The 110540-nt window shown below is 66.6% G+C and carries 107 protein-coding genes, 1 tRNA gene and 1 pseudogene (2 of these 109 cut by a window edge); 55 read left to right on the plus strand and 54 right to left on the minus strand.

Translation table 11 applies throughout. The features are described 5' to 3' along the window. The 5 genes from C7T96_RS13040 to C7T96_RS13060 all read right to left on the minus strand — a co-directional run. On the minus strand, window positions 1-232 hold the beginning of the coding sequence (locus C7T96_RS13040; RefSeq protein WP_106571663.1) for a methylenetetrahydrofolate reductase C-terminal domain-containing protein. It extends 356 nt beyond the left edge of the window; only the first 232 of its 588 coding nucleotides appear in the window; it begins with the start codon at window positions 230-232; its stop codon lies beyond the left edge, outside the window. After that, window positions 225-527, minus strand: coding sequence for a virulence factor (locus C7T96_RS13045; RefSeq protein WP_106571664.1), 303 nt, complete (start codon window positions 525-527; stop codon window positions 225-227). The genes C7T96_RS13040 and C7T96_RS13045 overlap by 8 nt, the downstream gene beginning before the upstream one ends. A 165-nt stretch (window positions 528-692) precedes the next feature. After that, window positions 693-1358, minus strand: coding sequence for an exopolysaccharide biosynthesis protein (locus tag C7T96_RS13050; protein WP_106571665.1), 666 nt, complete (start codon window positions 1356-1358; stop codon window positions 693-695). A 454-nt stretch (window positions 1359-1812) separates the two neighbouring features. Beyond that, a complete protein-coding gene (locus tag C7T96_RS13055; RefSeq protein ID WP_106571666.1) occupies window positions 1813-2442 on the minus strand; it encodes a DUF1638 domain-containing protein in 630 nt (209 codons plus the stop codon). Between the two features lie 191 nt (window positions 2443-2633). Beyond that, entirely contained in the window at window positions 2634-3332 is a 699-nt protein-coding gene (locus C7T96_RS13060; protein WP_106571839.1) for a B12-binding domain-containing protein, read from the minus strand. 272 nt (window positions 3333-3604) lie between these two features. On the opposite strand from C7T96_RS13060, the gene C7T96_RS13065 reads away from it, so the two are divergent. The 3 genes from C7T96_RS13065 (at window position 3605) to C7T96_RS13075 (ending at window position 7465) form a co-directional block, all read left to right on the plus strand. Beyond that, complete coding sequence (locus C7T96_RS13065; protein WP_106571667.1) at window positions 3605-5179, plus strand: trimethylamine methyltransferase family protein; 1575 nt, start codon at window positions 3605-3607, stop codon at window positions 5177-5179. 151 nt (window positions 5180-5330) lie between these two features. Continuing rightward, entirely contained in the window at window positions 5331-6029 is a 699-nt protein-coding gene (locus C7T96_RS13070) for a hypothetical protein (protein WP_106571668.1), read from the plus strand. 53 nt (window positions 6030-6082) lie between these two features. Further along, a complete protein-coding gene (locus C7T96_RS13075; RefSeq protein WP_238719854.1) occupies window positions 6083-7465 on the plus strand; it encodes an APC family permease in 1383 nt (460 codons plus the stop codon). A 46-nt stretch (window positions 7466-7511) separates the two neighbouring features. On the opposite strand, the gene C7T96_RS13080 is transcribed toward C7T96_RS13075, so the two are convergent. After that, window positions 7512-9278, minus strand: coding sequence for an adenylate/guanylate cyclase domain-containing protein (locus C7T96_RS13080; protein WP_275069003.1), 1767 nt, complete (start codon window positions 9276-9278; stop codon window positions 7512-7514). Between the two features lie 196 nt (window positions 9279-9474). On the opposite strand from C7T96_RS13080, the gene C7T96_RS13085 reads away from it, so the two are divergent. Continuing rightward, complete coding sequence (locus C7T96_RS13085) at window positions 9475-10023, plus strand: sugar O-acetyltransferase (RefSeq protein ID WP_106571841.1); 549 nt, start codon at window positions 9475-9477, stop codon at window positions 10021-10023. 19 nt (window positions 10024-10042) lie between these two features. Here the strand turns inward: C7T96_RS13085 and C7T96_RS13090 are convergent, their stop codons facing one another. Together C7T96_RS13090 and C7T96_RS13095 are read right to left on the minus strand one after the other, a co-directional pair. Beyond that, window positions 10043-10576: an anthrone oxygenase family protein gene (locus C7T96_RS13090; protein ID WP_158264362.1), complete on the minus strand. Its 534-nt coding sequence runs from the start codon at window positions 10574-10576 to the stop codon at window positions 10043-10045. Then, a complete protein-coding gene (locus tag C7T96_RS13095) occupies window positions 10573-10959 on the minus strand; it encodes a hypothetical protein (protein ID WP_106571671.1) in 387 nt (128 codons plus the stop codon). The genes C7T96_RS13090 and C7T96_RS13095 overlap by 4 nt, the downstream gene beginning before the upstream one ends. 99 nt (window positions 10960-11058) lie before the next feature. Between C7T96_RS13095 and C7T96_RS13100 the strand changes: the two genes are divergently transcribed. From C7T96_RS13100 to C7T96_RS13115, 5 genes and pseudogenes are all read left to right on the plus strand, one after another. Further along, window positions 11059-11676, plus strand: a complete 618-nt coding sequence (locus C7T96_RS13100; protein WP_158264363.1) for a TetR/AcrR family transcriptional regulator — start codon at window positions 11059-11061, stop codon at window positions 11674-11676. 241 nt (window positions 11677-11917) lie between these two features. Further along, window positions 11918-12346, plus strand: a complete 429-nt coding sequence (locus tag C7T96_RS23895; protein WP_146149185.1) for a hypothetical protein — start codon at window positions 11918-11920, stop codon at window positions 12344-12346. Between the two features lie 160 nt (window positions 12347-12506). Then, window positions 12507-12706: pseudogene (locus C7T96_RS24370) on the plus strand (transposase); the annotation flags it as partial. A 312-nt stretch (window positions 12707-13018) separates the two neighbouring features. Then, complete coding sequence (locus C7T96_RS13110; protein ID WP_199190479.1) at window positions 13019-13582, plus strand: RNA polymerase sigma factor; 564 nt, start codon at window positions 13019-13021, stop codon at window positions 13580-13582. Between the two features lie 2 nt (window positions 13583-13584). Continuing rightward, a complete protein-coding gene (locus C7T96_RS13115) occupies window positions 13585-15600 on the plus strand; it encodes a VWA domain-containing protein (protein ID WP_106571674.1) in 2016 nt (671 codons plus the stop codon). A gap of 146 nt (window positions 15601-15746) precedes the next feature. Here C7T96_RS13115 and bmt read toward each other — a convergent pair whose 3' ends face one another. Together bmt and C7T96_RS13125 are read right to left on the minus strand one after the other, a co-directional pair. After that, entirely contained in the window at window positions 15747-16766 is a 1020-nt protein-coding gene (gene bmt, locus C7T96_RS13120) for a betaine--homocysteine S-methyltransferase (RefSeq protein ID WP_106571675.1), read from the minus strand. 60 nt (window positions 16767-16826) lie between these two features. Beyond that, a complete protein-coding gene (locus tag C7T96_RS13125; RefSeq protein WP_106571676.1) occupies window positions 16827-17678 on the minus strand; it encodes a helix-turn-helix transcriptional regulator in 852 nt (283 codons plus the stop codon). A gap of 185 nt (window positions 17679-17863) precedes the next feature. On the opposite strand from C7T96_RS13125, the gene C7T96_RS13130 reads away from it, so the two are divergent. Both C7T96_RS13130 and C7T96_RS13135 read left to right on the plus strand, forming a co-directional pair. After that, complete coding sequence (locus C7T96_RS13130; RefSeq protein ID WP_106571677.1) at window positions 17864-18874, plus strand: fatty acid desaturase; 1011 nt, start codon at window positions 17864-17866, stop codon at window positions 18872-18874. Between the two features lie 49 nt (window positions 18875-18923). Beyond that, entirely contained in the window at window positions 18924-19757 is an 834-nt protein-coding gene (locus C7T96_RS13135; protein WP_106571678.1) for a PhnD/SsuA/transferrin family substrate-binding protein, read from the plus strand. Here C7T96_RS13135 and C7T96_RS13140 read toward each other — a convergent pair. The 5 genes from C7T96_RS13140 to C7T96_RS13160 all read right to left on the minus strand — a co-directional run bounded on the left by C7T96_RS13140 (window position 19727) and on the right by C7T96_RS13160 (window position 27555). After that, entirely contained in the window at window positions 19727-21106 is a 1380-nt protein-coding gene (locus tag C7T96_RS13140; protein WP_106571679.1) for a Xaa-Pro peptidase family protein, read from the minus strand. The genes C7T96_RS13135 and C7T96_RS13140 overlap by 31 nt on opposite strands. Window positions 21107-21238: 132 nt before the next feature. Then, window positions 21239-21997 (minus strand): NYN domain-containing protein, encoded by a 759-nt coding sequence (locus tag C7T96_RS13145; RefSeq protein ID WP_106571680.1) that lies wholly within the window; start codon window positions 21995-21997, stop codon window positions 21239-21241. Window positions 21998-22060: 63 nt separating this feature from the next. After that, window positions 22061-24637, minus strand: coding sequence for an FAD-dependent oxidoreductase (locus tag C7T96_RS13150; RefSeq protein WP_106571681.1), 2577 nt, complete (start codon window positions 24635-24637; stop codon window positions 22061-22063). 63 nt (window positions 24638-24700) lie between these two features. Beyond that, window positions 24701-25957 carry a Xaa-Pro peptidase family protein gene (locus tag C7T96_RS13155; RefSeq protein WP_106571682.1) on the minus strand — a complete coding sequence of 419 codons (1257 nt, stop codon included), beginning with the start codon at window positions 25955-25957 and terminating at the stop codon, window positions 24701-24703. 17 nt (window positions 25958-25974) lie between these two features. Next, entirely contained in the window at window positions 25975-27555 is a 1581-nt protein-coding gene (locus C7T96_RS13160) for a trimethylamine methyltransferase family protein (protein WP_106571842.1), read from the minus strand. A gap of 385 nt (window positions 27556-27940) precedes the next feature. Here C7T96_RS13160 and C7T96_RS13170 point away from each other — a divergent pair, with 385 nt between their 5' ends. Together C7T96_RS13170 and C7T96_RS13175 are read left to right on the plus strand one after the other, a co-directional pair. Next, a complete protein-coding gene (locus C7T96_RS13170; RefSeq protein ID WP_106571683.1) occupies window positions 27941-29320 on the plus strand; it encodes an aspartate aminotransferase family protein in 1380 nt (459 codons plus the stop codon). 80 nt (window positions 29321-29400) lie between these two features. Continuing rightward, window positions 29401-29829, plus strand: a complete 429-nt coding sequence (locus tag C7T96_RS13175) for a carboxymuconolactone decarboxylase family protein (protein ID WP_238719853.1) — start codon at window positions 29401-29403, stop codon at window positions 29827-29829. A gap of 374 nt (window positions 29830-30203) precedes the next feature. Here C7T96_RS13175 and mmsB read toward each other — a convergent pair whose 3' ends face one another. The 5 genes from mmsB to C7T96_RS13200 form a co-directional block, all read right to left on the minus strand. Continuing rightward, window positions 30204-31088, minus strand: coding sequence for a 3-hydroxyisobutyrate dehydrogenase (mmsB, locus tag C7T96_RS13180; protein ID WP_106571684.1), 885 nt, complete (start codon window positions 31086-31088; stop codon window positions 30204-30206). 113 nt (window positions 31089-31201) lie between these two features. Beyond that, complete coding sequence (locus C7T96_RS13185; protein WP_106571685.1) at window positions 31202-32377, minus strand: isobutyryl-CoA dehydrogenase; 1176 nt, start codon at window positions 32375-32377, stop codon at window positions 31202-31204. 188 nt (window positions 32378-32565) lie between these two features. After that, window positions 32566-32973 carry a cupin domain-containing protein gene (locus tag C7T96_RS13190; protein ID WP_106571686.1) on the minus strand — a complete coding sequence of 136 codons (408 nt, stop codon included), beginning with the start codon at window positions 32971-32973 and terminating at the stop codon, window positions 32566-32568. A 4-nt stretch (window positions 32974-32977) separates the two neighbouring features. Beyond that, a complete protein-coding gene (locus C7T96_RS13195) occupies window positions 32978-33406 on the minus strand; it encodes a VOC family protein (protein WP_106571687.1) in 429 nt (142 codons plus the stop codon). Between the two features lie 121 nt (window positions 33407-33527). After that, window positions 33528-33959, minus strand: a complete 432-nt coding sequence (locus C7T96_RS13200; protein WP_106571845.1) for a L,D-transpeptidase — start codon at window positions 33957-33959, stop codon at window positions 33528-33530. Window positions 33960-34218: 259 nt separating this feature from the next. Between C7T96_RS13200 and C7T96_RS13205 the strand changes: the two genes are divergently transcribed. Beyond that, window positions 34219-34650, plus strand: coding sequence for a L,D-transpeptidase (locus tag C7T96_RS13205; protein WP_106571688.1), 432 nt, complete (start codon window positions 34219-34221; stop codon window positions 34648-34650). Here C7T96_RS13205 and C7T96_RS24490 read toward each other — a convergent pair. Further along, window positions 34643-34771, minus strand: coding sequence for a hypothetical protein (locus C7T96_RS24490; protein WP_275069002.1), 129 nt, complete (start codon window positions 34769-34771; stop codon window positions 34643-34645). The genes C7T96_RS13205 and C7T96_RS24490 overlap by 8 nt on opposite strands. Before the next feature lie 48 nt (window positions 34772-34819). Between C7T96_RS24490 and C7T96_RS13210 the strand changes: the two genes are divergently transcribed. The 3 genes from C7T96_RS13210 to C7T96_RS13220 are packed head-to-tail and all read left to right on the plus strand — an operon-like array spanning window position 34820 to window position 39354. Further along, complete coding sequence (locus tag C7T96_RS13210; protein ID WP_106571689.1) at window positions 34820-37660, plus strand: molybdopterin oxidoreductase family protein; 2841 nt, start codon at window positions 34820-34822, stop codon at window positions 37658-37660. Next, window positions 37657-38427, plus strand: a complete 771-nt coding sequence (locus C7T96_RS13215) for a 4Fe-4S dicluster domain-containing protein (protein WP_106571690.1) — start codon at window positions 37657-37659, stop codon at window positions 38425-38427. The genes C7T96_RS13210 and C7T96_RS13215 overlap by 4 nt, the downstream gene beginning before the upstream one ends. Then, window positions 38428-39354 carry a DmsC/YnfH family molybdoenzyme membrane anchor subunit gene (locus tag C7T96_RS13220; protein ID WP_106571691.1) on the plus strand — a complete coding sequence of 309 codons (927 nt, stop codon included), beginning with the start codon at window positions 38428-38430 and terminating at the stop codon, window positions 39352-39354. A gap of 20 nt (window positions 39355-39374) precedes the next feature. On the opposite strand, the gene C7T96_RS13225 is transcribed toward C7T96_RS13220, so the two are convergent. From C7T96_RS13225 to C7T96_RS13235, 3 genes are all read right to left on the minus strand, one after another. Then, a complete protein-coding gene (locus C7T96_RS13225; RefSeq protein WP_106571846.1) occupies window positions 39375-40643 on the minus strand; it encodes a M23 family metallopeptidase in 1269 nt (422 codons plus the stop codon). Between the two features lie 131 nt (window positions 40644-40774). Further along, window positions 40775-41611 carry a ferritin-like domain-containing protein gene (locus tag C7T96_RS13230; protein WP_106571847.1) on the minus strand — a complete coding sequence of 279 codons (837 nt, stop codon included), beginning with the start codon at window positions 41609-41611 and terminating at the stop codon, window positions 40775-40777. 14 nt (window positions 41612-41625) lie between these two features. Further along, window positions 41626-42093, minus strand: a complete 468-nt coding sequence (locus C7T96_RS13235; protein WP_106571692.1) for a peroxiredoxin — start codon at window positions 42091-42093, stop codon at window positions 41626-41628. A 97-nt stretch (window positions 42094-42190) separates the two neighbouring features. Between C7T96_RS13235 and C7T96_RS13240 the strand changes: the two genes are divergently transcribed. Next, window positions 42191-45580, plus strand: a complete 3390-nt coding sequence (locus C7T96_RS13240; RefSeq protein ID WP_106571693.1) for a DUF3971 domain-containing protein — start codon at window positions 42191-42193, stop codon at window positions 45578-45580. 27 nt (window positions 45581-45607) lie between these two features. Here the strand turns inward: C7T96_RS13240 and tyrS are convergent, their stop codons facing one another. Beyond that, complete coding sequence (gene tyrS / locus C7T96_RS13245; protein WP_106571694.1) at window positions 45608-46858, minus strand: tyrosine--tRNA ligase; 1251 nt, start codon at window positions 46856-46858, stop codon at window positions 45608-45610. A 127-nt stretch (window positions 46859-46985) separates the two neighbouring features. Between tyrS and C7T96_RS13250 the strand changes: the two genes are divergently transcribed. Next, window positions 46986-48113 carry an anhydro-N-acetylmuramic acid kinase gene (locus C7T96_RS13250; protein ID WP_106571695.1) on the plus strand — a complete coding sequence of 376 codons (1128 nt, stop codon included), beginning with the start codon at window positions 46986-46988 and terminating at the stop codon, window positions 48111-48113. 212 nt (window positions 48114-48325) lie between these two features. Here C7T96_RS13250 and C7T96_RS13255 read toward each other — a convergent pair whose 3' ends face one another. Beyond that, entirely contained in the window at window positions 48326-49000 is a 675-nt protein-coding gene (locus C7T96_RS13255; protein WP_106571696.1) for an alpha/beta hydrolase, read from the minus strand. A gap of 216 nt (window positions 49001-49216) precedes the next feature. On the opposite strand from C7T96_RS13255, the gene C7T96_RS13260 reads away from it, so the two are divergent. The 7 genes from C7T96_RS13260 (at window position 49217) to sufA (ending at window position 56369) form a co-directional block, all read left to right on the plus strand. Continuing rightward, the gene (locus C7T96_RS13260; protein ID WP_106571697.1) at window positions 49217-50380 is read left to right on the plus strand and encodes a cysteine desulfurase family protein; all 1164 of its coding nucleotides are present in this window, start codon (window positions 49217-49219) and stop codon (window positions 50378-50380) included. A 171-nt stretch (window positions 50381-50551) separates the two neighbouring features. After that, window positions 50552-52066 carry a Fe-S cluster assembly protein SufB gene (gene sufB / locus C7T96_RS13265; protein ID WP_106571698.1) on the plus strand — a complete coding sequence of 505 codons (1515 nt, stop codon included), beginning with the start codon at window positions 50552-50554 and terminating at the stop codon, window positions 52064-52066. 72 nt (window positions 52067-52138) lie between these two features. After that, window positions 52139-52894 carry a Fe-S cluster assembly ATPase SufC gene (gene sufC, locus C7T96_RS13270; protein WP_106571699.1) on the plus strand — a complete coding sequence of 252 codons (756 nt, stop codon included), beginning with the start codon at window positions 52139-52141 and terminating at the stop codon, window positions 52892-52894. A gap of 9 nt (window positions 52895-52903) precedes the next feature. Further along, window positions 52904-54169 carry a Fe-S cluster assembly protein SufD gene (gene sufD, locus C7T96_RS13275; protein ID WP_106571700.1) on the plus strand — a complete coding sequence of 422 codons (1266 nt, stop codon included), beginning with the start codon at window positions 52904-52906 and terminating at the stop codon, window positions 54167-54169. 101 nt (window positions 54170-54270) lie between these two features. Next, a complete protein-coding gene (locus tag C7T96_RS13280) occupies window positions 54271-55512 on the plus strand; it encodes a cysteine desulfurase (protein ID WP_106571701.1) in 1242 nt (413 codons plus the stop codon). Then, the gene (locus C7T96_RS13285; RefSeq protein WP_106571702.1) at window positions 55509-55895 is read left to right on the plus strand and encodes an SUF system Fe-S cluster assembly protein; all 387 of its coding nucleotides are present in this window, start codon (window positions 55509-55511) and stop codon (window positions 55893-55895) included. Before C7T96_RS13280 ends, C7T96_RS13285 begins: the two co-directional genes overlap by 4 nt. Before the next feature lie 93 nt (window positions 55896-55988). Next, window positions 55989-56369 carry a Fe-S cluster assembly scaffold SufA gene (sufA, locus tag C7T96_RS13290; RefSeq protein ID WP_106571703.1) on the plus strand — a complete coding sequence of 127 codons (381 nt, stop codon included), beginning with the start codon at window positions 55989-55991 and terminating at the stop codon, window positions 56367-56369. Between the two features lie 198 nt (window positions 56370-56567). Here sufA and C7T96_RS13295 read toward each other — a convergent pair whose 3' ends face one another. Together C7T96_RS13295 and C7T96_RS13300 are read right to left on the minus strand one after the other, a co-directional pair. Beyond that, on the minus strand, window positions 56568-58088 hold the full coding sequence (locus C7T96_RS13295) for a DEAD/DEAH box helicase (RefSeq protein WP_106571704.1): 1521 nt from the start codon (window positions 58086-58088) through the stop codon (window positions 56568-56570). A 224-nt stretch (window positions 58089-58312) separates the two neighbouring features. Continuing rightward, entirely contained in the window at window positions 58313-59086 is a 774-nt protein-coding gene (locus C7T96_RS13300; RefSeq protein ID WP_158264364.1) for an NAD kinase, read from the minus strand. Between the two features lie 147 nt (window positions 59087-59233). On the opposite strand from C7T96_RS13300, the gene C7T96_RS13305 reads away from it, so the two are divergent. After that, window positions 59234-59309 (plus strand) — tRNA-Thr (locus C7T96_RS13305). Window positions 59310-59371: 62 nt separating this feature from the next. Here C7T96_RS13305 and C7T96_RS13310 read toward each other — a convergent pair. The 3 genes from C7T96_RS13310 to wrbA all read right to left on the minus strand — a co-directional run bounded on the left by C7T96_RS13310 (window position 59372) and on the right by wrbA (window position 61536). Next, window positions 59372-60334, minus strand: a complete 963-nt coding sequence (locus C7T96_RS13310) for an alpha/beta fold hydrolase (protein ID WP_245414140.1) — start codon at window positions 60332-60334, stop codon at window positions 59372-59374. Between the two features lie 121 nt (window positions 60335-60455). After that, window positions 60456-60821 carry a TraR/DksA C4-type zinc finger protein gene (locus C7T96_RS13315; protein ID WP_106571848.1) on the minus strand — a complete coding sequence of 122 codons (366 nt, stop codon included), beginning with the start codon at window positions 60819-60821 and terminating at the stop codon, window positions 60456-60458. A gap of 115 nt (window positions 60822-60936) precedes the next feature. After that, the gene (gene wrbA, locus C7T96_RS13320; RefSeq protein WP_106571707.1) at window positions 60937-61536 is read right to left on the minus strand and encodes an NAD(P)H:quinone oxidoreductase; all 600 of its coding nucleotides are present in this window, start codon (window positions 61534-61536) and stop codon (window positions 60937-60939) included. Window positions 61537-61724: 188 nt separating this feature from the next. Here wrbA and C7T96_RS13325 point away from each other — a divergent pair, with 188 nt between their 5' ends. After that, a complete protein-coding gene (locus C7T96_RS13325; protein ID WP_106571708.1) occupies window positions 61725-62474 on the plus strand; it encodes a competence/damage-inducible protein A in 750 nt (249 codons plus the stop codon). 101 nt (window positions 62475-62575) lie between these two features. Beyond that, on the plus strand, window positions 62576-63415 hold the full coding sequence (locus C7T96_RS13330; protein WP_106571709.1) for a universal stress protein: 840 nt from the start codon (window positions 62576-62578) through the stop codon (window positions 63413-63415). Window positions 63416-63488: 73 nt separating this feature from the next. Here the strand turns inward: C7T96_RS13330 and C7T96_RS13335 are convergent, their stop codons facing one another. Genes C7T96_RS13335 through C7T96_RS13355 form a run of 5 tightly spaced genes read right to left on the minus strand, consistent with a single transcriptional unit; the run spans window position 63489 to window position 68361 of the window. Further along, window positions 63489-64457, minus strand: coding sequence for a lipid A biosynthesis lauroyl acyltransferase (locus C7T96_RS13335; protein WP_106571710.1), 969 nt, complete (start codon window positions 64455-64457; stop codon window positions 63489-63491). Between the two features lie 38 nt (window positions 64458-64495). Further along, the gene (locus tag C7T96_RS13340; protein ID WP_106571711.1) at window positions 64496-65524 is read right to left on the minus strand and encodes a zinc-binding dehydrogenase; all 1029 of its coding nucleotides are present in this window, start codon (window positions 65522-65524) and stop codon (window positions 64496-64498) included. Between the two features lie 31 nt (window positions 65525-65555). Then, complete coding sequence (locus C7T96_RS13345) at window positions 65556-66824, minus strand: beta-ketoacyl-ACP synthase (protein WP_106571712.1); 1269 nt, start codon at window positions 66822-66824, stop codon at window positions 65556-65558. A gap of 34 nt (window positions 66825-66858) precedes the next feature. Continuing rightward, window positions 66859-68034 (minus strand): beta-ketoacyl-ACP synthase, encoded by a 1176-nt coding sequence (locus C7T96_RS13350; protein ID WP_106571713.1) that lies wholly within the window; start codon window positions 68032-68034, stop codon window positions 66859-66861. Window positions 68035-68082: 48 nt separating this feature from the next. Then, complete coding sequence (locus C7T96_RS13355; protein ID WP_106571714.1) at window positions 68083-68361, minus strand: acyl carrier protein; 279 nt, start codon at window positions 68359-68361, stop codon at window positions 68083-68085. A gap of 265 nt (window positions 68362-68626) precedes the next feature. On the opposite strand from C7T96_RS13355, the gene C7T96_RS13360 reads away from it, so the two are divergent. Then, window positions 68627-69523 (plus strand): PfkB family carbohydrate kinase, encoded by an 897-nt coding sequence (locus C7T96_RS13360; protein WP_106571715.1) that lies wholly within the window; start codon window positions 68627-68629, stop codon window positions 69521-69523. Beyond that, window positions 69520-70566, plus strand: coding sequence for a tagatose 1,6-diphosphate aldolase (locus tag C7T96_RS13365; RefSeq protein ID WP_106571716.1), 1047 nt, complete (start codon window positions 69520-69522; stop codon window positions 70564-70566). The genes C7T96_RS13360 and C7T96_RS13365 overlap by 4 nt, the downstream gene beginning before the upstream one ends. Window positions 70567-70580: 14 nt before the next feature. On the opposite strand, the gene C7T96_RS13370 is transcribed toward C7T96_RS13365, so the two are convergent. Next, complete coding sequence (locus C7T96_RS13370) at window positions 70581-71135, minus strand: histidine phosphatase family protein (protein ID WP_106571717.1); 555 nt, start codon at window positions 71133-71135, stop codon at window positions 70581-70583. A gap of 45 nt (window positions 71136-71180) precedes the next feature. On the opposite strand from C7T96_RS13370, the gene C7T96_RS13375 reads away from it, so the two are divergent. Genes C7T96_RS13375 through C7T96_RS13385 form a run of 3 tightly spaced genes read left to right on the plus strand, consistent with a single transcriptional unit; the run spans window position 71181 to window position 74700 of the window. Continuing rightward, a complete protein-coding gene (locus tag C7T96_RS13375) occupies window positions 71181-72596 on the plus strand; it encodes a hypothetical protein (protein ID WP_106571718.1) in 1416 nt (471 codons plus the stop codon). 1 nt (window position 72597) lies between these two features. Further along, window positions 72598-73689: a Gfo/Idh/MocA family oxidoreductase gene (locus tag C7T96_RS13380; protein ID WP_199190476.1), complete on the plus strand. Its 1092-nt coding sequence runs from the start codon at window positions 72598-72600 to the stop codon at window positions 73687-73689. Window positions 73690-73749: 60 nt separating this feature from the next. Continuing rightward, the gene (locus C7T96_RS13385; protein ID WP_106571719.1) at window positions 73750-74700 is read left to right on the plus strand and encodes an AEC family transporter; all 951 of its coding nucleotides are present in this window, start codon (window positions 73750-73752) and stop codon (window positions 74698-74700) included. A 13-nt stretch (window positions 74701-74713) separates the two neighbouring features. On the opposite strand, the gene C7T96_RS13390 is transcribed toward C7T96_RS13385, so the two are convergent. Continuing rightward, window positions 74714-75448, minus strand: coding sequence for a GntR family transcriptional regulator (locus tag C7T96_RS13390; protein WP_106571720.1), 735 nt, complete (start codon window positions 75446-75448; stop codon window positions 74714-74716). Between the two features lie 119 nt (window positions 75449-75567). Here C7T96_RS13390 and C7T96_RS13395 point away from each other — a divergent pair, with 119 nt between their 5' ends. The 6 genes from C7T96_RS13395 to C7T96_RS13420 all read left to right on the plus strand — a co-directional run bounded on the left by C7T96_RS13395 (window position 75568) and on the right by C7T96_RS13420 (window position 81848). Beyond that, window positions 75568-75855, plus strand: a complete 288-nt coding sequence (locus C7T96_RS13395; protein ID WP_106571721.1) for a UxaA family hydrolase — start codon at window positions 75568-75570, stop codon at window positions 75853-75855. 57 nt (window positions 75856-75912) lie between these two features. Then, window positions 75913-77094 (plus strand): UxaA family hydrolase, encoded by a 1182-nt coding sequence (locus C7T96_RS13400; RefSeq protein WP_106571722.1) that lies wholly within the window; start codon window positions 75913-75915, stop codon window positions 77092-77094. A gap of 257 nt (window positions 77095-77351) precedes the next feature. Next, window positions 77352-78281, plus strand: coding sequence for an NAD(P)-dependent oxidoreductase (locus tag C7T96_RS13405; RefSeq protein WP_106571723.1), 930 nt, complete (start codon window positions 77352-77354; stop codon window positions 78279-78281). Further along, window positions 78281-79288 carry an Ldh family oxidoreductase gene (locus C7T96_RS13410; protein WP_106571724.1) on the plus strand — a complete coding sequence of 336 codons (1008 nt, stop codon included), beginning with the start codon at window positions 78281-78283 and terminating at the stop codon, window positions 79286-79288. The genes C7T96_RS13405 and C7T96_RS13410 overlap by 1 nt, the downstream gene beginning before the upstream one ends. Window positions 79289-79307: 19 nt before the next feature. After that, window positions 79308-80765 carry an NAD-dependent succinate-semialdehyde dehydrogenase gene (locus C7T96_RS13415; protein ID WP_106571725.1) on the plus strand — a complete coding sequence of 486 codons (1458 nt, stop codon included), beginning with the start codon at window positions 79308-79310 and terminating at the stop codon, window positions 80763-80765. Window positions 80766-80831: 66 nt separating this feature from the next. Next, window positions 80832-81848, plus strand: a complete 1017-nt coding sequence (locus C7T96_RS13420; RefSeq protein WP_106571726.1) for an aldose epimerase family protein — start codon at window positions 80832-80834, stop codon at window positions 81846-81848. Here C7T96_RS13420 and C7T96_RS13425 read toward each other — a convergent pair. Then, window positions 81841-82770, minus strand: coding sequence for a sugar kinase (locus tag C7T96_RS13425; protein ID WP_106571727.1), 930 nt, complete (start codon window positions 82768-82770; stop codon window positions 81841-81843). The two genes, C7T96_RS13420 and C7T96_RS13425, sit on opposite strands and share 8 nt — an antisense overlap. 155 nt (window positions 82771-82925) lie before the next feature. Between C7T96_RS13425 and C7T96_RS13430 the strand changes: the two genes are divergently transcribed. Together C7T96_RS13430 and C7T96_RS13435 are read left to right on the plus strand one after the other, a co-directional pair. After that, window positions 82926-83357: a FixH family protein gene (locus tag C7T96_RS13430; RefSeq protein WP_106571728.1), complete on the plus strand. Its 432-nt coding sequence runs from the start codon at window positions 82926-82928 to the stop codon at window positions 83355-83357. A 10-nt stretch (window positions 83358-83367) separates the two neighbouring features. Further along, a complete protein-coding gene (locus tag C7T96_RS13435) occupies window positions 83368-84573 on the plus strand; it encodes a cytochrome c peroxidase (protein WP_106571729.1) in 1206 nt (401 codons plus the stop codon). 23 nt (window positions 84574-84596) lie between these two features. On the opposite strand, the gene C7T96_RS13440 is transcribed toward C7T96_RS13435, so the two are convergent. Then, window positions 84597-85046 (minus strand): Lrp/AsnC ligand binding domain-containing protein, encoded by a 450-nt coding sequence (locus C7T96_RS13440; RefSeq protein WP_106571730.1) that lies wholly within the window; start codon window positions 85044-85046, stop codon window positions 84597-84599. A gap of 178 nt (window positions 85047-85224) precedes the next feature. Between C7T96_RS13440 and putA the strand changes: the two genes are divergently transcribed. Continuing rightward, the gene (putA, locus tag C7T96_RS13445; RefSeq protein ID WP_106571850.1) at window positions 85225-88836 is read left to right on the plus strand and encodes a bifunctional proline dehydrogenase/L-glutamate gamma-semialdehyde dehydrogenase PutA; all 3612 of its coding nucleotides are present in this window, start codon (window positions 85225-85227) and stop codon (window positions 88834-88836) included. 126 nt (window positions 88837-88962) lie between these two features. Here the strand turns inward: putA and C7T96_RS13450 are convergent, their stop codons facing one another. From C7T96_RS13450 to C7T96_RS13490, 9 genes are read right to left on the minus strand one after another with little or no spacing between them, the layout of a single operon-like run. Next, window positions 88963-89337 (minus strand): glyoxalase, encoded by a 375-nt coding sequence (locus tag C7T96_RS13450; RefSeq protein ID WP_106571731.1) that lies wholly within the window; start codon window positions 89335-89337, stop codon window positions 88963-88965. Between the two features lie 3 nt (window positions 89338-89340). Beyond that, entirely contained in the window at window positions 89341-89655 is a 315-nt protein-coding gene (locus C7T96_RS13455) for an antibiotic biosynthesis monooxygenase (RefSeq protein WP_106571732.1), read from the minus strand. 12 nt (window positions 89656-89667) lie between these two features. Further along, the gene (locus C7T96_RS13460; RefSeq protein WP_106571733.1) at window positions 89668-89937 is read right to left on the minus strand and encodes a hypothetical protein; all 270 of its coding nucleotides are present in this window, start codon (window positions 89935-89937) and stop codon (window positions 89668-89670) included. Between the two features lie 23 nt (window positions 89938-89960). After that, on the minus strand, window positions 89961-91043 hold the full coding sequence (locus C7T96_RS13465; protein WP_106571734.1) for a TonB family protein: 1083 nt from the start codon (window positions 91041-91043) through the stop codon (window positions 89961-89963). Next, on the minus strand, window positions 91040-91444 hold the full coding sequence (locus C7T96_RS13470) for a biopolymer transporter ExbD (protein ID WP_106571735.1): 405 nt from the start codon (window positions 91442-91444) through the stop codon (window positions 91040-91042). The genes C7T96_RS13465 and C7T96_RS13470 overlap by 4 nt, the downstream gene beginning before the upstream one ends. Before the next feature lie 5 nt (window positions 91445-91449). Beyond that, complete coding sequence (locus C7T96_RS13475) at window positions 91450-91833, minus strand: biopolymer transporter ExbD (protein WP_106571736.1); 384 nt, start codon at window positions 91831-91833, stop codon at window positions 91450-91452. Further along, window positions 91823-92536 carry a MotA/TolQ/ExbB proton channel family protein gene (locus tag C7T96_RS13480; protein ID WP_106571737.1) on the minus strand — a complete coding sequence of 238 codons (714 nt, stop codon included), beginning with the start codon at window positions 92534-92536 and terminating at the stop codon, window positions 91823-91825. Before C7T96_RS13480 ends, C7T96_RS13475 begins: the two co-directional genes overlap by 11 nt. A gap of 4 nt (window positions 92537-92540) precedes the next feature. Beyond that, window positions 92541-92990, minus strand: coding sequence for a hypothetical protein (locus C7T96_RS13485; RefSeq protein ID WP_106571851.1), 450 nt, complete (start codon window positions 92988-92990; stop codon window positions 92541-92543). 2 nt (window positions 92991-92992) lie between these two features. Then, window positions 92993-95149 carry a TonB-dependent receptor gene (locus tag C7T96_RS13490; RefSeq protein ID WP_106571738.1) on the minus strand — a complete coding sequence of 719 codons (2157 nt, stop codon included), beginning with the start codon at window positions 95147-95149 and terminating at the stop codon, window positions 92993-92995. 209 nt (window positions 95150-95358) lie between these two features. Here C7T96_RS13490 and C7T96_RS13495 point away from each other — a divergent pair, with 209 nt between their 5' ends. Genes C7T96_RS13495 through C7T96_RS13515 form a run of 5 tightly spaced genes read left to right on the plus strand, consistent with a single transcriptional unit; the run spans window position 95359 to window position 99525 of the window. Continuing rightward, entirely contained in the window at window positions 95359-95571 is a 213-nt protein-coding gene (locus C7T96_RS13495) for a hemin uptake protein HemP (RefSeq protein ID WP_238719850.1), read from the plus strand. A gap of 27 nt (window positions 95572-95598) precedes the next feature. Beyond that, complete coding sequence (locus tag C7T96_RS13500) at window positions 95599-96660, plus strand: ChuX/HutX family heme-like substrate-binding protein (protein WP_106571852.1); 1062 nt, start codon at window positions 95599-95601, stop codon at window positions 96658-96660. A gap of 10 nt (window positions 96661-96670) precedes the next feature. Beyond that, window positions 96671-97594: an ABC transporter substrate-binding protein gene (locus tag C7T96_RS13505; protein ID WP_106571740.1), complete on the plus strand. Its 924-nt coding sequence runs from the start codon at window positions 96671-96673 to the stop codon at window positions 97592-97594. 10 nt (window positions 97595-97604) lie between these two features. Continuing rightward, entirely contained in the window at window positions 97605-98708 is a 1104-nt protein-coding gene (locus C7T96_RS13510; RefSeq protein ID WP_106571853.1) for an iron ABC transporter permease, read from the plus strand. A gap of 25 nt (window positions 98709-98733) precedes the next feature. Continuing rightward, window positions 98734-99525 carry a heme ABC transporter ATP-binding protein gene (locus tag C7T96_RS13515; protein ID WP_106571741.1) on the plus strand — a complete coding sequence of 264 codons (792 nt, stop codon included), beginning with the start codon at window positions 98734-98736 and terminating at the stop codon, window positions 99523-99525. Window positions 99526-99618: 93 nt separating this feature from the next. Here C7T96_RS13515 and rirA read toward each other — a convergent pair whose 3' ends face one another. From rirA to C7T96_RS13535, 4 genes are all read right to left on the minus strand, one after another. Further along, on the minus strand, window positions 99619-100080 hold the full coding sequence (rirA, locus tag C7T96_RS13520; protein WP_106571742.1) for an iron-responsive transcriptional regulator RirA: 462 nt from the start codon (window positions 100078-100080) through the stop codon (window positions 99619-99621). A 133-nt stretch (window positions 100081-100213) separates the two neighbouring features. Continuing rightward, entirely contained in the window at window positions 100214-100663 is a 450-nt protein-coding gene (locus C7T96_RS13525) for an SRPBCC family protein (protein WP_106571743.1), read from the minus strand. 23 nt (window positions 100664-100686) lie between these two features. Beyond that, window positions 100687-101523 carry a phosphoenolpyruvate hydrolase family protein gene (locus C7T96_RS13530; protein ID WP_106571744.1) on the minus strand — a complete coding sequence of 279 codons (837 nt, stop codon included), beginning with the start codon at window positions 101521-101523 and terminating at the stop codon, window positions 100687-100689. Then, the gene (locus C7T96_RS13535; protein ID WP_106571745.1) at window positions 101523-102746 is read right to left on the minus strand and encodes a Tm-1-like ATP-binding domain-containing protein; all 1224 of its coding nucleotides are present in this window, start codon (window positions 102744-102746) and stop codon (window positions 101523-101525) included. The genes C7T96_RS13530 and C7T96_RS13535 overlap by 1 nt, the downstream gene beginning before the upstream one ends. A gap of 76 nt (window positions 102747-102822) precedes the next feature. Here C7T96_RS13535 and C7T96_RS13540 point away from each other — a divergent pair, with 76 nt between their 5' ends. From C7T96_RS13540 to C7T96_RS13570, 7 genes are all read left to right on the plus strand, one after another. After that, window positions 102823-103482 carry a TetR family transcriptional regulator gene (locus tag C7T96_RS13540; protein ID WP_106571746.1) on the plus strand — a complete coding sequence of 220 codons (660 nt, stop codon included), beginning with the start codon at window positions 102823-102825 and terminating at the stop codon, window positions 103480-103482. A gap of 350 nt (window positions 103483-103832) precedes the next feature. Next, window positions 103833-105143: an extracellular solute-binding protein gene (locus C7T96_RS13545; protein ID WP_106571747.1), complete on the plus strand. Its 1311-nt coding sequence runs from the start codon at window positions 103833-103835 to the stop codon at window positions 105141-105143. Window positions 105144-105362: 219 nt separating this feature from the next. Beyond that, window positions 105363-106268 carry a sugar ABC transporter permease gene (locus C7T96_RS13550; protein WP_106571748.1) on the plus strand — a complete coding sequence of 302 codons (906 nt, stop codon included), beginning with the start codon at window positions 105363-105365 and terminating at the stop codon, window positions 106266-106268. 1 nt (window position 106269) lies between these two features. Further along, entirely contained in the window at window positions 106270-107229 is a 960-nt protein-coding gene (locus C7T96_RS13555; RefSeq protein ID WP_106571749.1) for a carbohydrate ABC transporter permease, read from the plus strand. Then, window positions 107226-107471, plus strand: coding sequence for a hypothetical protein (locus C7T96_RS13560; protein WP_106571750.1), 246 nt, complete (start codon window positions 107226-107228; stop codon window positions 107469-107471). Before C7T96_RS13555 ends, C7T96_RS13560 begins: the two co-directional genes overlap by 4 nt. Then, window positions 107468-108577 (plus strand): ABC transporter ATP-binding protein, encoded by a 1110-nt coding sequence (locus C7T96_RS13565; protein ID WP_106571751.1) that lies wholly within the window; start codon window positions 107468-107470, stop codon window positions 108575-108577. The genes C7T96_RS13560 and C7T96_RS13565 overlap by 4 nt, the downstream gene beginning before the upstream one ends. A gap of 64 nt (window positions 108578-108641) precedes the next feature. Then, window positions 108642-109721, plus strand: a complete 1080-nt coding sequence (locus C7T96_RS13570) for an ABC transporter ATP-binding protein (RefSeq protein WP_106571752.1) — start codon at window positions 108642-108644, stop codon at window positions 109719-109721. A 61-nt stretch (window positions 109722-109782) separates the two neighbouring features. Here C7T96_RS13570 and C7T96_RS13575 read toward each other — a convergent pair whose 3' ends face one another. After that, a protein-coding gene (locus tag C7T96_RS13575; RefSeq protein ID WP_106571753.1) for a hydroxyacid dehydrogenase crosses the window boundary here: on the minus strand, window positions 109783-110540 show its 3' portion. It continues 232 nt past the right edge of the window; only the last 758 of its 990 coding nucleotides appear in the window; its start codon lies off the right edge, out of view; it ends in the stop codon at window positions 109783-109785.

Below are 110540 nucleotides of genomic sequence, written 5' to 3' on the forward strand. Positions count from 1 at the left end.
CCGCGCGGGCGTAGCCGACCGCTTTCCAGAACGGGTGCAGCAGCAGGAAGGCGCCGGCGAAAACATCGTAGAGCCGCTCGAGAAAGCGGGCATGGCGCACCGACCACAGCCGCATGGAATAGCGCCGCTGCACCCGGCGCTGCGGCGACACATCGGCGGGACGATAGTCCTTGCGGGCGGCGGCCTTGCGGATGCGGGTGGCGAGCGTGACCTTTGCCGTGTGTTCAGCCATCGGCGCGCCCTCCCTGCTTGGCGAGCGCGACGAGGCGCGGCTTGTCGTAATCGGCCTCGAGGGCGGCGGCTGCCTTGTCGGCCTCGGCCTCCAGATCGTCGCCGACGCTGACGGGGTCGGCCTTGCGCCATTCGGCGAGATAGGCGTCGGTGTCGGCCGCGCCCGAGCGCATGGCGGCCATGTCGATGGCTTCGGTGAAGCGGGTCGGCAATTCTCGCTTGGCATTGGCCCGGCCCTTCCGGACAATCACCTGAGCCGGAATATCCCGCCAGTAAACGACGATCAGGTCAGCCATCGGCCCGACTCCGCAATGGTACTGGCGGAGCATTGCCGCAACGCTTCGGGCGCCGCTTGTTATGAGACGACGCCTGGCCATTCAAATGCGACGTCGCTGCCGGGCGGGGGCGTGGTCGGGGCGGTGCGGGCCCGGCGCTCCGTGCCAGGCGCCGGGGCGGCTAACTCACCACCAGCCCGCCGACCCGGCCTGGGCGAAGACCAGGTGCAGAACCGCGCCGGCCGAGGCGATGACCAGCGCGATCACGATCAAAGAGGCGATGCCGACAATGACGGCGATCGCGAACAGAATGCCGTCGCGCTCCGACATGGCCAGCCCGACGAGCGCGGTGGCGAAGGCGGGTAGCCAGTTGCCGAGCGGCACCGGCAACACGACGGCGATCGCCAGGATCAGCGCGATCACGCCGATCACGCGGTCGCCCCGACGGCGCCAGAACGGCCAGTAACGCGGCCGGATCAGGGTCTCGAGTCGCACCATGCGCGGTATCAGCCGCTCCGACAGGGCCCGAAACTGCGCCTGGCTCAGCGATTTGCGCATCAAAAAACGCGGCAGCCAGGCGGTGCTGCTGCCGGCCACCATCTGCGCCGACACGATGATCAGCGGCGCGCCCAGGATCACCGAGGCGCCGGGCGGCAGCGGCAGCAGGTTGAAGGCGGCGAAGAACACCAGCAGGGCGGCAAAGGAACGGTCGCCGAGCGCGTCGCGTATCTGGCCGATGGTGACGGGGCCGTCGGCTTCCGCCGCGAGCCGGGCAAAGACCTCCGACAGCCGGCGCGGGCGTCTGCGGCGCACGGGCCGCGGTTCCACCGCCATGTCGCTAAAGGTGTCCATGTTCCGTTTTTGTCCGTGTCGCCTTCACCGTCGTCCCAGTCCAGGCCTCGCCGGCCAGTATAGGCCGCGAGCGGTTAACCCATTGTGACGCTGCCGCAAATCGCGGCCGTGCAAACCAGTCAACAGCCTGTCCTTAACGGCTCGATCCGAAAAAGTCGCGTCGCGCGCCGTGGCGCGGGAAAATCCCCCGCAGCTCGCCGCCGTGCCGCAAACCGCGACCGACGCCGGCGCGCCTGCCCCAACACCCGTTGCGGGCGGGTGGACGGCCACCGACACAAACGCAAGACGCCGGCTGCGACCGATCGGATAGATGTGGAATCCGGCGCTTTCGAGACCAGCGCGATCGTGTCGCGCCGCTTGAGCGGGTGGTCCGTTGGTCGGGGGTAAGATCTCGCGCGCCAGGCCGGCGCGGTTTCGGCCGGGCGGTTTCGGTCGGGCGTTTTCCGGTCCGGCGCTAACCTGCCGGGCTGTAGGCGGTGGCGAGCGCCTGGGGCAGTTCGCCATAGCCGGTCGCGCGGCGTTCATAGGCCAGACCGAGCATCTGCGCGGCCCGTTCGGCGACCCGGTCGAGAGCGGGATCGTCGGTCTGGGCGAGATAGACCACCTTTTCGTAATTGCCGAAAAAGTCCTTGATCAGCTCGGGGTGACGGTCGAGGCCGAGCGGCTTGAGGAAGAAGGTCTCGAAATGGCGGCACAGAAAGTCCGTCATGTAAAAGGCCATCATGTCGTCTTCGGCAACCGTGTCGAACGCGGCGAGTCCCTGATAAAGGGCGAAGCAGTGCGGCCCGGCCAGCCGCTCGACGCCGTGCTTTGCGCAAATCTTGTCCAAAAGCCCGCCGGTGCCGCAATCGGCATACCCGACGAAAATGTCCTGATAGCCGTCGGCCCTGGCTTTTTCGATCGCCTTGTCCATCGCGGCGGGAATGCGGTCGGGATAATAATGGAGTTCGGCCGGCAGGCAGGTGAGGTCGAGATGGTCGAGGCCGAGCTGTTGTTTGACCGCGAGGATTTCGCGGGCGATCATGCCGCACCCGATCACCAGCATCCTGTGCGCGTGCGGGGAAGGGGGATGCGGGTATGTCATGTTACGATCCCGTTGCGGTTCGTTCCACCTTCTCGAAAGGCAGTGCCATGGCCAAATTGATCGCCTCGCTTACCGTTGTGCTGACGCTTGCCGGTGGCCTGACGGTTTCCGGCTGCGCTTCGCCCGACCAGTATGTCGACGGCGGCGGCGACTGAGCCCGGCAGGGCGCCAGGTGGGCGCAGGGCGGGCGATCAGGCCGACGCGCGGATATTGTGCTTGCGCTTGATCATGTCCTTGGCCGTTTCGACCGTCACCGCGGCGTCGCGGCAATAGGCGTCGGCGCCGACCGCCTTGCCGAAATCCTCGTTCAAAGGCGCGCCGCCCACCAACACGATGAAATCGTCGCGGATGCCCTTTTCCTTCATCGCGTCGATAACGACCTTCATATAGGGCATGGTCGTGGTCAAAAGCGCCGACATGCCGAGAATGTCGGGCTTTTCGGTTTCCAGCGCCTCGAGATATTTTTCCACCGGATTGTTGATGCCGAGATCGACCACGTCGAAGCCGGCGCCCTCCATCATCATGCCGACGAGGTTCTTGCCGATGTCGTGGATGTCGCCCTTGACGGTGCCGATCACCATCTTGCCCTGTTTGGGGGCGCCGGTGGCGGCCAGTAGCGGGCGCAGGATCGCCATGCCCGCCTTCATCGCGTTGGCCGAAAGCAGGACCTCCGGCACGAACAGGATCCCGTCGCGGAAATCCTCGCCGACGATGCGCATGCCCTCCACGAGCGCCTCGGTGAGCACCTTGTAGGGCAGCCAGCCGCGATCGAGGAGGATGCGGGTTCCTTCCTCGATTTCCTCCTTCAACCCGTCATAAAGATCGTCGTGCATCTGCTGCACGAGTTCTTCGTCGTCGAGTTCGGAGAGGATGATTTCATCATCGGACATCGGCGCCTCCCAAGCATGCGAACCGGTCATCACAGATACCGGCACGCTCACCATGTGTATTCGTCATGGCGGGTTGACGCATAGCCGAATTGCGACGTTCGCCAATACGAAAGCGACTGAATTTTTTCGCGCTTTTCTGTCGATTTTGCGACAGCACTTGGCGTTTGCGGGACGGTTTGGCCAAGGGCGATGAATACGATCCGCTCAAAGGGCCGGCGCGGTCGCGCAGAGCCGCGGCGACCGGCCCGCAACCACTTTCGGGAAGTCAGTCGATGGTCGAGAATCTGGCAGTCGAGCAGGAGGCCGGCGCATCACGGCGCGCGCGCGGCGATCGTGGCGGCGCGGCGGCGCGGCGGGCGGCGCGGACGGGAGGCGGGCCCGGTGCCCAACAGGCCTTCATCCACCGCAAGATCCGGCCCTATGAGGTGCTGGACGAGGAAGGCTTGGCGCTGATCGAGGCCAATGCCGACCGGGTGCTGGAGGAGATCGGCATCGAGTTCCGCGACGACGCCGAGGCCTTGCAGCTTTGGCGCGACGCTGGCGCCGAGGTGAAAGGCGAGCGGGTGCATTTCCCCAAGGGCCTGTGCCGGGCGCTGTTGAAGAGCGCGCCCTCCGTCTTCACCCAGCACGCCCGCAATCCGGCGCGTTCGGTCGAAATCGGCGGCGACGCGACGGTTTTCGCGCCGGTTTACGGGCCGCCCTTCGTGCGCGACCTCGACGGCAAGCGCCGTTACGCCACCATCGAGGATTTTCGCAATTTCGTGAAACTCGCCTATCTCGCGCCCTCGATCCACCATTCCGGCGGCACGGTGTGCGAGCCGGTCGACGTGCCGGTCAACAAGCGCCATCTCGACATGGTGCTGGCGCACATGACCTTGTCCGACAAGCCGTTCATGGGCTCGGTGACCGCGCCCGAGCGGGCGCAGGACACGGTCGAGATGTGCAAGATCCTGTTCGGGGCGGAATTCGTCGAGCACAACACGGTCGTCATCAACCTGATCAACGCCAATTCGCCGATGGTGTTCGACGAGACCATGCTGGGCGCGGCCAAGGTCTATGCCCGCAACAATCAGGCCACGATCGTCACGCCCTTTATCCTGGCTGGAGCGATGAGCCCGGTGACGGTCGCCGGAACCCTGACCCAGGTGCTGGCGGAAGTGATGGCGGGGGCGGCGTTTACCCAGCTCGTGCGGCCGGGCGCGCCAGTCCTGTTCGGCACCTTCGCCTCCTCGATTTCCATGCAGTCGGGCGCGCCGACCTTCGGCACGCCGGAGCCGGCGCTGGTCTCCTACGGCGCGGCGCAGCTTGCCCGGCGCCTCGGCCTGCCGTTCCGAACCGGCGGCTCGTTGTGCGCTTCCAAGGTGCCGGACGCGCAGGCGGCCTATGAAAGCGCCAACACGCTCAACGCGACCCTGCTTGCCGGCACCAATTTCGTGCTGCATTCGGCCGGTTGGCTGGAGGGGGGGCTGGCCTCCTGCTACGAAAAATTCGTCATGGACGTCGACCAGCTCGGCATGGCGCAAAAGCTCGCGGCCGGCGTCGACCTGTCGGAGAACGGTCAGGCCATGGACGCCATCCGCGAGGTCGGGCCGGGCAGCCACTATCTCGGCTGCGCGCACACCCAGGCCAATTTCCAGACCGCTTTCTATCGCTCCTCGATCGCCGACAACAATTCCTTCGAGCAATGGCAGGCCGAGGGCGAGAAGACCGCGCCGCAGCGTGCCAACGGGCTTGCACGGCGCTGGCTCGAAGGCTACGAGGCACCGGCTCTCGACCAGGGCGTTGCCGAGGCGCTGAACGCGTTCGTGGCCCAGAAGAAGGAGTCGATGCCCGACGCCTTCACGTGAAAGAAGCCCGAGGACGGCCGGGCTAAAGTGGCCGACATCATCCACAAGGAGGTCTGGCGCTCCGCCATCAAGGGGCCGGACGGAGGGTAGGCATGCGCGCGAGGCGGCCGGTGCGGAAGCTGTTGCCGGGCATTATTGAGCGTGTGCGGTGATGGCTGCCGGGTCGGCGGACGAAAGCCTGGCGGGGGCGCTCGCCGCGCATGGGCTGATGGCGCGCGGCGGCTTCGTGTTCGACGATGACGAGGCGGCGCCGGCCGGTCCTTCGGGGGCGGAGGCCACAGCGGTGGTGCTGGTCGGCCATGCCGGGTCGGCCATCTGGCCGCATTTTTCGCGCTGGCGCGTCGCACAGCCGGCGGCTCTGGCCGACCCGCTCGATTGCTGGTCGCGCGCAACGATCGGCACGATCGCCAAAAGATTTTCGGCACGGGCGGTGTTTCCGTTCGAAAAACCGTTTTTGCCGTTCCAGCGCTGGGCGATGCGCGCGGAGGGGCTGAAGCCGTCGCCGCTCGGCATCCTGATCCATCCCGAATACGGCCTGTGGCACGCCTATCGCGGGGCGCTGCTGTTCGAGACACGGGTGGTGGAGGCCCGTCCTCAGGCGATGATTCACGCCTGTGACGCATGTGTCGAAAAACCTTGTCTTTTTGCTTGCCCGGCCGATGCGGTCTCGGCGACCCGTCACGACCCCGACGCCTGTCTTGCCCATCTGCGCTCCGGCCGTGGCGGTGCCTGTCTCGGCCGTGGCTGCCTGGCGCGGCTTGCCTGCCCGGTCGGCGCCGGCTGGCGTTACGACGACGCCCAGCAGGCTTTCCACATGCGCGCATTTGCCGGCGCTCCAGTCGATCGATAAACCGGCCGGGCGCGCATCGAGCGCCCTGCGCGCCGGACATGGAGAGATCGAGCATGGAGACGCATTCGGCCCCCTTGACCGGTGACGGCGCCGAGGGACCGGGCCTTCGCCGCGTGATGGGGCCCTGGCTCTTGCTGCTGTTCATCGTCGGCGACATTCTCGGCACCGGCATTTACGCCTTGACCGGCAAGGTGGCGAACCAGGTCGGCGGCGCCGTGTGGCTGCCCTTTCTGGTGGCGTTCGCGGTCGCGCTGGTAACGGCGTTCTCCTATCTGGAACTGGTCACCAAATATCCGAGGGCCGCCGGGGCCGCGCTCTATACGCACAAGGCGTTCGGCATCCACTTCCTGACCTTCATCGTCGCTTTCGCGGTGATGAGTTCGGGCATCACGTCGGCGTCGACCGCCTCGCGCGCCTTCGCGGCCAATCTGTCGGAAGCGTTCGACCTCGGCCTGCGGGACGGTGCCGGCCTGACGCTGGCCGGGCTCGTCTTCATGGCGATTATCGCGCTGGTCAATTTTCGTGGGGTCAGCGAAAGCGTGAAACTGAACGTCGTGCTGACCATGGTCGAGCTCAGCGGCTTGCTGATCATCGTCGTGATCGGGTTCTGGGCGATCGGCGCCGGGCAAGGCGATCTCGGCCGGGTGCTGGAGTTCAAGACCGTGCCCGGACAGGGCGTCGTCTGGTCGGTGGTCGGGGCAACCACGCTCGCCTTCTTCGCCATGGTCGGCTTCGAGGACTCCGTCAACATGGCCGAGGAGTGCCGGGACCCGAGCCGTATTTTTCCCAAGGTGCTTTTGGCCGGCCTGCTGATCACCGGGCTGGTCTACATGCTGGTCTCGATCTCGGCTGTCGTGCTGGTGCCGCCGGACGAACTGGGCGAGGGCGAGGCGCCGTTGCTGAAGGTGGTGCAGGCGGGCGCGCCGTCCTTTCCAGTCGGCCTGTTCGGCTTCATCACCATGTTCGCCGTGGCCAATTCGGCGCTGATCAACATGCTGATGGCGAGCCGGCTGCTTTACGGCATGAGCCGCGAGCGGGTGCTGCCGGCGCTGCTCGGGCGGGTGCATGCCGGCCGGCGCACGCCGCATGTGGCAATCGGGTTCACCACGCTGTTGGCATTCGGTCTGCTCGGGTTCGGCGGCGGCGTGCCGGCGCTCGGGGGAACCACGGCGCTGCTGCTTCTGGGCGTGTTCACGGTGGTCAATGTCGCGGTGCTGGTGCTGCGGCGCGATCCCGTGGCGCACAGCCATTTCAAGGCGCCGACGGCGCTGCCGGTCCTTGGCGCGGCCTCGTGTGCCTTTCTCGCCGGGCCGTGGACGGGGCGCGACCCGGTCCAGTATAAAATCGCGGCGGTGCTGATCTCGATCGGGATCGGGCTGTGGCTGATGACGGTGCTTGTCGAGCGCGGAACGGGCCGGGCGCGGGAGCGCGGCTGAGGCGGGGCTGCCGCTGGGCGGTGGCGGCGCCTGAACGGCGCCGGCGTCAGCGCGGCAGCCCGGCTTTTTTTAAGCCGTCGACGAAGCGGTTCCAGTCCGACGGATCCTTGTAGGGCAGGACCCGCTCCTTCTGTTCCAGCGAATAGTGCGGATTGACCTCGAACACCTCGTTCCACAGTCGGCGCGCCTCGTCGACGCGGCCGAGATGGCCGTAGGCGGAGGCGAGCATGGTACGGGAGAGGTCGGTGTCGGGCTGCCTGAGAATGCGCTCGCGCAGATAGCGCGCCGCCGTTTCGTAATCGCCCTTCATGAAATAGGCGTGGCCCAGGAAATGCAGCCACATGTCGGGATAGAGCGGGTCGAGGCGGATCGCCTTTTCCAGGCTTTCCACCGCCGCGTCGGGCTCATGCATATAGACCAGCATGTTGCCGCGCGTGGCCAGGAGCTCGGAGTCGTTGGGCGCCAGCGCCGTTGCCCGGCCCAATTCCCCGCAGGCCTCGTCGAGACGGCGCTTCCACAACAGCGCGACCGCATAGGCGCGGCTGGCCAGGGGGTCGTTGGCGTCGAGGTCGATCGCCTTGTGCGCCAGGTCGAGGGCGTGGTCGAGCGAGGCGTCCGGGTCGGGCGGCCAGGCGTTGGTGTAGCTCATGAGGTGAGCGAAGGCGAGGCCGACATAGGGGGCGACGAAATCGGGATCGAGCGCGCGCGCCCGTTCGAACATGGCGATCGCCTCGTCCTTGCTGGCCGGGCTGACGCTGGCCATGAGCTTCTCGCGGCCGTGCAGGGCCATGTCGTAGGCCTCGACATTGGCCGAGGGCTTGGTGCCGAGCCGATCCTTCTCGCCGAGGTCGAGCCTGACCTTCAATTCGTCGACGATCGCCAGGGTGATCTCGTCCTGGATGGCGAAAATATCCTCCAGCACACGGTCGTAGCGCTCGGCCCAGACATGGCCGCCGGTCGCGCCGTCGATCAGCTGCGCCGTCACCCGGACGCGGTTGCCGGCCTTGCGCACCGAGCCTTCCAGGACGTGGCGCACGCCGAGTTCGCGCGCCACCTGCTTCACGTCGACGGCGCGGCCTTTGTAGGTGAAGGAAGAGTTGCGGGCGATCACCATCAGCCGCGAGACCTTCGACAGATCGGTGATGATGTCCTCGGTGATGCCGTCGGAGAAATAATCCTGTTCGGCATCGCCGCTCATATTGTCGAACGGCAGCACCGCGATCGACGGTGCGTCGGCGATCACCAGGCGCTCGTCGTCGGCGGCGGCGCCGGCGTTGCGGGCGAGGCTTTTCGGATTGACCGCGTAGGTGCGCACCGGTTCGGCGATGTTCTTGACCTCGCGCAGGCCGCGATCCTCGAAATCGAGATCGAGCTTGTGGCGGACCTGGTCGTAGACCGAGGCGGAGATGCAGATGCCGCCCGGCCGGGCGATGCTTTCGATCCTGGCCGCGACATTGACGCCGTCGCCCAGCAGGTCGTCGCCCTCGACCACCACGTCGCCGAGATTGATGCCGATGCGCAGGCGCATCGGGTCGCCGTCCGAACCCGGATCCGCCGCCGCGATCGCGTCCTGGACGTCGACGGCATACTGGACCGCGTCCACGGCGCTGGGGAACTCGGCGAGCAGTCCGTCTCCGGTCGACTTGACCAGCCGGCCGCCATATTCGGTGATCCTGGGGTCGAGCAAATCGCCGCGCAACCGCTTCAGCCGCGACAGCGTCGCCGCCTCGTCGGCGCGCATCATGCGGCTGTAGCCGACGATGTCGGCAACCAGAATGGCGGCTAGCCGACGCTGCACGCGGTGCTGGCTCACGGGGCGGGCCTTTCCATGGCTGTCGAGTCTGTCCAAAATTATCGGGCGCTCCGGGCAAAGTCCATTGGCCGAACGGGCGGGCGGGGCGATGATGCCAGTCCGGTCGCGGGGCCGCGCTGGCGCTGGGAATCGGCCGCGGCGATGTCGCCTATGTGGTCGCGGCGGAGGGATTTCACAAGGGCAGGGGAGCGAGCTGGTGACATCACGTGAACGCGAGCGCATGCAAGCCGGCGATTGGTATCGCTGCATCGATGACGAATTGGACGGACTGCGCGCGGCGGCCCGGGCGGCCGTGCATGCGCACAACAGCGCCCATCCCGCCGTGCGCGGGGCGCTGGCGCCGGCACTCGGCGCGCTTTTCGGGCGACTGGGCGACGATGTGTTCATCGAAGCGCCGTTTCACTGCGCCTACGGGTTCAATCTGTTCGTCGGCGACCGGGTCTATTTCAATACCGGCTGCGTTATCCTCGACACGGCGCCGGTTACGATCGGCGCCGGCACCATGTTCGGCCCATCGGTCCATATTTATTGCGCCGACCACCACCGCGACCCGGTTCTGCGCGGGCAGGGCCTTGAACGGGCGCTGCCGGTCGCGATCGGCAGCGACGTGTGGGTCGGCGGCGGGGCGATCATCCTGCCCGGCCTGACCATTGGCGACGGCGCGATCGTCGGCGCGGGCGCGGTGGTCACGCGCGACGTCGCGGCGGGGGCAACCGTCGCCGGCAATCCGGCGCGGCCGTGCTGAGCTCGGCCGACGCGCGCCGTCACGGACGGGTTTTATGCGCGCTCGTCTCGCGCGTGTGCGCGGCAGGGGTGGCAAGGGCGAGCAGTGCGAAGGCCATGGCGATGATAGAAAAGCCGCCGCGGGCCGTGTTCCAGCCGGTCCAGGCGGGGGAATAGGCGCGCCACATGTCGGCCGCCGGCAGGCCGTTGCCACCGTCGCCATAGGCGGCGAGCGCCTGGTTGAGCGGCACGTTGACGACAATGGTCGGCGCCATCGCGCCGGCCAGATAGGTTAGCGTCGCGAGGCCGGCGGCATAGGCTGCCCGCCTTCTGCCGGCCTGCCAGCACAGGAGGGCGGCGCCGGCGGCCACGGCGGGCGTTACAAAGAAGCTGGTAAAAAACACCGGATTGCGGACGGCGCGGTTGATCTCCTGCATCGCCTCGATCGCGGCGGCGGGACGCGCGGCGTCGAGCCCCGGCATCACGCAGACGGAAAAGGCATAGAAAAAACCGGCCATCGTGCCCAGCATCAAGGCGGCGAGGAGGAGGGCGATGCTTGCGCTTTTGTCGGTCATCGCCGTTCGCTCCGCGTGCCGCTGAGGGCCTTGCCCAGCCGGACAGCGATGACGGCGACGGCGATCTCGGCGGCGATGACGGCGGGCCAGATCTTGGCGATCGCCGGATCGAACCATTTTTGCGGGCCGAAGGAAACCAGCGCCAGCAGGGCCGCCAGGAGAGCGAAAGCCGAGCCGGGCCGGCTTTGTTCGTCGTCAAGCAGCAGCGCGGTCAGCGCCGCCGAAATCGCCACGGCGAGAAACGGCGCCATGCCGAACGGAACGATTTCGGCCGGTGGGTGCGGCGGCGTGCGGGTGAACAAGGCCCACAGCATCACCGCCTGCAGGACGATCAGTACCGCGAGCGCGGCGCGCGTCGGCGTGGCGGAGGCGGCAATCGGCATGGGAGGCTCCTTATATCCGTAAAGATGTGTACGATTTGACAAGTACGTATTCGCATGTACGGGTGTTGTCAAGCAGCGTATCGACATGGGGAGTGGCGCGTGCGGGCAGAACGACAGCGGGCGCGGCAGCGCGAGATCGAGGCGGCCGCCTACGCGGTGCTGGCCGAGAAGGGCTACAAGGCGACCTCGATGCTCGCGGTGGCCAAACGGGCGTCGGCCTCGAACGAGACTCTGTACCGCTGGTACGGCAGCAAGCAGGCGCTGTTTGCCGCTCTCGTGAAGGCGAATGCGCGCGCCGTGCGCGAGCAACTCGACCGCAGCCTCGAGCACGACGGCGACGCGCTTGGCGCGCTCGGGCAGATCGGGCCGCTGCTTGTCCAACTGGTCGCCGGCGACAGGGCGGTGGCGCTCAACCGCGCCGCTGTCGGCGATGTCGACGAGACCGCCACGCTCGGGGCCACGATTGCTGAAAGCGGCCGCGCGGCGGTGGTGCCGCTGCTCCAAAAACTGATGCAAAAGGCGATCGATGCGCGCCAACTTGTGGAGACGGACGCGGCCGAGGCGGCCGAGACCTATATCCGCCTGCTGATCGGCGACCTTCAGATCCGCCGCGCGATCGGCGTGCTGCCGGCGCCGTCGGCCAAGGAGGCGCAGGAGCGCGCCGAAGCTGCCCTGCGCTTGTTTGTGAGGCTTTTTGGCCGACCGCAATCGCCCTGAAGCAGGCTGGGGCGTTTACTTTTGAATGGGCGAAAGCCGTGTTTGGCTTCAGCAGACCCCTGACACCAATCAATCGACCGCGTGGGACAGCAATGCGGATAGTCCGGACAAAAGGTGTAGGCAGCAGGCTGCATTTCGTAATGGTATACCTGTGCTCCGGAGTGGCTATGACATGGTATTCTAGAAGCCAAATGACCGGTTTTGGTCGTGATGATGAAACGCCAGCCTTGGAGATATAGCCGTGTCTGCACTCGACCGCGTACTTCCCAAACTTCTTCTCGTACTCTCGGCGTTCCTTCTGCTTTGGGGCGTTCTGGGGCTATTGGAATATTTTCTCCCCGTCCTGAGCCTCGGTTTGCAAAATAGAAAATTTCCCGATGGTTTACAGTTCGCCCATTTCTTTACGATTATGCTCACAGGGATATTTTTTGTTTTTGGCTATCTTGGGAAATGGCCGAATACACCCTACGTGACGATCACCATGTATGCCGTATTGGCGACGCTCTGTTTTGTTGAAGTAATGGATTTTGGGGCATTTGGAGGTGGAACAACCGGTGTTCTGACAATGCTCTTGGAATATGCCACATATGTCGGACTTTCGATTTATTTGCTTCGGTCCACGGCGATACGCGATCATTTTGGGCATGCTATGCATACGAGCAAAAAATAGGCTGTTGTGGACGTCTTGGACGGGCTCTAAGCGGCCGGGCAACCCTGCGGGCCAGATCGCCAACTCGGGAGGCAAGGCAGACAGTGAAGTTTGACATGCCGGTGTGATTCAAGCTCCTAAAAGGAGTTGTGAACATGAGGCACGCGCGCTCCGCCGCCGAATGGCGGCCGATTTGCCCATCCGTCCTTGCAGGCCGCGAGCAGTTTCGTGTGGGGATGACGGGCGCGTCCTCAACGGTGTTTTCTGGGTCTTGCGGTCGGGAGCGCCACGGCGTGACCTGCCCGAGCGTTATGGTCCCTCAACCGGTTCGTTCGACGGCGTCATGCTGGGGGCTGGAATCAAAACCTTTCCGCAATCTCGCATCGGGACGAGGCTGCGCAAACACCCCGCCCGCCGGCAGTATCGTGATGCGGTCTGCTTTAGCCGGTACCTTTATGCCACCGAAACCACATCGAGCGGTTCTTTGACCGGATCAAGCACTGTCGTCGCATCGCGACGCGTTATGAGAAACACGCCGCCAGCGTCCCGGCCCTCGTCAAACGTGCGGCCATTCGGCTCTGACGGCGCGTTTATCAATCCACGACCTCGTTTCGCTTTTGTCGGGAAATTTGCCCGGATTTTTCGCAACACCACCCAAGGAATGGCTGGATTGCATCGTCTAACGGACAAATGATGGCACTGATGCTTGCCGGCAACGATAGTGAGGACGACACACTGGTCGCGCAGGCGCGCGCTGGCGACCGGGCGGCGTTCGCGCGGCTCGTCGAGCGCCACTACGACTTCATCTACCGGGTCGCCTACCGCCGCATCGGGCGGTCGGCCGATGCCGAGGACATCGCCCAGGACGTGTGCGTGCGGCTCGGCAAGGCGATTGCCGGCTTTCGCGGCGAGGGCCGGCTTACCACCTGGCTTTACACGCTTACCCTGAATGCAGCGCGCGACCATGCCCGCAAGGCCGCGCGCGAACAGGTCAAGGCGTCCGCCTATGCCGTTCACGCCCTGAGCGAGGCGGCTGCCGCCGAGAGCGCCGACGACGGGGCCGAAGCGTTGTGGGAGGCGGTGCGGCGCCTGCCGGCCAAGCAGTGCGAGGCGGTGCTTCTGGTCTACGGCGAGGGCCTGTCGCACGAGCGGGCCTCCGATGTGATGGGCTGTGCGGAGGCGACCGTCTCCTGGCACATCCACGAAGCGAAAAAGCGGCTCAAGGTCCTGATGGCGGACCGGGCCGGGGAAGGCTGATCATGGCCAAGGACGAACTGGACATCTTGCGCACGGCGCCCGTTCCCGAACCCGACGCGACGGCGCGCGACAGGGCGCTTTCGGCGGCGTTGACGTCGTTCGACGAAAATTTTGCCCCAACACCCCAAGGATCGGCCGATACGCGGCGTCAAAACTCCAGAACACAAAAAATCTGGAGCCGCCTCATGGACCGCAAATTCCTTTCCACGCCCGTCATCGCCAGCCTTTTGGCGGTGCCGGTCGCCGGCTACGCCACCTATTATCTGATGAATGACGGTCCATTCGCGTTGCGCCAGGACAGGGCGGTGCAGGAAACGGGTGGCGGCGTGCTCGATCTCAACGGCGGCAAGGCCGGCGAGGACGATCGTTCGCTCGCCTTCGAGCCGGCGCCGGCAAGCCCGCGCGAGGAGGCCGAAATCGCGCTCGATTCGACCATGTCCGCGCCGCCGGTCGGCACGTTGCAGACGCTCGGCGGCGGGACGCGCGACCTGCGCGGCGGCGCGAACGCGCTGGCCAAGAAGCGTTATGCCGCGCCGCCGTCGCCCTCGGTGGCGCCGCCCGACGCCATGCCGGTTCCCGTGGAAGACCGCGACCGGCTCGAAGCCTTCGACACCAACCCGGTCAGGTCGGCGTTGGAAGATCCGGTTTCGACGTTTTCGATCGACGTCGACACCGCGTCCTACGCCTTCACCCGCGCGACCTTGAAAAACGGCGCGCTGCCGCAGGCCGACACGGTGCGGGTCGAGGAGATGATCAACTATTTCAACTATGACTGGCCAGGGCCGCAGAATGCGGAAACGCCGTTCAATTCGACCGTCACGGTGATGCCGACACCCTGGAACGACCACACCAAGCTGATGCATGTGGCGATCAAGGGCTACGACGTGGCGCCGGCGGCGGAGCCGAAATCGAACCTGGTGTTTCTGATCGACACGTCGGGCTCGATGAACGCGCCCGACAAGCTGCCGCTTTTGAAATCGGCCTTCCGGCTTCTGGTCGAGCGCATGGATGGCGACGACACGATCTCGATCGTGACCTATGCCGGCAGTGCGGGAACCGTGCTCGAACCGACCAAGGGATCGGAGAAGGCCAAGATCCTGGGCGCGCTCGACCGGCTGGGCGCCGGCGGCTCGACCGCCGGGGAGGCGGGGCTGCGCGAGGCCTATCGCCTGGCCCAGGAGAGTTTCGTCGAGGGTGGCGTCAACCGGGTGATGCTGGCGACCGACGGCGATTTCAATGTCGGCCAGAGCTCGGACGAGGATCTCAAGCGGCTGATCGAAGACAAGCGCCGGTCGGGCGTGTTCCTGTCGGTGTTCGGCTTCGGCCGCGGCAATTACAACGACCAGATGATGCAGACCATCGCCCAGAACGGCAACGGCACCGCCGCCTATATCGATACGCTGGCCGAGGCGGAAAAGACGCTGGTTCAGGAGGCGACCTCGACGCTGTTTTCGATCGCCAAGGACGTCAAGATCCAGGTCGAGTTCAACCCCGAGGCGGTCGCCGAATACCGGCTGATCGGCTACGAGACCCGGGCGCTGAAGCGCGAGGATTTCAACAATGACCGGGTCGACGCCGGCGATATCGGCTCCGGCCATGCCGTGACCGCGATCTACGAGATCACCCCGAAGGGCAGCCCGGCGCAGATGATCGACGATCTGCGTTACGGCGAGGCCAAGGCCGACAACGATGCCGGCATCGCCCATGCGGACGAATATGCCTTCGTCAAGATCCGCTACAAGCTGCCGGACGAGGACGTCTCCAAATTGATCGAAACGCCGGTGACGGCTGCCAACGAGGTTGCCCGGTTCGGCGCGGCCAGCGACGACCAGCGGTTTTCGGTCGCCGTCGCCGCCTTCGGCCAGAAACTGCGCGATGCGGACCAGACCGCCGATTTCGGCTACGACCGCATTCTCGAAATCGCCACCGCCGCGCGCGGCGCCGACCCGTTCGGCTACCGCGCGGAGTTCCTCCAGCTCGTGCGCCTGGCCTCGGCGCTCGATGCCTCCAAGCGGTGAGGGCGATCGGGACGTCGCTTGCATGCTGCAATGGCTTGGGGCAGCAATCCGGCGTTCCTTTGGGCGGGTGAGGCAGGCCGGCGGGATTTTGGTCCCGCCGGCCTTTTTGCCAGCAAGAGGTCGTCTTTGGCCTGCAGACCGGTTTATCAGCCGCGCACGCGGCGGCGTTCCCGGCGGCTTTCGCCGCCTGCCGCCTGACCGCTCTGGTCGGCCGTCTTGTTGCGCAGCGGGCCGATGCGCGCCACCACCGCATCCACGCTCGGGCGCTCACCACGCTGATGCGCGTCGAGCGCGGTGCGCATGGCGGCCAGATGCTCGAACGAGGTGCCGCAGCAGCCGCCGATGATCTTCGCGCCGCCGTCGACGGCGAGCCGCACATAGTCGGCCATCAGCTCCGGCGTCCCGGAATAATGAATCTCGGAACCGCGGAATTCGGGGATGCCGCAATTGCCTTTGACGATTACGGTGGCGGCCGGATCGGCTTCGGTGATGTCGAACAGCGACGCCAGGATGTCGGAGGCGCCGACGCCGCAATTGGCGCCGACCCCGAGCGGGGCCTCCGCGAGATCCGCCACCACGCCGTGAATGTCGCAGGGCGCAAGCCCCATCATGGTGCGGCCGGCCGTGTCGAAGGAAGCGGTGAAGCTGTACGGCAGGCCGACGCGGATCGCGGCCTCGGCGGCGGCGCGGATTTCTTCGGGCGAGGACATGGTCTCGATCCAGGCGACCTCGGCGCCGCCCGCCTTCAGCCCCTCGATCTGCTCGGCGAAGGCCTCGACGGCTTCGGCATAGCTCATCGCGCCGAGCGGCTGCAATAGCTCGCCGGTCGGCCCGACCGAGCCGGCGACGATCACCCGCCGGCCGGCCGCGTCGGCGACGGCGCGGGCCAGTTCGGCCGCGCGCCGGTTCAGTTCGAAGACGCGGTCCTCGGCCTGGTGCAGTTTCAGCCGGTGGCGGGTGCCGCCGAAGGAATTGGTCAGGATGATGTCGGAACCGGCCTCGACGAAACCGCGATGCAGGGCGGCGATCTTGTCGGGCTCGGTTTCGTTCCAGAGCTCCGGCGCCTCGCCCGACAAAAGCCCCATCGCGAACAGGTTGGTGCCGGTGGCGCCGTCGGCGAGGAGCACGCCCTTTTCGGCCAGAAGGGCCTCGATCGGATTGGGCATCGGTCGTCTCTCAAAGGGATGGGAATTTACATAACGATATAAAGAAATCCTTATATCGCGTCAATCACGCCGTGGAGGCAGGCTGGCGAGCGAGGCGGCATAGGCGGCGGCCTCGTGCGGGTTGATAATGGCGGCGCGGATCAGATTGTCGAAATGGCGCGTCAGCGTCTGGATGGCCGATGTCGCGTTCAAGACCAGATACATGTCGCCGGCGAAGATCGCGGCGCGGTAGGGGCCGAAGATCGTGTAGGGGATCGAATAGCGCGCCAGCCCGTCATACAAAAACAGCCGGAAGGCGGGGTAGAGCTCGTCGAGCAGGCGCGCCATATGCTCGAGCTGGGCGCGGCGCAGGTGTTCGGGAAATTCGTTCCACACCCCCATGCCGGTGGCGAAGATGTCGAGCATGTGGCGCGGCATGCACACTTCCATGTCGGTCTCCGGGCGGCGCGTATAGTCGATCCGGTACTGGGTTTCGTCGTACTGGCTTTCGCGGCTGCGGCTGGTGATGTTGGCCTCGTACTCGATCAGCGCGTCGGTGCGCAGAAGGTCGGGCAGGCCGGCCGGCACGTAGCGGATCTTGGTGCCCGCCGCCTCGGCGTGCCATTTCGCCAAAAGCGTGCGGTCGAAGGCGCCGCCGCCCTCCTCGATCTCGAAGGTTTCGCGGATTTCGCCGGTCAAGCCCTCGTCTTGGCTCAGCCCCAAAAGCCAGTCGAGCGACACGCGGTGGCGCTCGGCGATGTTCATCAGGGTCTCGGCGCGCGGCAGCCGGGTCGTGGCGCCGGACAGGAGCTGCGACAAGGCCGAGCGGTCGATGCCGACACCGGCGGCGAAAGCGGACTGATTGGCGCCGGAGCGCTGAACCAGCGCCTTCAGCCGCTCGCGGAATTGTCCGGAAAGATCGCGCTTGTCCATGGTCGTTTGCCTCCCCCCGGCTGCCCCGCGTCTCGGGGTCGGTATTGTTTACAACAGTAAACATTAGATGGGCAATATGCGCAAAATAAACAATTCGTGCGCGTTCTCGCGTTGTCGGAAACAATATCTGCTGACATCTTCCTGTCAGGAATCGGTCGATTCCACAGCAAAGGCAATTGACAGGAATGAACCGGACATATTCTCGCGGCGGTCTTGGCGCCGTCGAATGGCCGACCGTGGCCTTGATCGTGGTCTGCTACGGCGCCTGGATCGGCATCGGCCTTTTCGTCTGGCCGCACTGGCCGTTGGCCGCGATCGTCTTGCTCGGCATCGTGCTGGCGCTGCAGGCGTCTTTGATGCACGAGGTCTGCCACGGCCACCCCACACGCAACGCGCGGATCAACGAGGCGCTGGTCTTTCTGCCGCTCGGGCTGGTGTGGCCCTATCGGCGCTTTCGCTCGATCCATCTGCGCCATCACGCCGACGAGCGGCTGACCGACCCATTCGACGATCCCGAAAGCTACTACCAGGCCCTGTGGCGCTACGAGGCGATGCCGGCGGCGATGAAGTTTTTGCTGCGCGTCAACAACACCATGATCGGGCGCATGCTGCTCAACCCCTGGCTCGGCAGTCTCGGTTTTTTTATCACCGATGCCGGGCTGATGCTGCGCGGGGCCGGCGCGGTGCGCCGGGCCTGGCTGTTGCACGCGGCGGGGCTGGTGATCGTGGCGCCGGTGATCGTGTTCGTCTTCCACATGCCGCTCTGGCTTTACATCGTCGGCCCGGTGTGGATCGGCCAGGCTTTGATCTCGGTTAGAACCTATGCCGAGCACCAATGGTCGGAACGGCCCGACGGGCGCACCATCATCGTCGAGCGCTCGCCGCTGGCGCTGCTTTTTCTCAACAACAATCTGCATCTCGTCCACCACACGCTGCCGCAGGCGCCGTGGTACCGGCTGCCGAAACTGTTTGCCGAACGGCGCCGGGAATGGATCGCCCGCAACGAGGGCTATGTGTTCGCCAATTATTTCGCACTCTTCCGCAGCTTCGCCTTTCGGGCGAAGGAACCGGTCGTCCACCCGGCGCTGCGTCGGGCGCCCGAGCCGGGCCGCGCCTTTCGCCCGCGTCAGCGCAGCCGCAGCGTCGACGGTGTCGCCGGAACGTCGCTGGTGCCCGCCAGGCCGCCAAAGGAGTGAGTCTTTTCCAACTCTTGCGCGCCGGCCTTCGCCTTGCGCATAAGGGACGATGAGCGCCTTTATCGCCGCCTTGCCGATGTATGACTGGCCCGAATGCCGGGCCGAGACAGACGCCCAGTGGGCGGCGATGGCCGGGCGGCTGCGCGCGGCCGGCGTGGATGCGCCGGCGCAACTCGTGCGGCGCAACGCCGACATGCCGGCCGTGCCGGGCGGCATCCGCGACGCGGCCGGGGCGCCGATCGCGCCCGATCCGGCCACCCTGCCGCCGGACGGGTTTGACGCCGCCACGCTGTGGCGCCATCCGCGCCTGCTTGTCGCCCAGACCTGCTGGGGCCCGATGGAGGCGACCGGGCTCGCCGCCCATGTCGGCGTCGTCGGCCAGCCGGACTATTCCGCCTTCGAGGGCGGGGCCGGGCCGTTTTATTCGAGTGCGATCCTGATGCGCCGGGGCGAGGCCGATCCCGTCCCCGCACCGGTCGACGGCGGTGCCGTGCTGCCGCTCGAGCGGCTGCGGGGCGGGCGGCTTGCCTTCAACGAAACCGCGTCGATGTCCGGCCTGATCGCGCTTTCCCGCGATCTTGTCGCCGCCGGCGAAAGCCTCGATATCTTTGGCGACCGCATCGAAACCGGCGGCCACCGCGCCTCGATCGAGGCCGTCGCGGCGGGCGGGGCGGATATTTGCGCCGTCGACTGCCGGAGCTGGCGTTTGGCGAAACGGTTCGAGCCGGCCGCCGCCGACCTCGTGCCGGTTGGCTGGACCGCCCGGCGTCCGGGCCTGCCCTATATTTCGGCCGCCGCGCTGGCGCCCCTGCACGCGCGCATAGCCGGCGCGCTCGCCGCCGGCGGGCCGGATCAGCCGCTCAGCCGCGCGTCGAGCGGGTAGGCGGAGAGTTTTTCGAACCCGGTCTCGGTGATCAGCACCTGCTCCTCCAGTTTCACGCCCTCATGGCCGCCGAGCCGGCCGGTATAGCTTTCAACGCACAACACCATGCCCGGCACCAATATCTCGTCGGCCGGAATGTCGGGCTCGACGTCGTCGCGATAGGGAATGGTCGGGTATTCGTCGCACAGTCCGACGCCGTGATAGAGGCAGCCATAGCGGTTGGGCAGGCAGTCGGCCGGCAGGGATTTCGCCGTCTCCCACAAGTCGCGAAACGACAGGCCGGGCCGCAACAAGTCCATATTGTGGGCGACCTGGTCGGCGGCGATGCGGTAGAGCGCGCGCTGCTCGTCGCTGGGGCTGCCGTCGCCAGCGAGCCAGGTGCGCGACAGGTCGGCGCAGAACCCGTAGGGACCGATCAGATCGGTGTCGAAGGCGACGAGATCGCCAGCTTCGATGATACGTGCGGAGGATTCTTGGAACCAGGGATTGGTGCGCGGGCCCGAGGCCAGCAGCCGGGTTTCGATCCATTCGCCGCCGCGCACGATATTGCCGTGGTGAAGCAGCGCCCATAGGTCGTTTTCGCTCATGCCCGGGCGCAGGCCGGCCTCCATCTCGGCCATGGCGCGCTCGCAGGCCACGACCGCGCGGCGCATGCACACGATCTCGTCGGCGGACTTGACCGCGCGGGCGCGCTCGATCACCTGCTGGCCGTCATGCACCTTGATGCCGCGCGCGATCAGCGCCGCATGGGCGCCGGGCTGCAGGCAGTCGACGGCGATGCGGCGATTGCCGCCGCAGGTCTCGGCGACGAGGGCGGCGACCTCGTCGGCCCAGCGGCCGATGCGCTCCTCGATCAGGTCGCCGCCATACATGAAGATCGTCGACAGGCAGGGCCGGACCTCGTCGACCACGCCGGCATGGTCCGACAAATGTTCGCTGTGGTGATAATCATAGAGGATCACCGGGCCGTCGGTCGCCACGAAGCAGAAGCGGGTGGCGTTGTGCGTCACCCAAAGCTGCATATTGGTGGAATCGGTGGCGTAGCGGATGTTGACGGGATCGTAGACGATCAGTCCGGCATAGTCGCGGCGCGCGAGTTCGGCACGCAGGCGCTCGAGCCGGTAGGTCCGCATGGCCGCCAGATCGGGTGCCGGAATGCCGGCGGCCGCCCATTCGGCCTCGGCGAGCGCGCCGTAGCCGAGCACATGTTGGTTAAGCGCGGCGGCCTTGTCGCGGGCGGCGCGCAACAATGCCGCATCGGGCTGGCCGGCGATCGCCGCATCGTCCGGCGAAAACGGCATAATCTTGCGATGCCGGCCGAAAAGGCCTTTGGGATCAGAAGTTTCCATGTCTCCTCCTCACAAGGAGACTGGCGCCGATCGTGGCCGTCGACAAGGCGCAAAGCCGACATGAACTGCCCGGATTCGGACCTTTGAGCGCGCCCGCGTGCGATCGCGCGGGCGCTGCCGGGTGCCGCCGCTTCAGGCCCTTTTTGCCCGCCCGCCGCCGGCCTTGCCTTCCGGCTTGAGGCGGATGCGCAGCGCGCCGCCCTCGGGATGGTCGATCTCGAAGGCGTTGGTCTTGCGCACCAGGTCGGACAGTTTGCGAAACCCGTAGGTGCGGGGATCGAAATCGGACGCCAGATTGGCCAGATGCGTGCCCACCGCCCCCAGCGGCACCCAGCCGTCGTCGCTGTCCATCTGCTCGATCACCTTGGTGATGATCGGGGTCGCGGCGCTCGGCGGCTGCAGCGGCTTGGCCTTTTCGGCGTCGGGCTCCTGATTGGCGGCCGCGCCCGGCAAGAGGTTTTCGGTGTAGATGAAGCGGCGGCAGGCCTGGCGGAAGCTTTCCGGCGTCTTGCGCTCGCCGAAGCCGTAGACGTCCACGCCCTGTTCGCGGATGCGGGCTGCGAGCCGGGTGAAGTCGCTGTCGGACGAGACCAGGCAGAACCCGTCGAACCGGCCGCTGTGCAACAAATCCATGGCGTCGATCACCAGCGTGATGTCGGAGGCGTTCTTGCCGGTCGTGTAGGCGAATTGCTGGTGCGGAATGATGGCGTGACGGGCCAGGATGTCGGCCCATCCCTTGGAGCGTGTGCCGGAAAAATCGCCATAGATGCGCCGCACGCTGGCCTCGCCGATCTTGGCGATTTCGTCGAAAAGGCCGTCGGCGATGCGCGCCGAGGCGTTGTCGGCGTCGATCAGTACGGCGAGGCGGGGCGAGCGGGTGTCGTTGGTCATGCTGGTATCCGTCGAGTCGGGGCCGGTTTGAAGGCGCAACAGACACCAGATGCGTCCGCCTCGCTACCCCCTCATCTTGTCGCCGCCGGGATCGAACGGCGCCTCGACCGTGATGCGCGCCGGCCGCCGCTCGCCCAAAATCTCGATCTCGAACAGGTTTTCGCTCTCCTGGTCGGCGAGTGCTGCCGGTACGTAGGCCTGCGCCATCGACAGCCCGACATGATGGGCGTAGCCGCCCGACGTCACCCAGCCGACCACGCTCCAGTCGCCGTCGTGGAGGCCACGCACCGACGAGGCGCCGTGATCGGCCTTGGAGAGCCGGGTCTCCGTCCCGCTGGCGTCGAAACGCGGCGCCCCATAGCCGTGCGGCGGCTCGACCGTGCCGAAATCCTTTCCTTGAACGCGCGCCCAGACCGGCTCGTCGCCCATCACGTCGGCGTCGAGCGCATCGATGATCATCGAGACCCGCCGCAGCCCGGGGCCGTCCTTCGCCTCCTTCGCGGCCGCGTCGCGGCCGATGAAGTCGTTCTTTTCCAGCTTGACGAAGCGCTCCATCGCGCCCTCGAACGGTCCGTAGATCGGCCGGAGCTCGCGGAACCAGGTCGGAAAGTTCTTTTCAAGCCGCATCGACAGCAGCGCGCGCATGCCGAAATCGGCGATGCCGTGCTGTGCGCCGGCGTCCTTGATCGCCTGATAGACCAGGCGCTCATAAGCCGGCGGCATCCAGATCTCGTAGCCGAGGTCGCCGGTATAGGTGACGCGGTTGACCATGCAGGGTGCGCCGGCGACCGCCATCTCGCGGAAATCCATGAAGCGGAAGGCGGCGTTGGAGACATCCTCGTCGACCAGTTCCTGCAGCACGTCGCGGGCACGCGGCCCGGCGATCGATAGGCCGACCAGGGTCTGGTCGAAGCGGTGGATGCGCACCGACCCGTCCTTGGGCAGATGCTTTTCGAACCAGCGCATGTGATAGATGGCGGCGGCCGATGAGCCCCAGATCATGAAACGCTCGTCGCCGGCCTTGGCGATGGTGAAATCGCCGATCAGCTTGCCGAATTCGTTGAGCATCGGGGTCAGCACCAGGCGTCCCGGCTTCGGCATGCGATTGGTCATCAGCCGGTTGAGAAAGTCTTCCGCGCCGGGACCGGTGACCTGGTATTTGGCGAAATTGGCGATCTCGGTCACGCCGACGCGCTCGCGCACGGCACGCACCTCGCGACCGACATGCTCGAAATCGTTGGAGCGGTGGAAGGAGACGATATCTTTCGCTTCCGTGCCCTTAGGCGCGAACCAGAGCGGCGTTTCCAGTCCCCAGGAATCGCCCATGACGGCGTTGTTGTCGCGCACCATCACGTCGTAGAGCGGCGTCGTCTGGGCGGGCCGGGCGGCCGGCAGTTCCTCGTTGGGAAAGCGGATCGAAAAGCGCCTGGAATAGTTTTCGCGCACCTTGGCGTTGGTGTAGCGCAGGCTCGCCCACTCGCCGAAGCGGGCGACGTCCATGCCCCACACGTCGAAGCCCGGATCGCCGTTTACCATCCAGTTCGACAGCGCCAGACCGACGCCGCCGCCCTGCGAAAACCCGGCCATGACCGCGCACGCCACCCAGAAATTGGTTAGCCCCTGAACCGGGCCGACCAGTGGGTTGCCGTCGGGGGCGAAGGTGAAGGGGCCGTTGATGACCTGCTTGATGCCGGCCTTTTCGATGCCGGGGAAATGCTTGAAGCCGATTTCCAGCGACGGTGCGATGCGGTCGAGGTCGGGCTGCAGGAGCTCGTGGCCGAACTCCCACGGCGTGGTTTGCGGCGACCAGGGCTTGCAGGCCTTTTCGTAGGTGCCGAGCAGGATGCCGTTGCGTTCCTGGCGGGTATAGATCTCGCCCTTGAAGTCGAGCACGCCGACCATTTCGCGCCCGGTGGCTCGGTTGAACGCCTCCACCTCCGGCATGGGCTCGGTCAGCAGATACATGTGTTCCATGGCCAGCAGCGGCAGTTCGAGCCCGACCATGCGGCCGACCTCGCGCGCCCACAGCCCGCCGCAATTGACCACGTGCTCGGCCTTCACCGTGCCCTGTTCGGTGACCACGTTCCAGGTGCCGTCCGCTTCCTGGGTCAGCTCGGTGACGCGGTTCCTGAGCACGATCTCGGCGCCGAGTTTTTTGGCCGCCTTGGCGTAGGCGTGGGTGGTGCCGGAAGGATCGAGATGGCCCTCGACCGGATCCCACATCGCGCCGACGAAATTCGTCTCGTCCATCAGCGGAAACATCGCCTTGGCTTCCGACGGCGTGATCAGCTCGGTGTCCATGCCGAGATAACGGCCCTTGGCGTGGGCGAGCCGCAGGAAATCCATCCGTTCGGGACTGTCGGCCATCATCACGCCGCCGGTCAGATGCAGCGAGCAGGACTGGCCGGATAACTCTTCAAGCTCCTTGTAGAGCTGGACCGTATAGGCCTGGAGACGGGCTACGTTGGGGTCGCCGTTGAGCGTGTGGAAGCCGCCTGCGGCATGCCAGGACGAGCCGGAAGTCAGTTCGGAACGCTCGATCAGCATCACGTCGGTCCAGCCGGCCCGTGCCAGATGGTAGAGCACCGAGCAGCCGACGACCCCGCCGCCGATCACAACCGCTTTGACGTGTGATTTCATGCCTTTGTGTCCGCTTTCTTCAAACAATGAATCATGGTCTTCACATCGCGATTCAGGTGCTGGTCACGCCATCAGCGCATCCTCGAAGGGAAATTCCGACAACAGCTCCGTGCCGGTTTCGGTCACCAGGATCTGCTGTTCGAGCTTGACGCCCTCGTGTCCGCCGTCCTCGCCGATATAGCTTTCCACGCACAGCGTCATGCCGGGTTCGATCACGCCGTCATAACCGGCGTCGGCGAAGTCGGCGCGGTGGTAGAGATAGGGGTATTCGCCGGTCATGCCGCAGCCATGCGCCGACAGGTAGTAGCGATTGGCGTGGTAGCGTTCGGGAATGTCCCAGGCGCGTTCGGCGTAGTCGCGGAAGCTGAGTCCGGGCCGGATGATCGCCATGTTGTGCTCGACCTGCTCGCGGGCGGTCTTGTAGAGCGTGCGCTGCGCCGGGCTCGGTTTTGCGGGGCCGGAATGAAAGCTGCGCGAGAAATCGGAATAATAGCCGTGGCAGCCGACGACGTCTGTGTCGAGCGCGATCAACTCGTTCGCGCCGATGATCCGCGGCCCGCTCTCCTGAAACCAGGGATTGGTGCGCGCGCCCGACGACAGCAGCCGGGTCTCGCAATAGTCGCCGTCCTGGGCGATCACGGCCTGGTGCAGCACCGACCAGAGCTGGTTTTCGGAGATGCCGGGGCGGAGCGCGGCGCGCATGAGCGCAACCGCGGTTTCGGTGGCGCGCAGCGAGGCGCGCACGCATTTCATCTCCTCCGCCGACTTGATCGCGCGCGCCATCTCCACCGGCGCCTGCGCATCGACCAGCCTGACCCCGTGCGCGCCGAGCGCCAGGGCCGCGCCGGCGTTCATGCGCTCCAATCCGACCGTGGCGCGCGCGCCCACCAGCTCTTTCAGTGTCAGCGCCATCTCCTTGGCCCAGGCGCGTTCGCGCGCGGCGATGCGCGGCCCAGCGGCGACGAAGCTGGCGGTGAGCGCCGGCCGCACCTCGTCGACCGTCTCGAAACCGGCCGCCAGATGCATGCAGCCGGTGAACTCGTAGAGGATGGTGCGATCGCCGGTAACGAGCAGGTAGCGCGAGGGCGCGTTGCGGGCCGAAAAGACCTGCATGTTGCGCGTGCCGGTCGCATAGCGGATGTTGACCGGGTCAGACAGGATCAGGGCGGCGATGTCGCGTCGCGCCATTTCAGCGCGCAGGCGCGCCAGCCGGTAGCCGCGTACCGCGACCAGGTCGATCTCTTCGGTCTCAGGCGCGCGGTCGAGCGTGGCGATCTCGGCAAGGTCGCTGCGGCCCGCATGCCAGTCGAGCATGGTCATGGCGTCGCGGTTCCGCTTCAAAAATCCGTCGGGGCGCCGCCCTCGGCGATGCGGCGGTCGACGAAATCGTTGAGTTCCTCCTCGATCGCCGGGTCTATCGGCGGTTTTTCGTAGGCCGCCAGCCGTTCCTTCCACAGCGTGTTGGCGCGTTCGATGGCGGTCGGGCTGCCGGCGAGCTGCCAGTTCTCGTAATTGCGCCAGTCGGAGATGATCGGCGCGTAGAAGGCGGTCTTGTAGCGCGACTGGGTGTGGGGGGTGCCGAAAAAATGCCCGCCGGGACCGACCTGGCGCATGGCCTCGATGCCGAGCGCGTCCTGCGACAGGTCGAGCGGGCTCATGAATTCGGCCACCATCTGCAGAAGCTCGATGTCGAGCATGAGCTTTTCGTAGGAACATTGCAGCCCGCCCTCGAGCCAGCCGGCGCCGTGCATGAGAAGATTGCCGCCGCCCTGGATCGCGCCCCATAGCGAAAACACGCTTTCATAGGCGGCCTGGGCGTCGACTGTGTTGGCCGCGCAGACATTGGAGGTGCGGTAGGGAACCTTGTAGCGGCGGGCGAGCTGGCCGCCGACGAGCTGGGCCTTCATATATTCGGGCGTGCCGAAGGCGGGCGCGCCCGACTTCATGTCGACATTGGAGGTGAAGCCGCCATACCCGACCGGCGTTCCCCTTCTGACCATCTGCGCGAAAGCGAGGCCGGCCAGCGCCTCGGCGTTCTGTTCCACCAGCGCGCCGGCGACCGTGACCGGCGCCATCGCGCCGGCCAGCGTGAACGGGGTGACGATGACGGCCTGTCCGGCGCCGGCCATCTGGATGATGCCTTCCATCATCGGGATGTCGAGCTTGAGCGGCGAGTTGGTGTTGATGATGGTGAAGGTCGAAGGCTCGTTTGCAAGCTGTTCGCGGGAGATGCCGCGCGCGATGCGGGCGATCTCGATGCCGTCGAGATTGCGCTCCTTGCCGAGCGAATAGATGTGGAAGGCCTTGTCGGTCAAAAGCGCCAGGTCGCGGATGCATTCCAGGTGCCGTATCGAGGGATGGACGTCGATCGGCTCGACCGGATAGCCGCCCGTGCACTGGATGATGTTGTGCTGCTGACCGAGCTTGAGCAGGTTGCGGTAGTCGAGCTGGTTGCCGGGCCGGCGGCCGGAATCGGTGTCGCAGCAATTGGGCGCCGAGGCCATCAGCGAAAAAATGACATTGTTGCCGCCGAAGCGGACATTGTGTGCGGGGTTGCGGGCGTGCAGCGTGAATTCAGGCGGACAATGCGCCATCTGCTCCATGATCATATCGGCATCGAAACGCACCCGCACCGACCCGGGGGCGACGTCGGCGCCGGCCTTTTTCATCAGCGCGCGCGCCTCGTCGTGCAGCACGTCGATGCCGATCTCCTTGAGCACGCGCAGCGAGGCGAGATGAATGGATTCCAGTTCGTCGTCCGACATTAGCGCCGTCGGCTGGAACGGCAGGGCGTGCTGGCGGAAGGGGGGCTGGTCTATGCCGGCCGCCGCATGTCCCGCGCGCTTGCCCGCGCGTCCGCCGCGCCGTCCGCGCTCGCCGGTCGCTGCGGGAGGGGGCGGCGGGGTTTCAAGGCTCATGCGAGGCTCCGGCGTTGTTTCGAGGCGGGGGGCATTGTCGCCGATCCCGGTCGTGCCGATAGGGGAGGCGGCGACCATAAGGGCAAGCAATGCGACATGGTGGCCGGTTGCCGCCAAGACAAATGCGACATCGCCGCTCCGGCCGGGCCAAGGGGCGCCGCGGCGCGTGCTTGAAGGCGCGCGCGATCTCGGGCATCCTGGCGCGATCATGCAGGCTTCGCCTTTCAAATCGCACACTGCGGGTGCGGCGATCACACCGTCTCCCAGAACGCGCCATGCCGAGCTTCTGCGGCTGTGCGCGCGTATCGGCTATTCTCCGCCCGGCCATGCCTGAATTCGCCACCGGCCTTGGCGCCGGATCGATTCACGCAAGGACGACACCATCATGACCTATCAGAACTATTCGCTTGCGCAGCTTCGCCAGGCCGACGCCGCGCATCATCTGCATCCGTTCACCGATCACAAGGACCTGCGCGCCGCCGGCAGCCGCATCATCGCTCGCGCCGACGGGCCGTTCGTCTATGACATGGACGGCAACGAGATCCTGGACGGCATGGCCGGGCTCTGGTGTGTGAATGTCGGTTACGGCCGGGACGAACTCGCCGAGGTGGCTTATGAGCAGATGAAGGAGCTGCCTTACTACAACGCCTTCTTCCGCTGTTCCACGCCGACGCCGGTTCTGCTGGCCAAGAAGCTGGCCGAACTCGCTCCCGACGGCATCAACCAGGTGTTTTACGGCTCGTCTGGCTCGGAAGCCAACGACACCGCGCTGCGGCTGGTGCGCCATTACTGGGCGCTGGAAGGCAAGCCGGAGAAGAACCGGGTGATCTCGCGCGACTGGGCCTATCACGGCTCGACGATCGCCGGCGCGTCGCTGGGCGGGATGGCGGCCATGCACGACCAGTTGCACGGCGGGGTGCCCAACATCGTCCATGTCATGCCGCCTTATGCCTACGAACTGGCCGAGGCGGGCGAAAGCGACGAAGACTTCGGCCTGCGCGCGGCGCGCGCGCTCGAAGACGCGATCCTGGAGGCTGGGCCGGACACAGTCGCCGCCTTCATCGGCGAGCCGGTGATGGGGGCGGGCGGGGTCAAGATCCCGCCGGCGAGCTACTGGCCCGAGATCCAGCGTATCTGCCGCAAATACGATGTCTTGCTGATGCTCGACGAGGTGATCACCGGTTACGGCCGCACCGGCGCCTGGTTCGCGGCCCAGTCGATGGGCATCGAGCCCGACACGATCACCACCGCCAAGGCGCTCACCTCGGGCTACCAGCCGCTGTCGGCGCTCCTGGTCGGCGACCGCATCGCCACCACCCTGGTCGAGAAGGGCGGCGAGTTCTTTCACGGCTACACCTATTCGGGCCATCCGGTCGCCTGCGCGGTGGCGCTGAAGAACCTCGAGATCATCGAACGCGAGGGGCTGGTCGCGCGGGTGGCCGAGGATACCGGACCGTATCTGGGCGAGGCCTTGAGGCAAAAGCTCGGCGATCACGCGCTCGTCGGCGAAATCCGCAGTTTCGGCCTGCTGGCGGCGATCGAGATCGTCAAGGACAAAGAGACCAAGACGCGGTTCGATCCGGTCGGGCGCGCCGCCTCCCTGGTGCGCGACCACGCGATCGCCAACGGGCTGATGATGCGGGCCGTCAACGACACCATGATCCTGTCGCCGCCGCTGATCTGGACCAGGGAGACGATCGACATGGCCTGCGAGCGGATCGCAAGGGCGCTCGACCTGGCCGCGCGCGACCTGCACGGCAGATAGGAAGAGGTCCCCGTGCGCCCCGCCTTTTTCTCCCGGCACCCAAGGGGCGGGCGCGGGGCGCACGGAAAAACGAGCCTTGCATGGAAGGGAGCGTGTTCATGGCCAACCCGCCGATCGTGAAACCCATCGACTACGCGGACGCCTCGCCCGAGGTCCGCGCCGTCTATGACGACATCATGGCGACCCGTAAAACCGACTGGATCAACAATTTCTGGAAGGTGCTGGCGCACGATCCGGCTCAGTTGAAGCGCGTGTGGGAAAGCCTGAAGGCTGTGATGGCGCCCGGCGCGCTCGACCCGCTGACCAAGGAACTGATCTATGTCGCGGTGTCGGCGACCAATGGCTGCGAATATTGCAGCTACTCGCACACGGCCGCCGCCCGCGCCAAGGGCATGAGCGAGGCGATGCTGATGGAACTGCTGGCGGTGGTCGGCATGGCCAACGAGACCAACCGGCTCGCCAACGGGCTGCGCCCGCAGGTCGACGCGGCCTTCTTGCCGAAGGGCTGACAAGGGCCGGCCGGCAAAGCGTGGAGCGCGCATGCGAAAACCGCGTTCTTCCGGGCGGGAGGAACGCGGTTTTGCAAGATACGCAGGCGTTTCGCGACAACTGATACGCTTGCGAAACGTACGACTCCGGTACGCGAGACCTGATCCGGAGCGGCGGGCGGCCTTGCGCAACCGCCTCGTGAACCGTTCTAGCCCGACATCGTTACCGCGCGGTTAGCAAGCGCTTAAGCAAGTCTAAATTCGGCGTTTTTTCCGGTTAAGGCGCCTGGAAAATTTCCGCCGCCGGGTCGCGGCGGCCAGCGCGCAGGCGTGGGCGGGCGATCGCGCCGGTCGGCGCGCGTCGCCTTTGCCCCGATCGTAGCCCTTGGCGCTTCTCAGTCGGTATCGCCGCGCAAGAAATTGATGATGCCGGAAAAATCGTCGCCGCCATGGCCCCGGGCATTGAACAGGGCGTAAAGCTGGGCGGCTTCCGCGCCCATCGGCGTGACGGCGCCGGCGGATGCGGCGGCCTCCTGGGCAAGGCGTAGATCCTTCAGCATCAGCGCCGCGGCGAAGCCGGGCTTGTAGTCCTTGTTGGCCGGCGAGGCCGGCACCGGGCCGGGCACGGGGCAATAGGAGGTGATCGACCAGCATTGTCCCGACGAGGTCGAGGCGACGTCGAACAGGGCCTGGTGCGACAGGCCGAGCTTTTCGGCGAGCACGAAGGCCTCCGACACGCCGATCATCGAAATGCCGAGGATCATGTTGTTGCAAATCTTGGCCGCCTGGCCGGCGCCCGGCCCGCCGCAATGCACGACGCGACCGGCCATCGGTTCCAGGATCGGCTCGGCGCCGGCGAAGGCGGCGTCGGCACCGCCGGCCATGAAGGTCAGGGAGCCGGCGGCCGCGCCCGCCGTGCCGCCCGACACCGGCGCGTCGACCGACAGCATGCCGTGTTCCTCGGCGATCGCGTGCGCCTTGCGGGCGGACTCCACGTCGATGGTGGAGGAATCGATGAACAGCGTGCCGGCGCGCGCGCCGGGCACCACGTCCTGGTAGACCGCGATCACATGTTTGCCGGCCGGCAGCATGGTGACGACCACGTCGGCGTCCTTCACCGCGGCCGCCGCGTTGGCCATGATCGTGACGCCGTTTTCCTTGGCCACCACCAGATTGTCGGTCACGAGGTCGTAGCCGCGGACCCGATGACCGGCCTTGACGAGGTTGGCGGCCATCGGGTTGCCCATATTGCCGAGGCCGATGAAGGCGATGGTGGTCATGTCGGGGTCTCCTCCGGAAATGCGACGTGCGGATAGTCGGTCGATGATGAAACGCGCGCAAGGGTGCGCCCGGCAAGCAGGCTATGGGCCTGCCCGATGCGGCTGCCCGGCGGCTATCGGCCGACCAGGTGCCGGGCGATGATGACGCGCATGATCTCGTTGGTGCCTTCGAGGATCTGGTGAACCCGCAGGTCGCGCACCAGCTTCTCGACGCCGTATTCGTGCAGATAGCCGTAGCCGCCGTGGATCTGCAGCGCGTCGTTGGCGATCTCGAAGCCGGCATCGGTGACGAAACGCTTGGCCATGGCCGACCATTTCGAGGCGTCGTGGGTCTTGCGGTCGAGCCGCGAGGCGGCGGCGTAAAGCATGAGCCGGGCCGCGCTCAGCTCGGTCTCCATGTCGGCGAGCTTGAACTGCAGCGCCTGGAACTGGTCGAGCGTCTTGCCGAACGCCTTGCGCTCGCCGGCATAGGCAAGCGCCTTATCGTGCGCGGCCTGCGCGCCGCCCAGCGAGCAGGCGGCGATGTTGAGGCGGCCGCCGTCGAGCCCGGCCATGGCGATCTTGAAGCCGGCGCCTTCGCCGGAGAGCAGGTTTTCGGCAGGCACCTTGCAGTCCTCGAACACGACCTGGCGCGTCTCCTGCATATGCCAGCCCATCTTGCGCTCGTCATTGCCGAAGGAAAGGCCCGGCGTGTCCTTTTCGACCACGAAGGTCGACACGCCTTTCGGCCCGTCCTCGCCGGTGCGTGCCATCACCACGTAAAGATCGTTGCCGCCGGCGCCGGAGATGAACTGCTTGGTGCCGTTGAGCACATAGTCGCTGCCATTGCCCCCGGCGCGCGCGGCCCGGGTCTTGAGCGCGGCCGCGTCGGAGCCCGAGCCCGGCTCGGTCAGGCAATAGCTCGCCAGCAATTCCATCGAGCACAGGCGCGGCAGGAATTTTTGCCGCTGCGCGTCGTTGCCGAACATGTCGATCATCCACGCGGCCATGTTGTGGATGGAGATGAAGGAAGAAAAGCCGGGACAGGCGTACGCCAGCGCCTCGAAAATCAGCACCGCGTCGAGGCGGCCGAGCGCGGAGCCGCCGACATCGTCGCTGACATAGATGCCGCCGAAGCCGAGCGGGCCGGTCTCGCGGATCACGTCGGCGGGAAAATGCGCGTCGCGGTCCCAGTCGAGCGCGTGCGGGGTGACCTTGTCGGCGGCGAAGCTCTGCGCCATCTCCTGGATCGCGCGCTGGTCCTCGTTGAGTTCGAACTGGCCTGCGGCGGCCTCCACGATGGCGTCCATCTTGTCCTCCCGGAAACGGTGTTCACCCGTCCTGAGAGGCCAATCTAGACCAATGAGGAGCCCGCGCAACTCGACGGTCGACAATCCGATGTGCGAATTCGCGCATCCGGGGTGCGGATTCTGGCCAAGCCGGCAACAGCGCGGTCAACGCAGCGACCGGCGGCCGGATGTCGACCGGGCTATGGGCTTTAGGCGCGGGCGTACCAGGCGAGAATGGCCGGCATGTTGTGCTCGAAACCGCCCGGCAGGAACAGGTTGAACAGCCCCGCGCGTCGATCGCCGCGGTTTTCGAAATCATGCGTGATGCCGGCCGGGACAAGGACGAAAGCGCCCTTGTCGGCCTCGATCCAGTTGTCGCCGACCCGGATCGAGGCGGTTCCTTCGACGACGTAGAAAATTTCGTCATTGTCGGCATGGCTGTGCGGGCCGGGTCCCGCGCTTCGCGGGGCGAGCCACCATTCCGAAGCGCAGAAGCGGCCGCCGCTCTCCACGCCGTCGGCCTTGAAAACGGCGTGCATTGTCGGCATGTCGTAGCTGCGGCCCTCGCCAGGGCCAAGTACGATCGCGCCGGCCGGCAGGGCAGTGGTGTCCTCCATCGCCTCACTCCGCCGGTTCGTGCGCTTTCGGCCAGTAGGTGCCGAAAGACCAGATATTGCCTTCCGGATCGCGGCAGATGACTTCACGGCTGCCATAATCGCGCTCGACCGGCCCCTCGACGATCTCGGCGCCGGCCTTGGCCGCACGCGCCGACAAGGCGTCGACGTCGTCGACGGCGATATAGAGCGATCTGCCGCCGGCGCCGTCCGGCGCGCCGACCAGATCGCCATAAGCATTGTCGCGCATGTCGCCGCACATGATCATCGCCGAGCCGAAGGAAAGCTGGGCGTGGGCGACCGTGTCGCCGTCCATATATTTGGCGTGTAGGGTGAAGCCGAACGCCTCGCACAGCCAATCGATCATTCTGGCGGCGTTGCGAAAGCGCATGGCGGGAAAGATGCGCGGGGCCTCGATGGCGGTAGGGGTTTGCATGGCCGTCTCCTGGCGTTGCGATGGACGCATTGATCGCAAATGCCGGCCGGCCGGTCTTGAACAAATGTTACCGCCGGCTCCTTATGGAACCGGCGGCGCACTCAAACGAGTGGGACCGCGATCAGCGGCGCACCACCACGCGCATGTTCTTCAACCCCTCGCGCTGGGTCAGCCGGAACAGGATCGCGGCGTTGGAGGGATGCAGCCGGATGCAGCCCGCCGAGGCCGGACGGCCAAGGCGTTTCACCGCATTGGTGCCGTGAATGGCGTAGTTGCCGTTGTAAAAGATCGAATAGGGCATCGGCGCATTGTTGTAACGGCTCGAACGATGGTGCCGCGACAGCCATTTTGCGCGCCACGTGCCGACCGGCGTCACCTTGCCGCGCCGCGCGGTCGAGACCTTCCAGCGATATTTCACCACGCCGCGATGCACGACCGTCATCGTCTGGGACGACAGGTCCACCCGCGCCTCCAGCCGAACCGCATGTGCGTCCGCCGGTGTGGCAAGCACGAGGAAACCGAGAAAACCCAAGGAAAGAAGATAGCGCAACATGAACTTCACCCCGCCCATACTGGAACAATTTCAACAGCCTATAACGAGCTGGCGTTTCCTTCCCGTTATCGGCGCTTCAATTTTTTGTTAGACCTCGCCGCCGGCCTGTCCACAGCTTGTCCACAGGGTTGCCGTAACGTCAAGGTGCCGAGCCTATCCTGGGGTCTCAGGCCGGCGGCCTCTGTAGAACTGTTCACTTACCGTTCACGAAGGTCGCCTTACGCTGGGTGATAGGGCAAAGTGGCTTGGGGTTGAGCGCATGAAGAAGCTGGTAGTCACTGTGTTTTCGGCCGTGGCGGTCGTGCTGGCGGCGAGCGGAAGCGGCTGGGCCGCCAGTCTGGTGGCGACGGTCGACGTCTCGGCGCAGACGATGACAATCAAGAAGCATGGCCGTGTGATCCATCGCTGGAAGGTGTCGACGGCGCGCAGGGGCTATATCACGCCGCGCGGTCAGTATCGGCCGATCCGCATGCACAGAATGTGGTATTCGCGCAAATACGACATGTCGCCGATGCCCTATTCGATCTTCTTTCACGGCGGGTATGCCATTCACGGCACCAACGCCGTGAAACGTCTCGGCCGTCCGGCCTCGCATGGCTGCGTGCGCCTGCGCACCGACAATGCGGCCGAGCTTTATGCGCTGGTCAAGCAGGTCGGGCCCGGCAATACGCGTATCCACGTGGTCAACTGACGATCCATCCTCCCGGATCGCGTGCCGCATCGCCTTCGGGCGATGCGGCGCTTTTGCCTGGAATTGCGCCGGCGCGCGGCGGATCGTCGGATTTGTCGTGAAAAGTGGCGGTGTCGTCCATTCCCTTGCGGTTGAGTCTTGTATAAGACTTTCGCGAAAGGGAGTGCTCATGAGTCCGCAACCACGCCTTGCGCTGTCCAATCCCGTCGGCGACGAAACGCGCAAGACCACTTGCTATATGTGCGCCTGCCGATGCGGCATTGACGTCCATCTCAAGGATGGCAGGATCCGCTATATCGAAGGCAATCGCGCCCATCCGGTCAATCGCGGCGTGCTGTGCGCCAAGGGATCGGCCGGCATCATGCAGCATTACGCGCCGGCGCGGCTGGAGGGGCCGCTCTTGAGGAGCGGGCCGCGCGGCTCGGGCCGGTTCCGGCGCATCTCCTGGGAGGAGGCGCTCGGGCTCGCCACCGAGTGGATGGGGTCGGTGCGCCGCACGGATCCGAAAAAACTCGCCTTCTTCACCGGCCGCGACCAGAGCCAGGCCCTGACCAGTTTCTGGGCGCAGCAGTTCGGCACGCCCAACTATGCCGCCCATGGCGGGTTCTGCTCGGTCAACATGGCCGCGGCAGGCATCATGACCATCGGCGGCGCGTTCTGGGAATTCGGTGCGCCCGACTGGGACCGTACCAAGCTTTTCGTGCTGTTCGGGGTGGCGGAGGACCACGATTCCAACCCGCTCAAGCTCGGCATTTCCAAGCTGAAGAGCCGCGGCGCGCGGTTCGTGTCGGTCAACCCGGTGCGCACCGGCTATTCGGCCGTCGCCGACAACTGGATCGGCATCCGCCCCGGCACGGACGGGCTTCTGATCCTGGCGCTGGTCCACGAATTGTTGCGCACGCGCCGGATCGATGTCGACTATCTGGTGCGCTACACCAATGCGCCCTGGCTGGTGATCGATGCGCCGGGCACCGCCGAGCACGGGCTTTTCGCGCGCGATCGCGAGGGCCGGGCGCTGATCTGGGAGACCGTCACCGAGCAGGCCGTCCATCACGATCTCAAGGGTGCGCGCCCGGCGCTTTCGGGGCGCTATCAGCTTGGCGACGGCCGGTTCGCGCGGCCGTCCTTCGAGCTTCTGGCCGAAAAATATCTCGACGCGCGTTATGCACCCGAGGCGGTGGCGGCCGAGACCGGGATTGCGGCCGAGACGATATGCGGGCTTGCCGCCGAGATCGCGCGGGTCGCCTTCGAGGAGGAGATTTTCGTCGACCAGCCGTGGACGGACATGCATGGCGCGCGCCATGACGGTTTCGTCGGCCGGCCGGTTTCCTTTCATGCCATGCGCGGCATTTCTGCCCATTCGAACGGGTTTCAGACCGCGCGCGCGCTGCATCTCTTGCAGGTGCTGATCGGGGCGATCGACTGTCCGGGCGGGTTCCGATACGAGCCGCCATATCCCAAGCCGGTCGAGGCGCATCCGCGCCCGCACGGGCGGGCCGAGCATTTCGGCTCGGAACAGCCCCTTGCCGGGCCGCATCTCGGCTTTCCGCGCGGGCCCGAGGACCTTCTGATCGACGAAGACGGGCGCCCGGCGCGCATCGACAAGGCATTTTCCTGGGATGCGCCGATCTCGGCGCACGGTCTGATGCATATGGTGATCGCCAATGCCCATGCCGGCGATCCCTATCCGATCGACACGCTGTTTCTCTACATGGCCAACATGGCTTGGAACTCGTCGATGAACACCGCCGGCGTGATAAAAATGCTGGAGGACAAGGACGGCGAGACGGGCGAATACCGCATTCCGCGCATCATCGTCGCCGATGCCTATGCCTCCGAGATGACGGCCTATGCCGATCTGGTCCTGCCCGACACGACCTATCTGGAGCGGCACGACTGCATTTCGATGCTCGACCGGCCGATCTCGGAACCGGACGCGGTTCAGGACGCCATCCGCTGGCCGGTGGTCGAACCCGACCGGGACGTGCGCGGCTTCCAGTCGGTGCTGCTCGATCTGGGCGCGCGGCTGAAACTGCCGGGTTTCGTCGACGCGCGCGGCACGCCGCTTTACCGCGACTATGCCGACTATATCGTGCGCCACGAGCGCCGGCCGGGCATCGGCCCGCTGGCCGGGTTTCGCGGCACGGCGGGCGACCGGGTGGGGCGCGGCGCGATCAACCCGGCGCAGCTCGAGCGCTATATCGAAAACGGCTCGTTCTTCACTCATCCGATCCCGGCCGAAGCGCTTTATTTCAAGCACGCCAACCGCGCCTATCAGGATTTTGCCGTCAAAATGGGGTTTTTCGACCAGCCGCAGCCGGTAATCTTTCAACTTTACCAGGAAAACCTGCAAAAATTCCGGCTTTCGGCGCAGGGCGTGCGCGAACCGGTCGCGCCTGAAAGCCACCGTGCCCGCATCCTGGACAGTTTCGACCCGCTGCCGGACTGGTACCGGCCGCTGGAGGAGGCGGCGATCGACCGCGAGCGCTATCCGCTGCACGCCATCACCCAGCGCCCGGCGGCGATGTATCATTCCTGGGGCTCGATGAATGCCTGGCTGCGGCAGATCCATACCGCGAACCCGCTCTACGTGCCGGGCTCCGTGTGCGACGCGGCCGGACTGGCCGATGGCGACTGGGCCTGGGTGATCTCGCCGCACGGGCGCATCAAGGTAGAGGTGGCGCGCATGGAGGCCGTCAACGGCGCGACGGTGTGGACCTGGAACGCGATCGGCAAACGCAAGGGCGCCTGGGGGCTGGACGAGAACGCGCCCGAAGCGACCAAGGGGTTCTTGCTCAACCATCTGATCCACGAATTGCTGCCGCCGAAAGGCGACGGGCTGCGATGGTCGAATTCCGATCCGGTCACCGGCCAGGCCGCCTGGTACGATTTGCGCGTCAGGATCGAGAAGGCGGAGCCGGGCGCGCATTCCGAGCCGCAGTTCCGTCCCGTCGAACGGCTGGGCGAGGCACCGGACGAATTGCGATACGGTCAGGAGTGGAGCTCATGACGGCGCTGCCTTCACAGCCTTCCGCCACCAAACTCGGTCTGGTGATCGACCTCGACATCTGCGTCGGCTGTCATGCCTGCGTGGTCAATTGCAAGGAGTGGAACACCGGCGGCCACGGCGCGGCTCTGTCTGACCAGGACCCTTACGGCGAACATGTCTCGGGCGCCTGGCTCAACCGCATCCACACCTTCGAGATCGTGCCGGACGGCGGCGAGCTGGTCGGCGAGGCGGGCGAGGCGCGCATCGTGCATTTCCCGAAATCCTGCCTGCATTGCGAGGAGGCGCCATGCGTGACGGTCTGTCCGACGGGCGCGTCCTACAAGCGGGGCGAGGACGGTATCGTGCTGGTCGAGGAGGACAAGTGCATCGGCTGCGGGCTGTGCGCCTGGGCCTGCCCCTATGGGGCGCGCGAAATGGACCTGGCCGCCGGGGTGATGAAGAAATGCACGCTGTGCATCGACCGCATCTACAATCAGAGCTTTGAGGAGGAGGACCGCGTGCCGGCCTGCGTGCGCACATGCCCGGCCAATGCGCGCCATTTCGGCGATCTCGGCGATCCCGGTTCGCAGGTCTCCAAAATGGTCGCCGCGCGCGGCGGCATCGATCTGATGCCGGAGCAGGGCACCGCGCCGGTCAACAAATATCTGCCGCCGCGACCGCGCACCACGCTCGCCGCCCATGCGCCGGCCGGACCGGCTGCCGGCGAGGACACCGGCGGGGCGACCGGCTTTCTTGCCTGGATCGACACCATGCTGGAGAAGATCTGAATGCATCCCGCCCTGTCGATCATCGTCTTCACCACCAGTTCGGGGCTGGGCTACGGGCTCGCCTTTTTTCTCGGCTTCGGCGTGCTCGATCCCGCCGCGCCGGCGACCAAGGCCGCCTATGTCGTGGCCCTCGGCCTGATCTCGGCGGGGCTATTGGCCTCGACGCTGCATCTGGGCAACCCGCAGCGGGCGTGGCGCGCCCTGTCGCAATGGCGCTCGAGCTGGCTTTCGCGCGAGGGCGTGCTGGCGATCGCGACCTTCGTGCCGTTATGCCTGTCGGCCTGGGCCACGCTCTTCGAGAGCCGCCATTCCTGGCCCGCCGGTCTGGCCGGTTCGCTCGGCTGCGCGGCGACGGTCTATTGCACGGCGATGATCTATGCCTCCTTGCGGACCGTCGAAGCCTGGCACTCGCCGCTCACGCCGGCCGCCTTCCTGGCCTTTGCCGCTGCCGGCGGCGCGGTGCTGGCGACGTTTTTCGCCGCGCTCGGCGCTGGCGATACCGGGCCGCTCGCCGCACTCGCGCTGGGTCTGCTCGTCGTCGCCTGGGCTACGAAACTCGTCTGGCGCCGGCGCCTGGGCGCGCTGACATCGGCCTCGACGCCGGAGACCGCGACCGGGCTCGGCGCGCTCGGTCGGGTGCGTCTGCTCGAGCGGCCGCACGGCACGGAAAACTATCTGACCCGCGAGATGGGGTTTCGCATCGCCCGCAAACATGCCCGCAAACTGGTCGCCATCGCCTTCGGTCTCGGCGGCGGGGTGCCGATCGTGCTGCTCGCGGCCTCGGCCCTTTTCGCGGCCGAGGGCGGCCTCGGCTGGCCGGTTTTCACCTTTTTGGCGCTTTTGGCCTATGCCGGCGGGCTGCTGGTGGAGCGCTGGCTGTTTTTCGCCGAGGCGCGGCACAGCGTGATGAACTATTACGGCGGCTGAGCGGGCCGGGGCGCGATCTTCTAAAAAAACTGGCGGATCTTCTTGCCGGCCTTGATCATGCGCAGCGGATTGATAGCGCTGCCCTTGCGCCTGACCTCGTAGTGCAGGTGGGGGCCGGTCGAGCGGCCGGAACTGCCGACCTTGCCGACGACGGCGCCGCTTTCGATCTTTTCGCCCTTGCGCACAAGCAGCTTGCTCATATGCGCGTAGCGTGTGGTCAGGCCGTCGCCGTGATCGATCTCCACCATGCGCCCATAGCCGCCGTTCCAGCCCGCCTTCACGACCACGCCGGCGCCGGCGGCGCGCACCGGATGGCCGGTGCGGGCGCGGAAATCCATGCCGCTGTGATGGGCCGGCCTGCCCAGGAGCGGATCCTTGCGCACGCCGAAGCCGCTGGTGACGGGCTGGCCCGGAACCGGGTTGGCGATCGGGAACCGCTTGGCCGCGGCCTTGATGGCGTCGAGCGTGTTGAGCGCCTCGTCGAGCTCGATCACTTCGGCCTCGAACGCGGCCGGGGCCTCGAGCGCGACCAACGGACCGCCGACATCCTTTTCGCCGTAGCTGGCGTCGAGCGAAAGCCCTGCGGATTTGAGCGCCGCGGAAATCGATTCGGCCGTCTGGTAGGCGTTTTCGGTCAGGTCGCGCAGGCGGGTGATCTGCTGGGTTTCGATCCGGCGCAGCGACTGGTTGATCTGAACGAAAATCCGGTCCGCTTCGTCGGCCACCGAGCCGGTCGTCACCGGATCGGGTGCGGCAGCGGCGAAGCCGTCGAGCACGGCGGCGGCCGCGGTTTTGGGAGGCGTTGCGGCATAGCCCGTCATCGTCGACAGATCGGCGCGCAGATCGGGTTTTTGCGACGGCAACGGCGCGTTCTTGGGAAGGCGCCCGCCGTTGGCCCGTTCGAGCAGGGGACGCAGCCTTCCGTCGCGGGCTGTAAGCTCGGCCTGGCGCCCGAGAAGCTCGGCAACCTTGTTTTCCATCAATTGCTGATCGAGCAATTGCCGGCTCGTGATCCGGTCGACCTGCGCGCGCAGGGCCGAAATCCGATCTTCATAAGCCTGTTGCAGGCGGGCCTGACGCGCGACCGTGGCGCCGATCAGGTCGTCGCGCAGGACCAGGTAAGAGGTGGCGAGCAGATAGCCGATGGCGAAGGCGGCGACGACCGAGCCGGCGAGCGCGGCCACCCACGGCCGGACGGTAAAATGGCGTATCTGGTCGCCACGGGCGATGATGACGGTATGCGGTTCGGTGCGTTTGCCGAAAACCGGGGGCGTGCGTGCTTCTGCCACTGATACAAAATCCAGACTGCGCTCAAACTCCGCGAACAAGTACACATTATTAGGGTTAACAAACGTTTGCCCGGCCGCCCGCAGGCGGTCGAAATCCGACGATCGGCCTCCGCGCCGCGCCCGAAGTCCGTTCAGGCGTTCGAGGTCGCCGTCAGCGAGCGGTAAAACAGCGGCGTGAGGCCGGCTTCGGCGCGGGCACGGTCGTTGAAGGGGGGCTTGAGGTCGCCGCGAAAATTGGCCCGCACGAGTTCGCGGAAACGCCGGGCGGGGTCGGTGCGCTCGCGCGCGCAGTAGAACCGGAACCATTTGGCGCCGATCGCGACGTGTTTCTTCTCGTCGGTATAGATGATGTCGAGGATGGCGGCCGTCTCGTCGTCGCCGGTCTCCGTCATCTTGTCGATCAGCGACGGGGTGACGTCGAGCCCGCGCGCCTCCAGAATCAGCGGCACCACCGCCAGCCTCGCATAGAGATCGTTGCGGGTCTGGTGGGCGGCTTCCCAAAGACCCCCATGCGCCGGCAGGTCGCCATAGTCTGCGCCCAGGGCGCGCAGCCGCGCGCGCAACAGCGAGAAATGCTTGGCTTCCTCGAAGGCGACCTGCATCCAGCCGTCGAAAAAGCTCGCCGGCGGGCGCTCGGGCGCGAAACGGGCGACGATGTCGAGCGCCAGATCGATGGCGTTGAGCTCGATATGGGCGAGCGCGTGGAGCAGGGCGATGCGCCCGCGCAGGCTGTGCAGCGAACGCCTGGCGACCTTGCGGGGATCGACCAGCGCGGGTCTGTCCGGCCGACCCGGGCGATCGGGAACCGGCGGGTCGCCCGGACGCATGAGGGAGATGGTGCGATCCTTCCAGCGCGCGTACACGGCACGCACGATCGCCACCTTGCGGTCGAGATCGGCCGCGGCCACGGCCTCCACGCAGCCGGCGCGCAGACTGTCGGGCCGGTGTTCGGCCGAAGCCGTCGCCATCGCGGCCGGCGCGCTCACAGCGCTTGCGTGGCCTCGAGCACCTCGGCGGCGTGATTGGCGACCTTGACCTTGTTCCAGACCCGCGCGACGCGCCCGTCCTTGTCGATCAGGATCGTCGTGCGTTCCACGCCCATGAACTTGCGCCCATACATGCTCTTTTCGACCCACACGCCATAATCCTGGATCGCGCTCTTGTCCTCGTCGGCGACGAGAACGACCGAAAGTCCGTGCTTTGCCTTGAATTTGTCATGACTTTTTGCGCTATCCGGCGATATCCCGATGACGGTGGCGCCGGCTTTCTCGAATTCGGGCAGAAGCGCGGAAAAGTCCTTTCCTTCCGTTGTGCAGCCGCTCGTGTCGTCCTTCGGGTAGAAATAGACAATGACAGGCTTTCCACGCAGGTCCGAAAGCTTGAGCGAGCCGCCGCCGTCGCGCGGCAAATCGAAGTCGGGTGCCTGCTGACCGATTTCTGGCTGAGCCATGGGCTTGTCCTTTCTTTCTCGGTGACCGGGTTCGCGAAGGCCATATAATGCAATTCATGGATTCGTCCATGCCAACAGGGCGAGCACGGTCGTCGAGGTGAGCAAGGGCACCGAAAAACACCATTGGGTCCGGTTTCGGCGCGAGGATATCCGCGCGCTCGATTCGCTGCCGTCGGCGGCTTCGCACGAAGCGGCGCCGCGCCGGGCACGCCATGTCGTGCCGCGCTGGGTCGTGGCGGGACTGGCCGCGATCTGCCTGCTCGTGGCGGCGGCGCTGGGCGGGTTTTATCTCGCCGGCACAATGGGGCTGGGCTCGGAGCGGTTGCGCAACGAGGCGCAAGCCGCGCTGTCGTCGGCGTTGGGCGTTCCGGTCGCGCTGACATCGGGGCCGGCGCGGTTTTCGCTGAGCGGCGGCCGCTTCATCGCGCTGGAGGTTCCCGAGGTTCGCGTGTCGGCTGCGGCGCAGCAGGCCAGTTTCGCCGATATCGGCGCTTTGCGTCTGGGGCTCGATCTGGGCGCATTGGTCAACGGGCGTCTGGCCATAGACCGGATCGAACTCGATCGTGCCAGGATCGCGCCGGGTGCCATGCCCGGCGGCGGCGAGGGCGATCTCGTCGGCCAGGTGAGGAATGCGCACGGGCTGATCGATCCCGACCGGGTGCTGGCGCTGGTCTTTTCCGCGGTCGAGCAGGCGCTGGATGTGCTGGGAGCGCGTTCGACGCGCCTGATATCGCTGCGCGATGTGGAGATCGCGCTGGATGACGGCCACGCCGTCGTCGTTCGCAGCGCCGAACTGACCGGGGAGAAGCCGGAAACGGTCGAGATCGAGGGCGAACTGGTCGTGGCGGGCCGGCCGCTCGCGGTTTCGGCGGCGGCCTCGCGGACCGCCGGAGACCGGCCCGGGCTCGATTTCCGGCTGCGGGCCGAGATCGCACCGTTGCCGCGTGCGGAACACACCACGCAGGAGCCGCCGCTGGTGGCGGGAAGCGGCGTCGTGACGTTCAAGGGCACGCGCTCGGCGCTCGGCGGCCCCGATCGTCTGGAGATCGGTCTGCAGAGCGACGATCTGGTGGTCTCGGTTCCCGACAGCGCCCCGGTTGCCGGCACGGTCGACCTCGCGGCGGCCCTGGTCGCGGGAACGGGCAAGGTCGAGTTCGGCCGGATCGACGTGCGTACCGGACGGTCGCGGTTTTTGTTCAACGGCGCGGCCGGGCCGGTGCCGGATCCGAAACCCGGCAGCGAGCCGGCTTATCGTTACGAATTCGTCAGCGACCAGTCGCGCGCGGCCGTGGCCGACGTCTCGGAGCCGAGCCTGACATTCCTTGCCCGGCTCGCCGGGCGCTACCGTCCCAAGATCGGCCTGCTGACGGCGTCCGAGATCGGGGTGCGTACCGGGCGTGGAGAGCTGTTCGCGCGCGCCTCGATGCGGCTTTTCGCCGACAAGGCGCCGTCGATCGTGTTTGCCATGGACGTGCCGTCGATGCCGGTCGCCCATGCCAAGCAATTGTGGCCGACCGAAACGGCGCCGGGCGCGCGGGCCTGGGTGATCGCCAACGTGTTCGGTGGGATGATCGTCGACAGCCACGTGCGGCTGAAGGTCGAGGCGGACCGGCTGGGCAACGGCGTCGCGCTGTCGGGCGAGGAGGTGAACGGACGTTTCCGCATCGAGGATACGCGCTTCGACATCACCGGCGAACTGCCGCCGGTGCGCGATGCGTTCGGCACGGTCGAGTTTCGCGGCAATGCGGTCGATATCGTGCTCGATTCGGGCACCGTGTTCATGCCGACCGGACGTACCGTTGCGGCCAGCAACGGGACGTTTGCGATCGAAGACGCCGGCGTTCACCCTTTGATCGGCACGATGCAGATCGACGTTGCCGGCAATGCCCCGTCGATCGTTGAGTTCGCCTCCTACAAGCCGATCGACGCCATGCGCCATTTGCGCTTCGAGCCGACGGATTTTTCCGGTGATGTCAGCGGACAGGTCTGGGCGGAAATCCCGCTGCAGGAGGACGTCCCGATCGAAAGTCTCGATTGGAAAGTGTCGCTCGACTATCAGGACCTGGCCCTGGCCGAGCCGCTTGACGGTCAGGTGGTGACCGACGCGCAGGGGTCGATCGTGGTCGATCCGCAAAAGGCCGTCATCGATGCCCAGGCGCGCCTCAACGGGCTGGCCGCGACAATCAGCATGACCGAGCCGCTCGACAGCACCGCGCCGGGGCGCGCCCGCGACATCACGCTCGTCCTCGACGATGCCGGCCGCGACAAGATCGCGCCGGAACTCAACGAGATGCTTTCGGGTCCGGTCAGCCTCGACGTGTCGGTGGAAGAGGGCGGGGCGCAGCGGATCGTTGCCGACCTGACCAAGGCGCGGCTGCGCTTTCCCTGGGTGGGCTGGAGCAAGGGGGCCGGCGTGCCGGCCGAGGCGAGTTTCGTGCTCGAGGCTGACGGCGCCTCGACGCGGCTGTCGGATTTCCATCTTACCGGCAAGAGTTTTGCCGTAGACGGGGAGGTTGTGCTCGAAAACGGCAGCCTGGCGCGGGCCGAGTTCGGCAAGGTCGCGCTCAATCGCGGCGACCAGGTCGCGCTGACCATCGCGCGCAGGGCCGGCCGCTACGACATCGCCATCAACGGCAAGGCCTTCGACGCGCGCTCCGTCATCAAGCTCTACCTGTCCGACACCGAGCAGGCCGAGGAGAGCGTGGAATCGATTCCCGTCTCGCTGAAGGCATCGGTGGAGCGGGTGACGGGGTTTGGCGAGGAGGTGCTGTCGGCGGTGTCGATCAGCCTGGCCGGCACCGGCACCGATGTCGGCATGTTAAGGATGGAGGCGCGTTCGTCGAAAGGCGGCAAGATCGCGATCGTCAACGGCACCGATGCCGGTGGCCGCACCGTCACCATGGAATCGGGCGATGCCGGCGCGGTGCTGCGGTTCCTGAATATCTACGAGTACATGCAGGGCGGGACGATCGACCTGGCGCTGGCCGCGCAGGGCAAGGGGCCGCTCAAGGGCCAGGTCGACGCGCGCGAGTTCTGGATCGTCAACGAACCCAAGCTGCGCTCGCTGGTGGCGACCGCGCCGCCGGAGGGCGACGGCCGCAGCCTCAACGAGGCCGTGCGCCGCGACATCGACGTGTCGAAGGCGCGTTTCGACCGCGGCTACGCGACGGTGGAAAAGGGCGACGGCTATCTGTCGATCGCCCGCGGCATCCTGCGCGGGCCGGTGATCGGCGCCACCTTCCGCGGCGCGCTCTACGACAGCAAGGGCAATATCGGCATCGCCGGCACCTTCATGCCCGCCTACGGCTTCAACCGGCTGTTCGCCGAGATCCCGCTTCTGGGCCAGATCCTCGGCAATGGCCGCGACCGCGGCCTGATCGGCATCACCTTCAAACTGTCGGGCAACGCCAAGTCGCCCCAGCTTCAGGTCAATCCGATCTCGGTGATCGCGCCCGGGATTTTCCGCTCGATCTTCGAATTCCGGTAAGACGGCCCGCCGCGCGGGCGCGTCCGCTTAAAGCGGACGCACGAGCACGTGTTTCTTGCGGCCGAGCGACAATTTGACGACGCCGTCGCGCAGATCGGCCTCGCCGACGACGCGGCGCTCGTCTGAGACGGGCTCGTCGTTGACCTTGACCGCGCCGCCCTTGACGTGACGCCTTGCCTCGCCGTTCGAGCCCGCCAGCCCCGCCTTGACCAGCAGGCTGAGAAGCCCGCTGCCGTCGCCGAGCGCGGCGGCGTCGATCTCGATCGTCGGCAGGGTTGCGGCCAGCGCGCCTTCCTCGAAGGTCTTGCGCGCGGTCTCTGCCGCCGTCTCGGCGGCGTCGCGACCATGCAGCATCGCGGTGACCTCGGTCGCCAGGATCTTCTTGGCCTCGTTGATCTCCGCGCCGCCAAGCGCTTGCAGCCGCGCGATCTCGTCGAGCGGCAGCGTCGTGTAGAGTTTTAGGAAACGGCCGACATCGGCGTCCTCGGTGTTGCGCCAGTACTGCCAGAACTCGTAGGCGCCCAGCATGTCGGGATTGAGCCACACCGCGCCGTCGGCGCTCTTGCCCATCTTGGCGCCGGACGCGGTGGTCAAAAGCGGCGAGGTCAGCGCGTAGAGCTGCGGCGTGCCCATGCGGTGGCCGAGATCGATGCCGTTGATGATGTTGCCCCACTGGTCGGAGCCGCCCATCTGCAGGCGGCAGCCGAAGCGCCGGTTCAGTTCCACGTAGTCATAGGCCTGGAGGATCATGTAGTTGAATTCCAGGAACGACAGTGACTGCTCGCGGTCGAGGCGGGTCTTGACCGAATCGAACGCCAGCATGCGGTTGACGGAGAAATGCCGGCCGACATCGCGCAGGAATTCGACATAGTTGATGTCGAGCAGCCAGTCGGCATTGTCGACCATCATGGCGTCGCGCGGGCCCTCGCCGAAGGTCAGGTAGTTGGCGAACACCTTCTTGATGCCGGCGATGTTGTCGGCGATCGTCTCCGGCGTCATCAGCTTGCGCGCCTCGTCCTTGAACGAGGGGTCGCCGATCATGCCGGTGCCGCCGCCCATCAGGGCGATCGGACGGTGGCCGGTCTTCTGCATCCAGTGCAGCATCATGATCTGGATCAGGCCGCCGGCATGCAGGCTGGGCGCCGTCGGATCGAAGCCGATATAGGCCGTCACGGTTTCTGTCGCGAACAGGTCGTCGAGGCCGGTTTCATCGGAAATCTGGTGGATGAAACCGCGCTCGGACAGCGTGCGCAGGAAATCGGATCGGAAGGCGGACATTTTTCTGACTTTCGGTGACGTGGAAAATGCCCGGCGCGCGGCCGTGGCAATCGAGACGATGCGGCTTTAGCATCGCTTGCGGCAGAATCACAAGAAAGTTGGGATCGCACGGGAAAGGCGGCGCGCCATGAAGAAGATTTGCGTGCTCGGCCTGATGAGCGGCACGTCGATGGACGGGATCGACCTGGCGCTGGTCGAGACCGACGGGGCCGCGACGGTGCGCCGGGGCGCCGCGCATTTCGTTGCCTATGAGGCCGGGTTCCGGCGCCGGCTCGAGGCGACGCTGGAAACGGCGCGCTCGATCGAGGCTCGGGACGAGCGGCCGGGCGATCTCGCCGCGCTCGAGCGCGAGATCACGATGCGCCATGCCGTCGCCGTCAGGGCGTTCGTCGACGCCCTGACGAAATCGGGGCCGACACCGACGCTGATCGGCTTTCACGGCCAGACGGTGCTGCACCGGCCCGAACGGGCGCTGACGGTGCAACTGGGCGACGGCGCCCTGCTGGCGCGGGAGACGGGCCTTCCGGTGGTGTTCGACATGCGCGCCAACGACATGGCGCAGGGCGGCCAGGGCGCGCCGCTGGTGCCGGCCTATCATGCCGCGCTCGCCCGGGCGCTTCCGGCCGAGTTCGCCGGCCGGCTGCCGGTGGCGTTCGTCAATATTGGCGGCATCGCCAATATCAGCGTCGTGCCGGAACGCGGCGACCCCATCGCCTTCGACACCGGCCCGGGCAACGCCCTGATCGACCAGTGGGTGGCGGGCGAGGGCGGGGTGCCGTTCGACGCCGACGGCATGATCGCCTCGGAGGGCCGGGTGCGGGCGTCGGTGGTGACGGCCTATCTCGCCAATCCGTGGTTCGCGCGCACGGGCGCGAAGTCGCTCGACCGGGCCGATTTCACGCTCGAACCGGTGCACGGGCTGGAACTCGCCGACGGCGCGCGCACGCTGGCGGCGGTGTCGGCGGCGGCGATCATGAAGGCGGTCGATGTCCTGCCCGAGGCGCCGCGTTTGTGGATCTTGTGCGGCGGCGGCCGCAAAAACCCGCATATCGTGGCCGATCTGCGCGAGGAGGCGCAACGGCGCGGCGCGGGGCGCGTGATCCTGGCCGAGGATGCGGGGCTCGACGGCGACGCGATGGAGGCGGAGGCCTGGGCCTATCTCGCCGCGCGCTCGCGCGCCGGTCTGCCGCTCACCTGGCCGACGACCACGGGTTGCCGCGAACCGGCGACCGGCGGAGTTTTTGCTCGCCCCTGAACGGCTCTATAGCGTTCCAGGCGAAGTGGAAGCCGGTTCGCCGTTCGGAAACGCGTCAAAACAATAAGGTGGAGCCGGTCTGCGAATCCGTGAAAAGCAGAACGGCTTTAGCGCGCGCGTCAGCCCGCGCGGGTATAGGCATGGATCGACCCGTGCAGGACGTCAGGCCGGTTTTCGCGAAAATGCGCCGGCCCACGCATCCCGCACGCGGCCTATCTCAGCCGCTTCGGGCGCGGTTCGGCCAATTCGCCGGCGAGGCGCCGGTCGAGATAGTCCGAGCAGTCGGCGATCAGTTCGTCGGCGTGGCTGGTGAAGAAATGGTTGGCGCCTTCCAGCGTCTTTTGGGTGATGGTGATGCCCTTTTGGGTGTGCAGCTTGTCGACCAGCGTCTGCACGTCCTTGGGCGGCGCCACCTTGTCGGCATCGCCGTGGATGATGAGACCCGACGACGGGCACGGCGCCAGGAAGGAGAAATCATAGATGTTGGGCTGCGGCGCGATCGAGATGAAACCCTCGATCTCGGGACGGCGCATCAGCAATTGCATGCCGATCCAGGCGCCGAAGGAATAGCCGGCCACCCAGCAATTCTTCGAATCGGGATGCAGCGACTGCACCCAGTCGAGCGCGGCCGCCGCGTCCGACAACTCCCCCGTGCCGTGGTCGAACTGGCCCTGGCTGCGGCCGATTCCGCGGAAATTGAAACGCAAGGTGGTGAAGTCGCGCTTCTGGAACATGTAAAACAGATCGTAGACGATCTTGTTGTTCATCGTGCCGCCGAATTGCGGGTGCGGATGCAGCACCAGGGCGATCGGGGCGTTTTTTTCCTTTGACGGCTGGTAGCGGCCTTCCAGGCGGCCATCCGGTCCGGCAAAAATCACTTCGGGCATGAATACTCCACAAACCGTCCGCTCTGGACGTCATTCGGCGCCGGTGCGACCTTGACGCGGGGCCGACGCCTCCATAGAAGCTAGTTTAGAACCGTTCCAAACTTGGCGAAATACCGTCAATCTGGCAAGGCGGGTAGATAGGACGGGTCGTGACGCAATTTCAAGGAAATTGCGCGCGGCACCACGAAATCGGAAAGCGGGATCGAACCGGCAGGCATGCACGCTCAGCGCGCCTATCTCGACTACAACGCCAGCGCGCCGCTTCTGGAGACGGCGCGCGCGGCGATGCTTGCGGCGCTGGACGCCGGCGGCAACGCCTCTTCGGTGCACGCCGAGGGCCGCGCCGCGCGCCGCCTGATCGAGGAGGCCCGCGGCGTGGTCGCCGCGCTGGTCGGCGGGGTTGCCGAGCACGTCGTTTTCACCTCCGGAGCGAGCGAGGCGGCCTCGATGCTGACGTCGCCCGACTGGCGCATGGGACGCGCGCCACTGCGTCTGGAGCGGCTGTTCGTGGCGGCGAGCGACCATCCATGCCTGCTCGACGGCGGGCGTTTCGCGCCCGAAAACGTCCATCGTCTGCCGGTAGGTCGCGACGGCCTGCTCGATCCGGAGACGGTGCGGGCCGTGCTCGCGAAAAACGCGATTGCCGGCAAAAGCCTGGTGGCGATCCACGCTGCCAACAACGAGACCGGCGTGATCCAGCCGATTGCGGAGATTGCCAGCGTCGCCAAGCAGGCGGGAGCCTTGTTCGCGCTCGACGCTGTCCAGGCCGCGGGGCGCATTCCGCTCGACATCGCCGATCTCGGGGCCGATTTCCTGATCCTGTCGGCCCACAAGATCGGTGGCCCCAAGGGCGCCGGCGCCCTGGTGGCGGCGTCCGGGCTGGTGATGCCCGAGCCGCTGGTGCGCGGCGGCGGCCAGGAAAAGGGCCATCGCGGCGGAACCGAGAACGTCGCCGCGATCGCCGGCTTCGGCGCCGCCGCGCGCGAAGCCGCGCGGGCCGTGGACCTGATGGACGGCGTGCGCGCCTTGCGCGACGAGGCCGAACGGGCGATCCGCGAGATCGCGCCGCACGCGACGATTTTCGGCGCCGCGGCACCGCGCCTGGCCAATACGAGTTTTTTTGCCGTGCCGGGACTGAAGGCCGAAACCGCGCAGATCGGCTTCGATCTCGCCGGGATCGCGCTGTCGGCGGGATCGGCCTGTTCGTCGGGAAAGGTCGGTCCGAGCCATGTGCTGGCGGCGATGGGCCATGGCGAGGAGGCGTCGGCCCTCAGGCTGTCGCTCGGTCTGGCGACCGAGGTCGGCGACATCGAACGGTTTGCCACCGCCTTGCGCGGCATCGTCGCGCGCGGGGCGGGGCAGGACATTAGAGCTGCCTGACATGCGGACAAACTTGCCCGAAAATGTCAGGAAAAAGTGTCGCTATGGCCGGAAACCGGCTTTTGCCGGGTGATTTTCTCGGCAATAGGCACTACATGAGGCATACGCCGCGTGCGGTGCCATAGTTTGAAGACTGCCGGGCCTTGAACCCGGCGAGGATGGAGAACGCCGATGCCTGCCGTGCAGGAAACGATCGAGCAGGTCCGCAATATCGATGTGGACCAGTACAAATATGGTTTCGAGACGCTCATCGAGACCGACAAGGCGCCGAAGGGCCTCAACGAGGACATTATCCGGCTGATCTCGGCCAAGAAGGACGAGCCGGAATGGATGCTGGAGTGGCGCCTGGAAGCGTTTCGACGCTGGAAGACGATGAGCGAGCCCACCTGGGCGCGGGTTTCCTATCCCGAGATCGATTTTCAGGACATTCACTATTACGCCGCGCCAAAGAGCACGGCCGGTCCGACCTCGCTCGACGAGGTCGACCCGGAATTGCTGCGCACCTATGAAAAGCTCGGCATTCCCCTCAAGGAGCAGGAAATCCTGGCCGGCGTGCGCAAGCAGGGCGAGCCGTCCGAACTCGACGTGATCGACGGCAATGGCGGACGAAAAGTCGCCGTCGACGCGGTGTTCGATTCGGTTTCGGTGGTCACGACCTTCAAGAAGGAGCTGGCGGCGGCCGGCGTGATCTTCTGCTCGATTTCCGAAGCGATCCGCGAGCATCCCGACCTGGTGCGCAAATATCTCGGCACGGTGGTGCCGACCAGCGACAATTATTACGCTACCCTCAATACGGCCGTCTTCACCGACGGGTCGTTCGTCTACGTCCCCAAGGGCGTGCGCTGCCCGATGGAGCTGTCGACCTATTTCCGCATCAACGAAAAGAACACCGGCCAGTTCGAACGCACGCTGATCATCGCCGAGGAGGGCGCTTATGTGTCCTACCTGGAAGGCTGCACGGCGCCGCAGCGCGACGAGAACCAGCTCCACGCGGCCGTGGTTGAACTGATCGCGCTCGACGACGCGGAGATCAAATATTCGACGGTGCAGAACTGGTACCCGGGCGACAAGGACGGCAAGGGCGGCATCTACAATTTCGTCACCAAGCGGGGCGACTGCCGCGGCAGGAATTCCAAGATTTCGTGGACCCAGGTCGAAACCGGCTCGGCGATCACCTGGAAATATCCCTCCTGCATCCTGCGCGGCGACAATTCGCAGGGCGAGTTCTATTCGATCGCGGTCTCCAACGACCACCAGCAGATCGATTCGGGCACCAAGATGCTGCATCTGGGCAAGAACACGGTGTCGCGCATCATCTCCAAGGGCATCTCGGCGGGCAAGTCCAACAACACCTATCGCGGCCAGGTGTCGGTACACCGCAAGGCGACCAACGCGCGCAATTTCACCAATTGCGACTCGCTGCTGATCGGCAACGATTGCGGCGCGCACACGGTGCCCTACATCGAGGCCAAGAACGCCACCGCCAAGCTCGAGCACGAGGCGACGACGTCGAAAATCTCGGAAGACCAGCTGTTTTACGTCATGCAGCGCGGCATCCCGGAGGAGGAGGCGATCGCGCTGATCGTCAACGGCTTCGTCAAGGAGGTCATCCAGGAATTGCCGATGGAATTCGCCGTCGAGGCCCAGAAGCTGATCGGCATCTCGCTGGAAGGCAGCGTGGGGTGATCGCGGCCGGTGGTCCGCAAGGGATGAGCGCGCGCCCGGGGCGCGGTTGAAACAATTCGAAACGAGACGAAAATGCTTGAGATCAAGAACCTTCACGCCCGCGTCGCCGAAACCGGCACCGAGATCATTCGCGGGCTCGACCTGACCGTGAAGGCGGGCGAGGTCGCCGCGATCATGGGCCCGAACGGGTCGGGCAAGTCGACGCTGTCCTACATTCTGGCCGGCCGGCCCGACTACGAGGTCACCGAGGGCGATATCCTTTATGACGGCCAGTCGATCCTGGAGATGGACCCGGCCGAGCGCGCGGCCGCCGGCGTCTTTCTGGCGTTCCAGTATCCGATGGAGATACCCGGTGTCGCGACGATGGAGTTCCTAAAGGTCGCGATCAACTCGCAGCGCCGCGCCCGCGGCGATGCGGAGCTGAAGATTCCCGACCTTTTGAAGAAGGTCAAGGAAGCGGCCGGCACGCTCGAAATGGACATGGCCATGCTCAAGCGGCCGCTCAATGTCGGGTTTTCCGGCGGCGAGAAGAAGCGCGCCGAGATTCTACAGATGATGCTTCTCGAGCCGAAACTGTGCGTGCTGGACGAGACCGATTCGGGCCTCGACATCGACGCGCTCAAGATCGTCGCCGACGGCGTCAACGCGCTGCGTTCGCCCGAGCGCGCGATGGTCGTCATCACCCACTATCAGCGTCTTCTGGACTATATCGTGCCGGACACGGTGCACGTGCTGTCGCGCGGTCGGGTGGTGAAGTCCGGCGACAAGGGATTGGCGCTGGAACTCGAGAAGAACGGGTACGCCGGTATTGTCGGCGAGGCGGCGTAGGTGTCTGTGATGAACCTTCATGCCACCCCGCAAATGACCGCGGCCGAACAGGCCCTGGTCGATACTTACGGCCAGCTTTTTTCCGACCTGCCCGGCGACACCGCCGTCGTCGTCAGGCGCGATGAGGCGGTGGAGGCGCTGAAGTCGGGCCTGCCGACGCGCCGTGTCGAGGCCTGGCACTACACCGATCTGCGCCGCCTCCTGAGCGCGGTGCCGGCCTTCGATCCCGCCCTGCAGGCCAAGGAGCAGCCGGCGCTGGTGAGCGGGGCGACCGTGCTGCCGGTTCTGTCCGGCAGGGCCGCGTCGGTGCCCCGCGTCGACGGCGTCGCCATCCAGCGCGTTTTCGACCGGCTGAGCGACGGCAGCATCGCCCCGCAGCTTTTCGACGGCGACGCGGTCGACGCGATCGGGGCGATCAACACCGCCTTTGTCGGCGACGGCTACGCGCTCGATATCGCCGAGGGCGCGGAGATCGCCAAGCCGATCGAAGTGCAGAACCTGCACGAGGGCGGCCAGGCGCATGTGCGCTTTGCCGCGCGCGCCGGCCGCAACTCCCGCGCCACGATCGTGGAACGCCAGACCGGCGCCGGCGAGGCGCTGGTTTCGGCGGTCAGCCACATCACCGTCGAGGACGGCGCCGACCTGACCTGGATCATCCTCCAGGAACAGCCGGACGAGGCGACTTTTCTCGGCCAGACCAATATCGAAATCGGCGCGGACGCCAAGCTCACGCTTTTCTTCATGAATGCCGGCGGCAGGCTGGTACGCCAGGAAGTCAAGGTCGCGGTCGCGGGTGAGGGGTCCGAATTCGTCCTGCGCGGGGTGAACCTTTTGGCGGGCGAGACCCATTGCGACGTGACCATGGTACTCGACCATGAAGCGGCCAACACGGTGTCGACCGAAGTGATACGCAACGTCGTCACGGACAAGGCCAAGGGCGTGTTCCAGGGCCAGATCCGCGTCGCGCGCGACGCGCAGAAGACCGACGCCAAGATGGCCTGCAACACCCTGCTTCTGACGGATGAAGGCGAGTTTTCGGCCAAGCCGGAACTGGAGATTTTCGCCGACGACGTGGCCTGCGGGCACGGCGCGACGGTGACGGAGATCGACCAGGGCCATCTGTTTTACCTGATGGCGCGCGGCATCGACGAAAAGACCGCGCGCGGATTGCTGGTGCGGGCCTTTCTGGCCGAGGTGATCGAGGACCTGGACAACGAGGCGCTGGTCGAGGCGCTGGAGGAAAAGCTGACGGCGTGGTTCGCCACGCATGGCTAGCGCCGGGCGAAGCGGGGCGGCCACGGCGGTTTACGCCGGCCTTGCCGGCATGAGCGGTCCGCAGCCGGCCTGTGGGCCAAGCAATCGGGAGTAGCAGGACCATGGACCAGAAAGTCGATTCCGCTCCCTACGACGTCGAGGCGATCCGCCGCGACTTTCCCATCCTCGCGCGCGAGGTCTACGGCAAGCCGCTGGTCTATCTCGACAATGGCGCCTCGGCGCAAAAGCCGCAGGCCGTGCTCGACGCGATCGCCCACACCTATGGCGCCGAATACGCCAATGTGCATCGCGGCCTGCATTTTCTGTCCAATGCGGCGACCGACGCCTATGAGAAGGCGCGCGAGACGGTGCGCGGCTTCGTCAACGCGGCGAGCGTCGACGAGATCGTCTTCACCAAGAACGCGACCGAGGCGATCAACACCATCGCCTATGGCTGGGGCATGCCGCATATCGGCGAGGGCGACGAGATCGTCCTGTCGATCATGGAACACCACTCCAATATCGTGCCGTGGCATTTCATCCGCGAACGCCAGGGCGCGAAACTGGTATGGGCTCCCGTCGACGAGGAGGGGGTGTTTCATCTCGACGCGTTCGAAAAATGCCTGACCGAGCGCACCAAGCTGGTCGCGATCACCCACATGTCGAACGTGCTCGGCACGGTGGTGCCGATCCGCGAGATCTGCCGCATCGCGCATGAGCGCGGCATCAAGGTTCTGGTCGACGGCAGCCAGGCGGCCGTGCACATGCCGGTCGACGTCCAGGAGCTGGGCTGCGACTTCTATGTGTTTACCGGCCACAAGCTCTACGGTCCCTCCGGCATCGGCGTGCTCTACGGCCGCATGGAGGCGCTGGAGGCGACGATCCCGTTCCAGGGCGGCGGCGAGATGATCGAGGACGTGGCGATGGAGGGCGTGACCTACAACCACCCGCCGCATCGCTTCGAGGCCGGAACGCCGCCGATCGCCCAGGCGATCGGGCTTGGCGCGGCGATCGACTATGTCGAATCGATCGGCCGGGCGCGCATCGCCGCCTACGAGGCCGAGCTGCGCGACTATGCCCAGGAGCGTCTGCGCGGGGTGAATGCGCTGCGCATTCTGGGCAATGCGCCGGACAAGGGGGCGATTATCTCCTTCGAGCTGGCAGGCATTCACGCCCATGACGTGTCGATGGTGATCGACCGCGCCGGGGTGGCGGTCAGGGCCGGCACTCATTGCGCCCAGCCGCTGTTGAAGCGGTTCGGCGTGACCTCCACATGCAGGGCGTCCTTCGGCCTCTACAACACCCGGGCCGAGGTCGACGCCCTGGTCGAGGCGCTGGAAAAGGCGCGGACATTTTTCGGATGAACGAGATGAGCGACGACACCACCACACAGCAGGCCGAACCGGTGCCGGCACAGGCCTCGGCCCTTCCGCAGGACGAGCTGGCGCGGCTGACCGACGACATCATCGCCGCGATCAAGACCGTCTACGATCCCGAGATTCCGGCCGACATCTACGAACTCGGCCTGATCTACAAGATCGACATCGAGGACGACCGCTCGGTCAAGATCGAGATGACGCTGACGGCGCCTGGCTGTCCGGTCGCCGGCGAGATGCCGGGCTGGGTGGAAAACGCGGTCGGCACCGTGGAGGGCGTGTCCGGCGTCGAGGTCAGCATGGTGTTCGACCCGCCCTGGACCCCCGACCGGATGTCGGAAGAAGCCCAGATCGCGGTCGGCTGGTATTGACCGGCGGGTTGCGCACGAGGCGAATCTTCCCCATCTTAAGGTCGGAATCATCATTGGGCGGACCTTGAATCCGCGCGCAATGGAGACAGGATCATGGGCCGGTTTCAGGTCATTTCGATAACGGAGGCGGCGGCCGCGCGGGTGCGCGAGATCGTCGAGAGCCGCGACGGCGCGCAGGGCGTGCGCGTCGGCATCAAGAAGGGTGGCTGTGCCGGCATGGAATATACGGTCGACCTGGTGACCGAGGCCGACCCCAAGGACGACCATGTCGAACACGGCGGCGCGCATGTCTATGTCGCGCCGGAAGCGAGCCTGTTCCTGCTCGGAACGGAAATGGGCTACGAGGTGACGACGCTGCGCTCCGGCTTCACCTTTTCCAATCCCAACCAGTCCTCGGCCTGCGGCTGCGGCGAGTCGGTGGAGCTGAAACCGGCCGACCTCAAGGCGCTGGCCGAGGCGCGCGGAGCCGTCTGAGCGTCGCGTTCACGGTTTTGACGGGCGCTCGCCGCCGGCGGAGCGGGCGGGCGCCGCGATCATGCGGGCATGGCCCCATCTTTGAGGGATAACTGCGTGCCGCCGGCTTTGTTGCGGACCCGACGATGCCGCGAGTCGCCGGCGGGGACCGGCGTTCGCGCAGGCGTTGCGAACGGGGCGTGAACCGGCTTGCGCGGTTCAGACCTTGACTTCGACCTTCATGAAATCGGGCATATCGTCGCCAAAGCCGACCGGCGCGTCGCCGAGATCGTCCTTGCGCGCGCGGCTCCGCTTGTTGTCGCGGGCGCCACCGTCGCCACTGCGGGGCGTGTCGCGGCGATTGGCGTTGTCGGCCTTGATCGCGCGTTTGCGGGCCGTCTTGACGGGCGCGTCCTCGGCCGCTGCCGTTTCGTCGGCGGCGGGTGCCGCCGGCGCCTGAACCTCGGCCGCCTCGGCCTTGCTGCTGCGCGAGCGGCCGCGCGGCTTTTCGCTCTTGGCGGCACGGCTGCCGCGGCCGCGCCGCGGTGCCTCGTCCTCCTCGTCCGCCGACAGGCTCGACAGGTCGCCGTCATGCCATTCGATCGACTGACCGATCAGTTTTTCGATCGCGTCGACATATTTCTTGTCCGCGCGGGTGGCGATCGTAAACGCCTTGCCGGTGCGTCCGGCCCGGCCGGTGCGTCCGATGCGGTGGACATAGTCCTCGGCGTGGATCGGCACGTCGAAATTGAACACATGGCTGACGGCGGGAATGTCGAGCCCGCGCGCGGCCACGTCGGAGGCGACCAGCAGCTTGAGCTTGCCGTCGCGAAAATTGGCCAGCATCGCCATGCGGGCGCGCTGATCCATGTCGCCATGCAGCGCGCCGGCGTCGAATTCGTGCCGGGTCAGCGAGCGAAACAGTTCCGACACGTCCACCTTGCGGTTGCAGAATATGATCGCGTTGGTCAGTTCGTCGCCCTGCTCGCGGATCAGCCGGCGCAGCGTGTCGCGCTTGTCCCAGGCCTTGCCCGGCGACTTCACCAGGCGTTGGCTGACCGTGGTGGCCGTGCTGGCGGCGCGCGCCACCTCGACGCGCACCGGCGCCTGCAGGAACTGCTCGGTCAGCTTGGTGATCTCCGGCGGCATGGTGGCCGAGAAGAACAGCGTCTGGCGCGTGAACGGGATCAGCTTGCAGATGCGTTCGATGTCGGGGATGAAACCCATGTCGAGCATGCGGTCGGCCTCGTCGATGACGAGGATGTCGACCCCGGTCAACAGCAGCTTGCCGCGCTCGAAATGGTCGAGCATCCGACCCGGCGTGGCGATCAGCACATCGGCGCCGCGCTCGAGTTTCTTTTCCTGCTCGTCGAACGACACGCCGCCGATCAGAAGCGCGATGTTGAGCCGGTGGTTCTTGCCGTATTTGACGAAATTCTCCTCGACCTGCGCGGCGAGTTCGCGCGTCGGTTCGAGGATCAGCGTGCGCGGCATGCGCGCCCGGGCGCGGCCCTTCTCGAGCCGGGTGATCATCGGCAGCACGAAGGCCGCGGTCTTGCCGGTTCCCGTCTGGGCAATGCCGAGAATGTCCTTGCCTTCCAGCGCATAGGGAATGGCGCCGGCCTGGATCGGCGTCGGCGTGGTGTAGCCTGCGTCGGTGACTGCGGAGAGGACCTTGGGCGAAAGGCCCAGATCCGCAAAAGTTTTCGCCTGTTCGGCAGTCTGCTCGTTTGATGGCACGATGCTGAAATGTCTTTTTGGCTTGTGTTGCCGGGCACGTCGCACGCGGCAAGCAGGGCACTCAAGCCCGCTTTCTGAAGCTGGCGTTACGTTGCATGGGCCGGAAAGTCAACCGTTTCCCTCCAATATCGCCGCTCCCGCCGCCGCCTGGGCCTCGATTCGGGCGGTTTTTTTCGGTTTGGCGCGTTTCCGCCGGGCATGGCCGGCCAGACCGCCGGGGGCGGTCAGTAGCGGAACTGCTCGGACAGGATACGCTCGTCCCAGCTATGGCTGGCGTCGAACAGGAGGGTGGCGGTCGCGTCGTGCGCCTCGCGCACGGTCACGGAAACGACCGACTTGATCTCGGTATGGTCGGCGACCGCGTTGACGGGGCGTTTTTGCGGCTCCAGCACGTCGAAGCGGACGGTCGAGCGGTTGGGAATCAATGCGCCGCGCCAACGCCGCGGCCGGAAGGCGCTGACCGGGGTCAGGGCCAGAAGCGGCGCTTCCAGCGGCAGGATCGGACCTTGCGCCGACAGGTTGTAGGCTGTCGAGCCGGCCGGCGTCGCGACCATGACGCCGTCGCAGATCAGCTCGTCGAGGCGCACCTTGCCGTCGATCGTGATGCGGATCTTGGCCGCCTGGTAGGATTGGCGCAGCAGCGACACCTCGTTGATGGCGAGCGCGTCGGTCGTGTTGCCGTCCGTGTCGACGGTGTGCATGTGCAGCGGCCGGATGGTTTCGGCGACCGCGTCCTCGATCCGTTCGCGCAGGTCGGTTTCGTGATATTCGTTCATCAAGAAACCGATCGTGCCGCGGTTCATTCCATAGATGCTGCGGCCCGAGCTCATCATCTTGTGCAGGGTCTGGAGCATGAAGCCGTCGCCGCCGAGCGCGACGATGACGTCGGCATCCTCGAGCCGTTCCTGCCCGTAGAGCGAGGACAGGCGGCTGGCGGCTTCGCGCGCATCCGGCGTGTCGGCCGAAATAAAGGCCAGGCTCGGCGGGTTTCCACTCACCTCGATCTCCCTCCATGGGCGCGACACGGCAATGGCGCGCAGGGAGCCGGTTAGCACGCGCCGGGCATCAGGCAAAGCCGGGGGACGGGCGACAAACGCCGCGCGAACCCCTTTACTGGCCGGGGAAATATGGTAACGGACGGGCGTGCCCTTGTAGCTCAGCTGGTAGAGCAGCGGTTTTGTAAACCGAAGGTCGCGGGTTCGATCCCTGCCGGGGGCACCATTTTTCCTGTAGGTCCGTGGCTCGGGCACTGTGGCGTGCGCGGCCGGCGCGGATGGGAACGTTCAGGCGGCGAAAGTCTTTTGCGCCATGCGGCGGATGAAACCGGCGGTGCGCGCCGGCTCGACGAATTGCGGCATGTGGCCGATACCGTCCAGGATCTCCAGATCGAGCCCTTCGACCGCATCGCGCATCGCGAGCCCGTGCACGGCGTGGTCGAGCACCCGGTCGGCGTCGCCGAACAGAATGCCGACCGGCATGGCGAGCGCGCCGTAGCGGGTCTGCTGCGCCGGCATGGCGGTCTGCGCGGCGACGAAATCGGCCGCCGTCGCGGCAAAATGACTCGGCCTGAGGCCGAGATAACCGCCGCCGCCGATCGCGTAATCATCCGGAACCGTCTGCGGGCCGAAGACGAAATCGAGCGTGGCCTCGGCCTGCCTGAGCGCGATCGGGATCGCAACCGTATGGGCAAGCAAGGCGCGCAGGACGGGCGAGGGAATGTCGAGCCCCTTGAAGCCGCTCGGTTTTTCGTCCTGGTGGTGGGTGAGCGGGGCGAGCAGCGCCAGACCGGCGACCTTGTCGGGAAAATCGAGCGCGACGCGCAGGGCGATCGCGCCGCCGAGCGAATGCCCGACCAGCAGCGGCTTTTGCAGCCCGAGCCGGTCGATGAAGGCGGCGATCACCCGGGCCTGGTCGCCGATGTCGGCCGCGCTGCCGCGCCTCGTCGAATAGCCCGAGCCGGGCCGGTCGATCGCGATCAGGCGAAAGTCGTCGGCCAGGAGCGGGAAAAGCGGCTGGCGGAAATGATGCAGTTGGCCGCCGAGCCCGTGGATGAACAGGATCGGCGGGCCCCGGCCTTGCTCGACATAGTGGATCGTGTCGCCGTCGATCTCGAGCGTCTTGCCGGTTTGCGGCACGGCCCGTTCGGCATCGGCGGCGAGTTTCCCGGTCCTCCAGGCAAAATAGGCCGCGACGGCGGCGACGAGGACGACCGCCACCAGGACGAACCACAACAAGAAGGTCAGCAAGGGCAAGGCTCCGGTAACACGGTTGCGAGCCTATAACAGGGCAAGCTGGGTTGGGAACCGGCCGGCACACGAAACCGGGTTTTTGACGCGTGCCCTGGCCGTGGGGCCGTTCGAGGGCTTTTCAACGGCCCGACCTGCCGGCGCAGGCCATGCACAGCGGCACGGTCGGGTCGACGTCGAGGCGCTTCCAGCCGATGAAGGCGCCGCAGTCGAGGCAATAGCCGAAATCGCCCGTCTCCATGCGCTTGAGCGCCGCGCCCAGCCGGGTCTGGCGTGCCTGGCGGCGCTGTTCGACCGCCTGGGCCATGGCCTGTTGCTGCATGGCATCCATGCGCGACAGCCGGCCGACGCTTTGCTGGTCGAGTTCGACCGGGGCGCGGTCGGCGGCCGTGTCGTGCGACTGCGCCTCAAGCTGCGCCAGTTCCGCCTCGATCGCGTCCCTGTAGCGGGCGGCGAGTGCGGCATCGTCGGGCTCGTTCGTCGTCATGCTGCGCGCGACAATGGCGCGAATGCGCCGGTTCGGCAAAGGAAATCGGCGCGCGATTGGTTCGCGTGCCCGCGGGCGACCCGAAAGCCGCCCGCGGGCGTCATGGCCGGCGCTGTCAGCCGTGCAGGCGCGCGGTGAGTTCGGCCACGCGCTTGCCCTGGAAGCGCGCGCCCTCCAGTTCCTGTTTCGACGGCATGCGCGAGCCGTCCGTGTTGCTGGTCGTGGTCATGCCGTAGGGCGCGCCGCCGCGCACGACGTCGTTGCCGCTTTGCCCGTCATAGGCGTAGGACAGGGGCACGATGATCATGCCGTGGTGCTGCAGCGACACCTGGGTGCTGATCAGGGCGAATTCGGCCCCGCCATGCTGGGTCGCGGTCGACGACATCACCGAGGCGACCTTGTCGATCAGCGCGCCCTTGGCCCACAGCGAGCCGGTCTGGTCGAGAAAATTCTTCATCTGGGCGGCCATGGCGCCGTAGCGCGTCGAGATGCCGAAAATGATGCCGTCATAGTCGGCGAGTTCGGACGGCTCGGCGATCGGCGCGTCCTGGTCGAGCTTGTAGTGCGCGGCCTTGGCCACGTCTTCGGGCACCAGTTCGGGCACCCGTTTCACCGTGACATCGACCCCGGCCTCGCGCGCGCCCTCGGCGGCGGCCTTGGCCATCGCTTCCATGTGGCCCCAGCTCGAATAATAAAGCACCAGTAGTTTGGTCATCAAATCGTCTCCTGACTGTCGGTGTCTCACGGTCCGACAACTGTCGTGCCGGGCCATGGTTCCTATGTGCGGAGCGCTATCGTTCGATAAAAGTGGGGGATCGGTGACGGTTCGTTCACCGAGTGACCGCGATTGCCCCTGCCGGCGGACGGCGCTATGGGGCGATGGCAGGGCATGAAAGGAAGCAGATGAGCGACATCGTAACAGCGGCCATGCTCGTCATCGGCGACGAGATCCTGTCGGGGCGGACCAAGGACCGCAATATCGGCCATTTGGCCGACATCATGACGGCGATCGGCATCGACCTGAAGGAGGTGCGCATCGTGGCCGACGACGAGGACGCCATCGTCGAGGCGCTGAACGCGATCAGGGCGCGCTACACCTATGTGTTCACCACCGGCGGCATCGGGCCGACTCACGACGACATCACCGCCGACGCGGTCGCCAAGGCGTTCGGACTGCCGTGCGAGCATGACGAACGCGCCTATGCCATGCTGGCGCAAAACTACGCCGAGCGCGGGATGGAGTTCACCGAGGCGCGCCAGCGCATGGCGCGGATGCCGCGCGGTGCCGTTCATATCGACAATCCGGTGTCGGTCGCGCCCGGGTTCAGGATCGGCAACGTTCACGTCATGGCCGGCGTGCCGTCGATCTTCCAAGCCATGCTCGACACTGTCGTGCCGGGCCTGAAGACCGGGACCCGGTTGATTTCGGCTTCGATCCACTGTCCGGCCGGGGAGGGCACGATCGGCGGGCCGCTGGGCGAGATCCAGAAACAATATCCCGATACGATCATCGGCTCCTATCCGAAATATCTCGACGGCACGTTCTGGACCGAGCTGGTGGTGCGCGCCCGCACGCCCGAGGCGCTGGCGCCGGCCGAGGAGGCGGTGCGCCGGATGGTGGCCGGGCTGACGGGGCCGGCGGCCAAAGGCTGATTTTTTCCCTGCGTGCTGATTTTGATCAAAAGCGGAACGCAACGATGTAGATTAGGGTTTTGCCGAGGACAGCCGGCGCGCCGGCGTGAACGGAGGTTGCCATGGTCTACAAAACGATTGTCACCGTGCTGCAGGACGAGGACGATGCCCGGCGAGCGCTCGACGTCGCCGTCGCGTTCGCCCAGAAATCGGACGCGCATTTGATCGGCGTCCACGCCGAGGCGCTGCCGGTGCCGGTGGCCTCGCCGATGGGTTTTCCCGACGCCACCTTGATGGGCGCGGAGGAGGAGATGAGCCGCGAACGCGCGGCCAGGCTGGAAAAGCTGTTTTCGCAGCGCATGAAGCGCGAGCGCGTGTCGTGGGAGTGGCGCTCCATGTACAGTTTTTCCGGCGACAGCGCCTTGTCGGCGCTCGAGAGCGCGCGCTGCGGCGATCTCGTGGTCGCCGGCCAGGTCGAGCCCGAAAAGGGCGCCTCGGGGTCGCCCGACATCGAAACGCTGATCCAGGGGGCCGGGCGCCCGGTGCTGGTCGTGCCGTGGCGCGGCCCGGCGGCGACGGACGCCAAGCGGATCGTGCTGGCCTGGAACGGTTCGCGCCAGGCGGCGCGCGCAGCGTTCGACGCGCTGGCGCTGATCGTGCAGGCGGAGGAGACCACGATCCTGAGCGTGGATCCGGTCGCCAGCCCGGGCGAGCAGGGCGCGCTTCCGGGCACCGAGATCGCCGCCGCGCTGGCACGGCACGGCGCGCGGGTGACGGTCGAAAACCGCAGTTCCGGCGACCGGTCCGTTGCCGAGATCATCGCACAGACCGTGACCGACAAGGGCGCCGACCTGCTGGTGCTCGGCGCCTTCAGCCACTCGCGGCTGAAGGAGATGTTTTTCGGCGGCACGACGCGTTCGACGATCGAAAACCCGCCCTGCCTGACCCTTTTGGCGCGCTGACGCGGGTCGTTCGGACACGCGTTTGGACGATGAGATCAAGCCGTTCTGCTATTCGGTGAAAAGCAGAACGGCGCTAGCGTCCGCGCTTCTTGCCGTGCGTCTTGATCTGCCAGCGGCGGTGAAACCACATCCATTGGCCGGGATCCTCGCGCACCCAGGCTTCCACGACATCGTTGACGGCCTGGGTGGCGGCCTGGACGTCGACGCGGCCCTTTTCGGTGCGCGGAAGCGCGATTTTCTCGCCGATCTCGATGCGGAAGCGGTTGCCGGGCAGGCGCGTGCAGCGGGTGGGATGGACCTCGCAGTCGAACTGCCTGGCCAGCCGGGCCAGCACCGGGCTCGACTGGCAGGGCCGGCCGAAGAAGGTGGTCGGCACGCCGTCGATGAATTTCTGGTCGACGAGCATGCCGACATGGCCGCCATCCTCCAGCACCCGCGCCAGCGCGAACACCGAGCCGGGGCGCGAGGCGATCAGGTCGCCCATCGTGGCCTCGCGCTTTTCCATCAGCGCCGCCGCCAGATAGGGGTTGTTGGGGGCGCGATAGAGCGCGCTGACCGGCAGGCCGTATTTGGCCGCGATGATCGGCAGCAGCTCGAAATTGCCGAGATGGGCGGTGAACAGGATGCGCGGCGCCGGATTGTCGCGCAAGGCGAGGAAAATGTCGGCGCCGACCACCTCGACGCGCGCGGGCAGGCCGTTTTCATCCTCGTCCTCGAGCAGCTTTTCCAGAAAGACATATTCGCCGGCGAGCCGGGCCATGTTGCCCCACATGTCCAAGGCGATCGCCTGCAATTCGTCCTCGGTCTTGTCGGGATAGGCGGCGCGCAGATTGGCGAGCGCGGTGCGGTGGCGCCCGGCGAGCGGGCCGACGCGGCGCGCGGCGCGATCGAGGAAGCCGAGGGCCGCTTCGCCCGGCAACCGGCGCAACACGGCGAGCAGGCCGAGCGTGACTTTGGCGATCAGCCAATAATTGACCTTCTGCAGCGCGCGCGTGGCGCGGATCGCCGCCCGGCGGGTCAGGTCTGGTGCCGTTGAAGCCATCGTGTCGTCCCGGAGGGCTCGCTGCCAGGCATGGCGCTCTACGCCACGCGCAGGATGATCTTGCCGAAGACGTCGCGGCCTTCCATGCGCGCCAGCGCGGTGGCGATGCCGTCGAAGCCGACCTCGGTGTCGATCACCGGCGCGACATGGCCGGCGGCCATTTTCTGCATGGCGTCGGCCATGTTCTCCATCCGGCAGCCGAACGAGCCGAATATCTTCAATTGCTGCTGGAAGAGCTGCATCAAATTCATGCTGGTCGACACGCCCGAGGTCGAGCCGCAGGTGACGAGCCGGCCGCCGCGCTTCAGACACAGCATGGAGCCGGCCCAGGTGTCGGCGCCGACATGCTCGAAGACGACGTCGACGCCCTTCTTGCGCGTCAGCTTGCGCACCACGCCCTCGAAACGGTCCTCGCGGTAGTTGATGACGTGATCGGCGCCGAGCGCCCGGGCCTTTTCGGCCTTGTCGTCGGATCCGACCGTGGTGATGACGGTGCAGCCCATCTTCCTGGCGAGCTGGATCGCGGCCGAGCCGATGCCCGAACCGCCGGCCTGGACCAGGATCGTTTCGCCGGGCTCGAGCCGGGCATTGTCGAACAGCATGTGCTCGACCGTGCCGAAGGTGACCGGGGCGACCGCCGCGCCGATATCGTCGACGCCGGGCGGCGCCGGCACGAGTAGCCGCGCCGGTAGGTTGATGCGCTCCTGGGCGAAGCCGTCGAGGTGGAAGCCGTGCACGCCCGAAACGTGCTCGCACAGATTGTCGCGGCCCTCGCGGCAGGGGCGGCAGAGCCCGCAGGTGCGCGCGCCGTAGATCGAGACGAGCTGGCCGGGCGCCAGATGGCCGACGCCGGCGCCGGGCGTTTCGACCACGCCGGAGGCTTCGGCACCGATCACCAGTGGCATCTTGCGCTTGGCGAAGGCCATGCCGCGCCAGCCCCACACGTCGATATGGTTGAGCGCGACGACGCGGATCGCCACCGTCACCTCGCCCGGGCCGGGCGGGGGCGGCGGCGGCAGGTCCACCTGTTCGAGCCTGCGGTCCTCGACGAGTTGCAATGCGCGCATGGGCGGCGGATCCTCGGTAAAGGGCGTCCGCTTAGACCGGTTCGCGGCCCATGACAAGGCAGGCGTTCTGGCCGCCGAAGCCGAACGAGTTCGACAAGGTGCTCGCCACGTCGGCGTGACGCTTGGTGTTGGGCACGACATCGAGCTCGATGGCGGGGTCGGGCGTGTCGTAGTTGATCGTCGGCGGGATCACGCCCTCGCGCATGGTCAGCAGCGAAAAGGCGGCCTCGATCGCGCCGGCGGCCGACAGCGTGTGGCCGATCATCGATTTGTTGGACGAGATCGGGATTTCGCGCATGCGCTCGCCGAAAACCGTCGACAGCGACAGGTGTTCCATCTTGTCGTTTTCGGGCGTGGAGGTGCCGTGGGCGTTGATGTAAGCGACCTCATCGGCCGCCATGCCGGCATCGGCCAGGGCCGCGCGCACGGCCGCGATCGCCGGCGAGCCGTCCGGCTTGGAGCGGGTACGGTGAAAATCGTCGGCCTTTTCGCCGCAGCCGCGGATCACGCCCAGAACCTCGGCGCCGCGGGCCTGCGCGCTTTCGAGCGATTCCAGCACCAGGGCCGCCGACCCCTCGGAGATCACGAACCCGTCGCGGTCCTTGGAAAACGGCTTGGAGGCCTTTTCGGGCGGCTCGTTCTGGGTCGATAGCGCCGACAGGAGCGAAAAGCGGATCAGCGCCTCGGCGGTCGCCGAGCCGTCGGCGCCGATCGCCAGCGCCCGGTCGCATTGGCCGCGCCGGATCGCCTCCACGCCAAGCTGGATCGCCGTGGCGCCGGAGGCGCAGGCCGTCGACAGCGTGACAGGCAGGCCGCGCGCGCCGAAAAGCTCGGCGAGCCGCTCGGCGATCATGCCGAACTGGGTCTGGCCGTAGGCGTCGGGGCGGAGCCCGTCGCGGGCGACGGCCAGCAAGCGCCGATAGCCCTCTTCCTGTTCGGGGCCCTGGCGGTAAAGCGCGAACCGTTCGTGCCAGTCGAGTTCGACCGGCGGCGCGGCGAGAAACAGGGGGCCGCCCAGATCGGTGTCGAGACCGGCTTCGCCGAGGGCTTCGCGGCCGGCGGTCTCGGCCAGTTCGTCGGTCAGCGCCGTCGCGCCCCTGGAGCTGGACGGCAGGAAGTCGACCATGCCGGAAATGCGCGTGGAAAGCTGGTCGACGGGAAAGCGCGTGATGGCGTGGATGCCGGAGCGACCGGCGGTCAGCGCCTGCCAGTTCTCGCGCTTGCCCACCCCCAGTGCCGTCACGACGCCGATCCCGGTCACCGCGACGGTGCGCCTGCCAAAACGATCGCTCTTGCTCATCTCGTGCTCCACACCGCGCCGCCGGCCGCGGCAGTCAGGCCGGTTCGATCAAGGCCGCGCCTTCGCCCCGGCGATAGCCGATCGTGGTCGCGATCACGGCGCCGCCGGCCGTGGCCGCCGTTTCGCTTTCGGGATCGAAGGGGGCAAAGGCGTGGGCCTTTTCCACCGCCAGGGCGGCGAGCGCGACGGCGAAGGGAAACTGGGCTTCCTTCAGATGGCCGGTCAGGGAGGAAAAGCCGCGCGCGGCCAGTCCGCGACCGGCAAGCGCGGCCTTTTCGGCTGCGGTCGCCATTGCGAGGCCGGACGCGCCAGAGACTGCGAAAGCCGGGGTGATGCCGTTCGACGCGGTCTCCACGAGAGCGTCGATCCTGTCGCAGAAGCTTTCCGGCGTGCGGCGGCTTCCTTCCGAGACGATCTGGCCGATCCTGGCATAGGCCTTGCGGCCGCGTTGTTGAGCGTGCGCGCGCGTTTCCAGCACCAGGAAGGCCGCACCCGACCCGGTGATGATGCCGCCCTGGTCGCCGCGCGCCCATACCGGCGTCCAGCCGTGCCGGTGCAAAAGACCGTCCAACTCGTAGCTCAACAGATAGTCGGGATGCTCGCTCTGGAAGGCGGCGCCGACCAGGAGATGGCTCGACTGGCCGGAGCGGATGCGGGCGACGGCCGTCTCCAGCGCCGAAATGCCGGCGCCTTCCTCGCCCATGAAGGTGCGCGAGGAGCCGGTGACCTTGTGCACGATCGAGATGTTGCCGGCCAGGAGATTGGAAAGCTGGGCCAGAAACAGTGTCGGACGTAGCTCCGTCGTCAGCTTCTCGTTCAACAGAACGTCTTGATCGTCGCGCGTCAGAGACGCGTCCAGGATCGCGGTGTCGACGGCCAGGTCGCGCTCGCCGCCGCCGGCGGCCACGATCATGTCCATCGTCGCGCACAGGGCCTCGTCGCCCTTGAGGGCGGCGTCGTCGAGTGCGAGGCCGGCCGCGTAGGTGCCCAGCCGCTGCCACGTCTCCATCTGGCGCTGGTCGCCGCGCCGCGGAATCTGCGCGCTCCAGTCGATTTCGGGCAGCGGATGGACGCTGTAGGGGCTGAAACGCTCGGCATCGACGACCGGCGCCGGGCTGTCGGCGGTCAGCGCATCCCAGTGCGCCTGCCTGCCCACGCCCAGGCAGGAGACGATGCCGATGCCGGTGATGACGACGTCCTGGTCGCTCATGCCGCTGTCGCGTCTCTTGTCACGTGTTTGCGCGCGCGTGACGGCCGGTCAGGCCTTGGCCGCGACCAGCGCGTCGATCTTGGCGCACAGGTTCTTCATGACGAAATATTCCTCGGTGGGAACCTTGCCGTCATTGACCTCCTGCGTCCACTTCTCGAGCGGGATCTTGATGCCGAATTCCTTGTCGATCGCGAACACGATGTCGAGGAAGTCGAGGCTGTCGATGCCGAGATCGTCGATCGTGTGGCTCTCGGCGGTGATGGTGTCGCGGTCGATCTCGCTGGTCTCCGCGATAATGTCGGCAACTCTGTCGAACGTGGAGGGCACGGTTTTTTCCTTAGGAATTCTCGAAATGGTCGGTCGCGGTGTCTAGTCCGTTTTTGCCCTCAGGGAAAGGGCGAATTGCCCGTCGCGAGGCGTGACGGGGGCTGCGGGCGCGCTTATGGCCTCGGGTGGCGTCAAAGGGTCGCCGGCGCGGCCCAGGCGGGACGCCGGCCGCGCGGCTTTTTTTGCAAGCTTATTCTTGTATCTTATATAAGACTTGATAGGTTGGCCAGAATATCAGCCGCGTGACTCCTGAGAGCCGGTCGCCATGACGAAAATACTGCTTGCCGGCGTCGCCGTGGTCGACATCGTGATGTCGGTCGACGAGATGCCGCGAAGGGCCGAAAAATACCGCGCCCGCGATGCGGCGATTGTCGGCGGCGGCTGCGCGGCCAACGCGGCGGTGGCCGTCGCGCGGCTGGGCGGCGAGGCGCTGCTGTGCGCCCGTGTCGGGCGGGATCCGATCGGCGCCATGATCGTCGAGGACCTCGAGGCGGAGGGGGTCGATTGCGCCCGGGTGCGCCGGCTGGAAAAGGGCCGTTCGTCGTTTTCCTCGGTGTTCGTCGATGCGGCCGGCGAGCGCCAGATCGTCAATTTTCGCGATATGGCGCTCAGCTTCGATGCCGGCTGGCTGGACGCGGAGATTCCGCACGATGTCGATGCGATCCTGGCCGACACGCGCTGGCCGCAGGGGGCTGCCAGCGCCATGAAGGCGGCGCGCCGCCTCGGCGTGCCCGGCATTCTGGACGCGGAGGCGCCGGTGCGAGACGCCGAGCAGGCGCTGGAGCAGGCATCCCACATCGCCTTTTCGGCGCAGGGATTGCGCGATTTCGCCGGCGTGGACGATCTCGACCGGGCCCTGGCGGCGGCGCGCGCGGAAACCGGCGCCTGGGTCTGCTACACCAACGGCGCCAAGGGCGTGGTTTTTCTCGACGACGCGTCGGGCGGACAGGTGCCCGCCTTCGCGGTCGATATCGTCGACACGCTCGGCGCCGGCGACGTCTGGCACGGCGCCTTTGCGCTGGCGCTCGGCGAAGGCCAGGCCGAAGCGGACGCGATCCGCTTCGCCAACGCGGTGGCGGCGATCAAGTGCACCGGTTTCGGCGGCCGCAAGGCAACGCCGGACCGCACCGAGACGGACAGGTTTTTGAGGGCAGTGGCATGATCGAGCTTTCGCCGGGAAAATTGTGGGGCATGCGCCGGCTGGCCGATGCCGGCGGCCGTTTCAAGATGACGGCGGTCGATCAGCGACCGCCGATCAAGGCGCCGATCGCGGCGCATTACGGCCTCGACGAGGCGCCCTACGACGACGTCGCCGGCTTCAAGGCGCTGCTGATCGAAACCCTGCAGGCCGAATCCTCGGCGATGCTGCTCGACCCGCATTATGCCGTTCCGCGCGGCCTTCGCTTCCTGTCGCCGCAAAAGGGGCTGGTGGTCACCCTCGAGGATTCCGTTTTCCGCGAGACCGGGCAGGGGCGGGTGTCGCAGGAGATCGACAACTGGTCCGTGGGCAAGATCAAGCGCATGGGCGCCGATGCGGTCAAGGTTTTGGCCTGGTACCGGCCGGACGCCGGCGCTGCCGTGTGTGCGCAGCAGCGCGACTTCACAAAACGAATCGGGGAAGCCTGCCAGCGCTTTGATATCCCGTTCGTTTTCGAGCTTCTGGTCTACCCGCTGGCGGCCGATGCGCATCAGACGCGCGACTATGTCGAGCTCAAGGGCAAGAAGGCCGACGATGTGCTGAAATCGGTCGAAACCTTCGCCGGAGCCGACTATGGGGTCGACCTGTTCAAGCTCGAAAGCCCGGTCAATGCCGACGACGTGCCGGGTGTCGACGGCGAAGGGGCTGCCGCCGTGCAAACCCTGTTCGACGAGATGGGCCGGCTTGCGGGGCGGCCGTGGGTGATGCTGTCGGCGGGGGCGGGCAAGGAGGCGTTTCGCAATATCCTGACCCACGCCTTTCGTGCCGGCGCGTCGGGATATCTCGCTGGCCGGGCGATCTGGCTGGAGGCGTTTTCGCATTTCCCCGACTGGGGGCGCATGCGCGGCGCGCTGGAAACCGACGCGGCGGCCTATATGCGTAGTTTGAACGCGTTGACCGATGCGGAGGCGAAACCCTGGACCCTTCATCCGGCCTATGGCGCGGCCGGGGCGCGGTTCTGCCCCGCCGATTCCAGTTTCCGGAACGGTTACGGAGAGATGGTGTGACGATCCGGTTTCCGTCAGTTGAAGACGATGCGGCCGAGCACCACCAGGCCGTTCTCGTCGGGCGCGACGATCAGCGCCTCGCCCTCGCGCGTCTTGTGCCCGGTCAGCGCCTTGATGGCGGGAAGGTCGGCAACCATGACCATGTTGCCGGAACCGGAATATCCATGCACCGCCTCGATCGTCGCGGCCAGGGCTTCGGCGTTGGCGGTCTCGTCCTCGCCGGGCGGGTCGAGCGGGGCGAAGGCTTCCACCGCGCCGGCGCCGAAGGCGAGGCGCGCCGTCTCCAGGGCGCGGCAAAGCCGGCTCGACAGGACGCGCTCCACCGGCGCGCCGCGCGCGGCGATCAGCGAACCGATGCGCCGGGCCTGGTGGCGGCCGCGTTCGGACAGGTTGCGCTGGGTGCCGCATTTCTCGATGTCGAAATTGGGCGGCTCGACCGTGCCCAGCGCATAGGCATGGCGCATCAGCACGACATGGCCGCCACCGCGCAGCAGCGCCCAGCCGGCTTCGGTCGCCTGGGCCGGCAAGGTGAGGGAAATCAGTGCGAGGGTGATGAGTATCCGGATCATGCGCCTTCCTGTCGGACCGCCGAACACTGGATATAGGGATAAGGGATGGGAAGCAAAGCCAAAGCGCCCGGCAAAGGCAAGATCGCGATCCTGCCCTTCGCGCGGCCGACCTTCGACGTGCCGTTCGCCGAAGAAAGACTGGCGGCGATGCTGGCCGCGCTCGAGCGCACCGGCGCCGAGCTGACGGGCCCCCGGTCGCTGCTGCTCGACGCCGGTGCGGCGCGCGCCGCGATCGCGGAACTGCGGACGAGCAAGCCCGACCAGGTACTCGTGCTGCAGGTCACCTTCACCGATGCCGGCATGGTGGCGGAGGCGGCGCAAGCTTTTTCCGGCCCGTTCTCGATCTGGGCGGTGCCGGAGCCGCGTCTCGGCGGACGGCTGAGGCTGAACGCGTTTTGCGGGCTCAACCTGGCCGCCCACGCGCTCGGCCTGGCGCAGCGTCCCTTCGGTTATCTCTATGCCGATCCGCATGCGACAGAGATCGACCGCGATCTGGCCGGGCTGCTTGCGGGCGAGCGCATTGCGCGGCCGGTGCCGGTGCGGCCGGCGACAGGCGGCGATCCGCGCGGGCGGCAGGCCGCCCTCAGCCTGCGCGGGACGCGCATCGGCCGGATTGGCAAGCATCCCGACGGGTTCGATACCTGCGCCTATGACGAGGCGAAGATCGCCGCCCTGGCGGGCGTGCATGTCGAGGCGCTGGAGCTTGAGCGGCTTTTTGCCGGCGCCGTGGCGGCCGACAGGAATGCCGTCGAGAGCGTCGCGGCCCAGGCCGAAACGGTGCTTGAGGGGCTGGAGGCGGTCGATCAGGACCAGCTCGACCGCTCCTATCGGCTCAAGGTCGCGCTCGACGGGTTGCGCGCCGAAAACGGCTATGACGCGTTTGCGATCCGCTGCTGGCCGGAAACCTTCACCGAGTATGGCGGGGCGGTGTGCGGGCCGGTGGCGATGCTGGGCGAGGCGCGCGTTCCGTGCGCCTGCGAGGCCGACGTCTATGGCGCTTTGTCGAGCCTGCTTTTGCAACGGGTCGCCGGCGCGCCTGCCTTCTTGACCGATTTGGTCGATCTCGACGCCGCCGACAATAGCGGCGTTGTGTGGCATTGCGGCCAGGCGCCGCTGTCGATGGCCGATCCCGAATTCGCACCGCAGGCGACCATCCACACCAACCGCAGGATGCCGCTGCTCTACCAGTTTCCGCTCAAGCCGGGCCGGATCACCTTTTTGCGAATCAGCCAGGCGCGGGGGCGAACGGTGGCGGTGATCGGCGGCGGCGAGATGCTCAAGCGGCCGATGGCGTTTACCGGCACGTCGGGCGTGGTGCGCTTCGACACGCCGGCGGCAGAACTGCTCGATCGCGTCATGGGCGCGGCGCTCGAGCATCACCTCGCGCTCGCCTATGGAGACCATCGCGATGCTCTTGGAGCCGCCGCCGAAACCCTCGGCATCCCCGTCCTCGACCTCTGACATGCGCGCCGGCACACTGCGCTACGCCGTCATCGGCACGGGCATGATGGGCCGCGAGCATATGCGCAACATCGCTTTGCTCGAGGGCGCGGAGATCGCCGCGCTCGCCGATCCGAATGTCGACAGCCTGGCCCAAGCGGCGGCGGGCGGCCGCGCCGGGCTGGCGCAGTACCGGGATCATCGCGACCTGCTGTCGGCCGGCGGCTTCGACTGCGTGGTGATCGCCAGCCCCAACGACACCCATGCCGCGGTGCTCGCCGACGTGCTGGCGGCGGGCAAGCCGGTGCTGGTGGAAAAGCCGCTTTGCGCCACGCTCGACGATTGCCGGGCGATATTGCGGCTTGCCGAAAAGGCGGCCGCGCCGGCCTGGGTGGCGATGGAATATCGCTACATGCCGCCGGTCGAGCGGCTGATCGACAAGGTGCGGGCCGGCGAGGCGGGGCGGCTCAAAATGATCGCGATTCGCGAGCATCGCTTTCCGTTTCTGCAGAAAATCGACGATTGGAACCGGTTTTCCGTGCGTACCGGCGGCACTTTGGTCGAAAAATGCTGCCATTTCTTCGATCTTATGCGGTTTATGGCGGGTGCGGAGGCCAGGCGCGTCTACGCCTCGGGCGCCATGGACGTCAATTTTGTCGGAGAAACCTATGGCGGCCGGCCGGCCGATATTCTCGACAACGCCTTCGTCGTCGTCGATTTCGACAACGGCGTGCGCGCCATGCTCGATCTGTGCATGTTCGCAGAGGGTGCCTATTGGCAAGAGCAGATCGCCGCGACCGGGGACCTGGCCTCGATCGAGGCGTTCGTGCCCGGGCCGGCCCGGTTTTCGCCCGACGGGCGCGAGCGACTGTCAGAACTGGTCGTTTCGCCGCGCGCCACCAAACAGCCCGTGCGCGAGGAAATCCATGTCGATCCCGCGATCCTGGCGGCGGGCGACCATCACGGCTCGACCTTCTTCCAGCACCGCAAATTTCTCGACATGGTGCGCCAAGGCGGAACGCCCGAGGTGACGCTCGACGACGGCATGCGCGCGGTGATGATCGGCCAGGCGGCGGAGGAAAGCGCCAGGACGGGCTCGGCGATCGCGCTTTGAGGCCGGGTCGGCGGGCGACCTGCCTTGCCGGCGGCCGCCGACTTGCCTATCAGGCGGGGCATGTCTGCCGAAGTCGAAGCCGTGTTGTTCATTTTCGGTCTGATCGCGCTCGGCTATCTCGCCGGCGTGAGCGGCTATCTGAAGGCGGAGGCCGGCGACGCGCTGGCCGAATTCGCAGTCTCGGTCGCGGTGCCGCTTTTGTTGTTCAAGACCATGCAAAGCGCCGATTTTCACGGCGCGGCGTCCTGGTCCTTGTGGATCACCTATTTCACCTCGGTGGCGATCGCCTGGGCGCTCGGCCAGTTCGTCACCACGCGCGTGTTCGGGCGCGACGCGCGCGCTGGCGTGGTCGGCGGCGTGTCGGCCTCATTCTCCAACACAGTTCTGCTCGGCATTCCGCTGGTGCTCGGCGTGTTCGGCCAGGCCGGTTTCGAGATCCTTGCGCTGATCGTGTCGGTGCATCTGGTGGTGATGATGGCGGCCTCGATCGTCGTCTTCGCGATTCTCGACGGCAGCCGCGACGGCGCGCCGCGCCCGGTGGCGCTGGTCTCGGATTTTTTCGGCAAGCTTTTGCGCAATCCGCTGATCATCGGCATTCTGGCCGGGCTCGCCTTCCGCTTCACTGGCCTGCAACTGCCCGGCCTCGGCCTGCGCTTCGTCGACGCGCTGGCCGGCATTGCCGGGCCGCTGGCGCTGTTTTCGATCGGCCTCGGTCTGCGCCGCTACGGCATTGCCGGCAATCTGCGCGCCGGCGTCGCCCTTGCCGGGCTCAAGCTCATCGTGATGCCGGCGGCGACCCTGGCCTTGGCGCTGGCGCTCGGCCTGCCGCCGCTGGCCGCCCAGGTCGCCGTCATCACCGCGGCGCTGCCGACCGGCGTCAACGCCTATCTGATCGCCGTCCAGTTCGGCACCGGCCAGGCGATCTCGACGAATGCGATGATGATCGCCACGAGCTGCGCGGCGGTCACGACCTCGCTGTGGCTGCTGGTGCTGCAAGCCGTGTTCGGTTGAGGCGGGCCGAGGCTCAGCGCAGTTCGGCGGCGTAATGGGCCGTTTCGGTCAGGCAGCGCGAGACCCGCAGCTCGACCGGCTTGTTTTCCAGGTCGAAGGCTATTCGCGTGATCTCAAGCAGCGGTGTGCCGGCCAGGCAGCCGAGCCGGCCGGCATCGGGCTCGCGCGCCGCGACCGCTTTCAGTCTCTCGCTGGCATGGGCGATCGTGACGCCCCAGCGCTGCGAATAGAGCCCGTAAACATTGTTGGGCAGGCCGGCGATCTCGTCGAAACCGGCAAACCGGGCGGCGGGCAGGCGGATCGTTTCCACCAAAAGCGGTCTGTCGCGGATCGAACGCAGCCGCTCGATCAGCCACACGGTTTCGCCGGCCTGCAGGCCGAGCGCCTGGGCGTCTTGCCTGCTGGCGCGGGCCCGGTCGCGCCTGAGAATGCGCGATTGCGGAAACGAGGTCTCGCCGTCGTCCGGCACCAGCCGGAAGAACTGGAACAGGATGCGGCTTTCCTCCGGGCTGGCGACGAAGGTGCCGCGACCCTGGCGCCGGATCAGCAGGTTCTCGGCCGTCATCGCGTCGAGCGCCTTGCGGATCGTGCCCTGGCTGACGCCGACCTGGCGCGCCAGTTCCATCTCGGAAGGGATCAATTGACCCGGCTGCCACTCGCCGTCGATCAGGCGCCGGACGAGTTGATCCTTCACCTGCATGTAGAGCGGCTTGTAGGCGAATGTCGTGGCTGGCGCGTTCTCGTTCATGACCGAATCCCCGCATCGGGCCCCGATTTTCTAGCCGGTCGGAATTGACATTGCCAGAATTTTATATCTTATGTCTTATATAAGACTTGAGCATTCCAAATGGGAGCTGACGGGATTTCATGACCATTCCACACCTGCTCGTGCATGACCGGAAGGACAATGTCGGCGTCGTCGTGGTCGAGGGGCTGACGGCGGGCACCCGCATGCTGGCCGTCGTCACCGAGGACGATTCCAGCTTCGAGATCGAGGCCAGAAACGACGTTCCGATCGGCCACAAGGTGGCGCTTCGCGACATCGCCGACGGCGATACCGCGATCAAATATGGCGAGGATATCGGACGCTTCGTCGCCGACGTGGCGCGCGGCGGACATGTGCATGTCCACAATCTGAAGACCAAGCGCTGGTAGGCGCCGACGCGGGAACGGGTTTTCCGCATCGCACGAAATGGCACGGGAAAAGCGAAGATGGCCTCGAAATACTCCAACCTGACCTTCAAGGGCTACCGGCGCGACAATGGCCGCGTCGGAGTCAGGAACCATGTCGTTATCCTGCCGGTGGACGATATTTCCAACGCCGCCTGCGAGGCGGTGGCCAACAACATCAAGGGTACTCTGGCGCTGCCGCACGCCTATGGCAGGCTGCAGTTCGGCGCCGACCTGGACCTGCATTTCCGCACCATGATCGGCACCGGCGCCAATCCCAACGTGGCGGCCTGCATCGTGATCGGCATCGAGCCGGGCTGGACACAAAAGATCGTCGACGGAATCGCGGAAACCGGCAAGCCGGTGGCCGGGTTCTCGATCGAGCAGAACGGCGACTTGAGGACGATCATGGACGCCTCGCGCAAGGCGAAGGAATTCGTCCACTACGCCACCGAGCTGCAGCGCGAGGACTGCGCGGTTGGCGAGCTTTGGGTGTCCACCAAATGCGGCGAGAGCGACACCACCACCGGACTCGGCTCGTGCCCGACGGTCGGCAACATGTACGACAAGCTGCTGCCGGAAGGCATTTACGGCTGTTTCGGCGAGACCTCCGAGATCACCGGCGCCGAGCATATCTGCAAGCAGCGCGCCGTCAGCCCCGAGGTCGGCGAACGCTGGTACGCGATGTGGAAGGCCTATCAGGACGACGTTATCTTCGCCCACCAGACCGACGATCTGTCGGAGAGCCAGCCGACGAAGGGCAATATCGAGGGCGGGCTGACGACGATCGAGGAAAAGGCGCTCGGCAATCTGGAAAAGATCGGCCGCACGTCGAAATTCATCGACATCCTGGAGCCGGCCGAAGCGCCCAACGCCGGCAAGGGGCTCTATTTCATGGACAGTTCGTCGGCGGCGGCCGAATGCGTGACGCTGATGGCGGCCGGCGGCTACGTGGTGCACACCTTTCCCACCGGCCAGGGCAATGTGATCGGCAATCCGATCGTGCCGGTGATCAAGATCACCGCCAATCCGCGCACCGTGCGCACCATGGGCGAGCATGTCGACCTCGACGTTTCCGGCATCTTGCGCCGGGAAATGACGATCGACGATGCGGGCGACGCGCTGATCGACATGATCATGCGTACCGCCAGCGGGCGCAGCACCGCCGCCGAGGCGCTCGGCCATCGCGAATTCGTCATGACCAAGCTCTACCGGAGCGCCTGAGCGCTCGAGTGGCGAGATCGGGTCTGCGATCCACTCGCCGGCTTTGGCGGCGCATTGTCGTTTCGAGCGCGCGCGCAGACCGGACCCCATTGTCTGCAATGCGGATCGGGCTCGATTGTCCGCAATGTCGCGACGATCCCGTCGCGGGTCATGCTTTCGCCGCCGCTCGTGCCGATTATGGGCTGGCGGCGGCGACTTGATAGTATCGGTCGCCCGCGTGATGCCGGGCGGCGTTCAAACGGGAAGCCGCATTGCCCATGCCTGAAATCGTGATCGCCGAATTCATGGACGAGACCGCCGTCGAGCGCCTGGGTCAGCGCCACGACACGCTCTACGATGCCACGCTCGTCGACCGGCCCGACGCCCTGGCCGCCGCCCTTGCCGAAGCGCGGGTGCTCGTGGTGCGCAACCGCACCCAGGTGCGCGGCGCGCTGTTGGCGGCGGCGGCGCGTCTGGAGATGGTCGGCAGGCTCGGCGTCGGCCTCGACAATATCGACCTGGCCGCCTGCGAGGCGCGCGCCATCGCCGTGGTTCCGGCGACCGGCGCCAACGATCTGTCGGTGGCCGAATATGTGATCACCACGGCGATGGCGCTGTTGCGCGGCGCCTATGCGGCAACCGGCGCAGTGGCCGCCGGCGCCTGGCCGCGCCAGACGCTGATCGGACGCGAATTGTCGGGCAGGACGATCGGCCTGATCGGCTACGGCGCGATCGCGCGCGAGGTCGCCGCCCGGGCGCGCGCGCTCGGGATGGCCGTTGCCGCGCACGACCCGCTGCTCGACGCGGCCGATCCGGCTTGGGAAACGACGCGGCCGATGGCGCTCGACGCGCTGCTCGCGGCGGCCGATGTCGTCAGTCTGCACGTACCGTTGACGGCGGCGACCCGGCATATGATCGGCGCGGCCGAGCTCGCGCGCATGAAGCGCGATGCGATCCTCGTCAATGCCGCGCGCGGCGGGGTCGTCGACGAAGACGCCCTTGCCGCCGCCTTGCTTGCGGGGAGGATCGGCGGGGCCGCGCTCGACGTGTTCGAGGCCGAGCCGCTGACGGCGGAAGCCGGAAGGAAATTCGTCGACCTGCCCAATCTGATCCTGACGCCGCACATTGCCGGGGTGACGGTGGAATCGAACGGCCGCGTCTCGGCGGTGATCGCCGACGCGGTGCTGGCGCATTTGGGGGCACGGTGATGAGCGAACGTCTTTTGTCGGCCGAGGACGCGCATCGCCTGTGCGTGGCGGCGCTGACGGCCTCGCGCACGGCGGCCAATAATGCCGAGGCGGTGGCGCGCGCCCTGGTCGGCGCTGAACTGGCCGGGCAGGGCGGTCACGGCTTGCGCCGGGTGCCGGCCTATGCCGCCCAGGCGCGGGCCGGCAAGGTCGACGGCTTCGCCGCCGCGACTGCGACCCTGACACGGCCGGGCGCCGTCCAGATCGACGCCGCGCACGGCTTTGCCTATCCCGCGCTCGAACTCGCCGTCGGCCGGCTCACCGAGATCGCGCCGGCCCAGGGGGTGGCACTTGCCGGCATAAGGCGCTCGCACCATGCCGGGGTGGCCGGACTGACGGTGGAGGCATTGGCCGAACGGGGGCTGGTGGCGCTGTTTTTTGCCAACGCGCCGGCGGCGATGGCGCCCTGGGGCGGACGGCGCGCGCTCTACGGCACCGATCCGATCGCCTTTGCCTGTCCGGTGGAGGGCGGCGCGCCGGTGGTGGTCGACGTGTCGCTGTCCAAGGTCGCCCGCGGCAAGATCATGGCCGCCCGGCAGAAGGGCGAGCCGATTGCCGAGGGCTGGGCGCTCGACAGCGCCGGCAACCCGACCACCGACGCCGAGGCCGCGCTTGCCGGCACGATGGTGCCGCTCGGCGATGCCAAGGGCACCGCGCTGGCGTTGATGGTCGAGCTGCTGGCGGCGGGGCTGACCGGCGCCAATTTCGCCTACGAGCAAACCTCGTTCTTCGATGCCGAAGGCGCCCCGCCCGGGACCGGCCAGCTTCTGATTGCGATTGATCCAGCAGCCCTCGGTACCGTCGACGCGGTTGCCCGCTTTGCCGAAATGTCGCAAATTGTCGGCGAAACGGATGGAGCGAGAGTGCCGGGGCAAAGACGGCACGAAATCCGACACCGTTTGCGGCGCGACGGCATTCCGCTCGATTCGGCGCTTATTCAGGATATTGAAACCATTGCCGCCAGGTAGCGCGGCACGGAGGCGATTTATGTTGCAGAAGACCAGCCACTACATGCGTCAGGCCAACCTGATCGATGGCGAGTGGGTTCAGGCCGATTCGGGCGCGACGCTGGACGTGACCAACCCGGCCAACGGGCTGACGATCGGCACGGTGCCGAAATCGGGCACGGCCGAAACCCGGCGCGCCATCGAGGCCGCCGAAAAGGCCTTCCAGCCGTGGAAGAAGACCTCGGCCAACGAACGGTCCAAATTGCTGCGCCGGCTGCACGACCTCATCCTGGAAAACCAGGATGCCCTGGCCGAGCTCCTGACGATGGAGCAGGGCAAGTCGCTTGCCGAGGCCAAGGGCGAGGTGGCGATCTCGGCCGCCTATATTCTGTGGTTCGCGGAGGAGGGGCGGCGCACCTATGGCGACGTGGTGCCGAGCCCGTGGGCGGACCGTCGCCTGCTGGTCACCAAGGAGCCGGTCGGGGTGGTCGCGGCGATCACGCCGTGGAATTTTCCCTCCTCGATGCTGGCCCGCAAGATCGGCCCGGCGCTTGCCGCCGGCTGCACGGCGGTGGTCAAGCCTGCCTCGCAGACGCCCTATTCGGGACTTGCCTGGGGCGCGCTGTGCGAGGAGGCGGGGTTCCCGAAGGGGGTCGTCAACATCGTCACCGGATCGGCGAGCGAGATCGGCGACGAATTGTGCTCCAATCCGCTGGTGCGCAAGATCACCTTCACCGGCTCGACCGAGATCGGCAAGATGCTGATCGAGAAATCGGCCTCGACGGTGAAGAAGGTGTCGATGGAACTCGGCGGCAACGCGCCGTTCCTGGTTTTCGACGATGCCGATATCGACCGCGCCGTCGAGGGAGCGATGGTGGCCAAATACCGCAATTCCGGCCAGACCTGCGTGTGCACCAACCGGTTTTTCGTCCAGGCCGGCGTCTATGACGCCTTCGTCGAAAAGCTCGCCGCCGCCTCGCAGAAGCTGAAGGTCGGCGCCGGGCTCGACGACGGTACCCAGCAGGGACCGCTGATCGACGTGAAGGCGGTCGAGAAGGTCGAGGAGCTGATCGCTGACGCGACCGCGAAGGGCGGCACGGTCGTCACCGGCGGCAAGCGCCACGATCTCGGCGGCTCGTTCTTCGAGCCGACGGTGATCTCCGGCGCCACCGCGGCCATGCGGGTGATGAAGGAGGAGATTTTCGGTCCGGTCGCGCCGGTGTTCCGCTTCGAGACCGAGGACGAGGCGGTCGCCATGGCCAACGACACCGAATTCGGCCTGGCCTGCTATTTCTATTCCGGCGATCTCGGCCGCGCCTTCCGGGTCACCGAGGCGCTGAAATACGGCATGGTCGGCGTCAATGAGGGCCTGATCACCACGGTCGAGGTGCCGTTCGGCGGGGTGAAGGAGTCCGGCCTCGGGCGCGAGGGCGGCCATCAGGGCATCGACGACTATCTCGACACCAAATATGTCTGCATCGGCGGCCTCGGCCTTTGATGCGACGCAGCCGCCGGCCCCGCGGGGCCGGCGATCCACCGAAGACGGCCATCGACGGAGCTGGACATGGCAGGCCCGGAAATGTTCGGCACGACCGAGGCGGGCGAGGCGGTGCACCGTCTCGCCATTTCCGGCGGCGGCCTGCGGGCCAACATCCTGACATGGGGCGCCGTCGTCCAGGATCTGCGTTTGTCGGGCCATGACGCGCCGCTGGTGCTGGGCTTCGAAAATTTTGCCGATTATCCGGCGCACTCGCCCTATTTCGGCGCGATCGCCGGACGCTACGCCAACCGCATCCGCGACGGACATTTCACCATCGAAGGCCAGCGCTTCGAGACCGACCGCAATTTTCTGGGCAAGCACACGCTGCACGGCGGGTCGGCAGGGATCGGCAAGCGGGTCTGGCAACTCGCCGCCCACGGCGCGGATTTCGTCGCGCTGTCGCTCAAGGACACCGACGGCACGATGGGGTTTCCGGGCGACCTCGAATTGTCGTGCACCTACCGGCTGAAGCTTCCAGGCACGCTGTCGGTGGAACTGAGCGCGACCGCGGAGGCGCCGACGCTGTGCAATCTCGCCCATCACTCCTATTTCAACCTCGACGATGGCGGCAGCGGCGATATTCTGGATCATCGGGCGATGATCGCGGCCTCGGCCTACCTGCCCGTCGACGCGGAGATGATCCCGACCGGAGTGGTGGCGCCGGTGGAAGGCACGGCGTTCGACTTTTTGCTGCCGCGGCCGATCCGCCATGCCGACGAACACAACGCTCAACTCGCCTACGACCACAATTTCTGCCTGGCGGCCGCGCGCGGGCCCCTGCGCCAGGCGGCCTGGGTGCAGAGCGCGCATTCGGGCGTGGAGATGGAGGTGTGGACCACCGAGCCCGGCATCCAGTTTTACGCCGGCCACAAGCTCGCGCCGCAGGCCGCAGGGCTCGGCGGGCGCCGCTACCGTGCGCATGCCGGTTTCTGCCTCGAACCGCAGGTCTGGCCGGACTCGCCGAACCGGCCCTATTTTCCGCAGGCCGTGCTGTGGCCCGGCGACCGCTACCGCCAGGTGACGGAATACCGTTTCAGATAGGCTCGAACGCCGCCCGCAGGATCGAAAACGGCGCCAGCGCGCCGCGCACCTGGACCACGGCCGCCGCGACCTGGTGGGCGCGCCGCGCCGCCGCGTGCGGCGGATGGCCGGAAAGCCGCGCGGCCAGATAGCCGCCATTGAAGGAATCGCCGGCGCCGGTGGTGTCGACCGGGTTTTCCACCGCGACGGCGGCAATCGGTTCGGCGCGGCCATTGCAGACAACCAGCGCGGGATCGGCGCCGTCCTTGATGACGATTTCGTCGATGCCGGCCTTGGCCAGCCGGTCGGCGGTCGCCTGCGGCTTTGGGTCGGCGAACAGCGCGTTTTCGTCGGGAAAGGTCGGCAGGGCGATGTCGGTGAGCGCCAGCGCCTCGCCGATCGCGGCCTTGGCGGCGGCGGCCGTCGGCCACAGGCGCGGCCGGTAATTGGGATCGAAGGCGACCGTCGCGCCGGCGGCGCGCGCTGTGGCGAGCGCGTCGAGCAGTCGCCGGCGGGCGGGTGCCTCGAGAATTGCCAAAGTGATTCCGGAAAAATAGATAAGGGACCGGTTTTGAAGGCTTTTCGCCAACGGGCCTGCGTCGTCCGCGAGCCGGCGGGCGGCGGCGTCGGAGCGCCAGTAGGTAAAGGAGCGTTCGGCGCCATCGAGCGTGATGGCGTAAAGGCCGGGGCGGGCACCGGCGATTTTCGGGCTCGCGGCGACGCCGATGCCGTTTTCGCGCATGAAGGCGATCTGGGCGGCCGAGAACGGATCGTCGCCGAAGGCCGACACGTAGTCACATGCCTGCGCGGTGTCGGTCAGCGCGCGGAGCGCCCATAGCGTGTTGAACGTGTCGCCGGCATGGCTCATGCGCCACAATCCGTCCTCAGCGCCGGCGAGTTCCAGCATGCATTCCCCAACCGCCGCGATATGTCCTGCCCGCATTCCGTCTTTCTCCGATCCTGGACCTTGCTCCTACACGGGTCGACGCTCTGCTGTCGATTGTCGGATTGGGTCGTTGCGAGAGTGCGGTGGTGCGTACTGCCGCCCGGACGCCGCGCAGCGGTTGTGTTCGGGGCGATTTGGTTCGAAAAGGAGACATGAGCAGATTCCTTGTCGCCCTCGTTGCCGCGGCCGCGCTGGCCCTCGGCGTGATCTATTTCTACGATCCCGGCGGGACGGGCTCGGAGACGCTCGATCTGGCGCGTTCGAAACCGACCGTGAACGGCCTTTACGTCGTCGCGATCGCGCCCGAGGCCGAACCCGTCGAGACCGGCGAGCTGCATGGCTGGGTGTTGACGCTGACCGTGCCGGACGGAACGCCTGTCGAGGACGCGCAGATCGAGGTCGGCGGCGGCATGCCCGATCACGGCCACGGCCTGCCGACCAGCCCTGAGATGACCGCCTATCTCGGCGATGGGCGCTACCGGGTCGACGGGGTGCGGTTCAACATGGGCGGCTGGTGGGTGCTGGATTTCACCGTCCGGGCCGAACCCGGCGAGGATACGGTCCGCTTCAACATAAGACTGTGACCGCGAGACCATGGCCAGCCTGAACACACTTGCCCGCGTCCTTGTCGCCGCCGCGCCGGTGCTGCTCGGCGGCTGCGGCGAGGGCGGGCTGACCCTGGCCGAGCGCGAGGCCGTCGCCTCGCTGTCGCTGGCCGCCCTCGGCGCGGTGCCGCCATCCGTTTCCAACAAGGTGGCCGACGATCCGGGCTCGGCCGCCCTCGGCGAGGCGCTGTTTTTCGACACGCGGCTGAGCGCCAACGGCGCCGTCGCCTGCGCCACCTGCCACGATCCGCAGCGTCAGTTCCAGGACGACCTGCCGCGCGCCCAGGCGCTCGGCACCGGCCCGCGCCGCACCATGCCGCTCGCCGGCTTGGCGTGGAACCTGTTCTTCTTCTGGGACGGGCGCAAGGATTCGCTGTGGAGCCAGGCGCTCGAGCCGCTGGAAAACCCGCTCGAGCACGGGCTGACGCGCACCGGCGTCGTCCGGTTGGTCGCGCGCCATCATCGCGCCGGCTACGAGGCGGCGTTCGGGCCGCTGCCGGCGCTTGCGGTTCTGCCGGCCGCGGCCGGCCCGTTCGGCACCGCGGCAGAGCGGGCGGCCTGGGCCGGGCTGGACGAGACGGCGCGACGGGCCGTCAACGGCGCTTTCGCCAATGTCGGCAAGGCGATCGCGGCCTTCGAACGCACGATCCCGCCGGTCAAGACGCGCTTCGACCGCTATGCGGCCGCGCTCGCGCGCGGCGAGCCGCCCGAAGGCGATGCCGCCTTCAGCGATCTCGAACGGGAAGGGCTCCGACTGTTCGTCGGCAGCGCCAACTGTCTGGAATGCCACAACGGACCGCGCTTCACCGACGACCATTTCCACAATACCGGCGTTGCCGACGATCCGCAGGCGCCGGCAGGCCGCGAGCGCGCGGGTGCGATTGCGCGGCTTCTGGCCGACCCGTTCAACTGCCAGGGCGATTTCAGCGACGCAGCCGAAGGCGACTGTGCGGAGCTGCGTTTCATGCTGCGCGACGGTCCCGAGCTGGAACGGGCGGTCAAGACGCCGTCGCTGCGGGGCGTGGCGCTGCGCGCGCCCTACATGCATGCCGGGCAGATCGCAACACTGGAGGCGGTGGTCGAGCACTACGCGAACGCGCCGACATCGCCGGCCGGCACAAGCGAGCTGCGGCCGGTGCGGCTGACCGAGCGCGGCAAGGCGGCGCTGGTGGCGTTTCTGAAGACGCTGAACTAGGCCTTCGGTTTTGAACGTCTCCGTCAGCGGTCCTTGACGGTTTCCATCGCCACATAGGTCGAGGTCTGTGCCACATGGGGCAGGGCGGAGATCTTTTCGCCGAGCACGCGGCGATAGGCGGCGATGTCCCTGGTACGCACCTTCAGCAGATAGTCGAAGCTCGCCGCGATCATGTGGCACTGCTCGATCTCGGGCACGCCGAGTACGGCGCGGTTGAAGGCGTCGAGCGCGGCCGAACGGGTGTCGGAGAGCTTGACCTGGACGAAGGCGATGTGGCCTTCGCCCATGCGTTCGCGATCGACGATCGCCGCGTAGCCGCGAATGTAACCGTCGGCCTCCAGCCGCCGGACCCGCGCCTGCACCGGCGTCTTGGACAGGCCGACCTTGGCGGCGAGTTCGGCCATGGACAGCCGGCCCTGGCGCGCCAGCGCCGCGACGATGTTGCGGTCGATGCGGTCCAAACGATCTGTCATGGTCTACTCTTGCCGTCTTATCGAATTATATTGATATGAAGAAATAGCTCGTTCGATCTGAAATGACCAGAAATTCAGGCGTTGCCAGGCCCGGTTCAATGGTATGACCGTCACCGATGGCCCGGCTTGACCGCTCCGCGGCAGGCAAGCCTATTGTGACGAGAGGAGGTCCATGACGATGTCCGCACTTTCAAAGCATCGGGCGCTGATCCGCGCCAATTATCTGCCCGACGAGGATGCCGCGCTCGCGCGCCTGGTCGCGCTGGCCGGATTGCAGGCCGACGAGCGTGAGGCGATCTCGGCGCGGGCGGCCGATCTGGTACGGGCCGTACGCGGTTCGTCCGATCCGCAGATGATGGAAGTGTTCTTGTCCGAATACGGGCTTTCGACCAAGGAGGGCGTGGCGCTGATGTGCCTGGCGGAGGCGCTGCTCAGGGTGCCCGACGCCGAGACCGTCGACGATCTGATCCGCGACAAGATCGCGCCGCACGACTGGTCGGCGCATTCGGGCGAATCGAGCTCGATCTTCGTCAACGCCTCGACCTGGGCGCTGATGCTGACCGGACGGGTTCTGGAGGAAGGCGAGGGCGGCATCGAACGCACCCTGCGCGGGATGGTGCGCCGGCTCGGCGAACCGGTGATCCGCACCGCGGTGTCGGCGGCGATGCGCGAGATGGGCGAGCAGTTCGTGCTTGGCCGCACCATCGCCGAAGCGGTCAAGCGCGGCCGCGCCTACACGCAGAAAGCCTATCTCTATTCCTACGACATGCTAGGCGAGGCGGCGCGTACGGAAACCGACGCCAAGCGTTATCATCGCGCCTATGCCGATGCGATCGCGGCTCTGGCCGCGCATGCTTCGGGCGACGATATTCGCCGCAATCCCGGCATTTCGGTCAAGCTCTCGGCATTGCATCCGCGTTACGAATTCGCCCAGCGCGAGCGCATGCTGCCGGTGATGGTCGAGCGTCTTAGCGCGCTTGCCTATGCCGCGCGCGATGCCCGCATGGGGCTCAATATCGACGCGGAGGAGGCCGACCGGCTCGACCTGTCGCTCGACGTGATCGAACAGGTGCTGGCCGACCCGGAACTCGCCGGCTGGGACGGGTTCGGCGTGGTCGTGCAGGCCTACGGGCCGCGCGCGGCCTTCACCATCGACTGGCTGCACGCGCTCGCCGAAAAGCTCGACCGCAGGATCATGGTGCGGCTCGTCAAGGGCGCCTATTGGGATACCGAGATCAAGCGCGCCCAGGTGCTTGGGCTTGCCGGCTATCCGGTGTTCACCCGCAAGGTGAACACCGACGTGTCCTACATCGCCTGCGCGCGCAAGCTGCTCGCCATGACCGACCGCATCTATCCGCAATTCGCCACCCACAACGCCCACACCGTGGCCGCGATCCTGGCGATCGCCGACGACAGAAGCAGCTTCGAGTTCCAGCGCTTACACGGCATGGGCGAGGCGCTGCACGAGGCGGTGCGCAAGCGCGAAGGCACGCGCTGCCGCATCTATGCGCCGGTCGGCGCGCATTCCGACCTTCTGGCCTATCTCGTGCGCCGGTTGCTCGAAAACGGGGCCAATTCCTCGTTCGTGCACCAGATCGTCGACGAGGAGGTGAGCGCGGAGGAGATCGCGCGCGATCCGTTCGCCGTGATCGCCGGCCAGGGCCGCGCCCACAATCCGGCAATCCCAATGCCGGCCGAGATTTATGGCGGCGGACGGCGCAATGCCAGGGGATGGGACCTGACAGACCCGGTCGCATTCGCCGAGATCGAGGCGGCCCGTAAGCCGTTCGATGCCGGTTTCGTGTGGACGGCAAAACCGATCACGCCGGCCGCCGGCGCGGGCGCGAAACGGGCGATCGTCAATCCGGCCCGGCCCGACGACACGGTCGGCACGGTGGAGGAGGCGACGGCGGACATCGTCAAGGACGCGGTCCGGGTCGCGGCCGCCGCGCAGCCGGATTGGACCAGGCTGCCGGTCGCGACGCGCGCGGCGATGCTTGCCAAAGCCGCCGATCTTTACGAGGACAATGCCGCGGAGTTTTTCGCGCTGTGCAACCGCGAGGCCGGCAAGACGCTGGCCGACGGCGTGGCGGAACTGCGCGAGGCGGTCGATTTCCTGCGCTACTATGCGGCCGAGGCGGCGAAGGCGGAGCCCAACGGCCAGGCGCGCGGGGTGATCGCCTGCATCTCGCCGTGGAACTTTCCGCTCGCCATCTTCACCGGCCAGATCGCGGCAGCGCTCGTCACCGGCAATGCGGTGATCGCCAAGCCGGCCGAGCAGACGCCGCTGATTGCCGCCAGGGCGGTGGCGCTCCTGCACGAGGCCGGCATTCCCGCCGCAATCCTGCAGCTTTTGCCGGGTGACGGCCCGTCGGTGGGCGCGCCGCTGGTGGCCCGGCCCGAGATCGCGGGGGTCTGTTTTACCGGTTCGACCGAGGTCGCACGGCTGATCGAGCGCCAGCTCGCCGAGACGGCGCCGCCGGACGCGATGCTGATCGCCGAAACCGGCGGGCTCAACGCCATGGTGGTGGACTCGACCGCTCTGCCCGAACAGGCTGTGCGCGACATTCTCGCCTCGTCGTTCCAGAGCGCCGGCCAGCGCTGCTCGGCGCTGCGCGTGCTTTACGTGCAAAAGGACGTCGAAAAGAAGATGATGGAGATGCTGCGCGGGGCGGCCGAGGCGCTGGTGGTCGGCGATCCGCGCGACATCGCCTGCGATGTCGGTCCGGTGATCGACGACGAGGCGCAGACGACGATCAGCGCCTATTGCGCCGAGATGGAGGCCAAGGGCAAGGTCGCGCTCAAGCTGCCGGTGCCGGCCGAGGGCCGGTTCGTGGCCCCGCACATCGTGCGCGTGTCGGGGATTGGCGAATTGGAGCGCGAGATTTTCGGACCCGTGCTGCACGTGGCGACTTTCGGGGCCGACGAGATCGACCGGGTGATCGCGGCGGTCAACCTGAAGGGCTACGGGCTGACCTTCGGCCTGCATACGCGCATCGAGGAGCGCGTGCAGCGTTTCGTCGACGGCGTGCATGCCGGCAATCTCTACGTCAACCGCAACCAGATCGGCGCCGTCGTCGGCGCGCAGCCGTTCGGTGGCGAGGGATTGTCGGGCACCGGGCCGAAGGCGGGCGGGCCGCATTATCTGCGCCGTTTCCGCAAGACCGGCGCAGACCGTCCGGAGCCGGCGGCGGGCGAGCCGGTCAACGCCACCATGATCGCGGAACATTTCGTCGACCCGGTGAAGCATGGCTGGGCCGGACGCGGCGACCGCATCGCCATCCTGAGAAAGCATCTGCGCGGCAAGGGCGCCGAAGCGGTGGCGGCCGCCGCCAGCCTCGATCTCGGACCCTACGACCTGCCCGGGCCGACCGGCGAGGCGAACACCTTGATGCTGCCGCCGCGCGGGCGGGTGCTGTGCCTGGGGCCGGAGCCCGACATGCTCCTGGCCCAGACCGTGCAGGCGCTGGCCGCCGGCAACGCGGTCGTGGCGGTCGCGCCGGGGGCTACGCAGGCCTTGCAGCCGCTTCTGTCCAAGGGGCTGCCGGTCAACGCGCTCGACGGCGTGGTGGCACCGGCGGTGCTGTCGGAGATCGCCGTCGACGTGGTCGCCTTCGCGGCTGCGGACGAGGCGCTGCGGGCAGTCAGGACAGAGCTTGCGCAGCGCACCGGGCCGATCGTGCCGGTGCTGGTGGAGGTGATCGATCCGGCGGCCTATGCGCATGAGCGGGCGGTGTGCGTCGACACGACCGCGGCCGGCGGCAATGCGAGCCTGCTCGCCGCCGTGTGAGCGCGGAGCGGACCGGGTCCGCGTTTGAGCCGATCTGCTTTTCACGGAATCGCAGATCGGCTCCAAATTATTGTTTTTGAAGCGTTTCCCAACGGCGAACCGGTATCCACTTCGCCTGGAAACGCTTCAGTCGGCCGCAGCCTGGGGAACGCGGCCGAAACGCAGCAGATTGCCGTGCGGATCGTGGATGTAAAACTCTTCCATGTTCCACGCCCGCACGGCGAGGTCCGACAGGTTTTTGGCACCGCGGCGGCGATAGTCGGCATGCCAGCGCCCGATGGCGCCGCCGCGAATATAGACCGAGCTTCGCTCACACAGGCTGCGGTCGTCGGTCAGCCAGAAATGCAGCTCGACCTCGTCGCGGCGCAGGATGAGATAGTCGTGTTCCCGGTAAACGGTCGCGGTGAAGCCGAGTTCGCCGCCATAGAAACGCTGCGTCTCGTCGAGGTCGAGCGAAGGCAGGACCGGAAGCGCCTCGAGCCGGTCGGGATGATCCGGCATTCTTTATGCGCCCTCGACGACCGAGAACCCCTCGAACTGGGGATGGCCGAGATAAAGCGGCTTGTTGGACCCGGCGTTCTTGTGGGCGTCGCGGAATTGCTGCGATCTGGTCCAGGCGAGGAAGTCGTCCTGGCTGGCCCAGACCGTGTGGGAGGCAAACAGCGTATAGCCTTCGTCCTCATTGTGTGGCCCGCGCAGAAGGTGGAAGGATTTGAAGCCGTCCATCTCCGACAGGCTGGACTCGCGGCCTTTCCAGACTTGTTCGAAATCGGCTTCGGACCCGGCTTTGACCTTGAAACGGTTCATGGCGATATACATGGCGCTGTCCTTTCAGGCTTTGAAGATGGGGTTTGGCGTGTGCGCGCAGCGGCCGGTGTCCGGTTCGGGAAAGGATACCACGCCGGGCGGCAGCCGGGCCGGCCGGTTGCGGGACGGGTTCGGACCGGCCTGGCAAAGATCGGCAGAGCGCGTTTTGTTGAGATCGACGATGCCGGCCCGCCGGCGTTCGAACTGGTCCCCAAGCAAGGCGCGCAGGCGCGGGTCCAGCCCGTCGCCATTGCGCTGGGCCGCGAGGCGGTCGAAGGCGAGCATGCCGGTCATGACGGTCCTTTCGCGGTTGGGCGTCAGCGTGCCAGGCCGAGCGGCACGGAAAATTTCCAGCTCGAGCGGCCGGCGGCGGCCGGTATTGGCGGGAACGGGGCCGCGCGCCGCACCGAGGCGAGGGCGGCCTTGTCCAATGTGGCCGAGCCGGAGCTCTGGGTGATGCGCACCGAGCCGAGAGCGCCGTTGCGGGTGACGACGAAATGGACATGGACGTCGCGCCGCGCGTCGCGCCGGGCGGCGCGCGACACGCCGCGCAGGGCCCGGCGCAGCTTGCGCGCCACCTTGCCGGGATAGTTGGAGACGGCGGCGTTGCCGGCCGCGCCCTGCTTGCGGCTGCCGGTGCCCTGCGCGGCCGCGCGGCCGCGCTCGTTGCCGGTGGCCTCGCCGCGCCGCGTGCTCTGCTCGGCCCGGCCGCCCTGGCCGGCGGCCTGGGTTTTCTTGCGCTGTTTGGGCGGGGTTTCGGCCTTTTTGCGCGGGGCCTCCCTGGCGCGCGGCTTTTCCGGCCGCACCATGGCCTGCCGGATTTTTGGCGGTTGCGGGCGCGCGGTCGGCAGGGGCACGTCGTCTGGAATGACGATCTCCTCGACCGGCGCCAGCGCCTCGGCCGTCTCAACCGGGGTAATCTGGGCGCGCGCGGTCTCGACCGGCTCGGTCTCCGCCGCCGGCTCGGGCGCGGTCGCGGTCGCTTCGACGGGCTCTGCCTCGGCGGGGCGCTCGACCGGTGCGACCGGGTCGGCCGGCACCAGCACCTGCGCGGGCTGCGGCGTTTGCGGCGCGAGGGGTTCGGTGACTTCGGCCGGCCGGGGCTCCGCTTGGACCGGTTCGACCGCTTCGGCGGGAGTTTCGCGAATTTCCGTCTCGGGCGCCGGGCGGGGCTGGACGGCTTCGTCCGGCGTGTCGACGGGCTCGACAATCGCGCTGTCGGGCACCGGCTCGCCGGCGGCGAAGACGTCCTCGAACGAACCCAAAAGCGCGATTTCCGTCGCCGCCGAACCGGCGATTTCCACTTGCTCTGGCCGCTCGGCGAGCAGATAGGCGGCCGCCCCGGCATGCACCAGGCCGGAGGCAAGGACGGCGATCGACCATTTTAGGGCGGGTCTCATGGCGTCTCCCGCTCGGTGACGAGGACGATGCGGCCTGCGCCGGCGTCGCGGAGTGCGGCGACGATGTCGATCAGCTCCCGTGCCGGCAGGGCGCGGTCGGCCGCGACCTTGACGAGCGGCATGGCTCCGTCCGCGTCGGAGGCGGCACGCAACCGCTCGACATAGGAGGCTGCGGTGACCGGCATGCCGGCGGCCAGCAGCGCGCCGTCGCTGGTCACGAACAACGCGCGCGGCGGTTCGGCGCGGTCCGACTGCGACGTGGTGATCAGCGCGACGTCCCGCTCCATCGGCGGGGTCAGCGTGCCGGCGATCAGGAAGAAGATCAGCATCAAAAAGACGATGTTGATCAGGGTGATCGTCGATTCGTGCCGGGGACGAGGGCGTGGGCGCGGCAGCTTCATGGCGGTTAGCGGGCCACGGAAAGCGACAGGCCGGTGTCGCGGCGGATCGCCTCGATGGCGCCGACCATGGCCTGCGACGTGATCGCGCCGCGTACCAGAAGCACGGCGGTTTTGGCGCCGGCCTGTTCCAGGCGACCGATTTCCACAAGCGCGCCGGCTTCGGTGAGAGGCCGTCCGTTCACGCGCCAGTCCGTGTCCGACAGAAGCACGATGATGTCCGGGGGGGCGCCGGCGGCGGTTGCCCCGGCGCGGCCGCCGGTGATCTCGACCTCGGAGAATTTGGCGAAGGTGGAGGTCAGCATGAAAAACAGCAGCAGCAGGAAGATGACGTCGATCAGCGACGTCACGGAGACCGGACGCCGGGGACGGCGGGCGATCTCAATGCGCATGGCTTTGTTCCATTGCGGCCGGCTGGGCGGCTTCGGGCGTATCCTGGTCCAGTCGCGCGCCGGTCGCGCCGAGCGCCTGCTGCGACAGGAAGGCGGTGGTGACGGTCTCGATCGCCACGCGCTCGTTTTCGATCCGGGTCTCGAACCAGGTCAGCACCAGCGAAACCGGCATCGCCACGGCAAGCCCGGCGGCGGTGGTCAAGAGCGCGACCCAGATGCCGCCGGCCAGGAGAGAGGGGTCGACGGCGCTGCCGGCGCCCTGCAACTGCCGGAAGGCCTCGATCATGCCCAGCACCGTGCCGAACAGGCCGAGCAGCGGCGCGATCTGGGCGATGGCGTCGAGCGCGCGCAATCCGCGCTGCAACGCGTGCAGCCGTGTCACCGCCACGCGGCCGATCTCGTCCTCGATCACCGCCTTGGAGGCGGCGCGGTTGGCCGAAAGCCGCATCGCGGTCGCCAGGGCGCCGCCAACCGGCGAGGGATCCGCCTCGGCCATCTGGCGGGCGTCACCGACGCTGCCGTGAACCCACAGATAAAGGGCGCGATTGGCCTTTGCGCCGGACCCGACCCGCTCGCGCCAGAACTGGGCAAGCTTGATCAGGATCAGCGCCAGCGCGAACACCGACAGGACGAGCAGGATGGCGACAACCGGGCCGCCGAGCTCGAGAAAGGCGCGCACGTCATTGAAAATGTCGGGTCTCATCGCATCACACTCCGAATTCGACCGCGGTCCTGGTCGCCGGTTCGAGGGTCCGAAGGCAGGCGGTCGCGTCGAGCCCGGCGCCGTCACACTGGGTGGCATCGTTGACGAGGACGCGGCCGATGCCTTCGCAGTCGACGCCCGGCAGGTCGAACTGCCTGACCTTGGTCTTGCCTTGCGGCAGGGCCTTGAAGTCGAGTGTCACCAGCCGGTCGACCAGCCCGGCCTTGTCGAACAGCACGATCTCGAACGCCGCCTTGTCGAGGGCGGCGCCGAGCCGGTTGGCGATCACGAAGGTGAAACGGCAGCCGCCGTCGCCGGGCTCGATCGCGTTGAGCTCGAGTGCGAGCGAGGGGCCCGGCGCGCTCGTTTGAGCGAGGGCCGGGCCGCCCGCGACGGGCGACAGCGCAAGGATCGCGGTCAGAATACGGCTTGCGGTCGTCACCCATCTTCTCATCGTCACCATCCGAACTGCTTGCTGAGGGAAAGTTTGAATGTGCGGCCCTTGGCTGCGTCGTTGTGCAGAAACTCCTTAAACTCGGTGTCGAAAAGATTGTCGACACCGAACTGGGCTTCCCAGCCGGCGAATTGGCCGTCCTGGGGCGTCCAGCTCACGAAAACGTCGTGCACGTCGAAGCTGTCGGCAAAGCGTGTCGAGGTGCCGGTCCAGGTCGCCTGCGAGGCGCGCAGGGCGGGGTCCTGCGGCGCGGCGACCACGCGCGCCTTCCAGCCGAACCTGAGATCGTGCTGCGGCAGCTTGCCGCCGAGCGTGAAGGCCAGCTCGTGCGGGGCGACCGTTGTCAGATAGGCGCCGGTCGTGCGGTCCTTGCCGACGACGTGCGAATAGCCGGCGTTGGCGAACACGAAGTCCGATTCGTAGGCGAGCTCGACCTCGAAACCGTAGATGCGCGCCTTGTCGATATTGACGTAGCCGGGCAGGGCGTTCGGCCCCGGCCGCAGCGCCGGGTTGAGGCTGATCAGATCGGAGATGTCGTTGTAGAAGCCGGTCGTCTTCAACTGCACGCCATCGCCCGGCTGGAAGATGTCGTACCCCGACAGGGCAAAGCCGATCTCGTAATTGTTGGAGGCTTCCTTGTTCAGGTCGAGGCTTGGCAGGAAGGAATTGCGCGAGCCGCCGGTGGAAAACACCTCGTCGAGCGTGGCGAAACGTTCGGTATGGGCGATCGAGCCGAACACGGCGACATGGTCGTTGAAGCGGTAATGGGCGGCGATCTTGGGCGAGACCGCGGTGTCGGTATCGGAGGCGGTCAGCCCGGTGCTCGTGCCCGGCGACAGACGGTGCCAGTCCAGACGCAGGCCGGGAATGATCGTCAGCCGCTCGTCCCAGACGAATTCGTTCTGCACGAACACGCCCGTCTTCAGGTCGGTGCCCTCGGGATGGAAGTTGATGCCGCCCGGCGTGCCGGCCAGCGTGATCGGCTCGGCGGTGCGGACCTGGTAGGCGGTCTGCCAGCCATAGGTCAAAAAGTTTTCCCAGTTCTCGCCGCGCCACTCGCTGGTGTTTTGCACATTGAACTGCCAGGTCCGGTAGCCGTATTCGGTGTCGCAGAACAAAAGGCTGGTTGCGCAGGTCAGCCCGAATCTCGGGTTGCCGGTCGCGTCGGTCTGGTCGACCCTGGTGTCGGAATAGGAGGCCGAAACCTTCACATCGAGCCAGTCATTGTCGCTGAACGGGTTTTCGTAGGAGACGACACCGGTACGGTCGACGACATGGCGATCGACCGTGCCGAACAGCGATTCGGTGCCGACCTGGGCATAATCCTGATCGTCGGCATCCGAATCCCACTGCTGGTAGGAGAGCCTGAGCCGGCCTTCCTCGCCGACATTGAACGTGCCCTTGGCAAGACCCGACCAGGCGGAAAAGTCGGAGCTGCGGATTTCGGTGCCGTTACCGGTGACATAGGGATCGGCGCGGCGGAAATTGCCCGACAGCAGAAATTCCGCATCGGGGCTCATGCGCTGGGCAAACACCACCGAGCCGAGCCAGCCATTGCGGTTGGAATTGAAACCGCCCTTCAGGCGCAGCGCGCCGGTATCGCCGTCGGCGATGAAGTCGGAGGCGTCCTTGGTGACGAAATTGATCACGCCGCCAAGCGCCCCCGAGCCGTAGAGCGTCGAGGAGGCCGGTCCGCGCAGCACCTCGACCTTCTTGTAGAGCTCGGGATCCGAGAAGAACCCGCCCATGCGGTACTGTTCGTAGAATTTGGTCGCGCCATCGACGGTGACGATGATGCGGCCCTCCTCGCCGGCCGATTCGGGCGCGCCGATCCCGCGAATGTTGAAGGTCTGGCCGAACGCGCGATCGGAGCCGGACGTGTTGACGCCGGGGATGCGCTTCAGGACATCGCCGACGGTCGCCGCCTGCTCCTGGTCGATGTCTTCCTGTTCGACGACACTGACGGATTGCGGCGTGTCGATGGCGACTTTTTCGACGCCGGCGCCGAGCACGAGACGCTGCAGCAGCGTCACACGGCCTTTCTTGTCGGCGTCGTTGGTTTGCGCGCCATCCTGCGCATGCGTGGCGCCGGCCGTCGCGATCGCGACGATGGCGGCACTCCCCAAAAGACAAACTACGTTACGAGACACGAGCCCCATCGCCCAACTCCTGATTCCATAGGCTGAGATGCTGGCTGGCCGGGGCTTGCTCGCATGTGATTGTTCTTGCCGGGTTTTAAACCTGAATTTCAAACTCCGGTATTGCGCTTCGTAATTAACCTGACTAAAGGTGTCAAGAAATCAATCGACCGTTTCACGACGCCCAGCCAGCTCTTCGGCAAGCCCGGCGCGCATGGAGGCTTTGTGACGTGAACACCGATCGCGCAGATATCGATCCACCCGGGCACGGGCCCCGCGCCGCCCTTCGATCGGGGCCCGACACCGGCAGGCAAAAACCGCACCCGCGCATCGTCACCAGCGAGGCTCTGTTCGGCGGCGCGCAGGAAATCGCCATCGAACACGGCGACGCCCTCTACCGGTTGAAGATCACCCGCCAGGGCAAACTCATTCTCAACAAATAGGGGCGGGCCATGAACTCCAGCACGACGATGAACGACGGCACGAAAACGGCCCCGGCCGATATCCGGCGGATGCGGATCGACAACCCCAAGCTGCGCGAGCGCGATCTGGCCGAGCAGTTGGCGATCACCGAAGCCGAACTGATCGCGGCCCATTGCGGCCACGGCGCACGCCGTATCGATGCCGATCTCGACAGGCTTCTGGCCGGTCTCGGCGCGCTCGGCGAGGTTATGGCGCTGACGCGCAACCAAAGCGCGGTGCACGAAAAGATCGGTCCCTACGACAAGCCGGTGCCCGGCAAGCATGCGGCTATGCTCTTGGGCAAGGAGATCGATCTGCGGCTGTTTCCGCGCCATTTCGTCCACGGTTTCGCAGTCGAAAAGCGCGACGGATCCGAGGTGCGGCGCAGCCTGCAATTCTTCGACGCTCACGGCGACGCCGTGCACAAGATCCATCTGCGTGCGGCCTCCGACGTCAACGCCTACGAGGCGTTGGTTGCGACCCTTTCGTCCGCCGATCAGAGCGACACGGTCGCGGTCGAGCCGCAGCCCGCCGCCGGTGCAGCCGAGCCGGCTTCCGATCCGGTCGATACGGATGCGCTGCGCACGCGCTGGGCGGACATGCGCGACGTGCATCAATTCGTCGGCATTCTGCGCGACATGAAGCTGACCCGCCGGCGCGCCGTCGAACTGGTCGGTCGGGACTTCGCCTGTCGGCTCGGCAATGAGGCCGTGGCGGCGATGATGCACGAGGCGGCGCGCACCGCGCTGCCGATCATGTGTTTCGTCGGCAGCCGCGGCTGCATCCAGATCCATTCCGGGCCGATCCGGACGCTGAAGCAGATGGGACCGTGGCTCAACGTCATGGACCCGGGCTTTCATCTGCATTTGCGCACCGACCGCATCTGCGATGTTTGGGCGGTGAAAAAGCCGACCAAGGACGGTCACGTCACCTCGATCGAGGCCTATGACGCCGCGGGAAGCCTAATCATCCAGTTTTTCGGCCAGCGCGAGGAAGGGACCGAGGAGCGCGGCGAATGGCGCTCGCTGGTCGCCGGGCTTCCCGTCCATGCCCAGTCCACCGCCGCGTGAGGAGAAGCCCATGACAATCCGGATTTCGCGCCGCAGCCTGTTGCGTGCCGGCGCCTGCCTGCTGACCGCCGCGCTGACCCTGGCCCCGCTGGTCGCGCCGCCCCCCGGCGGGCGGGCGCAGGCTTCCGAAACCGCCGCGCTGGCCGGGGCCGAGCGGCTGGTGTCGATCGGCGGTTCGGTCACGGAAATCATTTACGAGCTCGGCGAGCAGGGCCGGCTGGTGGCGCGCGATTCGACCGGGCAATATCCGCCGGCGGCCACCAGCCTTCCCGATGTCGGTTATATGCGGCGCCTGTCGCCCGAAGGGGTGCTGTCGGTCGATCCCGACGCGATCCTGGCCCTTGAGGGCAGCGGCCCGCCCGAGGCGATCGAGGTGCTCGAAAAAGCGCGTGTGCCGATGGTGATGGTGCCCGAGCGTTTCGACGGCGAGGGGATTTTGGCCAAAATCCGCAGCATCGGCGCGGCGCTCGGCGTCGAGGACAAGGCCGCGGCCTTGGCCGACAAGGTGGGCGGCGAACTGGAATCCGCACGGCAATTGACCGCCGACATCGCGCCGCGCCGGCGGGTGCTGTTCGTGCTCAGCCTGCAGGGCGGCAAGATCCTCGCCGCCGGCGCCGATACGGCCGCAAGCGGCATCGTCGCGCTCGCCGGTGCCGAAAACGCGGTCTCGGGCTTCGAGGGTTACAAGCAACTGACCGACGAGGCTGTGATCGAGGCGCAGCCCGATGTCGTCTTGATGATGGCGCGCGGCGACGATCTCGAGATTTCGGAACAGGAGCTGTTCGCGCATCCGGCGATCGCCCAGACGCCGGCGGGGAGCAACCGGCAGCTTGTGCGCATGGACGGGCTTTATCTGCTCGGCTTCGGACCGCGCACCGCCGCGGCCGCGCGCGATCTGGCCCAGCGCCTTTACGGCGATCGTGTCTCAAACTGACGGGATGGCGATGTCTCAGCCGACCGTCGCCATGCCCGCGGGCGTGCAGGAAGAACACGGCGCGGGCGACCGTTCGTCGCGCGCGCGGCTTGCGCTTGGCGTGCTGAGCGTTCTCCTGGCCGCGACCGTGGTCGCCAGCCTGGGTTATGGCGCCTCGGATGCCTCGATCTGGGGCGTGGCCGCCGATCTTGTCGCGCGCGCCGGCGGCGGCGAAGCCACAATGTCGCTGCGCGACCAGGTGATCGTTTACGACATTCGCCTGCCGCGCACGATCCTGGGGCTTTTGATCGGGGCCGCGCTCGCCGTCTCGGGCGCGGTGATGCAGGGCCTGTTCCGCAACCCGCTGGCCGATCCGGGCCTGGTCGGCGTGTCCGCCGGGGCGAGCCTGGGCGCGGTGTCGGTGATCGTTCTGGGAGGCTCGGCGCTGGCGCCGCTGGTGGCGGTGTTCGGCCTCTACGCGCTGCCGGCGGCCGCGTTTGCCGGCGGGCTGGTGGTGACGTTGTCGCTCTACCGCATCTCGACGCGCAGCGGCCGGACCTCGGTCGCGACCATGCTGTTGGCGGGCATCGCGCTCGGCGCCCTGGCGATGGCGTTTACCGGCGTGCTGATCTTCATGGCCGACGACCGGCAATTGCGCGATCTCACCTTCTGGACCCTGGGATCGCTCGCCGGGGCGACCTGGGCCAAGATCGCCGCAGCCGGCCCGGTGATCGTGCTGGCGCTGGCCGCCACGCCCTTCGTCGCGCGCGGGCTCAACGCATTGGCGCTCGGCGAAGCGACGGCCCATCATCTGGGCGTGCCCGTGCAGCGGCTGAAAAACGTCTCGATCGTCGGCGTGGCCGCCGCGGTGGGCGCGTCTGTCGCCGTTTCCGGCGGGATCGGTTTCGTCGGCATCGTGGTGCCGCATCTGCTCAGGCTTCTGATCGGGCCGGACAATCGCTACCTGCTGCCGGCCTCCGCACTGTTGGGCGCGAGCCTGCTGCTTGTGGCCGACGCCGTCAGCCGCACCATCGTCGCGCCGGCCGAACTGCCGATCGGGATCGTGACGGCGGCCGTCGGCGCGCCGTTCTTTTTGTGGATCCTGTTGCGCCGGCGCGGGCTCCTCGACCTGTAAAACGCGAATCCATGGACGGTGGGCGATGATCAAGGCACGCAAAGTTTCGGTTTCGATCGGCCGCAAGCGAATCGTTTCCGGCGCCGATCTCGAGGCCTCGGCGGGCACGCTGGTGGCGATCGTCGGTCCGAACGGATCGGGCAAGACCACCTTGTTGCGGGCGCTGTCGGCCGATCTCGCCTATGAGGGCGAGATCGCCATCAATGGGATCGACCTGGCGGGCCTGAAACCCCACCAGCTCGCCGGCATGCGGGCCGTGCTGCCGCAGGCGACGGCGCTGTCGTTTCCCTTCACCGTGCGCGAGGTGGTGGGGCTGGGACTGTCGGGCGGCCGATCCGGCGCGCTCGCCGGCGAGGCGCAGCGTCTGCCGGAACGGGCGCTGGCCAGGGTCGACCTCGACGGGTTCGCCGGCCGTTTTTACCAGGAGCTTTCGGGCGGCGAGCAGCAGCGCGTCCAGCTCGCGCGCGTGTTGTGCCAGGTCTGGGCGCCGGTGCTGGAGGGGCGGCCGCGCTTTCTGTTTCTCGACGAGCCGGTGTCCAGCCTCGACATCAAGCACCAGCTCGTCATCATGCGCATCGCGCGCGATTTTGCGACACGCGGCGGCGGGGTGATCGCCATCCTGCACGACCTCAACCTGGCCGCGATGTTCGCCGACCGGATCGTCGTCATGCATCGCGGGCGCGTCGCGGCAACGGGCACGCCGCAGGAGGTGCTGAGCGACGGCTTGATGTCGCGCGTGTTCGAATGCGCCTTGCGGGTCGGCGTGCCGCCGCAGGCCGGGCAGCCTTACATCCTGCCGCACGCCGCCTCGCTGTGACTGCTTTTCGGCTTGGTGCCGGTGCGGCCGGTCGCGCCTTACCGGCCGGCCGGGCGCGTCGACCCGTTTTCGGTCAGCGCAGGCGAAGGTCGGTCAGTTGACGGCGGCGCGGGGCTCGGGCAGGGCGATGCCGAGCCGCACCTGCATGGCGGGGCTGTCATTGACCAGGTCGGCGATGCTGTGACGGCCCAGAACCTCGAAAAACGCGCCGAGCGCCTCGCGCAGGGCGCTGTTGAGGGCGCAGGACTCGATCAGCGGACAGTCGGCCGTGTCGTTTTCGAAACACTCGGCCATGGCGAAGCTTTCCTCGGTGACGCGCACGACGTCGAACAAGGTGATCTCCTCGGCCGGCCTGGCGAGCTTGACGCCGCCCTTGCGGCCCCGCACCGTGGTGACGAGCTTGTGTTCGACCAGCGGCTGCAGGATCTTGAACAGAAACAGTTCCGACACCGAATAGGCGGCGGCGATCTCGGGGATGCGGCTGAGCTGGCCGTCATTGGCCGCGCAATACATCAGGATGCGCACGGCGTAGTTGGTCTGACGGGTTAGCCTCATGGTCGTCCTCTTCGGCAAAGCCGCTGACACACGGCTTGTACCGTCTTGTTTAGAAGGATTCCAAATCGGACGCTAGGCCAAAGCCGAAAATACCTGAATTTTTATGTCCAGTATTGTGCCGGCGCAGCCGGTGTCAGCCCTGCCGCGCCTTCACCGCCCGTTCGAGCGCCTTGAGGCCGCCGAGAAACACGTCGTCGCGCACGAAGGGACCCCATTTGTCCGTCTGGCCGTCGCCCGCGCGGAACTCGGCCGTCCACACGGCAAAGGTACGATCGCCGTCGGTCACCGATTCGAAGCGGAGCACGGAGACATAGTCGACAAAGGGCAGGGGGCCGCCCACCATGTCGTAGGTGATCGTGTGGTCGATCGAGGAGGCGGCGAGCAGCGTTTCGCGCACGCGTCCGGAGCCGTCCTTGAGGGCGAAATTGCGCACGCAGCCGATTTCGTTGTTGGCCTTGCCCTCTTCGATATGGCTCTCGGCGGCGGCCGGGTGCCAGGCGGGCAGGCCGTTGAAATCGGACGCCAGCGCCCAAACGGCGTCGATCGGCGCGTCGATGACGGTTGAGGTGCGGACCTTGATCATCGTCTTCCTCCCGGCGTGCCGCCTCAGCGGTCGAACGCGATTGCCTTGAACCGGCGCGTCTGCTCGGCCAGCGCGGTTTCAACCGGCAGCCGCTCCATCGAACTGGCACCGTAGAACCCGTGACAGGACTGGGTTTTGCCGAGCACGTACTGGGCGTCTTCCGGCATGGCGATCGGGCCGCCGTGGCACAGCACGATGACGTCGTCGCGCACGGCGCGCGCGGCCGCGGCGATGGCGTCGATCTCGGCCACGCAGGCGTCGAGCGACTTGGCCGAGGTCGCGCCGATCGAGCCGCCGGTGGTCACGCCCATATGAGCAACGATGATGTCGGCGCCGGCTCTGGTCATGGCGTCGGCCTCGTCGGGATTGAACACGTAGGGCGTGGTCAGGAGGTCGAGCGCGGCCGCCTGGGCGATCATGTCGACCTCAAGCCCGTACCCCATGCCGGTTTCCTCGAAACTCTGCCGCATGATGCCGTCGAACAGGCCGACAGTGGGGAAATTCTGCACTCCGGAAAAGCCCATCGCGCGCAGTTCGGCCAGAAACTGCGGCATCAGCACGAAAGGATCGGTGCCGTTGACGCCGGCCAGAACCGGGGTCTTCTTGACCACCGGCAGCACCTCGACCGCCATCTCCTTGACGATCTCGTTGGCGTTGCCGTAGGCGAGCAGCCCGGCCGCCGAGCCGCGCCCGGCCATGCGGTAGCGGCCGGAATTGTAGATGATGATCAGGTCGATGCCGCCGTCCTCCTCGCCCTTGGCCGACAGGCCGGTGCCGGCGCCGCCGCCGACGATGGGAATGTGGCGGTCGACCATGTCGTGCAGGCGTTGAAGAATCTGGCGGCGGGGAATGGCTGGCATCATTTGCCCTTCTTGGCGGTGATTTCGCGATAGGCTTCGGCGAGCGCGGCGGCGAAGGCGGGGTCGTTGATATGCAGCGGCAGGCGCTGCAGCCGGCGGTCCTGCGTCCATTCGACGGTGTCTTCGAGCGTGTCGAACAAAACCGCGTCGGCGTTCGGATCGAAGAACGGGCCGCCCTCGATGTCGAGCGCGGAGACGCCCTTTTCCGGGATCAGGATGCGGACAGGGCCCCGACAGGCATTGAGCTTGTCGCCGATCCAGGCGCCGATGCGCCGGCATTCGTCCTTTGTGGTGCGCATCAGCGTGACGTTGGGGTTGTGTTCGTAGAAGGTGCGGCCTTCGAACGCGGCCGGCACGGTGTCGGGCGCCCAGAAATTGACCATGTCGAGCGCGCCGAGCGAGCCGACATAAGGCAGTCCGGTTTTCGCCACCACGTCGAGCCGGTCGTCGCGGGCCGGCAGCACCCCGCCGACCAACAGGTCGCAGATCTCCGTGGTGGTGACGTCGAGCATGCCTTCCAGCATGCCGGAGGCCGCAAGCGTTTCCATCGTGCGCCCGCCGGTGCCGGTGGCATGGAAGACCAGGCAATCGTGTGTCGATTTCAGCGCCTCGACGACGGCGGTCACACAGGCGGTGGTAACGCCGAACATGGTCAGCCCGACCGCGGGCCGGTCGTCCGCGGGTGCTGCCGGCTGCGTGGCCATCGCGGCAATCGCCCTGGCGGCGTTGTCGAGGATGACGCGGCTGATGCGGTTGAGGCCGGCCATGTCGGTGATCGACGGCATCATGATGATGTCGGACACGTCGACATAGGGCGCCACGTCGCCCGAGGCCAGCGTGGAGACCATGAGCTTGGGCAGGCCGATCGGCAGCGCGCGCATGCCCGCCGTCACCATCACCGTGCCGCCGCCGCCGCCGATGCCGATCATGCCGGCCATGTCGGTGCGGGTGGTCACGAAGGCGCAAAACGCGTCCGTCATGGCGGCAACGGCACTGCCGCGGTCCGCCGCGGCCAGCGCCTGCCGCGTCGCGCCGCCGCCATGGGCGGCCACCTCGGAGGCAGGCACGAAATCGGCGCCTGCGAAGGCCGATCCATCGGCCGCGGCGCCGGTTCCGATATCCACCACGGTCACGGCCGCACCGCAGTCCGCGATCCGCGCGGCGAGATAGGCCAGTTCGGCACCCTTGGTGTCGGCCGTGCCGACGACGTAAACCCGCTTCATGACTGTTTGGCCGTGATCGTTGCGCACGGATGACGTGCCGGTTGCCTAAATTTTGAGACACGAGTATCGTAGTGACATGAATATCTCAAATCAAGCCGCGAATCCTGCCGCCGAACCGGAAAAAGGTCCGCGGGCGAGGACGCGGCGGCTGATGATCGAAACCGCGGTGCGGATGATGCAGGCCGGCATCGTCCCCTCCGTCGCCGAGGTGGCGGAGGAGGCGGAAGTTTCGCGCGCCACCGCCTATCGGTATTTTCCCAGCCAGGCCGCCCTGGTCGGCACGGTGGTCGACCGGGCGCTCGGTCCGATCCTCGACTGGCGTTGCGAGGCGAGCGATCCCGTCGAGCGCGTCCGCGACCTGTTTGCGTCGTCATGGCCGCGCATGGACGAGTTCGAGGCCACGTTCCGGGCCGCGCTGAAACTCGCGCTCGACCAGCGCGAGCCGTCGCAGGCCGGCCAGCCGGACGACGAGACCCGTTTTCGCCGCGGCCACAGGGTTGCCTTGCTGCGCGACGCGCTGAGCCCGCTGGCGGGCGCACTGCCCGAAGCCGAGTTCGACCGCCTCGCCAAGGCGCTGTCGCTGGTTTTCGGCGTCGAGGCCTTCGTGGTGCTCAAGGATATCTGCGGCTGCGACGCCGACGAGACGGCCCGTATCGTGGCCTGGACGGCCGAGGCGCTGCTGCGCGCGGCGACAGCGGGCGACATAAAGGCGGCGGAGTCGGCTGACATGTCATAACTGGTCTTACCAAAGATGGGTGTTTTCGGCGTTTCGGTCCGCGTTGCAGCGGGAAGCAGCGGCAACACTGTGATGAATGGCCAGTATAGAGGCGTTATAAGGCGCTGATTTTCAAAACGGTTTAGAGCCGTGCCGAAAAGGGGAAAAAGAAGCTTGACCGCCCCCGTCAATTGGTACTACCAGTTTTAAGGAGCAACGCCCGCCGCAGCGCTTTGGCTGCTGGCGGATCGTTGGCGACTATGCCGGCATGTGGAGGTTGCCGGCAAAGGGCGACGCCGCAGCCGGGCATGACGCAATGGGTCCGCGACGGCAGCGACGCTTGAGACGGCGCAACAGGGAGGAGCAAGATCATGCGAAGAAAAATCGCCGGCATTGTCGCCGGCATAGGCCTGACGCTTGCCAGCGGCACGTCGGCGCTGGCGCAGGAACTGACCATATTCTGGGCGGAGTGGGATCCGGCCAACTATCTGCAGGAACTGGTCAACGAATACGAGGCCGAGACCGGCGTTCGGGTCACGGTCGAGACGACGCCATGGTCTGACTTCCAGACCAAGGCCTTCACCGAGTTCAATGCGCGCGGCGATGCCTACGATCTGGTCGTGGGCGATTCACAATGGCTCGGCGCGGGCTCGACCGGCGGCCACTATGTCGACCTGACCGACTTCTTCAAAGAGCACAATCTCGGCGAGGTGATGGCCCCGGCGACGGTGAAGTATTATGCCGAATATCCCGGCAACAGCGGCAAATACTGGGCGATCCCGCTCGAAGGCGACGCTGTCGGCTGGTCCTATCGTACGGACTGGTTCGAGGATCCCAAGGAGATGGAGGCGTTCAAGGCCAAATACGGCTACGATCTCGCGCCGCCGAAGGACTGGAAGCAGCTTCGCGACATCGCCGAGTTCTTCCATCGCCCCGACGAAAAGCGCTACGGCGTGGCGATCTATACCGACAATTCCTACGACGCACTGGTGATGGGCGTGGAAAACGCCATCTTCAGCTTCGGCGGGGAACTCGGCAATTACGAGACCTACGAGGTTGAAGGCTACATCAATTCCGACAAGGCCGTCGCCGCGCTGGAAGCCTACAAGGAGCTCTACCAGTTCACGCCTCCGGGCTGGGCGAAGACCTTCTTCGTGGAAAACAACCAGGCCATCACCGAGGGTCTGGCGGCGATGAGCATGAACTATTTCGCCTTCTTCCCGGCGCTGCTGAACGAGGCTACCAATCCGCACGCCAAGAATACCGGCTTCTTCGCCAATCCGGCCGGGCCGGACGGCGACCAGTTCGCCGCGCTTGGCGGGCAGGGGATCTCCATCGTGTCCTATTCCCAGAACAAGGAAGAGGCGATGAAGTTCCTGGAGTGGTTCATCCGCGACGACGTGCAGAAGCGCTGGGCGGAACTGGGTGGCTATACCTGCCACGCCAAGACGCTGGAATCGGAGGAGTTCCGCAACGCCACGCCCTATAACGAGGCCTTCTACCAGACGATGTTCAAGGTGAAGGACTTCTGGGCGGTGCCGGAATTCGCCGAGCTGCTGCAGCAGATCAACCAGCGCATCTACCCCTATATCGTTGGCGGCGAAGGCACCGCCAAGGAAGCGCTCGACGCGCTGGCGGTGGACTGGACCGAGACCTTCAAGAAATACGACCGGCTCCAATAGCCGACAAGGCGGAAGGGGCCTTGGCCCCTTCCGCCGCCCATCAAGGTCCGCTTTCGAGGATCGCGGGGTCCGGTGCGACCGGGCGTGCCTCGCAAACGGACGCCATGAAGGCAATCGTTTCATGGTCAATGGGGCCAGACCGTAGATCGCGGCGAAACGTCCTGTTTCGCCGGCGACCGCGCCGGCCCGCTGTGATCAAGCTCTCAGGGGAGGAGCGTCTTGACGACCGACGTCATAACCAGGCTGGACCCGCAATCGCATGCGGCCAAGCGCGGGCTGAGCGATCTTTCGATCCGCAATCTGTTCATCATTCCGACGATCCTGTTCCTGATCGTCTTCAACATCTTTCCGCTGCTGTATTCGCTCTATTATTCCTTCACCGATTTCCGCGCCTCGACCAATGCGCCGGCCAATTTCATCGGCCTGCAGAATTATCGCGAGCTGTTGAACGACCCGTTCATCTGGAACAATTTCGTCATCACCGCCAAATACGTCATCGTCTCGGTCGCCGGCCAGGTGGTCGTCGGCTTCGGCGTGGCGCTGCTGCTCAACCGCGACATCCCCTATAAGGGCCTGATCACCACGCTGCTGCTTTTGCCGATGATGCTGTCGATGGCCGTGGTCGGCCTGTTCTGGAAGCTGCTTTACGACCCGTCCTTCGGCATCATCAACTACGCGCTCGGGCTCGGCACGTTCGAGTGGCTCGCCAATCCCGACATGGCGCTCTATGCCGTGGCGATTACCGATATCTGGATGTGGTCGCCCTTCGTCATGCTGTTGTCGCTGGCCGGGCTGTCGGCGGTGCCGAAGCATCTTTACGAGGCGGCGGCGATCGACCGGGCCGGGTCGCTCTACACCTTCTTTCGCATCACCCTGCCGCTGGTGGCGCCGATCCTGATGATCGCGATCATCTTTCGCACCATGGAAGCGTTCAAGACCTTCGACCTCGCCTACATCCTGACCAGCCAGCCGACGACGGAGGTGCTGTCGATCCGGCTCTACAAGATGGCGTTCCAGGAATGGCAGACGGGGCGCTCCTGCGCGCTCGCCTACATCATGCTCATCGTGGTGGTGGCGATCACCAATATCTACGTCAAATATCTGAACAAGGTGAAGGAGCGCTAGAATGGCTGCAGTCCGCACCCCGGCCGAACGCACGCTCAATCGCCTGGCGATCGTCAGCGTCCTTCTGGTGACGCTGATCTTCCTGGCCCCGATCTACTGGATCACGGCGACGGCGTTCAAGCCGCGCAACCTGGCCACCACCGTGCCGCCCACGGTGATGTTCGAGCCGGAAGTGTCGCCGTTCGTGAAACTCTTCCTGCGGCGCTCGCAACTGCGCGAGGCGCCGAGCGAGGAGCAATACGCCGCGGCCCCCTGGTGGGAGCAACTGGTGTTCGACGGCGGCGAAAAGGTGGTGCGCTCGGGAACCGGCGAGGTGCGCTGGTCGGCCTATCCGGACCGCTTCATGAATTCGCTGATTATCGCCGTGTCCTCCACCGTGCTTGCGGTCGGCATGGGCACGCTGACGGCATACGGGTTTTCCCGCTTCAAGGTGGCGGGCGAACAGGACTGGCTGTTCTTCATCCTGTCGACGCGCATGCTGCCGCCGGTGGTCGTCGCGATCCCGATGTTCCTGATGTACCGGGTGTTCGGGCTGACCGACACCCATGTCGGGCTGATCATCCTCTATACCGCCTTCAATCTGTCGTTTTCGGTCTGGCTGATGAAAGGGTTCATCGACGAGATCCCACGCGAATACGAGGAGGCGGCGCTGGTCGACGGCTATACGCGGCTGCAGGCCTTCTTCAAGGTGGTGCTGCCGGAGGCGGCCACCGGCATCGCGGCCACGGCGGTGTTCTGTTTCATCATCGCCTGGAACGAATATGCCTTCGCGCTGATCATGACCAATCGCCGGGCGCAGACCGCACCCCCCTTCATCCCCAGCCAGATCGGCTCGGGCCTGCCGGACTGGACCGTGATCGCGGCCGGCACGGTGCTGTTCCTGCTGCCGGTCGCCATCTTTACCTTCCTGCTTCGCAATCACCTGCTGCGCGGCATGTCCTTCGGAGCGATCCGCAAATGAGATTTCGCGAGATCAACCAGAAATTTTTGCAGCCGGCCTCGCAGACGGTGATGATCCTGGGCATGGTGGCCTTGTGCCAGCCCTGGAGCCTGTTTCTACACCGCTACGGGCTGACCATCATCATCGTCGGGCTGATCGGCTTCATCATCACGACCCATATCGGCCCCGGCGAGGCGGACGCCGAGGAGGCGGATGCCGAGCGGGTATTCGATGTTTCCGACCATCGCGAGGGCAAGGCATGACCCAGATCGAACTTCGCGGGGTGCAGAAATTCTTTGGCGAGGTGCAGGTCATCAAGGACTTGAACCTCGACATCGAGAGCGGCGAATTCATCGTGCTTCTGGGCCAGTCGGGCTGCGGCAAGACGACGACGCTGCGCGCCATCGCCGGGCTGGAGACAATCGACGAAGGCGATATCCTGATCGACGGCAAGGTCGTGCAGGACATCAAGGCGGCGCATCGCGACATCGCCTTCGTGTTCCAGTCGTTCTCGCTCTATCCGCATATGACGGTGTTCGAAAACATCGCCTTTCCGCTGCGGGCGATGGGCCATGACCGCGCCGGGATCGAGCGCGAGGTCCAAAGCGTGGCCAAGGTGCTGCGCATCACCGAACTGCTGTCGAAACGGCCCTCGGCGCTGTCGGGCGGCGACATGCAGCGCGTGGCGATCGGGCGCGCGCTGGTGCGCCGGCCGAAGGCGATCCTGATGGACGAACCGATCGGCGCGCTCGACGCCAAGCTGCGCGAGGAGATGCGCGCCGAGATCAAGCGGCTGCACCTGGAGCAGGGCTCGACCACCATCTACGTCACCCACGACCAGATCGAGGCGATGGCGCTCGCCGACCGGATCGTGATCATGCACGAGGGCATTCTGCAGCAGGTCGGCAGCCCGCAGGAGGTCTATTCCCGGCCGGCCAACCTGTTCGTCGCGCAATTCGTCGGCAGCCCGGTGATGAACGTCACCGACATCCGGGTTGCGGACGCCGATGGCAGTGCGGAAGTGGTGCCGCCGGGCTCGCAAAAGGGTTTCGCCTTTCCCGGCACGCTGTTGTCGCATCTTCAATCGGCGCGGGCCGGCGCGGACGGCCTCAAGCTGGGCATCCGGCCGGAGGGGATCGACGTTTCGCTCGAGCCGCGCGAAGGTTACCTGCCGCTGGAGGCGCATCTGATCGAGCCGTTGGGGTCGCACGACATCGTCGATCTCCAAGTCGGCGACGACTATTTGCGCGCCCGCACCCGCAGCGGCTTCGTCGGCGGCCCGGGCCGGCAGGTCTTTGCCCGTATCGACCCGGCCCAGGCGCATTTCTTCGACGCCGCCTCGGGCAACTCGCTGGGCGTGCAGCTGTGAGGGCGCGCCGCCGCCTTTCCGCCGCGCCCGCCAGCGCCGCCGCACGCCAGGACGGATAACACGCATGGCCCATATCCAGCTCAAGAACATCAGCAAGAAATTCGGCAGCCACACGGCGCTGAAGAATCTCGACGTGGGGATTGCCGACGGCGAATTTTTCGTGCTGCTCGGCGAAACCGGCGCCGGCAAGACGACCACGCTGCGCGTGATCGCCGGCCTCGAGGCGCCGACGACGGGCGAGGTGCTCATCGACGGCGAACGGGTGAACGATTGGGGCCCGGCCGAGCGCGATGTCGCGCTGGTTTTGCAGCAATATTCGCTTTATCCGCGCTATACCGTGCGCGAAAATCTCGAATTTCCGCTGAAATCGAAGATTCGCGCCACGCCGCGCGCCGAAATCGACGAAAAAGTGGCGCGAGTCGCCAAGGTTTTGCGGATCGAACACCTGCTCGAGCGCAAGACGGACCGCCTGTCCGGCGGCGAGATGCAGCGCGTGTCGATCGGGCGCGCCATCGTGCGCGAGCCGCGCGTTTTCTTGATGGACGAACCGCTGTCGGCGCTCGACGCCAAGCTGCGCGAGGCGCTGCGCACGCAGTTGAAGAACCTGCAGATGAATCTCGGCGCGACCTTCCTGTTCGTCACCCATGATCAGGTCGAGGCGATGTCGATGGGCGACAAGATCGGCGTGCTCAACGAGGGACGCCTGGTCCAGATCGGCACGCCGCAGGAAATCTATTCCCGCCCGCGCAACACGTTCGTCGCCCGCGCGGTCGGCTCGCCGCCCATGAACCTGCTCGACGGCAAGGTGGAGGATGGCGGCGCGGCGCTGTCGCGGGCCGGCCAGACGCTGCCGCTCGCCGGCACGCTCAACGGCTCGGTCGCCGGCCGCGACCTGACCTTCGGCATTCGCCCCGAGGATGTGCGGCTCGACGCCGGTGCGCCGGGCCAAGCCACGATCCACGACATCGAGGACCATGGCGTGGAAAAGATACTGACCCTGCATGCCGGCGCGTCGGTGCTCAGGGCGACGGTCTCGGCCCAGACCAAGGTCGCCTATGACGAGCAGGTGCGGTTTGCCTGGGACCCCGAGAAAGTCCACTTATTCGACCGGGTCTCCGGTCTCAGCCTGCGCCACGCCTCGTAGGACTTCGCGCGCCGCGGCGGGCTGCGGAGCTCGTTGCCGGCGGCCGGCGAAAAGGTGCGTCTCACGCGCGCGGAAAGCGGGCCCGGTAGCGCGGCTCGGCGTCCGGGTTGCAGAAATTGACCGGCAGCTCGCCGGCCAGGATGCGCAGGCTCTCCTCCACCGCGCCAAGGCCCATGCGGGCCATGCTTTCCTCGGTGATGCCGGCCATGTGCGGCGTCAGCACCACGTTGTCGAGCGCCAGGAGCGGATGGTCGGCGGGCAGGGGCTGGGTGTCGAAGACGTCGAGCGCCGCACCGCCGATCCGGTCGTTTCGCAGCGCCTCCACCAGCGCGGCCTCGTTGATCACCGGTCCGCGCGCGACGTTGACGAGGATGGTCTCGCGCTTCATGCGCGCAAGGCGCCGGGCGTCGATCAGCCCGCGCGTTTCGTCCGTCAGCGGACAGCACAGCACCACAATATCGCTTTCGGCCACCAGCGCGTCGATTTCGCGATAGGGAATGGTGTCGGGAACGGAGCGCGGATTGCGGCTGTTGGCGATCACGTCGAGGCCGAAGCCCCGGGTGGCGATCTCGCCGACGGTGCGGCCGATATTGCCCATGCCGACAATGCCGATCGTGCGGCCGGAAAGCTCGTTGGTGACAACGGCATGGGCGCGACCGGCGAGCCAGCCCTTGGTGCGCAGGTCGCGGTCGACCAGGCGGAAGCGGCGCAACAGCGCCATGGCGGCAAACAGCACATGTTCGGCCACGGTGCGGGCGTTGACGCCCGGCACGTTGGCGACCAGTACGCCGGCGGCCGTCGCCGCCTCGACCGGGATCA

It is taken from the genome of Nitratireductor sp. StC3, assembly GCF_003015025.1.
Classification (GTDB): Bacteria; Pseudomonadota; Alphaproteobacteria; order Rhizobiales; family Rhizobiaceae; genus Mangrovimarina; species Mangrovimarina alexandrii.

Excerpts from the sequence above, each read along its gene's own strand:
- C7T96_RS13045 (WP_106571664.1), bottom strand. The coding sequence starts at position 527 with ATGGCTGACCTGATCGTCGTTTACTGGCGGGATATTCCGGCTCAGGTG.
- C7T96_RS13050 (WP_106571665.1), bottom strand. The coding sequence starts at position 1,358 with ATGGACACCTTTAGCGACATGGCGGTGGAACCGCGGCCCGTGCGCCGC.
- C7T96_RS13055 (WP_106571666.1), bottom strand. The coding sequence starts at position 2,442 with ATGACATACCCGCATCCCCCTTCCCCGCACGCGCACAGGATGCTGGTG.
- C7T96_RS13060 (WP_106571839.1), bottom strand. The coding sequence starts at position 3,332 with ATGTCCGATGATGAAATCATCCTCTCCGAACTCGACGACGAAGAACTC.
- C7T96_RS13065 (WP_106571667.1), top strand. The coding sequence starts at position 3,605 with ATGGTCGAGAATCTGGCAGTCGAGCAGGAGGCCGGCGCATCACGGCGC.
- C7T96_RS13070 (WP_106571668.1), top strand. The coding sequence starts at position 5,331 with ATGGCTGCCGGGTCGGCGGACGAAAGCCTGGCGGGGGCGCTCGCCGCG.
- C7T96_RS13075 (WP_238719854.1), top strand. The coding sequence starts at position 6,083 with ATGGAGACGCATTCGGCCCCCTTGACCGGTGACGGCGCCGAGGGACCG.
- C7T96_RS13090 (WP_158264362.1), bottom strand. The coding sequence starts at position 10,576 with ATGACCGACAAAAGCGCAAGCATCGCCCTCCTCCTCGCCGCCTTGATG.
- C7T96_RS13095 (WP_106571671.1), bottom strand. The coding sequence starts at position 10,959 with ATGCCGATTGCCGCCTCCGCCACGCCGACGCGCGCCGCGCTCGCGGTA.
- C7T96_RS13110 (WP_199190479.1), top strand. The coding sequence starts at position 13,019 with ATGGCACTGATGCTTGCCGGCAACGATAGTGAGGACGACACACTGGTC.
- C7T96_RS13115 (WP_106571674.1), top strand. The coding sequence starts at position 13,585 with ATGGCCAAGGACGAACTGGACATCTTGCGCACGGCGCCCGTTCCCGAA.
- bmt (WP_106571675.1), bottom strand. The coding sequence starts at position 16,766 with ATGCCCAATCCGATCGAGGCCCTTCTGGCCGAAAAGGGCGTGCTCCTC.
- C7T96_RS13125 (WP_106571676.1), bottom strand. The coding sequence starts at position 17,678 with ATGGACAAGCGCGATCTTTCCGGACAATTCCGCGAGCGGCTGAAGGCG.
- C7T96_RS13130 (WP_106571677.1), top strand. The coding sequence starts at position 17,864 with ATGAACCGGACATATTCTCGCGGCGGTCTTGGCGCCGTCGAATGGCCG.
- C7T96_RS13135 (WP_106571678.1), top strand. The coding sequence starts at position 18,924 with ATGAGCGCCTTTATCGCCGCCTTGCCGATGTATGACTGGCCCGAATGC.
- C7T96_RS13140 (WP_106571679.1), bottom strand. The coding sequence starts at position 21,106 with ATGGAAACTTCTGATCCCAAAGGCCTTTTCGGCCGGCATCGCAAGATT.
- C7T96_RS13145 (WP_106571680.1), bottom strand. The coding sequence starts at position 21,997 with ATGACCAACGACACCCGCTCGCCCCGCCTCGCCGTACTGATCGACGCC.
- C7T96_RS13150 (WP_106571681.1), bottom strand. The coding sequence starts at position 24,637 with ATGAAATCACACGTCAAAGCGGTTGTGATCGGCGGCGGGGTCGTCGGC.
- C7T96_RS13155 (WP_106571682.1), bottom strand. The coding sequence starts at position 25,957 with ATGACCATGCTCGACTGGCATGCGGGCCGCAGCGACCTTGCCGAGATC.
- C7T96_RS13160 (WP_106571842.1), bottom strand. The coding sequence starts at position 27,555 with ATGAGCCTTGAAACCCCGCCGCCCCCTCCCGCAGCGACCGGCGAGCGC.
- C7T96_RS13170 (WP_106571683.1), top strand. The coding sequence starts at position 27,941 with ATGACCTATCAGAACTATTCGCTTGCGCAGCTTCGCCAGGCCGACGCC.
- C7T96_RS13175 (WP_238719853.1), top strand. The coding sequence starts at position 29,401 with ATGGAAGGGAGCGTGTTCATGGCCAACCCGCCGATCGTGAAACCCATC.
- mmsB (WP_106571684.1), bottom strand. The coding sequence starts at position 31,088 with ATGACCACCATCGCCTTCATCGGCCTCGGCAATATGGGCAACCCGATG.
- C7T96_RS13185 (WP_106571685.1), bottom strand. The coding sequence starts at position 32,377 with ATGGACGCCATCGTGGAGGCCGCCGCAGGCCAGTTCGAACTCAACGAG.
- C7T96_RS13190 (WP_106571686.1), bottom strand. The coding sequence starts at position 32,973 with ATGGAGGACACCACTGCCCTGCCGGCCGGCGCGATCGTACTTGGCCCT.
- C7T96_RS13195 (WP_106571687.1), bottom strand. The coding sequence starts at position 33,406 with ATGCAAACCCCTACCGCCATCGAGGCCCCGCGCATCTTTCCCGCCATG.
- C7T96_RS13200 (WP_106571845.1), bottom strand. The coding sequence starts at position 33,959 with ATGTTGCGCTATCTTCTTTCCTTGGGTTTTCTCGGTTTCCTCGTGCTT.
- C7T96_RS13205 (WP_106571688.1), top strand. The coding sequence starts at position 34,219 with ATGAAGAAGCTGGTAGTCACTGTGTTTTCGGCCGTGGCGGTCGTGCTG.
- C7T96_RS24490 (WP_275069002.1), bottom strand. The coding sequence starts at position 34,771 with ATGGACGACACCGCCACTTTTCACGACAAATCCGACGATCCGCCGCGC.
- C7T96_RS13210 (WP_106571689.1), top strand. The coding sequence starts at position 34,820 with ATGAGTCCGCAACCACGCCTTGCGCTGTCCAATCCCGTCGGCGACGAA.
- C7T96_RS13215 (WP_106571690.1), top strand. The coding sequence starts at position 37,657 with ATGACGGCGCTGCCTTCACAGCCTTCCGCCACCAAACTCGGTCTGGTG.
- C7T96_RS13220 (WP_106571691.1), top strand. The coding sequence starts at position 38,428 with ATGCATCCCGCCCTGTCGATCATCGTCTTCACCACCAGTTCGGGGCTG.
- C7T96_RS13230 (WP_106571847.1), bottom strand. The coding sequence starts at position 41,611 with ATGGCGACGGCTTCGGCCGAACACCGGCCCGACAGTCTGCGCGCCGGC.
- C7T96_RS13235 (WP_106571692.1), bottom strand. The coding sequence starts at position 42,093 with ATGGCTCAGCCAGAAATCGGTCAGCAGGCACCCGACTTCGATTTGCCG.
- tyrS (WP_106571694.1), bottom strand. The coding sequence starts at position 46,858 with ATGTCCGCCTTCCGATCCGATTTCCTGCGCACGCTGTCCGAGCGCGGT.
- C7T96_RS13250 (WP_106571695.1), top strand. The coding sequence starts at position 46,986 with ATGAAGAAGATTTGCGTGCTCGGCCTGATGAGCGGCACGTCGATGGAC.
- C7T96_RS13255 (WP_106571696.1), bottom strand. The coding sequence starts at position 49,000 with ATGCCCGAAGTGATTTTTGCCGGACCGGATGGCCGCCTGGAAGGCCGC.
- C7T96_RS13260 (WP_106571697.1), top strand. The coding sequence starts at position 49,217 with ATGCACGCTCAGCGCGCCTATCTCGACTACAACGCCAGCGCGCCGCTT.
- sufB (WP_106571698.1), top strand. The coding sequence starts at position 50,552 with ATGCCTGCCGTGCAGGAAACGATCGAGCAGGTCCGCAATATCGATGTG.
- sufC (WP_106571699.1), top strand. The coding sequence starts at position 52,139 with ATGCTTGAGATCAAGAACCTTCACGCCCGCGTCGCCGAAACCGGCACC.
- sufD (WP_106571700.1), top strand. The coding sequence starts at position 52,904 with ATGAACCTTCATGCCACCCCGCAAATGACCGCGGCCGAACAGGCCCTG.
- C7T96_RS13280 (WP_106571701.1), top strand. The coding sequence starts at position 54,271 with ATGGACCAGAAAGTCGATTCCGCTCCCTACGACGTCGAGGCGATCCGC.
- C7T96_RS13285 (WP_106571702.1), top strand. The coding sequence starts at position 55,509 with ATGAACGAGATGAGCGACGACACCACCACACAGCAGGCCGAACCGGTG.
- sufA (WP_106571703.1), top strand. The coding sequence starts at position 55,989 with ATGGGCCGGTTTCAGGTCATTTCGATAACGGAGGCGGCGGCCGCGCGG.
- C7T96_RS13315 (WP_106571848.1), bottom strand. The coding sequence starts at position 60,821 with ATGACGACGAACGAGCCCGACGATGCCGCACTCGCCGCCCGCTACAGG.
- wrbA (WP_106571707.1), bottom strand. The coding sequence starts at position 61,536 with ATGACCAAACTACTGGTGCTTTATTATTCGAGCTGGGGCCACATGGAA.
- C7T96_RS13325 (WP_106571708.1), top strand. The coding sequence starts at position 61,725 with ATGAGCGACATCGTAACAGCGGCCATGCTCGTCATCGGCGACGAGATC.
- C7T96_RS13330 (WP_106571709.1), top strand. The coding sequence starts at position 62,576 with ATGGTCTACAAAACGATTGTCACCGTGCTGCAGGACGAGGACGATGCC.
- C7T96_RS13335 (WP_106571710.1), bottom strand. The coding sequence starts at position 64,457 with ATGGCTTCAACGGCACCAGACCTGACCCGCCGGGCGGCGATCCGCGCC.
- C7T96_RS13340 (WP_106571711.1), bottom strand. The coding sequence starts at position 65,524 with ATGCGCGCATTGCAACTCGTCGAGGACCGCAGGCTCGAACAGGTGGAC.
- C7T96_RS13345 (WP_106571712.1), bottom strand. The coding sequence starts at position 66,824 with ATGAGCAAGAGCGATCGTTTTGGCAGGCGCACCGTCGCGGTGACCGGG.
- C7T96_RS13350 (WP_106571713.1), bottom strand. The coding sequence starts at position 68,034 with ATGAGCGACCAGGACGTCGTCATCACCGGCATCGGCATCGTCTCCTGC.
- C7T96_RS13360 (WP_106571715.1), top strand. The coding sequence starts at position 68,627 with ATGACGAAAATACTGCTTGCCGGCGTCGCCGTGGTCGACATCGTGATG.
- C7T96_RS13365 (WP_106571716.1), top strand. The coding sequence starts at position 69,520 with ATGATCGAGCTTTCGCCGGGAAAATTGTGGGGCATGCGCCGGCTGGCC.
- C7T96_RS13370 (WP_106571717.1), bottom strand. The coding sequence starts at position 71,135 with ATGATCCGGATACTCATCACCCTCGCACTGATTTCCCTCACCTTGCCG.
- C7T96_RS13375 (WP_106571718.1), top strand. The coding sequence starts at position 71,181 with ATGGGAAGCAAAGCCAAAGCGCCCGGCAAAGGCAAGATCGCGATCCTG.
- C7T96_RS13380 (WP_199190476.1), top strand. The coding sequence starts at position 72,598 with ATGCGCGCCGGCACACTGCGCTACGCCGTCATCGGCACGGGCATGATG.
- C7T96_RS13385 (WP_106571719.1), top strand. The coding sequence starts at position 73,750 with ATGTCTGCCGAAGTCGAAGCCGTGTTGTTCATTTTCGGTCTGATCGCG.
- C7T96_RS13390 (WP_106571720.1), bottom strand. The coding sequence starts at position 75,448 with ATGAACGAGAACGCGCCAGCCACGACATTCGCCTACAAGCCGCTCTAC.
- C7T96_RS13395 (WP_106571721.1), top strand. The coding sequence starts at position 75,568 with ATGACCATTCCACACCTGCTCGTGCATGACCGGAAGGACAATGTCGGC.
- C7T96_RS13400 (WP_106571722.1), top strand. The coding sequence starts at position 75,913 with ATGGCCTCGAAATACTCCAACCTGACCTTCAAGGGCTACCGGCGCGAC.
- C7T96_RS13405 (WP_106571723.1), top strand. The coding sequence starts at position 77,352 with ATGCCTGAAATCGTGATCGCCGAATTCATGGACGAGACCGCCGTCGAG.
- C7T96_RS13410 (WP_106571724.1), top strand. The coding sequence starts at position 78,281 with ATGAGCGAACGTCTTTTGTCGGCCGAGGACGCGCATCGCCTGTGCGTG.
- C7T96_RS13415 (WP_106571725.1), top strand. The coding sequence starts at position 79,308 with ATGTTGCAGAAGACCAGCCACTACATGCGTCAGGCCAACCTGATCGAT.
- C7T96_RS13420 (WP_106571726.1), top strand. The coding sequence starts at position 80,832 with ATGGCAGGCCCGGAAATGTTCGGCACGACCGAGGCGGGCGAGGCGGTG.
- C7T96_RS13425 (WP_106571727.1), bottom strand. The coding sequence starts at position 82,770 with ATGCGGGCAGGACATATCGCGGCGGTTGGGGAATGCATGCTGGAACTC.
- C7T96_RS13430 (WP_106571728.1), top strand. The coding sequence starts at position 82,926 with ATGAGCAGATTCCTTGTCGCCCTCGTTGCCGCGGCCGCGCTGGCCCTC.
- C7T96_RS13435 (WP_106571729.1), top strand. The coding sequence starts at position 83,368 with ATGGCCAGCCTGAACACACTTGCCCGCGTCCTTGTCGCCGCCGCGCCG.
- C7T96_RS13440 (WP_106571730.1), bottom strand. The coding sequence starts at position 85,046 with ATGACAGATCGTTTGGACCGCATCGACCGCAACATCGTCGCGGCGCTG.
- putA (WP_106571850.1), top strand. The coding sequence starts at position 85,225 with ATGTCCGCACTTTCAAAGCATCGGGCGCTGATCCGCGCCAATTATCTG.
- C7T96_RS13450 (WP_106571731.1), bottom strand. The coding sequence starts at position 89,337 with ATGCCGGATCATCCCGACCGGCTCGAGGCGCTTCCGGTCCTGCCTTCG.
- C7T96_RS13455 (WP_106571732.1), bottom strand. The coding sequence starts at position 89,655 with ATGTATATCGCCATGAACCGTTTCAAGGTCAAAGCCGGGTCCGAAGCC.
- C7T96_RS13460 (WP_106571733.1), bottom strand. The coding sequence starts at position 89,937 with ATGACCGGCATGCTCGCCTTCGACCGCCTCGCGGCCCAGCGCAATGGC.
- C7T96_RS13465 (WP_106571734.1), bottom strand. The coding sequence starts at position 91,043 with ATGAGACCCGCCCTAAAATGGTCGATCGCCGTCCTTGCCTCCGGCCTG.
- C7T96_RS13470 (WP_106571735.1), bottom strand. The coding sequence starts at position 91,444 with ATGAAGCTGCCGCGCCCACGCCCTCGTCCCCGGCACGAATCGACGATC.
- C7T96_RS13475 (WP_106571736.1), bottom strand. The coding sequence starts at position 91,833 with ATGCGCATTGAGATCGCCCGCCGTCCCCGGCGTCCGGTCTCCGTGACG.
- C7T96_RS13480 (WP_106571737.1), bottom strand. The coding sequence starts at position 92,536 with ATGAGACCCGACATTTTCAATGACGTGCGCGCCTTTCTCGAGCTCGGC.
- C7T96_RS13485 (WP_106571851.1), bottom strand. The coding sequence starts at position 92,990 with ATGAGAAGATGGGTGACGACCGCAAGCCGTATTCTGACCGCGATCCTT.
- C7T96_RS13490 (WP_106571738.1), bottom strand. The coding sequence starts at position 95,149 with ATGGGGCTCGTGTCTCGTAACGTAGTTTGTCTTTTGGGGAGTGCCGCC.
- C7T96_RS13500 (WP_106571852.1), top strand. The coding sequence starts at position 95,599 with ATGAACGACGGCACGAAAACGGCCCCGGCCGATATCCGGCGGATGCGG.
- C7T96_RS13505 (WP_106571740.1), top strand. The coding sequence starts at position 96,671 with ATGACAATCCGGATTTCGCGCCGCAGCCTGTTGCGTGCCGGCGCCTGC.
- C7T96_RS13510 (WP_106571853.1), top strand. The coding sequence starts at position 97,605 with ATGTCTCAGCCGACCGTCGCCATGCCCGCGGGCGTGCAGGAAGAACAC.
- C7T96_RS13515 (WP_106571741.1), top strand. The coding sequence starts at position 98,734 with ATGATCAAGGCACGCAAAGTTTCGGTTTCGATCGGCCGCAAGCGAATC.
- rirA (WP_106571742.1), bottom strand. The coding sequence starts at position 100,080 with ATGAGGCTAACCCGTCAGACCAACTACGCCGTGCGCATCCTGATGTAT.
- C7T96_RS13525 (WP_106571743.1), bottom strand. The coding sequence starts at position 100,663 with ATGATCAAGGTCCGCACCTCAACCGTCATCGACGCGCCGATCGACGCC.
- C7T96_RS13530 (WP_106571744.1), bottom strand. The coding sequence starts at position 101,523 with ATGCCAGCCATTCCCCGCCGCCAGATTCTTCAACGCCTGCACGACATG.
- C7T96_RS13535 (WP_106571745.1), bottom strand. The coding sequence starts at position 102,746 with ATGAAGCGGGTTTACGTCGTCGGCACGGCCGACACCAAGGGTGCCGAA.
- C7T96_RS13540 (WP_106571746.1), top strand. The coding sequence starts at position 102,823 with ATGAATATCTCAAATCAAGCCGCGAATCCTGCCGCCGAACCGGAAAAA.
- C7T96_RS13545 (WP_106571747.1), top strand. The coding sequence starts at position 103,833 with ATGCGAAGAAAAATCGCCGGCATTGTCGCCGGCATAGGCCTGACGCTT.
- C7T96_RS13555 (WP_106571749.1), top strand. The coding sequence starts at position 106,270 with ATGGCTGCAGTCCGCACCCCGGCCGAACGCACGCTCAATCGCCTGGCG.
- C7T96_RS13560 (WP_106571750.1), top strand. The coding sequence starts at position 107,226 with ATGAGATTTCGCGAGATCAACCAGAAATTTTTGCAGCCGGCCTCGCAG.
- C7T96_RS13565 (WP_106571751.1), top strand. The coding sequence starts at position 107,468 with ATGACCCAGATCGAACTTCGCGGGGTGCAGAAATTCTTTGGCGAGGTG.
- C7T96_RS13570 (WP_106571752.1), top strand. The coding sequence starts at position 108,642 with ATGGCCCATATCCAGCTCAAGAACATCAGCAAGAAATTCGGCAGCCAC.